The 115,343-nt window shown below is 38.8% G+C and carries 100 protein-coding genes (1 of these 100 running past the window's edge); 47 read left to right on the top strand and 53 right to left on the bottom strand.

Going from position 1 to position 115,343, the window contains the following annotated elements:
- The 3 genes in view from J7E57_RS19025 to J7E57_RS19015 are tightly spaced (at most 24 nt apart) and all read right to left on the bottom strand, a layout consistent with a single transcriptional unit that may run on beyond the window.
- A protein-coding gene (locus tag J7E57_RS19025) for a DUF4397 domain-containing protein (RefSeq protein WP_215124680.1) crosses the window boundary here: on the bottom strand, nucleotides 1–727 show its 5' portion. Its footprint begins 71 nt before the window's first position; the window shows 727 of its 798 coding nt (coding positions 1–727); its start codon is at nucleotides 725–727; the stop codon falls past the left edge of the window.
- Between the two features lie 24 nt (nucleotides 728–751).
- Nucleotides 752–2,362 carry a SusD/RagB family nutrient-binding outer membrane lipoprotein gene (locus J7E57_RS19020; RefSeq protein ID WP_215124681.1) on the bottom strand — a complete coding sequence of 537 codons (1,611 nt, stop codon included), beginning with the start codon at nucleotides 2,360–2,362 and terminating at the stop codon, nucleotides 752–754.
- An 8-nt stretch (nucleotides 2,363–2,370) separates the two neighbouring features.
- Entirely contained in the window at nucleotides 2,371–5,454 is a 3,084-nt protein-coding gene (locus J7E57_RS19015; RefSeq protein WP_215124682.1) for a SusC/RagA family TonB-linked outer membrane protein, read from the bottom strand.
- 240 nt (nucleotides 5,455–5,694) lie between these two features.
- Here J7E57_RS19015 and J7E57_RS19010 point away from each other — a divergent pair, with 240 nt between their 5' ends.
- Nucleotides 5,695–6,441 (top strand): DeoR/GlpR family DNA-binding transcription regulator, encoded by a 747-nt coding sequence (locus J7E57_RS19010; RefSeq protein WP_215124683.1) that lies wholly within the window; start codon nucleotides 5,695–5,697, stop codon nucleotides 6,439–6,441.
- A 100-nt stretch (nucleotides 6,442–6,541) separates the two neighbouring features.
- On the opposite strand, the gene J7E57_RS19005 is transcribed toward J7E57_RS19010, so the two are convergent.
- From J7E57_RS19005 to J7E57_RS18995, 3 genes are all read right to left on the bottom strand, one after another.
- Nucleotides 6,542–7,849, bottom strand: a complete 1,308-nt coding sequence (locus J7E57_RS19005) for a RagB/SusD family nutrient uptake outer membrane protein (protein WP_215124684.1) — start codon at nucleotides 7,847–7,849, stop codon at nucleotides 6,542–6,544.
- 28 nt (nucleotides 7,850–7,877) lie between these two features.
- A complete protein-coding gene (locus tag J7E57_RS19000; RefSeq protein ID WP_215124685.1) occupies nucleotides 7,878–10,979 on the bottom strand; it encodes a SusC/RagA family TonB-linked outer membrane protein in 3,102 nt (1,033 codons plus the stop codon).
- A gap of 103 nt (nucleotides 10,980–11,082) precedes the next feature.
- On the bottom strand, nucleotides 11,083–12,279 hold the full coding sequence (locus tag J7E57_RS18995) for an anhydro-N-acetylmuramic acid kinase (protein WP_215124686.1): 1,197 nt from the start codon (nucleotides 12,277–12,279) through the stop codon (nucleotides 11,083–11,085).
- Nucleotides 12,280–12,432: 153 nt separating this feature from the next.
- Here J7E57_RS18995 and nagB point away from each other — a divergent pair, with 153 nt between their 5' ends.
- The 4 genes from nagB (at nucleotide 12,433) to J7E57_RS18975 (ending at nucleotide 17,527) form a co-directional block, all read left to right on the top strand.
- On the top strand, nucleotides 12,433–14,358 hold the full coding sequence (gene nagB / locus J7E57_RS18990) for a glucosamine-6-phosphate deaminase (RefSeq protein WP_215124687.1): 1,926 nt from the start codon (nucleotides 12,433–12,435) through the stop codon (nucleotides 14,356–14,358).
- Between the two features lie 249 nt (nucleotides 14,359–14,607).
- Nucleotides 14,608–15,123 (top strand): transposase, encoded by a 516-nt coding sequence (locus tag J7E57_RS18985; protein ID WP_215124688.1) that lies wholly within the window; start codon nucleotides 14,608–14,610, stop codon nucleotides 15,121–15,123.
- 187 nt (nucleotides 15,124–15,310) lie between these two features.
- On the top strand, nucleotides 15,311–16,471 hold the full coding sequence (locus J7E57_RS18980; protein ID WP_215124689.1) for an acyltransferase family protein: 1,161 nt from the start codon (nucleotides 15,311–15,313) through the stop codon (nucleotides 16,469–16,471).
- Between the two features lie 36 nt (nucleotides 16,472–16,507).
- Nucleotides 16,508–17,527, top strand: coding sequence for a LacI family DNA-binding transcriptional regulator (locus J7E57_RS18975; protein WP_215124690.1), 1,020 nt, complete (start codon nucleotides 16,508–16,510; stop codon nucleotides 17,525–17,527).
- An 8-nt stretch (nucleotides 17,528–17,535) separates the two neighbouring features.
- Here the strand turns inward: J7E57_RS18975 and J7E57_RS18970 are convergent, their stop codons facing one another.
- Nucleotides 17,536–19,080, bottom strand: coding sequence for a glycoside hydrolase family 10 protein (locus J7E57_RS18970; RefSeq protein WP_215124691.1), 1,545 nt, complete (start codon nucleotides 19,078–19,080; stop codon nucleotides 17,536–17,538).
- A gap of 206 nt (nucleotides 19,081–19,286) precedes the next feature.
- Between J7E57_RS18970 and J7E57_RS18965 the strand changes: the two genes are divergently transcribed.
- Complete coding sequence (locus tag J7E57_RS18965; protein WP_215124692.1) at nucleotides 19,287–20,189, top strand: hypothetical protein; 903 nt, start codon at nucleotides 19,287–19,289, stop codon at nucleotides 20,187–20,189.
- Between the two features lie 39 nt (nucleotides 20,190–20,228).
- On the opposite strand, the gene J7E57_RS18960 is transcribed toward J7E57_RS18965, so the two are convergent.
- The 4 genes from J7E57_RS18960 to J7E57_RS18945 form a co-directional block, all read right to left on the bottom strand.
- A complete protein-coding gene (locus J7E57_RS18960) occupies nucleotides 20,229–23,960 on the bottom strand; it encodes a sensor histidine kinase (protein WP_215124693.1) in 3,732 nt (1,243 codons plus the stop codon).
- 90 nt (nucleotides 23,961–24,050) lie between these two features.
- Complete coding sequence (gene fabD, locus J7E57_RS18955) at nucleotides 24,051–24,932, bottom strand: ACP S-malonyltransferase (RefSeq protein ID WP_215124694.1); 882 nt, start codon at nucleotides 24,930–24,932, stop codon at nucleotides 24,051–24,053.
- A 122-nt stretch (nucleotides 24,933–25,054) separates the two neighbouring features.
- Nucleotides 25,055–25,690 carry a GTP cyclohydrolase I FolE gene (gene folE / locus J7E57_RS18950; protein WP_029274208.1) on the bottom strand — a complete coding sequence of 212 codons (636 nt, stop codon included), beginning with the start codon at nucleotides 25,688–25,690 and terminating at the stop codon, nucleotides 25,055–25,057.
- 12 nt (nucleotides 25,691–25,702) lie between these two features.
- Nucleotides 25,703–26,113, bottom strand: a complete 411-nt coding sequence (locus tag J7E57_RS18945; RefSeq protein WP_029274209.1) for a 6-pyruvoyl trahydropterin synthase family protein — start codon at nucleotides 26,111–26,113, stop codon at nucleotides 25,703–25,705.
- A gap of 105 nt (nucleotides 26,114–26,218) precedes the next feature.
- Between J7E57_RS18945 and mqnB the strand changes: the two genes are divergently transcribed.
- Both mqnB and J7E57_RS18935 read left to right on the top strand, forming a co-directional pair.
- Nucleotides 26,219–26,842: a futalosine hydrolase gene (mqnB, locus tag J7E57_RS18940; protein WP_215124695.1), complete on the top strand. Its 624-nt coding sequence runs from the start codon at nucleotides 26,219–26,221 to the stop codon at nucleotides 26,840–26,842.
- A gap of 119 nt (nucleotides 26,843–26,961) precedes the next feature.
- Nucleotides 26,962–27,810 (top strand): menaquinone biosynthesis family protein, encoded by an 849-nt coding sequence (locus tag J7E57_RS18935; protein ID WP_215124696.1) that lies wholly within the window; start codon nucleotides 26,962–26,964, stop codon nucleotides 27,808–27,810.
- Nucleotides 27,811–28,020: 210 nt separating this feature from the next.
- Here the strand turns inward: J7E57_RS18935 and J7E57_RS18930 are convergent, their stop codons facing one another.
- The 3 genes from J7E57_RS18930 to J7E57_RS18920 form a co-directional block, all read right to left on the bottom strand.
- The gene (locus J7E57_RS18930) at nucleotides 28,021–28,716 is read right to left on the bottom strand and encodes a response regulator transcription factor (RefSeq protein ID WP_029274212.1); all 696 of its coding nucleotides are present in this window, start codon (nucleotides 28,714–28,716) and stop codon (nucleotides 28,021–28,023) included.
- A gap of 176 nt (nucleotides 28,717–28,892) precedes the next feature.
- Nucleotides 28,893–30,713, bottom strand: coding sequence for a sensor histidine kinase (locus J7E57_RS18925; protein WP_215124697.1), 1,821 nt, complete (start codon nucleotides 30,711–30,713; stop codon nucleotides 28,893–28,895).
- A 274-nt stretch (nucleotides 30,714–30,987) separates the two neighbouring features.
- Nucleotides 30,988–31,353 (bottom strand): DUF3127 domain-containing protein, encoded by a 366-nt coding sequence (locus J7E57_RS18920; protein ID WP_029274214.1) that lies wholly within the window; start codon nucleotides 31,351–31,353, stop codon nucleotides 30,988–30,990.
- A gap of 71 nt (nucleotides 31,354–31,424) precedes the next feature.
- On the opposite strand from J7E57_RS18920, the gene J7E57_RS18915 reads away from it, so the two are divergent.
- The 12 genes from J7E57_RS18915 (at nucleotide 31,425) to J7E57_RS18860 (ending at nucleotide 47,610) form a co-directional block, all read left to right on the top strand.
- Nucleotides 31,425–32,603: a class I SAM-dependent RNA methyltransferase gene (locus tag J7E57_RS18915; RefSeq protein ID WP_215124762.1), complete on the top strand. Its 1,179-nt coding sequence runs from the start codon at nucleotides 31,425–31,427 to the stop codon at nucleotides 32,601–32,603.
- A 67-nt stretch (nucleotides 32,604–32,670) separates the two neighbouring features.
- Nucleotides 32,671–33,165, top strand: coding sequence for a hypothetical protein (locus J7E57_RS18910; protein WP_057933225.1), 495 nt, complete (start codon nucleotides 32,671–32,673; stop codon nucleotides 33,163–33,165).
- 314 nt (nucleotides 33,166–33,479) lie between these two features.
- Nucleotides 33,480–33,761: a helix-turn-helix domain-containing protein gene (locus J7E57_RS18905; protein WP_029274217.1), complete on the top strand. Its 282-nt coding sequence runs from the start codon at nucleotides 33,480–33,482 to the stop codon at nucleotides 33,759–33,761.
- Between the two features lie 73 nt (nucleotides 33,762–33,834).
- The gene (locus J7E57_RS18900; RefSeq protein WP_215124698.1) at nucleotides 33,835–34,479 is read left to right on the top strand and encodes an HD domain-containing protein; all 645 of its coding nucleotides are present in this window, start codon (nucleotides 33,835–33,837) and stop codon (nucleotides 34,477–34,479) included.
- 82 nt (nucleotides 34,480–34,561) lie between these two features.
- Entirely contained in the window at nucleotides 34,562–35,089 is a 528-nt protein-coding gene (locus tag J7E57_RS18895; protein WP_215124699.1) for a hypothetical protein, read from the top strand.
- Nucleotides 35,090–35,183: 94 nt separating this feature from the next.
- Nucleotides 35,184–36,440: a putative DNA modification/repair radical SAM protein gene (locus J7E57_RS18890; protein ID WP_215124700.1), complete on the top strand. Its 1,257-nt coding sequence runs from the start codon at nucleotides 35,184–35,186 to the stop codon at nucleotides 36,438–36,440.
- 121 nt (nucleotides 36,441–36,561) lie between these two features.
- Entirely contained in the window at nucleotides 36,562–37,326 is a 765-nt protein-coding gene (locus tag J7E57_RS18885) for a TIGR03915 family putative DNA repair protein (protein ID WP_215124701.1), read from the top strand.
- 306 nt (nucleotides 37,327–37,632) lie between these two features.
- The gene (groES, locus tag J7E57_RS18880) at nucleotides 37,633–37,923 is read left to right on the top strand and encodes a co-chaperone GroES (protein WP_010599229.1); all 291 of its coding nucleotides are present in this window, start codon (nucleotides 37,633–37,635) and stop codon (nucleotides 37,921–37,923) included.
- A gap of 121 nt (nucleotides 37,924–38,044) precedes the next feature.
- On the top strand, nucleotides 38,045–39,679 hold the full coding sequence (gene groL / locus J7E57_RS18875; RefSeq protein WP_131528716.1) for a chaperonin GroEL: 1,635 nt from the start codon (nucleotides 38,045–38,047) through the stop codon (nucleotides 39,677–39,679).
- 352 nt (nucleotides 39,680–40,031) lie between these two features.
- The gene (locus J7E57_RS18870; protein WP_251029973.1) at nucleotides 40,032–45,911 is read left to right on the top strand and encodes a PKD domain-containing protein; all 5,880 of its coding nucleotides are present in this window, start codon (nucleotides 40,032–40,034) and stop codon (nucleotides 45,909–45,911) included.
- Nucleotides 45,908–46,927, top strand: a complete 1,020-nt coding sequence (locus tag J7E57_RS18865) for a PorP/SprF family type IX secretion system membrane protein (RefSeq protein WP_215124703.1) — start codon at nucleotides 45,908–45,910, stop codon at nucleotides 46,925–46,927. The genes J7E57_RS18870 and J7E57_RS18865 overlap by 4 nt, the downstream gene beginning before the upstream one ends.
- Before the next feature lie 23 nt (nucleotides 46,928–46,950).
- On the top strand, nucleotides 46,951–47,610 hold the full coding sequence (locus J7E57_RS18860) for an MgtC/SapB family protein (protein ID WP_215124704.1): 660 nt from the start codon (nucleotides 46,951–46,953) through the stop codon (nucleotides 47,608–47,610).
- On the opposite strand, the gene J7E57_RS18855 is transcribed toward J7E57_RS18860, so the two are convergent.
- Nucleotides 47,591–48,082 carry an RDD family protein gene (locus tag J7E57_RS18855; protein ID WP_215124705.1) on the bottom strand — a complete coding sequence of 164 codons (492 nt, stop codon included), beginning with the start codon at nucleotides 48,080–48,082 and terminating at the stop codon, nucleotides 47,591–47,593. The two genes, J7E57_RS18860 and J7E57_RS18855, sit on opposite strands and share 20 nt — an antisense overlap.
- A gap of 111 nt (nucleotides 48,083–48,193) precedes the next feature.
- Here J7E57_RS18855 and J7E57_RS18850 point away from each other — a divergent pair, with 111 nt between their 5' ends.
- Nucleotides 48,194–49,621, top strand: a complete 1,428-nt coding sequence (locus J7E57_RS18850) for an L-serine ammonia-lyase (RefSeq protein WP_215124706.1) — start codon at nucleotides 48,194–48,196, stop codon at nucleotides 49,619–49,621.
- Nucleotides 49,622–49,723: 102 nt separating this feature from the next.
- A complete protein-coding gene (locus J7E57_RS18845) occupies nucleotides 49,724–50,917 on the top strand; it encodes an aminopeptidase C (RefSeq protein WP_215124707.1) in 1,194 nt (397 codons plus the stop codon).
- A 288-nt stretch (nucleotides 50,918–51,205) separates the two neighbouring features.
- Here the strand turns inward: J7E57_RS18845 and J7E57_RS18840 are convergent, their stop codons facing one another.
- The 11 genes from J7E57_RS18840 to J7E57_RS18790 all read right to left on the bottom strand — a co-directional run bounded on the left by J7E57_RS18840 (nucleotide 51,206) and on the right by J7E57_RS18790 (nucleotide 59,493).
- Nucleotides 51,206–52,117, bottom strand: coding sequence for an AEC family transporter (locus J7E57_RS18840; protein WP_215124708.1), 912 nt, complete (start codon nucleotides 52,115–52,117; stop codon nucleotides 51,206–51,208).
- A gap of 69 nt (nucleotides 52,118–52,186) precedes the next feature.
- Nucleotides 52,187–53,407: a DEAD/DEAH box helicase gene (locus tag J7E57_RS18835; RefSeq protein WP_215124709.1), complete on the bottom strand. Its 1,221-nt coding sequence runs from the start codon at nucleotides 53,405–53,407 to the stop codon at nucleotides 52,187–52,189.
- A gap of 184 nt (nucleotides 53,408–53,591) precedes the next feature.
- Nucleotides 53,592–54,044 carry an Hsp20/alpha crystallin family protein gene (locus tag J7E57_RS18830; protein ID WP_215124710.1) on the bottom strand — a complete coding sequence of 151 codons (453 nt, stop codon included), beginning with the start codon at nucleotides 54,042–54,044 and terminating at the stop codon, nucleotides 53,592–53,594.
- Between the two features lie 54 nt (nucleotides 54,045–54,098).
- Nucleotides 54,099–54,491: a hypothetical protein gene (locus J7E57_RS18825; protein ID WP_215124711.1), complete on the bottom strand. Its 393-nt coding sequence runs from the start codon at nucleotides 54,489–54,491 to the stop codon at nucleotides 54,099–54,101.
- A 4-nt stretch (nucleotides 54,492–54,495) separates the two neighbouring features.
- Entirely contained in the window at nucleotides 54,496–54,729 is a 234-nt protein-coding gene (locus J7E57_RS18820) for a hypothetical protein (protein ID WP_215124712.1), read from the bottom strand.
- Nucleotides 54,730–54,734: 5 nt separating this feature from the next.
- Nucleotides 54,735–55,001, bottom strand: a complete 267-nt coding sequence (locus J7E57_RS18815; RefSeq protein WP_215124713.1) for a hypothetical protein — start codon at nucleotides 54,999–55,001, stop codon at nucleotides 54,735–54,737.
- Between the two features lie 573 nt (nucleotides 55,002–55,574).
- The gene (locus J7E57_RS18810) at nucleotides 55,575–55,928 is read right to left on the bottom strand and encodes a hypothetical protein (protein ID WP_029274238.1); all 354 of its coding nucleotides are present in this window, start codon (nucleotides 55,926–55,928) and stop codon (nucleotides 55,575–55,577) included.
- 10 nt (nucleotides 55,929–55,938) lie between these two features.
- Nucleotides 55,939–56,490: an RNA polymerase sigma factor gene (locus tag J7E57_RS18805; protein WP_057933206.1), complete on the bottom strand. Its 552-nt coding sequence runs from the start codon at nucleotides 56,488–56,490 to the stop codon at nucleotides 55,939–55,941.
- A gap of 113 nt (nucleotides 56,491–56,603) precedes the next feature.
- On the bottom strand, nucleotides 56,604–57,539 hold the full coding sequence (locus J7E57_RS18800; protein ID WP_215124714.1) for a ketopantoate reductase family protein: 936 nt from the start codon (nucleotides 57,537–57,539) through the stop codon (nucleotides 56,604–56,606).
- 10 nt (nucleotides 57,540–57,549) lie between these two features.
- On the bottom strand, nucleotides 57,550–58,485 hold the full coding sequence (locus J7E57_RS18795) for a PD40 domain-containing protein (RefSeq protein WP_215124715.1): 936 nt from the start codon (nucleotides 58,483–58,485) through the stop codon (nucleotides 57,550–57,552).
- A gap of 246 nt (nucleotides 58,486–58,731) precedes the next feature.
- A complete protein-coding gene (locus J7E57_RS18790; protein WP_215124716.1) occupies nucleotides 58,732–59,493 on the bottom strand; it encodes a DUF4197 domain-containing protein in 762 nt (253 codons plus the stop codon).
- Between the two features lie 217 nt (nucleotides 59,494–59,710).
- Here J7E57_RS18790 and J7E57_RS18785 point away from each other — a divergent pair, with 217 nt between their 5' ends.
- Together J7E57_RS18785 and J7E57_RS27355 are read left to right on the top strand one after the other, a co-directional pair.
- Complete coding sequence (locus J7E57_RS18785; RefSeq protein ID WP_215124717.1) at nucleotides 59,711–60,289, top strand: RNA polymerase sigma factor; 579 nt, start codon at nucleotides 59,711–59,713, stop codon at nucleotides 60,287–60,289.
- A complete protein-coding gene (locus J7E57_RS27355) occupies nucleotides 60,282–61,586 on the top strand; it encodes a carboxypeptidase-like regulatory domain-containing protein (protein WP_215124718.1) in 1,305 nt (434 codons plus the stop codon). The genes J7E57_RS18785 and J7E57_RS27355 overlap by 8 nt, the downstream gene beginning before the upstream one ends.
- Nucleotides 61,587–62,070: 484 nt before the next feature.
- On the opposite strand, the gene J7E57_RS18775 is transcribed toward J7E57_RS27355, so the two are convergent.
- The 8 genes from J7E57_RS18775 to miaB form a co-directional block, all read right to left on the bottom strand.
- A complete protein-coding gene (locus tag J7E57_RS18775) occupies nucleotides 62,071–63,081 on the bottom strand; it encodes an inorganic phosphate transporter (RefSeq protein ID WP_029274247.1) in 1,011 nt (336 codons plus the stop codon).
- A 12-nt stretch (nucleotides 63,082–63,093) separates the two neighbouring features.
- The gene (locus J7E57_RS18770) at nucleotides 63,094–63,735 is read right to left on the bottom strand and encodes a DUF47 domain-containing protein (protein ID WP_029274248.1); all 642 of its coding nucleotides are present in this window, start codon (nucleotides 63,733–63,735) and stop codon (nucleotides 63,094–63,096) included.
- Nucleotides 63,736–63,975: 240 nt separating this feature from the next.
- The gene (locus J7E57_RS18765) at nucleotides 63,976–65,001 is read right to left on the bottom strand and encodes a sensor histidine kinase (protein ID WP_029274249.1); all 1,026 of its coding nucleotides are present in this window, start codon (nucleotides 64,999–65,001) and stop codon (nucleotides 63,976–63,978) included.
- 132 nt (nucleotides 65,002–65,133) lie between these two features.
- Nucleotides 65,134–65,496 (bottom strand): preprotein translocase subunit SecG, encoded by a 363-nt coding sequence (gene secG / locus J7E57_RS18760; protein ID WP_215124719.1) that lies wholly within the window; start codon nucleotides 65,494–65,496, stop codon nucleotides 65,134–65,136.
- A gap of 14 nt (nucleotides 65,497–65,510) precedes the next feature.
- Nucleotides 65,511–66,557, bottom strand: coding sequence for a hypothetical protein (locus J7E57_RS18755; RefSeq protein WP_215124720.1), 1,047 nt, complete (start codon nucleotides 66,555–66,557; stop codon nucleotides 65,511–65,513).
- A gap of 74 nt (nucleotides 66,558–66,631) precedes the next feature.
- Nucleotides 66,632–67,144, bottom strand: a complete 513-nt coding sequence (locus J7E57_RS18750) for an LptE family protein (protein ID WP_215124721.1) — start codon at nucleotides 67,142–67,144, stop codon at nucleotides 66,632–66,634.
- Between the two features lie 85 nt (nucleotides 67,145–67,229).
- Nucleotides 67,230–68,474 carry a sigma-54 interaction domain-containing protein gene (locus J7E57_RS18745; RefSeq protein ID WP_215124722.1) on the bottom strand — a complete coding sequence of 415 codons (1,245 nt, stop codon included), beginning with the start codon at nucleotides 68,472–68,474 and terminating at the stop codon, nucleotides 67,230–67,232.
- A 69-nt stretch (nucleotides 68,475–68,543) separates the two neighbouring features.
- Nucleotides 68,544–69,959: a tRNA (N6-isopentenyl adenosine(37)-C2)-methylthiotransferase MiaB gene (miaB, locus tag J7E57_RS18740; RefSeq protein ID WP_215124723.1), complete on the bottom strand. Its 1,416-nt coding sequence runs from the start codon at nucleotides 69,957–69,959 to the stop codon at nucleotides 68,544–68,546.
- 852 nt (nucleotides 69,960–70,811) lie between these two features.
- Here miaB and J7E57_RS18735 point away from each other — a divergent pair.
- The 4 genes from J7E57_RS18735 to J7E57_RS18720 all read left to right on the top strand — a co-directional run bounded on the left by J7E57_RS18735 (nucleotide 70,812) and on the right by J7E57_RS18720 (nucleotide 76,046).
- Nucleotides 70,812–72,599: a hypothetical protein gene (locus J7E57_RS18735; protein WP_215124724.1), complete on the top strand. Its 1,788-nt coding sequence runs from the start codon at nucleotides 70,812–70,814 to the stop codon at nucleotides 72,597–72,599.
- A 68-nt stretch (nucleotides 72,600–72,667) separates the two neighbouring features.
- A complete protein-coding gene (locus tag J7E57_RS18730; RefSeq protein WP_215124725.1) occupies nucleotides 72,668–74,482 on the top strand; it encodes a hypothetical protein in 1,815 nt (604 codons plus the stop codon).
- A 50-nt stretch (nucleotides 74,483–74,532) separates the two neighbouring features.
- A complete protein-coding gene (locus tag J7E57_RS18725; protein WP_215124726.1) occupies nucleotides 74,533–75,090 on the top strand; it encodes a LemA family protein in 558 nt (185 codons plus the stop codon).
- Nucleotides 75,090–76,046 carry a DUF3137 domain-containing protein gene (locus tag J7E57_RS18720; protein WP_215124727.1) on the top strand — a complete coding sequence of 319 codons (957 nt, stop codon included), beginning with the start codon at nucleotides 75,090–75,092 and terminating at the stop codon, nucleotides 76,044–76,046. The genes J7E57_RS18725 and J7E57_RS18720 overlap by 1 nt, the downstream gene beginning before the upstream one ends.
- Before the next feature lie 221 nt (nucleotides 76,047–76,267).
- Here J7E57_RS18720 and J7E57_RS18715 read toward each other — a convergent pair whose 3' ends face one another.
- The 8 genes from J7E57_RS18715 to gltX form a co-directional block, all read right to left on the bottom strand.
- Nucleotides 76,268–76,633 (bottom strand): response regulator, encoded by a 366-nt coding sequence (locus tag J7E57_RS18715; protein ID WP_215124728.1) that lies wholly within the window; start codon nucleotides 76,631–76,633, stop codon nucleotides 76,268–76,270.
- A 19-nt stretch (nucleotides 76,634–76,652) separates the two neighbouring features.
- Nucleotides 76,653–77,237: a chemotaxis protein CheB gene (locus tag J7E57_RS18710; RefSeq protein ID WP_215124729.1), complete on the bottom strand. Its 585-nt coding sequence runs from the start codon at nucleotides 77,235–77,237 to the stop codon at nucleotides 76,653–76,655.
- Nucleotides 77,222–78,040: a CheR family methyltransferase gene (locus J7E57_RS18705; RefSeq protein ID WP_215124730.1), complete on the bottom strand. Its 819-nt coding sequence runs from the start codon at nucleotides 78,038–78,040 to the stop codon at nucleotides 77,222–77,224. Before J7E57_RS18705 ends, J7E57_RS18710 begins: the two co-directional genes overlap by 16 nt.
- A 3-nt stretch (nucleotides 78,041–78,043) precedes the next feature.
- The gene (locus tag J7E57_RS18700; protein WP_215124731.1) at nucleotides 78,044–78,415 is read right to left on the bottom strand and encodes a two-component system response regulator; all 372 of its coding nucleotides are present in this window, start codon (nucleotides 78,413–78,415) and stop codon (nucleotides 78,044–78,046) included.
- Nucleotides 78,416–78,431: 16 nt separating this feature from the next.
- Nucleotides 78,432–82,016 (bottom strand): response regulator, encoded by a 3,585-nt coding sequence (locus J7E57_RS18695; protein WP_215124732.1) that lies wholly within the window; start codon nucleotides 82,014–82,016, stop codon nucleotides 78,432–78,434.
- Nucleotides 82,017–82,034: 18 nt separating this feature from the next.
- The gene (locus J7E57_RS18690; protein ID WP_215124733.1) at nucleotides 82,035–83,168 is read right to left on the bottom strand and encodes a hybrid sensor histidine kinase/response regulator; all 1,134 of its coding nucleotides are present in this window, start codon (nucleotides 83,166–83,168) and stop codon (nucleotides 82,035–82,037) included.
- 104 nt (nucleotides 83,169–83,272) lie between these two features.
- Nucleotides 83,273–84,115 (bottom strand): neutral zinc metallopeptidase, encoded by an 843-nt coding sequence (locus J7E57_RS18685; protein ID WP_215124734.1) that lies wholly within the window; start codon nucleotides 84,113–84,115, stop codon nucleotides 83,273–83,275.
- A 164-nt stretch (nucleotides 84,116–84,279) separates the two neighbouring features.
- Nucleotides 84,280–85,788, bottom strand: coding sequence for a glutamate--tRNA ligase (gene gltX, locus J7E57_RS18680; protein WP_215124735.1), 1,509 nt, complete (start codon nucleotides 85,786–85,788; stop codon nucleotides 84,280–84,282).
- Nucleotides 85,789–86,012: 224 nt separating this feature from the next.
- Here gltX and J7E57_RS18675 point away from each other — a divergent pair, with 224 nt between their 5' ends.
- The 3 genes from J7E57_RS18675 to J7E57_RS18665 are packed head-to-tail and all read left to right on the top strand — an operon-like array spanning nucleotide 86,013 to nucleotide 88,123.
- Complete coding sequence (locus tag J7E57_RS18675) at nucleotides 86,013–87,221, top strand: sensor histidine kinase (protein WP_215124736.1); 1,209 nt, start codon at nucleotides 86,013–86,015, stop codon at nucleotides 87,219–87,221.
- The gene (locus J7E57_RS18670; protein WP_215124737.1) at nucleotides 87,202–87,711 is read left to right on the top strand and encodes a DinB family protein; all 510 of its coding nucleotides are present in this window, start codon (nucleotides 87,202–87,204) and stop codon (nucleotides 87,709–87,711) included. The genes J7E57_RS18675 and J7E57_RS18670 overlap by 20 nt, the downstream gene beginning before the upstream one ends.
- The gene (locus J7E57_RS18665; protein WP_215124738.1) at nucleotides 87,701–88,123 is read left to right on the top strand and encodes a hotdog fold thioesterase; all 423 of its coding nucleotides are present in this window, start codon (nucleotides 87,701–87,703) and stop codon (nucleotides 88,121–88,123) included. The genes J7E57_RS18670 and J7E57_RS18665 overlap by 11 nt, the downstream gene beginning before the upstream one ends.
- 131 nt (nucleotides 88,124–88,254) lie before the next feature.
- Here the strand turns inward: J7E57_RS18665 and J7E57_RS18660 are convergent, their stop codons facing one another.
- Nucleotides 88,255–88,620: a DUF6249 domain-containing protein gene (locus J7E57_RS18660; RefSeq protein WP_215124739.1), complete on the bottom strand. Its 366-nt coding sequence runs from the start codon at nucleotides 88,618–88,620 to the stop codon at nucleotides 88,255–88,257.
- Between the two features lie 139 nt (nucleotides 88,621–88,759).
- Between J7E57_RS18660 and J7E57_RS18655 the strand changes: the two genes are divergently transcribed.
- The 4 genes from J7E57_RS18655 (at nucleotide 88,760) to J7E57_RS18640 (ending at nucleotide 91,490) form a co-directional block, all read left to right on the top strand.
- Nucleotides 88,760–89,326: a Crp/Fnr family transcriptional regulator gene (locus J7E57_RS18655; protein WP_215124740.1), complete on the top strand. Its 567-nt coding sequence runs from the start codon at nucleotides 88,760–88,762 to the stop codon at nucleotides 89,324–89,326.
- Nucleotides 89,327–89,395: 69 nt separating this feature from the next.
- Nucleotides 89,396–89,716 (top strand): DMT family transporter, encoded by a 321-nt coding sequence (locus J7E57_RS18650; RefSeq protein WP_057931064.1) that lies wholly within the window; start codon nucleotides 89,396–89,398, stop codon nucleotides 89,714–89,716.
- 713 nt (nucleotides 89,717–90,429) lie between these two features.
- Nucleotides 90,430–91,011 (top strand): RNA polymerase sigma factor, encoded by a 582-nt coding sequence (locus tag J7E57_RS18645; protein ID WP_215124741.1) that lies wholly within the window; start codon nucleotides 90,430–90,432, stop codon nucleotides 91,009–91,011.
- On the top strand, nucleotides 91,008–91,490 hold the full coding sequence (locus J7E57_RS18640) for an anti-sigma factor family protein (protein WP_215124742.1): 483 nt from the start codon (nucleotides 91,008–91,010) through the stop codon (nucleotides 91,488–91,490). The genes J7E57_RS18645 and J7E57_RS18640 overlap by 4 nt, the downstream gene beginning before the upstream one ends.
- A 97-nt stretch (nucleotides 91,491–91,587) precedes the next feature.
- Here the strand turns inward: J7E57_RS18640 and J7E57_RS18635 are convergent, their stop codons facing one another.
- From J7E57_RS18635 to J7E57_RS18610, 6 genes are all read right to left on the bottom strand, one after another.
- Entirely contained in the window at nucleotides 91,588–92,115 is a 528-nt protein-coding gene (locus tag J7E57_RS18635) for an RBBP9/YdeN family alpha/beta hydrolase (protein WP_215124743.1), read from the bottom strand.
- Between the two features lie 105 nt (nucleotides 92,116–92,220).
- A complete protein-coding gene (locus J7E57_RS18630) occupies nucleotides 92,221–92,412 on the bottom strand; it encodes a cold-shock protein (RefSeq protein WP_025141747.1) in 192 nt (63 codons plus the stop codon).
- 104 nt (nucleotides 92,413–92,516) lie between these two features.
- Nucleotides 92,517–93,443, bottom strand: coding sequence for a hypothetical protein (locus J7E57_RS18625; RefSeq protein ID WP_215124744.1), 927 nt, complete (start codon nucleotides 93,441–93,443; stop codon nucleotides 92,517–92,519).
- A 69-nt stretch (nucleotides 93,444–93,512) separates the two neighbouring features.
- A complete protein-coding gene (locus J7E57_RS18620) occupies nucleotides 93,513–94,388 on the bottom strand; it encodes a phosphodiester glycosidase family protein (protein ID WP_215124745.1) in 876 nt (291 codons plus the stop codon).
- Nucleotides 94,389–94,720: 332 nt separating this feature from the next.
- On the bottom strand, nucleotides 94,721–97,237 hold the full coding sequence (locus J7E57_RS18615) for a zinc-dependent metalloprotease (protein ID WP_215124746.1): 2,517 nt from the start codon (nucleotides 97,235–97,237) through the stop codon (nucleotides 94,721–94,723).
- Between the two features lie 92 nt (nucleotides 97,238–97,329).
- On the bottom strand, nucleotides 97,330–98,577 hold the full coding sequence (locus J7E57_RS18610) for an aspartyl protease family protein (RefSeq protein WP_215124747.1): 1,248 nt from the start codon (nucleotides 98,575–98,577) through the stop codon (nucleotides 97,330–97,332).
- Nucleotides 98,578–98,629: 52 nt separating this feature from the next.
- Between J7E57_RS18610 and J7E57_RS18605 the strand changes: the two genes are divergently transcribed.
- From J7E57_RS18605 to J7E57_RS18590, 4 genes are read left to right on the top strand one after another with little or no spacing between them, the layout of a single operon-like run.
- Nucleotides 98,630–99,958 carry a D-alanyl-D-alanine carboxypeptidase gene (locus tag J7E57_RS18605; protein WP_215124748.1) on the top strand — a complete coding sequence of 443 codons (1,329 nt, stop codon included), beginning with the start codon at nucleotides 98,630–98,632 and terminating at the stop codon, nucleotides 99,956–99,958.
- Between the two features lie 30 nt (nucleotides 99,959–99,988).
- Nucleotides 99,989–101,014: a glycosyl hydrolase family 18 protein gene (locus tag J7E57_RS18600; RefSeq protein ID WP_215124749.1), complete on the top strand. Its 1,026-nt coding sequence runs from the start codon at nucleotides 99,989–99,991 to the stop codon at nucleotides 101,012–101,014.
- 1 nt (nucleotide 101,015) lies between these two features.
- Nucleotides 101,016–102,062 (top strand): aminotransferase class I/II-fold pyridoxal phosphate-dependent enzyme, encoded by a 1,047-nt coding sequence (locus J7E57_RS18595; RefSeq protein ID WP_215124750.1) that lies wholly within the window; start codon nucleotides 101,016–101,018, stop codon nucleotides 102,060–102,062.
- Nucleotides 102,063–102,099: 37 nt separating this feature from the next.
- Nucleotides 102,100–102,504, top strand: a complete 405-nt coding sequence (locus J7E57_RS18590) for a histidine phosphatase family protein (protein WP_215124751.1) — start codon at nucleotides 102,100–102,102, stop codon at nucleotides 102,502–102,504.
- Nucleotides 102,505–103,110: 606 nt separating this feature from the next.
- Here J7E57_RS18590 and J7E57_RS18585 read toward each other — a convergent pair.
- The 4 genes from J7E57_RS18585 to J7E57_RS18570 all read right to left on the bottom strand — a co-directional run bounded on the left by J7E57_RS18585 (nucleotide 103,111) and on the right by J7E57_RS18570 (nucleotide 107,393).
- On the bottom strand, nucleotides 103,111–103,794 hold the full coding sequence (locus J7E57_RS18585; protein ID WP_215124752.1) for a M15 family metallopeptidase: 684 nt from the start codon (nucleotides 103,792–103,794) through the stop codon (nucleotides 103,111–103,113).
- A gap of 169 nt (nucleotides 103,795–103,963) precedes the next feature.
- Nucleotides 103,964–105,190: an alanine dehydrogenase gene (locus tag J7E57_RS18580; protein ID WP_215124753.1), complete on the bottom strand. Its 1,227-nt coding sequence runs from the start codon at nucleotides 105,188–105,190 to the stop codon at nucleotides 103,964–103,966.
- 74 nt (nucleotides 105,191–105,264) lie between these two features.
- Nucleotides 105,265–105,681, bottom strand: a complete 417-nt coding sequence (gene tsaE, locus J7E57_RS18575; RefSeq protein ID WP_215124754.1) for a tRNA (adenosine(37)-N6)-threonylcarbamoyltransferase complex ATPase subunit type 1 TsaE — start codon at nucleotides 105,679–105,681, stop codon at nucleotides 105,265–105,267.
- A 158-nt stretch (nucleotides 105,682–105,839) separates the two neighbouring features.
- The gene (locus J7E57_RS18570) at nucleotides 105,840–107,393 is read right to left on the bottom strand and encodes a PglZ domain-containing protein (RefSeq protein ID WP_215124755.1); all 1,554 of its coding nucleotides are present in this window, start codon (nucleotides 107,391–107,393) and stop codon (nucleotides 105,840–105,842) included.
- Between the two features lie 111 nt (nucleotides 107,394–107,504).
- On the opposite strand from J7E57_RS18570, the gene J7E57_RS18565 reads away from it, so the two are divergent.
- The 8 genes from J7E57_RS18565 (at nucleotide 107,505) to efp (J7E57_RS18530) (ending at nucleotide 114,986) form a co-directional block, all read left to right on the top strand.
- Nucleotides 107,505–108,728 carry an HD domain-containing protein gene (locus J7E57_RS18565; RefSeq protein ID WP_215124756.1) on the top strand — a complete coding sequence of 408 codons (1,224 nt, stop codon included), beginning with the start codon at nucleotides 107,505–107,507 and terminating at the stop codon, nucleotides 108,726–108,728.
- Nucleotides 108,729–108,850: 122 nt separating this feature from the next.
- Nucleotides 108,851–109,927: a UDP-3-O-(3-hydroxymyristoyl)glucosamine N-acyltransferase gene (gene lpxD, locus J7E57_RS18560; protein ID WP_215124757.1), complete on the top strand. Its 1,077-nt coding sequence runs from the start codon at nucleotides 108,851–108,853 to the stop codon at nucleotides 109,925–109,927.
- Complete coding sequence (locus tag J7E57_RS18555) at nucleotides 109,917–111,329, top strand: bifunctional UDP-3-O-[3-hydroxymyristoyl] N-acetylglucosamine deacetylase/3-hydroxyacyl-ACP dehydratase (protein ID WP_215124758.1); 1,413 nt, start codon at nucleotides 109,917–109,919, stop codon at nucleotides 111,327–111,329. Before lpxD ends, J7E57_RS18555 begins: the two co-directional genes overlap by 11 nt.
- Nucleotides 111,329–112,114 carry an acyl-ACP--UDP-N-acetylglucosamine O-acyltransferase gene (gene lpxA / locus J7E57_RS18550; RefSeq protein ID WP_029274294.1) on the top strand — a complete coding sequence of 262 codons (786 nt, stop codon included), beginning with the start codon at nucleotides 111,329–111,331 and terminating at the stop codon, nucleotides 112,112–112,114. Before J7E57_RS18555 ends, lpxA begins: the two co-directional genes overlap by 1 nt.
- Nucleotides 112,115–112,180: 66 nt before the next feature.
- Entirely contained in the window at nucleotides 112,181–112,663 is a 483-nt protein-coding gene (locus tag J7E57_RS18545; protein ID WP_215124759.1) for a GNAT family N-acetyltransferase, read from the top strand.
- A gap of 5 nt (nucleotides 112,664–112,668) precedes the next feature.
- Nucleotides 112,669–113,283, top strand: a complete 615-nt coding sequence (locus J7E57_RS18540; RefSeq protein ID WP_215124760.1) for an ABC transporter ATP-binding protein — start codon at nucleotides 112,669–112,671, stop codon at nucleotides 113,281–113,283.
- Between the two features lie 450 nt (nucleotides 113,284–113,733).
- Complete coding sequence (efp, locus tag J7E57_RS18535; protein ID WP_055904075.1) at nucleotides 113,734–114,294, top strand: elongation factor P; 561 nt, start codon at nucleotides 113,734–113,736, stop codon at nucleotides 114,292–114,294.
- Between the two features lie 131 nt (nucleotides 114,295–114,425).
- Nucleotides 114,426–114,986, top strand: a complete 561-nt coding sequence (gene efp / locus J7E57_RS18530) for an elongation factor P (protein WP_029274299.1) — start codon at nucleotides 114,426–114,428, stop codon at nucleotides 114,984–114,986.
- The last annotated feature ends 357 nt before the right edge of the window (nucleotides 114,987–115,343 follow it).

Genomic DNA, 115,343 nt, shown 5'->3' with positions numbered 1-115,343 from the left:
AAATGGTATAAACCCTTTTGTTTAAAAAAGTACTTGCACTGGTATAATTGGCAAGAACCGTTGCGGTTGTTATTGCTGCTCCAGCCGGCCTGATTTTCCAGGTTTTTGATTGCGCAGACCTTAATGTAATCTCGTTAGTAATGTTTAAATAATTTACGTTGCCTGCAATGAGCGAGTCTTTTGTATTATCGCTTGCACTGGTTCCGTAATATAGATCTACTGATGGTACATTTGGCATTAAGTTGATAAACCGATATTTACAATAGGCCGTATCCGGCCTGGTAAAACTTTCCTGAGTTAAAACATTTTTGGTATTTGCAGCGGTATCGGTAATATGCGCAACATAATTTTTGCCTGCTTCTATCTGGAAGGTTGTACTGTAAAGCACAACTGAATCAGTTCCATCATCTTTCTTTTTGGGAAGAATAATCGATAGTTTTAGATTACCAGGACTTACAGCAAGAAAATCAGCCGTAGAACTGCCCCCTGTGTTATACCCACCACCAGGAAAAGGAGTACGTGCAGTAATTACACTACTAACTCTTTTATCGTTAATTTTAATTGCTATTGCCCTATTGTTATAATAGTAAGAGGCATAGTTCACCTTTAATAAAGCCTGGTCGCTGGTCAATTTTTCGGTTTCACCATAATCGAGTACATTTTTGGTGCAACCAGCTAAAGCCATTGCAATAAACAGACTGGCAAATAAGTTAGAAAATATTTTCATCTTGATATTTTTTAAATTAAAAAATTATGGCTGGCTAAACCAGGTTTCTTTGGTCATGTAGTCAACGTCTAACCCGCCCCACTTGCGTAACTCCTCACTATTCCAAACATATTCAGAATTGTAACGTGGCCTGAATCGATAAGCATATTTCCCGCCTAAAAGAAGGTCGGCTGTAGGAATTTGATAGAACTGCCTGAAGACCGTTGCACTGTAATGATGCTTCCTGATATCAGACCATTGCTCTAAACCGGCCCAACCCCATTGGGCAATGTATTTTTGCCCCATGATGTCGGCCAGTGTTAGTGTTGCGGCACTTTGGGCAACTTCATTAGAGGCCAAATAAGTATTGATTTCGGCATCGGTTATCAAAGGATCAGGGGTTTTAGAAGCCCTGCCATAAGTGTTGCAAAAAACCATATGGCCAGATATACCAGCCCTGTATGCAGTAAAAGCATCTGCTGTTTTTCCCTGTAAAAACAACGCTTCTGCTTTTGCGAACTGTAATTGCGAATAGGTCATGATTGGGTACCTTGCTGCATCGGCAAAAATATATTTTCCATTATAAGTAGTAGACCCTGCTGGGATACTGCCGAAAACAATAGGAAGGCCAGACGTACTGCTTCCCTGCGTTGGAACACCGGCTATATACCTGCCCAAAGTAGCTGTAGCCGTACTTGCCGGCAACATCCTGCTCAACCGTGGATCGAGTGAGCTTGTTGGATTTGTGGTAGGCACTCCCCTCACTCCACCTGCAAGATAGTTTAAGATCGTGGTCGAAATCCGACCATAATAAGTAGATGTTGTACCAGATGGATTTATATAGCCCAATGTGGGCCCGAATGGATTGGTATCATCGGTACTTGCTGCAGAGAAATAAACCGTTGCTGATTCTGTTTCGTTGACAAAAGATAAATCAGTGTATTTAACAACACTATCGGCGTACATGGCTTTAAACTCTGGTTTATTTACCAGATGACTGTACTGTAATGCATAAATTGCATACACAAATTTTCTCCATTTGGTCATATCGCCTTTATAAATCCCATCACCGGTAACACTTGCCAATTGTGTAGCATAATTAAGCGGGCTCTTCATTGTAGAATACTTAAGCGATTGCTCGCAATAGTAGCGCACTTTTGCATATACTTCTGGCTGATCATGGTAAGGGAATCTTAACATCCCAGGGGTAAACGCCTCATCCAAAATGATTGGCCCGTACAAATCTGTTGTTTGTTGATAGGCCCAAGCTTTAATGGCATAACCAATTGCAGCATACTCATATTTTTGATTGGCAACTGCATCATTAATTAAATTCTCCAGGTTCAAACCCAAATCAACATAGGTCATTCTCCAGATTACGCCTCCATTGTCGCTCGAACGTACAAAAGTGTGTTTTTCAAAAGCAATAGATCCATCATCAGTTGATGCACCAATAAGATTTTGCGTAATTTTCCAGATAAAACGATAATCCTGTGACGTTCCGTTTGTCATTTGAAATAGAATTGGCGGCAGCAGCAGTTCTGCCTTACTGGTTTGTGGCACAGCAGGGTTTGTATTGATATCGAGGTATTTTTTACATCCTCCAGCCATTAATAATACTGCCGAAGCAATATATAGTTTATATAATATTTTCATGTTGTTCACTATAATTTAACCCTAAATCCTACATTAAAACCTATCGGTTTGCCAACATTACCATAATCGATACCGAAACCTCCAATCCCCCCAACACCTGGCGAATTTGCATTACTCTCTGGGTCGCCACCTGAATAATTGGTAATCAATATCGAATCGGTTAAGGTAAAAAATGCGCCGAAGCTCTGGATAAATCCGATGCGTTTAACCAGCGATGGTGGAAAATCATATGCCAAAGTAACATCCCTTAAACGCAGCGTTTTGATGTTCCGCTCCACGAACATTTCTGGCGAAACGTTCAGAGAGTAGTAGTTAGAAGCATAAAATGGTGTTACTGCAATCGTATTAACCGTAGGATTGTCCGTATTTTGCAATCCATCGGCTAAAACCCCTTTAATTACGCGCGGCAGCTCTCTATCGAGGGTTTTCAAACTGATCCCTTTAATGTAAGATGCGTATTCGGTACCGTTAACTACATCGCCACCATATCTTAAATCCCATAAGAAAGAGAGATTAAAGCCTTTGTAGCTAAATCTGTTTACAAAACCTAGCGTAAATTTTGGATTCCTGTCTCCAATGGGATAATATTGTGTATCAGAGCTTGTTGGCAAACCAGAGGACGTATTAATCAAGATATCCCCTCTATTATTTCTATCAAACCTGGTTCCGCTAATCGCACCCGTACTATAGCCAGGATGAACTGCGCTCCTGATTTCACCAATTACCCAGGTATCAGATTCGTAAAGTTCCGGAAGCTCATTTGCCAGCGATAATACCACGCCACGATTGCGGGTAAAGTTAAAAGTAGTGTTCCAGTTAAAATCTTTTCCTTTTATCGGGTTACCTGTTAACTGTACTTCGATGCCACGGTTACGTACCGTACCCCCATTCATCATCTCTAAAACGAAACCTGTACCATAGCTTAAGCGTGGGTTAATGATCTGATCTCTACTTAATAGGTTGTAATAATTAAAATCAAGTCCGATCCGGTTTTTCAGAAATTGCATTTCAGTACCGATTTCGAAATTTTCAGATACCTCCGGCTTTAAGTCTGGGTTACCACCATAGTACGAATAGGCATAACCACCACCTGTAAATCTTTTAGCTTCGTAGTTTGTACCTGTAGAATATTCTCTCCAGGGCTCTTTACCTGTTAATGCATATGAGGCTCTTAACTTACCATTATCCAGCCATGGCAAAGCTGTTTTAACGGTGGCCAGATCGGTAAAATTAAAGGCCAAACTTGCTGATGGATAGGCAAAATATGGATTGTTTGGCATTAACCGCGAAGCGCCATCAACCCTACCCGATAGGGTTAAATACAATAAGGTTTTGTAGCCCATTATGGCCTGTGCAAAAGCACCAACTGTACGGTAGCGGTTTACATAGGTTAATGTACGCTGTGTTGTTGGCAGCGTATTATTTATACTGTAAAAATTTGGATCATACATATTCGTACCACGCTGAGAATCGGTAGTAGAATTATAATCGTTAAAAGTAGCACCAATAACATAGGTATTGTTAAAATCTCCAAATTTATGCTTGGCACTAGCCGTTAACGATCCATTAAATACCTTGGTCAACTGATCATAGGTCATTACCGTTCCGCCTGTCGGGGCTGCGGCAGAACCCGAACCCCGGTAAGATTGAGCATGATATACCGACAATCCTTTGGTATTGGCAATGTCGGCTCCAATAATCCCATTAATCCTTAACCATTTTGTCGGCTTTAGCTCCACATTCGTATTTGCAATTAACCTGTTAACTTTATCGTTATTCACATTTTTAACAACATCCCAAAGCGGGTTATCGAATTCCGAATAGATGCTTGCCAGATGCAGAACCCTGTTTCCGTTGATATCTTGGTAATTCTGAACATCGTAAGCAGAACTAAACCGCATCAACTGAAGCAAAGATCCGTTAGCACCTTTATTTGCCTTATCATTATTAGAATTGATGTAGTTGAAAGTGCTTGTTAGTTTCAGTATCGGTGAGATGGTACCAACAGCAGTTATCCTCGATGAGATCCGCCTATAACTTGTTGTAGGGATTGTTCCTTTACTATCGGTGTATTCGTTAGACCAGCGATAAGAGAACTGTTCAGTTCCTCCCTCAAAAGACAAGTTGTGTTTTTGTGTAAACCCTGTTTCAAAAAAATTATGGATATTATCGTAAAGCGGTGTACTTGGTAAAAATGCCGGTCCAAAAAAGTTAGAACTTCCACCATCGTAAACTCCATTAGAAACGCCAGAATTGTATTTAGTCTGTATTTCCGGAAACTTATTCAACTGTTCTACCCTAAACGAATTATTATAATTAATACTCCCGCGACCAGCCTTACCTTTTTTTGTGGTAATCAAAATTGCTCCACTGGCACCGGCACTTCCATATAACGCAGTGGCCTCAGGCCCTTTCATTATTACATAACTTTCGATATCGTTTGGGTTAATATCCATCCCCCGGTTAGAGTAATCCTGGTCTCTGTTTGCGGCTCCCGAAACTAGCTCTCTTGTTTGATTTAATGTACTGTTGTTAATCGGCACACCATCTACAACAATCAGTGCGTTATTATCTCCGCTGATCGATACAAATCCTCGTAAAACAATCTGCGCAGAGGCTCCCGGGTTTCCATTGGTACTGTTAATCGATAAACCTGGAACACGACCTTGCAAGCCTCCAAAGAAATCGTTTCTCTGGGTTTCGGCAACTTCGGATCCGGAAACTTTTGGCGTTGAATAGCCTAACGATTTAGCATCGCGATCAATCCCATAGGCAGTAACCACAACCTCATTAAGATTGCTGGCATCAGCAGAAAGGGTTACATTAATCGTGCTATTTGCACCAACAGCTCTTTCAACACTTTTGTATCCAACATAAGAAAATGTTAATACATCGGTTTTTAATGCCTTTATCGAATAATTTCCGTTACCATTGGATTGTGACACCACGGTACTTCCCTTCACCCGGATAGAAACGCCGGGAATGGGGCCGTCAGCGGAGCTGACCTTACCGGTAATCGTTATCTGTTGCGCGAAAACTTGCGCACACAGCATAATCATACCGATAAAACTAAAGAATAGTTTTTTCTTCATAATTTGTTAGTAAGAAAGTGGTTATTAGAAGTTGTTGTTTGTATTCCGGTTTATCAAACGTGCAAATTACCGCAGCTTTGATGTTAGTTAAGTAAATATGATGAATGTTTTTGAAAATAAAAACAAATAGGAAAGATTTATTGTGCTAACAAACAAAACTTTATCGCACAAACACGCATAAAAACGCAAATAATATAATTTTAAAATCTTTTTATACATTCGTAGAAAATCAAATGATTTATGCTGAAAAAAGAACGTCACGACTTCATCATGCGCCAGATTAACCTGCATAACCGTGTTCTAACATCCGACTTAGTGCAGTTACTTAATGTTTCGGAAGATACAATCAGACGGGATTTACAAGAGCTTGTTGATGAAAACTTGCTTTATAAGGTTCATGGAGGCGCTTTATCGAAATCTTATCACAGTTCTTTTGACGATAGTACGGTTTATGCCAGAGATAGCAAGATTGCGATTGGCAAAAAAGCCGTTCAGTTGATAAAAGACGGCATGGTAGTTTTAACCGGAGGAGGAACAACGATTTTAGAATTTGTTAAACGACTTCCGCAGGGCCTATCTGCTACATTTTTCACCATTAGTCCGCTGGTTGCTGTAGAGCTCGCTAAATACAATAATATCGAAGTGATTTTAATTGGAGGCTTATTTTCGAAAAATTCGCAAGTTACTTACGGCGGACAAGTAATTACACAGTTATCTGAAATCAAGGCCGATTTATGCCTGATGGGAACCAGCGCCATCCATCCCGATGAAGGCCTAACAGATACCTACTGGGAAATTAACCAGCTTAAAAAAGCCATGTTAGCCTGTGCAAAAAAAACCGCTGTACTTTGTATTTCCGAAAAGCTGGATATTGCTTTAAGATTAAGGGTTTGCCCGATAGAAAGCATTAGTTATCTGATAACTGAATTAGATTTAGACCATGAATCACTTTCGCGTTACCGCGAAAAGGAATTGAATATTTTATAAAAAGAGGTTGTATCATACAGATTTGTCACCCTGTCCAAAGGACTCCTGTGGACAGTATTTGAGCTGAAATTGTGTTTATGATACAACCTCTTTCATTTTGCTAGAAAGTTGGATCCGCAGGGGTATTGGTATTGTTATCTCTTTCTGCGAAAGGATAAGGGAAAAAATTACGCTTGCGATCAGCTAAAGGCTGATTAAATCTTCTCATATCCTCAAGTTTTAGCCCTGACATGAAAAGCTCAATGCAACGGTGTTTGTAAATCAGATCTAAAAGCTGTTGCTGTGTATAAGGTCCGGTTAGTGCTGCCAATGCTGCGCCCATTCCATAATTAGCATCGAGCACATTTCCTGTTGCAGGGCGTGTTACTACCTTATTCAGCTCAGTTAATGATGAGGCTAGGTCAGGAGTAGCCTGGCGGGCATACGCCTCAGCCTTAATTAATGTCATTTCACCAGGAAGATAAACTGGAATTGGCGTTAAGCTAGCCGCACCAAAACCATTGATGCGCACTGTCGTGCTAATTGCCGTATAAAATGGAATCCTCGCATCGCCTACATCCGGGGTATTAGCACCAGTTTGCCCTAAATTTATATTTTTTGGCTGAATTACATTATTCGTAGAGGTAGCAATCTCAAAAATGGGATTAAGATTTTGCGCGTCATAAGTTAGCGCCGACCTTTTAGTTAAATCAACAGCATTGGCACTACTTAATGCAAGGGCATAATTGCCAACAAACAACGCATAACGAGCCTTTAAAGCATTGAGCGTATTCGGGATATCTACTCCCGTAGGAATATTGCTTAAAAACGAGGTGCTGATTGGGTTTGCTGCAATTAAGGCCAAAGCGTTATCAATAGTTGCAATAGCTTTGTTAAAACCATCTGTCCTTGTAATAAAAGTTACGTTCTGCCCAGTTCCGTTTGGAACTTTTTCCCAAAATTCCGACAAATTACCCAATGCCAAGGCTTTAAAAATACTAGCATGTGCAATTAAGCCCGAAGCCAAACCTTTATCGGCAAGATTAGCGGCATTATTGATCACATTATCTGCATCAAAAATGATTTTATTTGAACTGGTCCAAACATTTAGTAACACTGAATTTGTACCATCTACCTGCACTCCTCCCGTCATCAGCCGGTCTTCGTTGGTATTTCCTGTATTAACAGAAATTAACTCATTAGTAGTAATGCCATTAACAGTAATTGCTGCATACATGAGCCCCGCTCTTGTTGTGGAGAAATTTTTCTGAAGACCAACCGTAATCCCGGTCAAACCTCTTGCAGAAAGGAGCACATCATCAGCTACAGCACCGTTAGGATTTAAATATTCCTTTTTACAAGCAGCCAGTGAAAGGGCCATTGCAAAGAAAAATGTGTAGCGAATATATTTTGATCTTGAATTTTTCATCTTAATATGATTTATTTTTTCCAATAAATTAAAACTTAGCTTGTAAACCGAAAGAAAAAGTACGTGGAATAGGCACAGAGCCAAAATCGATATTTCTCAAAATTGTGGATTGACCACCAGAGTTCAGCTCAGGATCGTAGCCTTTGTAATTATCCCACGAAATCAGATTCCTTCCACTAAGATTAACAGTTAAATTTTTAATAAATTTAACCTGGCCAATATTATAGCTCAAAGAAATCTCTCTCAATTTCACAAAAGATCCATCATCAATACGCCACTCTTCTACATTGTACGCACCAGCCACATAGCCTCTAGGCAATTGGCCAAGCTGCTCTGCTTCGGCAACTTTTCCATTGCCTACACCTTGACGTGTTCTCCAATCTGCGTTCCAAACGTCCCCTCCTTGAACAGCATCCAGTTGAATGTGTAAGCTCAATTTTTTGTAAGTAAAATCGTTAACAAAAGACCCTGTATAATCTGGGTTCGGATCGCCGATTACTTTACGCAAAACATTACCTGCGGCTTGACCTGCAGTTAAAGGAATACCAGCAGGGTTTGTCGCAATATCTCCACTTGCTGTCCGCTCAAAATATGTCCCATAAAAAACACCTACCGGATAACCGTCAGTGATAGAAACAGGCGCACCAGCATTGGTTGAAATTAATCTTTGTGCACCTGAACCTACAATTTTATTTCTATTTCTGTTGTAGATTAGCGTTGATGTCCAGGTAAAATCTTGGGTTTTTAATGGTACTCCTGTAAGCATGAGCTCTATCCCTTTGTTTTTAAGCGATCCACCAATATTATCCAAAAGGCTGGAATACCCTGTGGTTGGAGCAATTACCACTCCCAATAATAAATCTTTAACGCTTTTATTGTACCAGCTAAATGTTAGGCCCAAACGGTTATTAAAAAACGACATATCTGTACCTAACTCCAATTCTTTTTGACGCTCTGGTTTAACATCAGTATTAGCAAGCGTACTGCTGGATGCCAGTGATGTTTTGCTGTTTAAGGCGCTAGGTAGATACACATTAAAACGATCGTAAGCACCGATGCCAGTTAAATTACCCGATTCGCCATACGCCGCCCGAAGTTTAAATGCATTCCACCAAGATGAAACACCAAGATCCTTCCAATAATTAGCAGACGACAACACATAACTTACATTTGCTTTTGGATAAAATTGTGTTCCGTTGCCTTCACCAAAAACAGTTGATTGATCGACCCTGATTGCTCCCGTAACAAAAAGATGGTCTTTATATTTAAAATTCTGTTGTAAATAGGCCCCGCTTATTGAGAATTCTGAACGGTTATCATTATTGGGAAGTATCGTACTCGCCCCATTAACCGTCTGAATAAGTGGCGCAAGCCCCCTGCCATTTAACAAACTAAACAAATCTTTCTGATACTGATAAGATCCACCTAATTGTGTTGTCGAACTTAATAAGTCAGATATTTTTGCATCATAGGTGAAATTTAATTCATTATTAAACAGTGTAGTTGTTGCATTTGCCGCACTGGCATAACCATTTAATGATGGGTCTAAACTAGCTCCACCACCATAAAAACCTGTACTCACATTATAAGTAAAGGGCGGAATAAATGTTGTTCCATTTTGAATGGAATTATCAACCCCCATGGTATAATCGATAGTCAGGTTTTTTACGGGATTGAGCTTTAAACCTAGATTGGCAATAATGCGATTGGTAAACTGGCGCTGCTTGATATCTTCAATAACAGAAACTGGATTAACACGACCGCGTTCTCCAACAGCTTTTAAATTGCCCAATATATCTGTTGCAAAAATATCGTGAAAGTTACCAATAATGGTTACAGAGTTCATTGGTGAAAAGAATGAATTACCATCTGGTTTTTCATTGGCATCGCTATGCACATAGTTAAAACCAGCTGTCATCTTTGCCCAGTTATTAATTTTTTGATCAAGATTTGCCCTGAAGTTCATTCTTTTAAAATCCGTGTTTTTTATGATTCCCTGATTTGAGAAATAACCAGCCGAGGTATAGAATTTAGTGTTGTCATTACCTCCAGAAACTGAAACTGAATTATCTGTACCAATACCTGTCCTGAAAATATAATCCTGGTAATTATACCTGGTTACCGGAGTTTTTGCGGTCTGTAAAACAGGAGTGGCACCAGGAGTGGGTGGAACTGTTTGAATGACATCTTGCGTTACAGAGTTCGCATTATCCCCAAACCTAAAAGGCGCCTGGTTTACTTCAATTTGCTTACGTAGCTCGCTTATGGTTAGACTTGTACTAAAGCTCACTTGGGGCTCGCCGGTTTTACCTCTCTTGGTGAAAATCTGGATTACCCCCGCATTTGCCCTCGATCCATAAATTGCTGCAGCTGCCGCACCATTTAAAACCTCAATATGATCAATATCTGCCGGACTAATATCCACCATCCGGTTTTGCCCAATACTTCCGACAAAGTTTCCGCCATCATAATTGGCTGATGTATTGGTTACTCTGGTTGTAGAATTGTTTACAATTACGCCATCAATGATGTAAAGTGGCTCTGATGATGAGTTAACCGAGCTCACCCCCCTTAAACGAACAGAAATTCCACCCGCTGGGTCTCCAGAATTTTGGCTGATTTGTGCGCCGGGTGTTTTACCTTGTAATGACGCCAGCGCATTTCCACTAGGCGCCTTGTTTAAATCATCACCTTTTACGGTACTCACGTAACTACCGAGCTGTTTACGGGTAGTTCCTTGAGAGGTACCCGTAACAATTACCTCATCGAGCCCCACGGCATCGCCACTTAAAGCACTATTTGCCTGAACTGTGGTATTATCGCCAAGTGTTACCGTTTCGATATTCGATTTAAAGCCGATAAAAGAAATCTGAATCTGGTATTTACCAGGGGCTAAATCAACCGAAAAGCTATACGTTCCACTCGAACTTGTGCTTGTTACGAGATTTGTATTGATAATTTTCACAACTGCACCTGGAACAGGGCTATTATTTGCGGCATCGGTAACCTTACCGCTTATGGTATACCGTTTGTTTTGTGCCTGCGCCATTTCTGTAAATAAGAGCAGCAGAAATGGGATCAACAAAATTGCGAAGAATCCTGGCGACCATTTTAGGTAACTTTTTTCCATAAAATTTGGTTTTGTTAGAAGATTTTGTTAAAACAAATTTAACAAAATACCGCACAAACCAAATTTTTAACCTGTACAAACTGATTTACAAAATTGTGCTTACCTAGACTGGTAAACTGATTTTACCCATGCAAACCGAAGGTACTCCTTGCCTATCGCCAAAGCCTATCGGTTCGCCACAGAGTGTTTCGTTGGCCAAAACAGCAAACAAAACAGCCTCTTTTGCATCGGGATCAATATTCAAGTCTTCAGTGGTTAGGAATTTGCAAAAAGGTAACTTGCTTTTAAGAAGTTGTACAAGGAAGGGGTTATGCATTCCGCCGCCACTCATAAAAACCTTTGTTTTAGCATCTTCACCAAAACAATGCTTAATCGCATTAGTAATGGTTTCTGCAGAAAAATGACATAAGGTAGCCATTATATCGGCTGCACTTAGACTAGTTGTTGAAGACTGTTCTTGTGCGCTGATTAAATACTCCAGATTAAACAATTCCGGTCCTGTGGTTTTAGGAAAATCCAGATCAAAAAAGCTGCAATTTAATAACGCAGACAATAGAATGGGATTAGATTCGCCAGCCAAAGCAACAGCTGCATTTTTATCATAAAATTGATTAAAATGTTTCTGCATATACTGGTCCATCAAAGTATTTCCTGGGCCAACATCCGTCGAAAAAATTTCACTGGCATCCGTACTGCCCGGCAAATAGGTGAAATTTGCTATGCCGCCTATATTTAACATTACCCGATCTTCGCCAGCTTTCGAAAATATTAAATAATCGCCATAAACCGCTAAGGGAGCACCTTCGCCACCAGCGGCCAAATGTTTTTGCCTAAAGTCAGAAAGTGTAATAATTCCGGTTTTTAGCGCAATATGGTCTCCATCACCAATTTGTAATGTCCCGTTTGGGTAATCGGTCATTTGATGCAACGATTTTGGTGCATGAAATATGGTTTGTCCGTGGCTGGCTATAAAATCTATTTCCTCATTTTTATAGCCCCATTCTTCCAGGGCTTCATTTATTAGTTGGGCATGGGTATTTGCAATATGCTCATTCATTAAGCACACCAATTGTAAATCGACTTCTTTTTTAGAAAAAATGGCCTTTATTTTTGTCCTAAAATCAGCTGTATAACCTGCGGTTTTAAATTTTAAAATCCGGATATCCGTCTCAGCACCTCTTCCCTTTACCAAACAAAGCGCAATATCCAGTCCATCCATTGATGTACCACTCATTAATCCTATAATTAAGCGTTCCGATTTCCCTGCTTTCGAATACAACTTTTCAATCTGTGTGTTCATATTGGCTTTTTATCTTAAAAAGATCAAACGTTTGTCTGCCCCTTTAATCGAATTTTATATAAATACTTGCAATAAAAGTAAATATCCTTTGTTACAAATTGGGCATAACTCTCTATATTTACTGCTCCGTACATTAAAATCCATATAAAAAAAATGGCTAGATTAAATCTACTGGAGGAGACACGTTTCGAGAAATTACCGGTAAGCGTGTTCGAAAATCCAAAAATTGCTTCAATTAATGTTGCACACCGCATTGCCGAGCTCATTAAATCTAAACAAGCAAGCAACACACCTGCAGTACTGGGCTTAGCAACAGGTGTTACCCCAATTGCAGTTTATGCCGAACTGGTTAGACTGCACAAAGAAGAGGGCTTGAGTTTTAAAAACGTAATTACTTTCAACCTGGATGAATATTATCCAATGGCGCCAACTGCGGCACAAAGTTATGTTACGTTTATGAACGAAAACCTTTTCAATCATATTGATATTGATAAGAAGAATGTTCACATCCCTGATGGTACGCTTGCACTGGAAGACATTCCTGCATTTTGCTTAGAATATGAAAAGAAAATAGGTGATCTTGGTGGTCTTGATATCCAGATTTTAGGTATCGGCCGTACAGGTCATATCGGATTTAACGAGCCGGGGTCTGCACCAAATTCTGGTACCCGTTTAGTTACTTTAGATGACCTTACCCGCCGTGATGCCGCACGCGATTTCGGTGGAAAAACCTTCGTACCAACTAAGGCCATTACCATGGGTATCGGTACAATTTTCAAAGCAAGGGAAATTATATTAATGGCCTGGAGCCGTAAAAAGGCTTCGATTATTAAAAAAGCAGTTGAAGGCGAAATTTCGGGCGATGTTCCGGCAACGTACCTACAGCTTTCTGACCATGTGGAGTTTATCCTTGATGCACCTGCAGCTTCAGAACTGACCCGTTTTGACACCCCATGGTTGGTTAAAGACTGTGTTTGGACAGATGCTCTGATCCGTAAAGCGGTGATCTGGCTGGCCAATACCTTGAAAAAACCGATCTTAAAGTTAACCGAAGACGATTACAACAACAACGGTATGGCGCAACTGGCTACTGAAAAAGGACCAGTATACAATATCAACATCCACATCTTTAATAAATTACAGCACACCATTACAGGTTGGCCAGGAGGTAAACCGAATGCTGATGATTCTCAGCGTCCGGAAAGAGCTGAACCTGCTAAAAAGAGAATAATTATTTTCTCACCGCACCCTGATGATGATGTGATCTCGATGGGTGGTACTTTTCTCCGTCTGGTTGATCAAGGGCATGACGTACATGTAGCTTACCAAACCTCAGGTAATACCGCGGTTTGGGATGATGATGCACTTCGTTTTGTTGAGTTCAATGTAGATTTTACAGAGAAAATGGGTATGGACAATACCCATTTGAAGGATCTCTACAACAAAATGAGAACCTTTATTGAGCAGAAACAACCAAACCAGATAGATACGCCAGAGATCCAAACGGTTAAAGGACTAATCAGAAAAGGCGAGGCTATTGCTGGCGCAAGATATTGCGGTCTTGAAGATGACCATATCCACTTTCAGGCGCTTCCTTTTTACGAAAGCGGTAAGGTTCAGAAAAACCCGGTAACGGATGCTGATATCGAACTTACAATAGCACTATTGCAAAAAGTTAAGCCTCAACAGGTGTATGCGGCAGGCGATTTTGAAGATCCGCATGGAACGCATATTGTTTGTTTTAATATTATTTTAGAAGCATTAAAACGTTTACGCAAAACCGAAGCTTGGGCACAAGATTGCTGGTTGTGGATGTACCGCGGTGCATGGCACGAATTTGAAACATATGAAATCGAAATGGCTGTTCCAATTTCTCCGCAGGAGCTTGAGCGTAAAAAATATGCGATTTTCAAACACCAGAGCCAAAAAGACAGAGCAGTTTTCCCTGGTGATGATGCTAGAGAGTTCTGGCAGCGTGCCGAAGACCGTAACCGTGATACTGCAAAAGCCTACGACGAGCTTGGTCTTGCAGAATATGAAGCAATGGAAGCTTTTGTACGCTGGAAATTTGTGGATTAATTAGTGTTAAAATAAATATTGATCCTGCCTTGTTAACTCAAGGCAGGGTTTTTTTTGCCTACGAAGTCTCGATGGCCAAGGGCGCAGCAAGAATTCGTAGGTTTAATGAAAAACTTACGAAGTTGACCCATCACTCTATCTCAGCTAAACTTCGTAAGAAACTACTCCTTTTATGTTTTATTCTAAAAATATTTTTATATATTTCAATCTAATTAGTCATCCCTAATCATTTATTCAAACTTTTAGAATATGAAGATAGAGGAAGGCTGCTGTTACCATATTTACAATAGGGGAAACAATAAGGGTAAGATCTTTTTTGAAGATGGAAATTACATTTTCTTTTTAAAGCAGTTTAAAAAGTATGTCATACAATCGGTTGATGTATTGGCTTACTGTTTAATGCCAAATCATTTTCATTTTTTCATCAGAATAAAGGATAGGTTGAATTTTGAAAAAGGAATTAAGAATATGCTTATTTCTTATACTAAAGCAATAAACCAAAGTTATAACCGAGTTGGTGGCTTATGGCAAGGAAGATATAAATCGAAGAAAGTAGATTCTGAGGCTTACTATATCCAAATTATTACTTATATACACCAAAACCCATTAACTTCAGGATTGGTAAAAAAAATGGAAGATTATAAGTATTCTTCTTTCGGTTCATTTTTATCAAATGAACCAAGTTCAATTTGTAAATCCGAAGTATTAGAATTGTTTGGTGGTTTAGCAGGCTTTATAACTGATCATAAGATTAATGATAATTGAGTGTTCAATTGGCCCAACTTCCGAAGTCTTGATGGCCGAGTGCAGAAAGACTTCGGAAGTTTTAACTAGACATTTCCTTAGACTTACGAAGTTATCCTAACCCACCGTCCTTCCTAAACTTCGCAAGTAATTTCTCATTCTAAAAACAATACTCTAAATTAGTTTGCTGAACCCAAACAAGCTAATCATGACCGAACCTAAACAACGATTGTTATCTCTTGATTTTTTCAGGGGATTAACCGTAGCCGCAATGATCTTAGTGAACAATCCGGGCAGTTGGGGGCATATTTACGCGCCTTTAGAGCATGCGGAATGGAATGGATGTACCCCCACCGATTTAATTTTCCTATTCTTCTTATGGATTGTTGGTGTATCCATTGCATTTGCCATGAGCAGCAGTAAAGCAGATCCGCCTTCACATCAAAAAACCATTATAAAAGCCATTAAACGTGGTATTATACTTTATTTACTCGGTTTCTTTTTGGCCATTTTCGGAAAAATTATCAGTACCATAATAGATGACAGATCAATTTGGGAGGCTTTTCAAACGGTTCGTCTTTTAGGCGTTTTACAACGAATAGGCATTGTTTTTATCATTAGCAGTATCATTTTCATCAAAGTATCGAACAAAACCATATTCAAAATCTTAATCGTAATCCTTGCCCTTTATTGGGCATTAATGACATTTATTCCTGTACCGGGAGTAGGCTATCCCAACCTGGAAAAAGAAACGAATTTAGCTGCCTGGATCGACCGCGGAATTTTAACCGAAGCACATACCTGGGCCTCATCCAAAACCTGGGATCCGGAAGGGGTTTTGAGCACATTACCAGCAGTAGGAACCTGCTTATTTGGCATTCTGGTTGGCGTTTGGATGCGCAGAAAAGACGTCGACAATGCAACTAAGGTGGCCTGGTTATTTACTACAGGTATAACCGCTGTTATTTTAGGTTTACTTTGGGATTTACAGTTTCCGATCAACAAAGCCCTTTGGACAAGTTCTTACGTACTCTATGCGGGCGGATTGGCGTCGATAGGAATGGCACTTTGTTACTGGATTATCGATGTTCAGGGTTACAAAAAATTTACCACTCCTTTCGTTGTTTATGGTGTAAATGCCATAACAGTCTTTTTCTTAGCAGGCTTAATGCCGCGGGTATTAAACCTGATCCAGATTACCAAACCTGACGGTACAAAAACAGGATTATTGGTGCGCTTTTATGAAACTTGTTACACTCCGTTTTTTAGCCCCATAAATGCTTCCTTAGTTTGGGCCATAACCTATGTGCTCGGTTTTTATGTGTTGTTATATTTTATGTATAAAAAGAACATTATTATTAAGGTTTAGTAAATTTACGCTATAATTGATTGTCCCCCTCTGCAATTGAAAAAGAAAACCACCATATACGATATAGCCAAGGAGCTTGATATTACAGTGTCAACTGTTTCCAGGGCGCTTAGTGGCTTTCCGGCAATAAGTGATGCCACCAGAAAGGCTGTTGTCGAAATGGCTAAAAAACTAAACTATAGTCCAAATAAACTCGCATCTGCATTAAAATCTGGTAAAACCCATATTATTGGTGTAATTGTGCCAAGTGTACAGGCACATTTCTTTGCATCTATTATCCATTATATAGAAGATGGCCTGAAGGACAGTGGCTACCGCGTTATTATCTACCAATCCAACGAATCTGTTGAGAATGAAATAAATGGCGTGAGAACCTTACTAGAAGCACAGGTAGATGGCATTATGGCTTCAATGTCTTTAGAAACAGAAGACGTTTCGCACTTTGCCGAAATTATTAAACAAAATAAACCCCTTATATTATTCGACCGTGTAAATGTAGATTTAAAAGTCCCAACCATTACACTTGATGATTTCAAGGCAGGTTATATCGCTACGAAACATTTAATCGATCAGGGTTATCAAAAAATTGCATTTGTAACCACTGTTCACCAGATTAAAATATTTAACGACCGCTTGGAAGGATACAAAGCAGCCTTAGCAGACCATGACCTTCCGCTAATGGAAGAACATATTATTTTTGGAGGTTTATCCATTAAAGACGGCCGATTTGGTGCTGGCAAGTTAATGCGCAGCAGAAACAAACCTGATGCTATTATTGCAGGTGATGACTTTACTGCACTGGGTGTAATTAAAAAGCTTAAAGAGATTGATGAAACACCGCCCGAAGTTGGTGTAATTGGCTTTGCTAATGAAGCATTCTCCGCTTACATTACACCTAACCTATCAACAATTGATCAGCATGCATCACAAATGGGCAAAGAATGTGCTAAAATGTTTCTGAAAATGATTAATCAGGAGAGCCCATATGCCAATATGGAGCATATTGTGCTCAATCCAGCTGTTGTAGAAAGAGAATCGACCAATAAAAAGAGTTAAAAAGCCTATTATTCCTTTGCTAAAGGAACTTCAATACCAACAGGCCCACTAGGTTCACTTTCATTTTTTAATCGATCAAGCGCAGTTACAAGATAGCTATACCGCTTTCCACTTTCTATACTGGTATCAATATACGAAAGATAATCTTCAAAGCTTATTTTAACAATGTTCTTAGGATCGAGTACCGAAATTTTTTCTCCTTCATTAAATCGGTAAATTACAAATCCTGAAGCCGTTTCTCCATCTTTTGCTTTTAACGGAAGTTGCCATTTTAAATGTACACCATCTTTTAATGCATCAGCCGTTAGGGCCTGGGGCTCATTTGGCGGCACCTCATCAAGCCAAGGCATTTGTGGCGGCAAAGCAGGATACTTATAAAAATCATTCTTTAAGGAGTCGCCTACTGCTTTAGCAACTGTACTTAATGATTTAGAACTAAAAAACACGCTCCCTTGAATTCGGTTGTTATTTCTTATGTATCTAATCTGATTGGGTATTTCACTTAAGTTTTTCCATGCGGCTTCTGCCCTTGAGTTTACCAGATAAGCACCCTGCCCAATATAAACATGCCTACCAAAGGTATTATTGCTCCACCAATCAACTAAAACGCCATAAGGTGCTACTCTTCTGGTAAACGTAAAATAAATTTGAGGATTAATGTAATCTACCCAACCTTCTCTAACCCATTTACGACTATCGGCAAAAAGTTCTGCATAATTGGATAGGCCACTGGTAGCAGAGCCTTCGGGATCTTCATTTTTATTTTTCCAGATACCAAAAGGGCTAATGCCAAACTTTACCCATTTTTTATAGTGGTGAATACTATCGTCCAGTTGCTTGATGAGCAGATCGACATTGTTGCGCCTCCAGTCTTTTATATCTGAAAAATTATTCGGGTATTTGTAAAAAGTATTACCATCGTTAATCGTTTGCCCCTCTACTTTATAAGGGTAAAAATAATCGTCGAAGTGAATTCCATCAATATCATATCCTTTTACCACATCTAAAATTACCTGAACAATGTATTCCCTCACATCTGGAATACCAGGATCAAACTGTTTTTTGCCACCATAGGTAAAAAACCAATCAGGATGTTTACGATAAGCATGGTTTTCACTCAATACAGCCGTGCTGCTCATACTGGCTCTATAAGGGTTAAACCAGGCATGAAGCTCCATTCCCCTGAAATGGGCTTCTTTAATGGCAAAGGCCAGCGGATCATAACCAGGTGCTGGAGCCAAACCTTGTTTACCCATTAACCATTGGCTCCAAGGCTCTCTGGATTTTGCATAAAATGCATCGGCTGCGGGCCTAACCTGCAAAATAATTGCATTCATCCCTTGGCTTTTATGTCTTTCTAAAATGCCAATCAGCTCCTGCTTTTGCTGATCGATACTCAGGCCTGGCCTCGATGGCCAGTCTATATTGGTTACAGTAGCCACCCAAACGCCCCTAAACTCCCTTTTTGGTGCAATTTTTGATAAAGGTTGAGCATTTAATATATAAGGTACTACAGTTAAAGATAAAAGTGCGTATAGGAAGTTTTTAAGCATTATTTCTTGTCTTATTTTTTATTCAGGTTGTGTGTTTGTGTTGATTTGAATACAAATGAACATCAGCAAGTAAACGATTTTTTTTAAAAACTCTTATAAGTTTATTAAAAATTTTAATTTGCGCCCTGCTAAAATTAATTGTGTACCCCCATTTACCTATGGAGAACAAAAGTATATTAATTTACAGAAGATACAGCGTTATTAAAATGGAACCACAAAAGATTAATAAGGGTGATAGAAACAAAATTTACTTCCTGGTCATCGTTATTGCAGCTTTAATTGGCACAAATGCTTACTTGTTTTTTAAAGATCGAAAGCAAAGTGAAAGATTTGTTACAGTTAGCTCAGAGAAGGATAAACTACGGCTCGAGGTAGAAAAAATTGAGGTTGAGCTGGACAAGGTTAATGCATTGAACCTCGATTTGAACGAGAAGCTTGTTGAAGAACAGAAGCTTGCCCGGCTAAAAATCGAGGAACTTAAAGCAGCCTTAGAAAAGAACCAGATTACTCAGGGCGAACTCGACAAAGCCAATACACAAATTAATGAACTGAAAACATTTGTAAAAAACTACAATGATCAGATTATTCAGCTACAAAAAGACAATATTTTTCTAAAAAATAGTCGCGATAGCTTACAGAATACCCTAAGAAACATCAGCAATAAGGCATCGAATTTAGAGAACGAAAATTCTAGTTTAAATGCGAAAGTTAAAACTGCCGCAGCATTAAAACTTCAATCCGCCGAAATTATTGCTTTCAGAACAAAATCAAGCGGTAAAAAAGTTGAAGTAACCAAATCATCTACTGCAGAGAAGTTAAGCGTACGATTTAATGTTGTACCTAACCAGTTAGCAGAAAAAGGGCATCACAACATTTATCTTCGGGTATTCGATCCGGCAGGAAACCTGCTAGCAGACGAAGGAAACCATTTTGAGGTTGATGGGCAGGATATGCAGTTCAGCCATTCTATTTTTATTAACTACAATAACGATGACAGCACCTATGTTATCGACTGGGCAAACCCTAAACCATTTATAAAGGGCATATATACCGTAATTTTATATGCTGATGGTAATACCATGGGCAAAGCACAAGTGGAGTTGAGATAATACCCACCATCTGATTAACCAATCTACCTTGTTTTTAATTTAAGCTAAAGGAAAGTTCAAATAGAACGTTGTTCCTAAACCACTTATAGAGGTAAACTTAACTGAACCGCCGGCATTTTCTACAGCTTGTTTAACAAAAGCTAAGCCTAAGCCCGTACCTGATGTTTTGGTAGTGAAGTTCGGTACAAATATTTTATCGTGCAGGGCTGGTGGGATGCCTTTTCCATTATCTTTTATTTCGATATATGCATTTTTTGCATCTACATATATAATGATGGTAATGCAGCATAAAGTTTCCTCATCAATAGCTTCTATTGCGTTTTTAAGCAGGTTATTAAACGTTCTCAAAAGCTGATCGTGATCGGCCATGATTTCGATGTCCTTCTCACTTTTATCAAGCACATCAATGGTGACGTTTTCGGTGCTTTTAAATACCTCTCTTGCCTGCTCAATAATCGGAAGTAAAGAAAGCCGCTCCAGATTGGTATCGGGCATTTTGGCAAAATTAGAAAACTCAGAAGCAATTTTCGAAAGGCTATCAATCTGTTCTATAAATGATTTGCTAAACTTATTAAACTTCAGTTCGAAGTTAGGATCTTCCTCTTTCCACGATTTCTCTAACAGCTGAACACCTAATTTTAAAGGCGTTAGCGGATTCTTGATTTCGTGGGCAACCTGTTTCGCCATTTCCCGCCAGGCGCTCTCCCGTTCCGATCTGGCGAGCTTAATCGCACTATCTTCTAAGGCCGCAATCATGTGATTATACTCCTTAATTAAAGAGCCGATCTCATCATGCCTACGCCATACGATGGGCTCGTTCTTTTGCCCGATTTTCGTTTTACTAATACTTTCCTGAATAAAAGTTAAGGGACTGGTAATCTGATTGGCCAAAAATACAGCCAATACTCCAATAGCCACAAATACCAGGGCGTAAAGATTAATCAGGTTACTTACAAATAACGCCAGTTTATCTGTATATTCTTCTTCGGTAGAGTAATTTGGCAGGCCGATATAGGCAATTGTTTTATTTTGTGCATTCCTGATGGGGGCATATGCCGCAGCGTAGGTTAAGTTGCCAATTTTCTCATCTGGGTTGATAAATTCTGATCGATGCAAGCCCCCTAAAGAAGCAAAGGCTGATGGACCCATCTTTTTACCAATAATTTTATAATTATAGAGTTTTGGATAAGTGGTCATGATCAGATTGCCGCTCAGATCATATAAATTTAAATCAGCATTATTGATATCGGCAAAATTGTTAAAATCTGCTGCCGCATTCTCGTCGTTTGCAATAATACCATTACTAAAAATCTGCTTTTCAAAATTCTGTTGAACCTTCCTTATCTTATCTTTTAATATAGTATCCTGCTGCCCACGGTACTCATTGTTCATGTAATAGTAAGTTCCCCAACCTACAATAACCAGCGTTGCCACCACCGCCAATACAATCGACACCTGGATTCTGGTTTTGTACAAAATTTTATTGGCATTGATCATTAAAGATCTATTGATACTAAACCAGCCCACCTTATCATCATCGAGATTTTTGATTAGCCATATTAAACCATAAAGTAACAAAGAGAAGATGATAAATATCAGGAAGAAAAACGATAGCGCAGCTAAACGTTCTACATAATCTACCTTCTCTTTACTGATTACAACCATTTTGCTATCAGTAGGCTTATAAATTAAATGGCTGTAACGAAGTTCATCATCATTACTGGTTATAAAATCATCCTTTTTACCTTTAAATATGCTCCCATCTAAAGGGTAAGTATAATTTCCAGATTGATTAAGCAATTTATTATTGCTGTACAAGGCAATAGAATAACCCTTAAAATCTTCATCTTTGATCATTTTTTGATCCCCCAAGAGATCGGGTAGGCGATTGTTATAATTATACGGCTTCGAGCGGAGTTCGATAACAAGCGTGCCCAATAAACTGCCATTATCTACAACCGAAATGATACCAAAGTAATCCTGATAACCAAATGTATTGTTAACCTGATAAAAAAAGTTAGATCCATCAATTTTAACAGAGCCCGCCTCAACCAGGTTTTTATATTTATCAATCGGTGGTGTATCAGAATTTTCTATCGAAGCACCCAATCTATCATATGGATAGATCTGATAATCGTAGCGGTTTAAATAGCCATCTAAATAATCTTTGATATGATTTTTGAGTACCGAGTAACTGCCTTTTCGGTTTTGAGTAAAATAGCTTGTCAGAAAATTATCTTTAACAATTTCATTCCCCAAAGTACCTAAAGCAATAATGGCATTCGGATCTTCTGACGATTGCACTTTCCTGGCCAAAGGCTCGCGCAAACTTCTTTCCTTAATATCTTTATACTTGGTGTATTTAATAGACGTATTAAAGGCCAGGCAGAAAAACACAATGGCAAACATGCCGATTGAGAAGTTTTTTTCTTTTAAATAAACAGCCCGTGCCACGATAAATAATACAAGGGCAAAAACGATAAAAAATGCATTAAAATCTACCACTAGTTTGTAGATAAAAACACCTGCAAAGCCAATTAAGAAAATAATGACCCGCTCTTTATTGGTAACATTTAATTGACTGCTTACCGTTGCTGAAACAACCGTTATCAGGTAAATCTGAAACCAGGCCAGACATAAAATCACAATACCTACCCAACTGGTACCGCTAAGCTTAAGGATATTAACGATATCGAAATTAATTTTTGAGTTAAAAATCAATCCGAAGAAAATATCATCAGTATCCCAAACTATCCGCCCTATCAACACCATCAAGCCAGCCTGAATAACAACTCCAATTATTTTGCTCCGCTTAATCCATCCCGGAAACTTATATTGTTCCTTATGGTTGTACATAAACAAGAGCAACCAGGTTAGTGCAATTACATTTAACAGAAAATCACCAAGCGAAGGCATCAGAAAATTATCGGCATATATCCTCGGATCAAATAGATCTAAAGTAAACCTGTGGTTAAACCAACCATAATATAAATCTGTTAACCGAAATGCCAGGAAGAAAAACAACAATAAAAAAGTACCCCAGGCAATATGGCCACGCCGGGCAATAAACGAACTTAAAGAGTTAAAAAACATGCAAATGCACAACATACCGGCAACAAACAACCATAATTGCGTACCCGAATAATGAGTTTCTGCATACCCCGGCTTAACCTTAAGTCCGAATAAAAACTTATTATCCAGGCTTTTTATTACATATACATCCTTATCGGTAAAAGATGCAAATGTTAATATTTTGGTATTTGATAAAATTGGATCGATATCATTTTTAAAATACTTTGTTTCTTTAAAAGGATATTGAGATTGAATGGTGATTAAGAAAATAAGGCTAAAATCGCCCTGGGTACTTTTAATCACCTCATACCAGCCGTTATAAAAAAACAACACCGAACTACCCTCTTTTATTGTAGTTGGATCTATTTCTGATATTTTGTAGGTACTCCAGAATTTAAGCTGATTGTTTTGGTAGGTTAATAAATTTATACCACTCTTTTTGCGATAGTTATCGATAAAATCTATTGCATTATTAGGATCGAGATGAAATTGCTTGGCTTTGGCAACCTGTTTTTTATCAGCCAGAAAACTTTGAACAGATCTTTCTTTGATTAAAAGGTTGTGCTGAATCTCTTGTGCATCGTGCTCGAGGAGCTCATTTTTGGTTGTAAACCTGCTTAACGAAATAGAAGTTGCAATGAGGCAACAGCCCAAAACAAGCAATAGAAATCTTATTTTTACACCAAAGCTCATTTTCATCTACGGATAAAGATATTAAATATTGATAAAAAACAACGCCATAAACAGCTGAGTTTATGGCGTTGGCACTAATATTCTATTTTGAATAAATTAAGCTATGGCAGCACTACTTGTTTGTACTTCGCGGCTTACCTTTTTAACCAATCCCTGTAACACATTACCTGGGCCAACTTCTACAAATTCAGTTGCACCATCGGCTAACATGTTCCCTACTGTTTGTGTCCAACGTACAGCACCCGTTAATTGTTTAATTAAATTGCCTTTAATTTCAGTTGGGTCAGTATATGGCTTTGCATCAACATTTTGGTAAACCGGACAAATTGGTACAGAAATATGAGTGGCCTCTATAGCTGCCTGTAATTCAATTTTTGCGGGTTCCATTAAAGGAGAGTGGAATGCACCGCCTACATTTAATTTCAGAGCTCTTTTAGCACCTGCTTCTGTTAGTTTAGCACAAGCCAGATCAATCCCTTCCATGCTGCCCGAAATTACCAATTGCCCAGGGCAGTTATAATTTGCAGGAACTACTACGGCATCAATTTCTGCACAGATTTTTTCAACGACATCATCAGCTAAACCTAAAATAGCGGCCATGGTTGATGGTTGTGCTTCACAAGCTTTTTGCATCGCATTTGCACGGGCAATAACCAGTTTTAATCCATCTTCAAAACTTAATGCATTTGCGGCCACTAATGCCGAAAATTCTCCTAACGAATGACCTGCAACCATATCTGGTTTAAAATCATCGCCCAACACTTTGGCTAAAATAACCGAGTGCAAAAAGATTGCCGGTTGGGTTACATTGGTTTGTTTAAGCTCCTCATCTGTTCCGCTAAACATAATGTCGCTAATGCGGAAACCGATAATTTCATTGGCCTGTTCAAATAATGCTGCAGCTTTTGGGTGCTCATAAAGATCTTTACCCATACCTACAAACTGTGCTCCCTGTCCGGGAAAAATATATGCTTTCATTATAATTAGTTTGGCGTATCGCGTTTATCGGCTAGCGTTTTTATCTATTGCCCTATCTTGATACCTATTACTTTCTACTTGATACTTGTTCTTAACTCCTGATACTATTTACTTGACACAAACTAGTCTAAACTTGCCGTAATTAACCTTAAAAATTCGGCTCTTGTTTTATCGTTACTTAAAAAAGTTCCGGTAAAGGCTGATGTTGTGGTTACCGAATTTTGCTTTTGCACGCCGCGCATAGACATACATAAGTGCCTGCATTCCATTACCACTGCAACGCCCATGGGGTTAAGGGTATTTTGAATACAATCTCTGATTTCGTTCGTTAACCGTTCCTGTACCTGTAAACGACGGGCAAAAGCATCAACTACACGTGGGATTTTACTTAAACCAACAATGTGCCCGTTAGGAATATAAGCTATATGTGCTTTACCGAAGAATGGCAGCATATGGTGTTCGCACATTGAATATACTTCAATATCCTTAACCACAACCATTTGGCTATAATCTTCTTCAAACATTGCGCCCTTCAGAATCTCATCAGGTTTTAAATCGTACCCATGTGTTAAATATTGCAGCGCCTTAGCCACGCGCTCCGGTGTTTTTAGTAAACCTTCGCGTTCTGGATTTTCGCCCAACTGGCCAAGAATGTCTTTATAATGTGTAGCTACAGCTTCAATTTTATCTTCGTTGTAACGGTCTATTTTTACATAACCGTCTCTCGATTCGCCTTTCAATACGTCTTTATCGCTCATTAATTCGGGTTTTTAACCAAAGTATTCAACAAAATTATTTTCGGTTTCGTAGATTTTTACGCAATGTAAAACTGCGCCGCTCTCTGCAATCGGAGCCCAAAGCTGTTTCCAGATTTCTATGGCCAGATTTTCAGTTGAAGCCAACTTGCCTTTCATAAAATCTACATCAAGATTCAAGTTTTTATGGTCAACCTTATCTACCACATAGTCATTCATTACGTCTTTCAGCCATTTCAAATCAACAAGAAAACCTGTTTCCGGATTCACTTCGCCTTTAACCGTAACATATAACCAATAGTTATGGCCATGCCAATTGGGATTGGCACATTTACCATAAACTTCATTGTTTTTATCATCATCCCAATCGGTACGGGCCAATTTGTGCGCGGCATTGAAGGATGCTTTTCTCGTTATGTAAATCATTACTATAAAATAAAATGCAAATATACGGATAAAGGTTTAAGCTTAAAGACTAAAGACCAAAGCTTACATAAAACTTAAATGAAAACAATCTGCTAACTTTACGTTATGAAAACTTTAGTTGTTGCTGCTACAAAAGCCGAACTCACCTTCTTTTATCAACATTTTAATTTGCCGGATGGAGATTTTGTAGAGAGTAAAAATTTCGATCTGCTGATCACTGGTGTTGGAATGGTAGCAACAGCCTTTGCCCTGGGCAAACATCTTTCATCTAAATATAGCCTTGTGGTAAATTTCGGTATCGCTGGAAGCTTCGATCGGAATATAGCTTTAGGTACTGTATTAAATATTACCGAAGATACTTTTGCCGAACTGGGCGCCGAAAATGGAGACGAATTTTTAACCATAAGCGATTTGGGTTTTGGGGAAAACCATTACACCTCGAAAACACACAAAAGCGTTAACCTACCCGTAGCAAAAGGGATAACCATGAACTGTGTAACGGGGAGCGAAAAAAGCATTAAAAATCTAATCAAGAGGTTAAACCCAATTACCGAAAGCATGGAAGGTGCCGCGGTTTTCTATGCCAGTAAACAGTTAAACATCGATTGTTTACAGATTAGAAGTATATCTAATTATGTAGAGCCAAGAAATAAAGACAATTGGAAAATTGGCTTGGCTATTAAAAATTTAAACGATTGGGCCATTGCTTTTGTTGGAGAAATGAACTGATTATGACTGATTAGTTTACCGCAGTACTTAATTTTGATTTATGAACCCGACACAATTAAAATAATTATTTTAATTGTCAAAGGCTCCATCTAACAACTGAAAACAAAAAAAATAAATAGATGAAACTTACACTTGGATTTTCTCCCTGCCCTAACGATACATTTATTTTCGATGCACTGATTCACCATAAAATTGACACTGAAGGGTTAGAATTTGAGGTTTCTTATGATGATGTAGAAACGTTAAACCAAAAGGCACTTAGAGGCGAATTAGATATTACCAAGTTAAGTTTCCATGCTTTTGCCTATGTTGCCAACCAGTATGCTTTACTCGACGCTGGGAGTGCCCTGGGTTTTGGTGTTGGGCCGTTATTAATCAGTAAGAACTATTTCGATGGAGAAAATGACGCTGAACTCCAAACGCCAGACTCCAAACTAAGAGTTGGAATACCAGGAAAATATACCACCGCTAATTTCTTGCTGGGAATTGCTTATCCTCATTTACAAAACAAACAGGAGCTTGTTTTTTCTGAAATTGAATCGGCTTTACTTAGCGAGCAGATTGATTTAGGACTGATTATTCACGAAAACAGATTTACCTATCAGGATAAAGGTTTAACCAAAATTGTTGATTTAGGCGATTATTGGGAAAAACTAACTGGTTGTGCCATCCCATTGGGCGGCATCGTAATCAACCGTAATTTAGATCGCGAGGTACAGTTAAAAGTGAACCGTTTAATCCGCCAGTCGGTAGAGTTTGCCTTCGCACATCCAAAATCGGGGATCGATTTTATCCGCCAGCATGCCCAGGCTATGGAAGAAAGCGTGATGTACAAACACATCGAATTGTATGTGAATAAATACAGCATAAACCTTGGCGAAGAAGGCCGAAAAGCAGTTGATACCTTATTTAAACTTGCTCAAGAGCGGAATATAATCCCCGCTATTCAGGAGAATTTATATATTTAACCACATTTTTACTACCATACGTAGTGGCTGTATCACAAGTTGTAATTCAGTCGAATTTGTCACGTTGAGCTTGTCGAAACGTCTTTCTAGACATTTAAACAGGTCTTTCAACAGGCTCAGGAAGACAATTCTATATTTATGATACAGCCTCCTTTCCTTTAATACGTTACATTGGATCCTGAAACAAGTTCAGGATGACGAACCGATCTATTAACTCACCAGCAGCTTATAGCCTTTTCCGTGCACATTAATAATTTCTACTGTCGGATCTGCCCTGAGATACTTACGTAACTTACTCAAAAACACGTCCATGCTCCGTCCGTTAAAGTAATTATCATCATGCCAGATACTTAACAATGCCTCTTCGCGGGTTAATACGGTATTCTTTTTCAAACACAATAAACGCAACAGTTCGGCCTCTTTGGTAGAAAGTTTTTGCTGGTGATCGTTGTCGGTAATAATCTGGGTTGTATAATCGAAATGATATTGACCGATAGAAAACTGTGTTTCGGCAGCCTCATCGTTGTTATCTGTTTTATTGGCCACACGCTTAAACATTGCATTAATCCGTAGTAAAAGCTCTTCTATACGAAAAGGTTTGGTAATATAATCATCACCACCTAAATCATAAGCAGCAGATTTATCTTCCAGCATGGTTTTAGCCGTTGCAAAAATAATGGGTACCTGTGTGTTTACCTTCCTAATGTCTTTACCCAAAGTAAAACCATCTTTTTTGGGCATCATCACATCCAGAATACATAAATCGAAGTTCTGCTTATTAAACGTTCTCAATCCATCCTCACCATCGGTGCATAATACTACATCAAACTTGCCTTTAAGCTGCAAATAGTCTTGTAACAATAAACCTAAATTTGGGTCGTCTTCTACCAGAAGTATTTTTTTCATTTTCTTGTTTTTATTCACATATGTAGCACTGGCTACACTGAAAGTTTGATTCTGAATATGCATAGCAGTTTAATTTATGTTGTAGATTAAATTAATACTCCACTATATTAGCTAAATTATACCTGTTCTATTTTAATGTATCGATAAAGCAAGCTTTTGTACCGATGTTTAACTGTTTATAAAGGTAAAGATATTTCGAACGTGGTTCCTCTATCTTTTTCGCTACTTACCTTAACGGTTCCATTCAATTTTTTTATTATATCCTGAACATAATTTAAACCTAAGCCAAAGCCTTTAACATCGTGTAAATTACCTGTTGGCACCCTATAAAACTGGTCGAAAATCCGTTTAGACTGCTCCTTGGTCATTCCAATGCCTTTATCTGCTATTTCGATAATTAAATTTTTACCTGTATTGCGGGTAGTAATGGTAATCTCTGGCGTATCGCTACTGTATTTATTTGCATTATCAATAAGGTTATAAATTACATTAGACAGATGCAGCTCATCGCCATATACAATGGCATGCTCTGCATCGGTATGTACATTGATAACGGCATTCCTTTTCTGTAATTGCAATTCCATGCTATCCAGCACAATCACAATCAAATCGTTCACATCTACTTCGGTGTTCTCCATTTTAAGCTCACCTTTTTCTAAGCGGGCAATACTTAAAACACGTTCGATATGATTACCTAAACGAACATTTTCGTCATAAATAATCCCAGCCAGGCGCTTTAACCGGGCCTTATCTGCTGTAACCTCCGGATCTTTCAAAGCTTCACTCGCAATCATAATAGTAGCCACAGGGGTTTTAAATTCATGCGTCATGTTATTGATGAAATCTGTTTTCATCTCCGACAGTTTTTTCTGCTTTAAAATGGCATAAAGGGTATATGAGAAAATAAAAACAAGTACCAGTAACAGGCCGATGGATGAGGCGAGCGTTGCACTTAGGTTAGAAATAATTGCCGAATTTTTATTCGGAAAACTGACGAAAAGCATTCCGGGATCGCGAAAGATATCGTTTCCAAACAAAGGTGTTTTATAGGTATTTTCGGGCAAAAACTCTCCTTTAACGTTAGATGCCGTCATATAAATGGTCGAATCTTTTCTCGCTAGCGAAATCCGGTAAGAAGGTTCTAGTGTAATATTATTGGCAAGGAGTTCTTGCTTTAATAAAACGCCTAAGGAATTAAAATTAATGCGTTTATAGATTGGTACATTGGTTTCCTGCAATTCTTTAGATACATCCTCAACTACACTCGATCGGGTATATGAAAAAGTATCTTTGCCCAATGCTGCAATTTTAAGCTCTAATTTTTTCCGCTCAATCTCATCTTCACGTTGAAATTTTTTCTGTAAATCGTTTGGGATCTTTGGAACATTTGCGAAACCTGGAGTACCATCTCTGGGATCAAAAACCAAATATCTTAATGTATCAGGCAAACTTTGCATGCTTTTAAATTCGAATGCTTTTGGTGGCGCCGTAAAAGGCTTTGAGCGCATGCTATAACCTTTTAAAATAAGGCTCTTAATATCAATAATTGCATCCATCTGTAAATCCAGCTTGTCGCCGTTCTTCGAACTCAACGAAGTATATTCCCTTTCAGAAATTACATTGGGCGCCCGATAAGATACGCGGATAATACTATCTTGTTGGTTCAGGTAACTTTCGATCTGATTTTCCCTTTCGGCTTGCCGCAGTTCTGCCTCTTGTACATATTGTTGCCGTAAATCCTTAATGTCTAATGCCCGTTGCCTGGAGTCTTGTAACTGCTTCAGTTTATTTTCGGCATCTTTACGGTTTAAGTGATCGGCAACATTTCTACGTTGTAGTTTATTTACTACCGATGTTAGCGTTTGGTTTACCTGCTCATCAAAAAGCTGAGATTTTAGTTTATACGATTCCCTGATGTAATACAGCTGCATTACAAAAACACCAAGCAAAGCCACCGTCATTAAAACGGTAATTAACCAAAAACTCTTTTTCTTCATGAACTAGATTGGTTTTAAAATCAAAAAAACCGGAGCATAATCTTCTTAAATCTAAACAGATATCAAAAATACTGATTAGCTAAGCGAAGTGTTTGTTTTTAACATATTTTAACAGCGCTGAGAAGACTTCCGAAGTTTTTGGGAGCACGGGGCCCGGTAAACTTCGAAAGTCTAAGCGATGGAAGAACTTCGGATTCTGAGGTGGGCCAAAAAAAATGCCGAGACTAAAGCCTCGGCATGGTTCAAAATTGTTTGCTTAAAAAAGATTCTTTATTTAGAAAGGCAAATCATCATCTTCACCTGGTGCATTGCTTACATCAACCGGAGCTGCATAAGCTGGTGTAGCTGCTGGAGCACCTGCTGCAACTGCATTTATACGCCAAATAACCAAACTGTTAAAATATGATGTTTTACCTGCTTTATCTGTCCAAGGGCGACCGCGTAAATTAAAGAAAACCTCAACCTCATCGCCTGCTTTAAATGTATCTAATAATGCAGTTTTATCTTGTAAAGCCTCAAAACGGATATATTCTGGGTATGTTGGATTTTCTGCGTATTCTATTATTAAATCACGCTTTTTAAACGTTTCACTTACTTGTTGTGTGGCACCTACTTCGTGTACTTTTCCTTTAATTTCCATATCTAATACTACTTAATGTACTATAAACATCAAATCTCTATAATTTTATTGATAACTTCGCATATATTATGATGCAAGTTTTCCACAATAAAAGCAAGGTAATTATTACCTGCAACAAGCGCCTTTCGCCTTATTTACAAGAAGAAGTTACGGCTTTAGGTTATACCATCGAGCGGTCTTTTGCTACGGGTGTTGAGCTCAATATCACGCTTACCGAGTGCATAAAGCTCAATTTGAACTTGCGCTGTGCCAGTCAGATTCTCTACGCCATAAAAAGTTTCAAGGCCATTACACCTGATGATTTATACAATGAAATTGCAGCCATTGAGTGGGAAGAATTGATCGATTTTTCGGGTTATTTCTCGGTAACCTCAAATGTTGATAACCCAAATATTACTACACCGCTTTTTGCAAACTTAAAAGTAAAGGATGCAATTGTAGATCGCATGAAAGAGAAAAAAGGCATCCGCCCGAACTCTGGATCTGATGCAAATAAAACAGTAGTGCATTTATACTGGAAAGATGCAGATGCCGATGTTTTTATGGATACTTCTGGCGAAACCCTTGCCAAACACGGTTACCGTAAAATACCTGGTAAGGCCCCCATGTTAGAAGCTTTGGCCGCGGGGGTTATTTTAGCAACAAACTGGGATAAGAAATCGCCATTTATTAACCCAATGTGCGGTTCAGGAACATTAGCTATCGAAGCAGCACTGATTGCAACCAACCGTGCCCCTGGATTATACCGCATGAATTATGGTTTTATGCACATCTTAGGTTATAATGAAGAAGATTTTTTTGCTGAGCGTAGGATTTTAAAAGATCAGGTAATTAAAAATGTTGACCTTAAAATCGTAGCTTCCGATCTTTCGGAAGATGCAGTTGAAGTAACCCGGAGAAATGCTAAAACTGCTGGTGTTGATACTTTAATCGAATTCGAAGTTTGCGATTTTGAGTTAACAGCGGTTCCTGAAGATGGCAAAGGTATTGTTGTTTTTAACCCTGAGTATGGTGAGCGTTTAGGGGTGCACAGCAAGTTAGAATTGACCTATAAACGCATGGGAGATTTTATGAAAACGAAATGCAAGGGCTATTCTGGATATATTTTCACTGGAAATCCTGATCTTGCAAAGAAAATTGGATTAAAAGCTGCTAAAAAAGTTGAATTTTATAATGGTAAATTAGACTGTCGTTTACTAGAGTATGAATTATATGATGGCTCCCGCAGAGCACCGTTAATTGAGGCCTAGTCTTTTTCATTGAAAATTAATATATTACGCTCTCTTACGTACCATAACGTAGAAAATTTTGAAGAATATGGAATTTGATGACATGGACCATATGCCCGAATGGGAGCATTTTAGCCGATTTGGCCGAGATGATGAGGATGAAGAAAATCTATCAAGTGTTGATGCAGAAAAGGTAAGGCTAAAAGTGACCAGGGCTAAAAGCCTTTACAACCAGGCAAGAGCCGTATATAAATATGCTGCCCTGTTCTGCGAAACACTGGAGGGAGAGATGGCAGAAATGACCGCTAACTTAATTATGCAGAATGCCTTAATGTTATGCCCTAAAATTGTTGGGGCAGAAGGTGCAGATATGTATATTTTAAGAATGGAAAATGCCTCTATTATCCGAACCAATTGCCGTGAATTAGAAACCCAGGTGAGAGCAGCAGATATGTTCGAAATCTGCACCCCAGAATATAAAGACATTGTTTTAGACGAAATTGAAAAATTTCGTCTACTCTTTATCGAATGGGTTAAATATTTCGAAAAAGACGAGTTTGAAGATGACTGGGGGCTATATTAACCCTTAAATAATTAATTTTTCTGCGTTTTCTTACCGCCCACCTTTTCTCTCGTTGATTTGAGCTGCATAACGCAATAATGTTCTAAATGTATCCTATCGCTCCTTCCACCTAAAGCACAATCAATACAAGAACCTGATTATCAACTAAAAACAAAACACTTAAACATTTAGGTTATTTTTTTGTTGTAACAATTAGTTCATTAATCCGTTTCGCGTAATTCCCAATAGTGCTAAAATTAATACTTTTAAAAACTGTTGCGGTTAAAGTTTCGTACATAATGAAATAAACATTAAAAAAAATTTATCCCCTTTTTATGGAAGATGTATTGGCTTTAAAGACAAAGAACGTTGCCGGCAATATTAGAAAAATTAGAGAATACAGAGACTATACTCAGGATTATCTGGCGGCGAAATTGAAAATATCTCAAAATGCCTATAGCAAAATTGAGCTCGGTTATAGTAAATTAACGATCGATCGTTTGTTCCAAATTGCAGCAATTTTGGAGGTTGAAGTATCTCATTTATTAACCCTTAACCACAATGATTTAATTAAAATTATTGCCGATGATGAGAACCGGACAGCAGCCGCGAGTTAATACCCAGGCGCTGTTGATATCATTTCTTTTACCCTGCAAATAATTCCAATACCTTTGGAACAAATTTAGAACGATGCAGGCTACCATTCAAAAAACTATCGATTTTGTTCAGAAAACACTAGCCAATGCCGAGGCAGGGCACGATTGGTTCCATATTGAGCGTGTTTTTAAAACCGCTCAGACCATTAATCAACAAGAAAATGGCGACGAACTTGTAGTCGCCTTTGCCGCATTGTTGCATGATATTGCTGATCCTAAATTTAATAATGGTGATGAAGAACTGGGACCGAACATGGCTGCTTCATTTTTAGCATCGATAGCTGTTGATGCTGAGGTTATTGCCCATGTTAAACTGATTATCCAGAACATGTCGTTCAAAAATAGTTTTGATGGCACAGGTTTCACCTCAAAAGAAATGCAAATTGTACAGGATGCAGATCGTTTAGACGCCATCGGAGCCATTGGTATTGCAAGAGCATTTACTTATGGCGGATTCAAAAACAGGGTACTTTACGATCCGGCTATTTTACCCGAAGAACACCTCACTAAAGAAAGTTATAAAAATACCACCGCGCCTACCATTAACCATTTTTACGAAAAACTGCTGTTGTTGAAAGACATGATGAATACTGAAGCAGGGAAAGCAATAGCCATAGAAAGACACAATTTTATGCTTCTATACCTGGAGCACTTTTATAAAGAGTGGGATGGTAAATAACCAGCAATAAGCCATAAAAATACCTAATAGTAAGTATTCCGAAACCATGCATTAGGGCTTAACTTTACAAAAATTAATCCTCATGCATCCTTATAAACTAAAATACCATAAAAATAGTGTTTTGTTAATCGCGATGGTTGGCATTCCTGTGTTCGTCATTTCCTTAATGCTGTATTCTCTTTTTAGTTTACCTTCATCGCTTTCCGAAACGTCCACTTTGATATTTGTTTCGCTATCAATTATTCTAATGGCACTTCTTTTATTATGGATTACCAAAACGCAAATTTTTGTACGTAGTAAAATTTTAATCAGTGAAAAAGGTATAAGTTTTAAATTAAAAAGTACTTCTTTCTTATACCGGAGAACCGAGTTTTTTTCTGGATGGGAAAATGTAACCAGTGTAACCGAAATGTTCGATAACCACAATGGAGGTTACTTTTATCAAATTGCATTTAAAGACCCGGATTTCGTGGCCAACTTTAGTCCACTTAAAAACCACGAAGTAGAGGCCGACCGCTTCTTTTCTGAACTGCAATACTATCAGGAAAGTTATAATATTGCACATCAACTGCCAATAAGCAGAAAGCTTAACCCTTCGAACAGTTTTTAGTTAACATTATTATTCCAAAATAGAATAGGTTAGACAAATCTATTTTGCTAATATTTTTAGTTATTAAACTATCTTTGTTAGCAAATATATCCCTATGTTTGATCGAATCCGTGAAAAATTAAATATTCTTGCTGACGCCGCTAAATATGATGTTTCTTGTTCATCAAGCGGCGGCACGAGAAAAAACACCAATAAAGGCCTTGGCGATAGCCATACATCCGGCATTTGCCATACCTACACTGAAGATGGCCGATGTGTTTCGCTTTTAAAAATCCTCCTGACTAATCATTGCATCTACGATTGTTTATTCTGCGTTTCGCGGAAAAGCAACGATGTAAAACGTGCAGCCTTTACCGTAGATGAAGTGGTAGAACTGACCATGAATTTTTATCGCCGCAACTATATTGAAGGCCTGTTTTTAAGCTCGGGGATTTTCAAAAATGCCAATTTTACCATGGAACGGCTGTTGCTAGTGGTTAAAAAACTCCGCTTGGAACAGAACTACAACGGCTATATCCATTTAAAAACCATTCCAGGCGCCAGCGATGAACTGATTAAGGAAGCTGGCTTATATGCTGATCGGATGAGTATTAATTTAGAAATGCCAACTGAAGCTGGCTTGAAGCTTTTGGCTCCCGAGAAAAACCACGAGGAAGTAATTAAACCTTTAGCTTTTGTGCAACAGCAGATTAACCAGTTTACTGCCGATAAAAAACTGATCAAACATGTACCAACATTTGTACCTGCGGGACAAAGCACACAGATGGTTATTGGCGCCACACCCGAGAGCGACAAAGATATTATGTACACCGCGAATACCTTTTACAAAAACTTTTCGCTGAAAAGAGTTTATTATTCGGGTTATGTACCCATTAGCAACGACACCAGGATGCCTGTACTTGGTACACAGCCACCATTGCTGAGAGAAAACAGGTTGTATCAAACCGATTGGTTAATGCGGTTTTATGGCTTTAAAGTGCAGGAAATTTTAAACGATGCCAACCCGAACCTTGATATTGATATCGATCCAAAATTAAGCTGGGCGATTAGAAATATGCAGCATTTCCCTGTCGATATTAATACAGCTGACTATAAAATGATTCTCCGGATACCAGGTATCGGCGTAATGTCGGCCCAAAAAATTGTGCAGGCCAGAAAGTTCGGAAAACTCAGGATTGACCAGTTGAAAAAAATCGGCGTAGCTTTTAACCGGGCCAAACACTTTATTATTTGTTTGGATAGCCCCTATCAGCTGAAAGATTATCAGGGCACACAGATTAAAGCTTTTATTTTGGCCGAAAGCCAGAGCAAATATTTAAAAACAGATAGCAACCAGATGATTTTGTTTTAAAAACTCTAAGGTCATCATTTCGAGCGGAGTGCAACGAAGTCGAGAAAACTATTATAGATCTCTCTCCCGAAAGTTCGGGACTACGCTTCAGTCGAGACAACGACCAACCTAAAAAAATCATATGACCTACATTTTCGATGGCACTTTTCAAGGTTTATTAACCGCTGTTTTCGAATGGTTTGAGCGTAAGCCGGGAAAAGTTGTACTAAAATCTACTTCAATTTTTCAGCCTGAAGCTTTTGCAGAAAGTTTTACAGTTAACACCAATGCAGAAAAAGCAGATCGGGTTTGGGCAGGGCTGCAAAAGAAACTCAAAAAGGATTGGCAGCGCAAATACTATTGCACCTATTTATCAGAACTGCCCGAAGCCTACAATCACCTCTTTCAGTTTACCGTATACATTTTTCAAAATCAATTGGGTGCAGAAAGTAATTATGGCAATCCGCATGTAATTGCACTGGCTAAATATGCCAAAAGCGTAGAAAGGGAAAAACACAGAATGGAAGCATTTATCCGTTTTCAAAAAACTGGTGATGGGATATTTTATGCCAATATAGATCCTGATTTTAATGTGCTTCCGTTAATATCCAATCATTTTAAAAACCGTTATGCCGATCAGCCTTGGGTAATTTACGATTTAAAGCGTAAATATGGCTTACATTATAATTTAACACGCGTTGAAGAAATTACGATCAGCTTTAGCAACGGTGCAGATAAGCAAAATCTTGCGCCAGTTTTAATGGACGAAAGTGAGGCATTATATGCCACCCTTTGGAAAGATTATTTTAAAAGCGCCAATATTGTAGCCAGGAAAAACACCAAACTACATTTACAGCATGTACCCAAAAGGTATTGGAAATATTTAACAGAGAAAGTTCCAATTTAGCTAACAACAGTTGACAACTCTAATAGCATACAGGTTAAGTCCGAGCCGTCACCCTGATCCTGAAGCTTCGGGATCAGGGGCTATGTTGCAGGAAAGATGTTCATCCCTTGGGAAAACTTAAGAATTAAATATTATATTTTGGCTAAAAAAATTAAAACTTACTGCCATGCTGACACCCACATTCTCAATTAGTGTGAAAAGTTTGACAGTTTGGTGAAAATTTGTCCCGCTAAACCTCTTGGCATAAAAAGTGTTAATTGTAAGCTTAGTTAAAAACTCAAATCAAAATAAAAAATAATAAAAGTTATGGCGTTAAACCTTAAACCAATTGCTGGCAGTTCGAACAGAGTAATAGTTGAACCGGCTGCGGCAGAAGAGAAAACTGCATCAGGTTTGTATATCCCTGATACCGCAAAAGAGAAACCATCTAAAGGAACTGTAGTTTCTGTTTCTGAAGAAGATGCTGAAGGTAAAAAAGCGAGTGTAAAAGTTGGCGATGTTGTAATTTATGGTAAATACGGTGGTACCGAATTCCCTTACGAAGGTAAAGATTACTTAATTATGCGCGAAACTGATATTTACGCTGTTGTTGGGTAATAATTAATGATTGAATGACTCAGTGTTTCAATGAGTGAATTCAGCATAAATCAAAGAAATAAATATTAAATGAGGGAAACTCAAACATACTCTCATACAATCATTCAAAATTTAAAAAACAATGTCAAAACAAGTAAAATATAACGTAGAAGCTCGTGATGCCCTGAAAAGAGGTGTTGATATTCTTGCAAATGCAGTGAAAGTAACATTAGGTCCAAAAGGACGTAACGTAATTATCGATAAAAAATTCGGTTCACCAGCAATCACTAAAGATGGTGTTACCGTTGCAAAAGAAATCGAATTGAAAGATGCCGTTGAGAACATGGGTGCTCAAATGGTTAAAGAAGTAGCTTCAAAAACAGCTGATATTGCTGGTGATGGTACTACTACTGCAACTGTATTGGCTCAGGCAATTATTACTACAGGTATTAAAAACGTTGCTGCTGGTGCAAACCCAATGGATTTAAAACGTGGCATTGACAAAGCGGTTGCTGCTGTTGTAGAAAACTTAAAATCTCAATCACAAGCGGTTGGTGATGATAACAATAAAATTAAACAGGTTGCCTCTATCTCGGCTAACAACGACGAAGTTATCGGTTCGTTAATTGCTGAGGCAATGAGCAAAGTTGGTAAAGATGGTGTAATTACGGTTGAAGAAGCAAAAGGTACCGAAACTGAAGTTAAAACAGTTGAAGGTATGCAATTTGACAGAGGTTATTTATCTCCATACTTTGTTACCAATGCGGATAAAATGGAAGCTGAATTAGAAAATCCTTACATTTTAATCTACGACAAAAAAATCAGTAACATGAAAGAATTGTTACCGGTTTTAGAAAAAACTGTTCAAACTGGCAAACCATTGGTTATCATTTCTGAAGATTTAGATGGCGAAGCTTTAGCAACATTGGTAGTTAACAAAATCCGCGGTTCGTTAAAAGTTGTTGCTGTTAAAGCTCCAGGTTTTGGTGATAGAAGAAAAGCAATGTTAGAAGACATCGCGATCTTAACAGGTGGTATTGTGGTATCAGAAGAAAGAGGTTACAAATTAGAAAATGCTGATTTAACTTATTTAGGTTCTGCTGAGAAAGTTGTTGTTGATAAAGACAATACAACCGTAATTAACGGTGCTGGTAACTCAGATGATATTAAATCACGTGTTAGCCAAATTAAATCTCAGATCGAAACGACTACATCTGATTACGATAAAGAAAAATTACAAGAGCGTTTGGCTAAATTAGCTGGCGGTGTTGCAGTTCTTTACGTAGGTGCTGCTAGTGAGATTGAAATGAAAGAGAAAAAAGACCGTGTTGATGATGCTTTACATGCAACCCGTGCGGCTGTAGAAGAAGGTATTGTTGCTGGTGGTGGTGTTGCTTTCATCCGTGCAGTAGAAGCTTTAGCTAACTTAAAAGGTGCTAATGAAGATGAAAACACTGGTATCCAGATCATCCGTCGTGCTATCGAAGAGCCATTACGTCAGATTTGCGAAAACGCAGGTATTGAAGGTTCTATCGTAGTTCAAAAAGTTAAAGAAGGTAAGGCTGATTTCGGTTACAATGCACGTACTGATGTTTACGAAAACTTAATTGGTGCTGGTGTTATCGATCCAACTAAAGTAAGCCGTGTAGCGTTAGAAAATGCAGCGTCTATTGCAGCGATGTTATTAACTACTGAAGTTGTTTTAGCAGACGAACCTGAAGAAGGTGGTGCTCCAATGCCTCCAATGGGCGGCGGTGGCATGGGTGGTATGATGTAATACCATTCTATAGCGAAATTATTTCGTGTAAAAATACACCCTCAAGGTATAAGACCTTGGGGGTTTTTTTATGCCTTATTACAGCAAAAACGAAGCTTTATCGATTCTATAACCCATTCATTTAGTTGATGTTGGTGTAAAGTTTTATAAGCGTAGTACAAAAACCACGTTCTTTGCAACGAATATTTATTGACGCGTCTTAGGCCCAGTACTCATTTCTGAGATTGGATTAAAGCAAGGTTCACTAACAAAGCTTCCGGAACGCAATAAAATCATTCCTTAGTGTTAGAGATTTATGAAGATTCGTTGTAAAAGGAAATGGCTTTTTCTTGTCCTATTTTTTGGGGCATTTTTGTGTACGTCAACAAGTTTTGCCCAAGTTAATATTGGCACAGTAGATCCTGGACCGTTTACACCTGGCAGTACGATTGCGGTTCCTTTTACTGTACCTACCAGCTGCATATCCCAGGCTAATCAATTTCAACTGTACTTATCAGATCAAAATGGAAATTTTGGTACTGAAACACTTATCGGCACTTATGCTGGCTTTTATAGCACTTACATAAACGGATTACTCCCTACAGGCATTACACCGGGCACAGGATACAGGGTAAGGGTAAAATCAACCAATCCGGCATCCATAAGCGCGGCCTCGTCGACATTTGAAGTAAAGGCAGGAGCAGCGGTTGAGGCCAAGCTAAGTTCAACTTTGTTAAATGCAGCAAACGACGAAACCTTTGGTACCTGTATCAGTAGAGCCAATAATTCTTTCTCCCTCACAAATGAATCTACAGCAAACAGTACCGTTACCGCAACCATTACCGATGAAGTAAGCGGCGGAAACTTGCCGCCAATCTCTTTTCCTACGGCAATACAGACCTTTACTGCCCAACAAGCACATTACACCATTTACACCAAAGCGGTGATGCCAAATGGCGCTGTGGCTACAAAAGCCTATCTGCTGATCAACAACAAAGCGATAACAGCTTTTGCTAACACCGGAAATACGGTGTTATGTTTACCATCTGCTGATTTTACCTTTAATGTTGATGTTACTTCAACTTCGGGCATACAAAATAATTTCCCCGGAGATATTTATACTATCACATGGGGTGACCAGGCTACAACGACCCACACCCTTTGCGAAATTATTGCCAATGGCGGCAAGGTAACGCACCCTTACACCAAATCATCTTGCGGAAGTGTTTCTACATCCAGTGCTGGCACAATTTACAACGCTTTTGATGTATCCATTAGGGTATCAAATGCTTTCTGTTCTACAATGGGGACACCTGTTTCTTCTTCGGCCAAGGTAGTGGTAAAACCGATAAACTCATTTACCTTTAATACACCGGGCTGTACAAATGCCAATATCACATTTGTTAATACCTCCCTTTTGGGCGAAAATCCGAATACCAATACACCAGCCTGTACCCCAAATAATGTAACCTATAACTGGTATGTTGATGGCGTGATTAAAGCGGCTGATAAACCAAAATCATTTAATTTAGTTTACAGTTTTCCAACACACGGAGCGCATATCATCAGATTAGAATCTAAAAATATTACTGGTGAGTGTGATGCCGATCCTGTAGAAATGACCATTTGTATTCAAGATCCACCCAAGCCTGCCTTTAGTTTACTATCCAATACAACCTGTGCCGGAACAACGTTAAAAGCGTCTGATCTTTCAGTTTTGGATAATATATGCGAAGCCGCCAATAATTACTTTTGGTCGGTTTCTCCAGCAGTTGGTTTTACAGGAGGTACAGACGCAACAAGTAAAGAACCAGTATTCAACTTTATTAATCCGGGCACTTATACCATCACCTTAAACATTACTACGCCATCTTGCGGTGTGATTACCAGTCTGCCGCAAACTGTTGTGGTAAATGAAAGCCCGACAGCTACACTTTCGCCTGATATCACGCTGTGTAACCTCGCTACTTACGATTTTAACAATACCACAACAGGGCCAACCAAAACCTCAATTACGGGCACCACCCAAGATTTACCCGATACCTACACCTGGACGGTTACACCATCAGGATCGGGCACTTACAGCTTTACCGGAGGTACAACTGCCAATACCAAATACCCATCGATTAAGTTTGATAATTACGATACTTATACGATCTCTGTTACACATAAAAATAACTGTGGTACCGTAACCAGCACTCAAAAAGTAACCTTTAGTACAGCTCCTGTTGTAAATGCTGGGTTAGACCAAAGTATCTGCTATAATGATCCCGGCTTTACCCTAAGCGGTACCATAACAGGCGCTACTACCACGCAAAGCTGGATTGGTGGATCGGGAACCTTTACACCGAGCAGAAACGATTTAAATGCAACATACATCCCGACCGCAGCAGAGAAAACAGCGGGTATAGTTACTTTAAAATTAAGGGTAACAACGGCATTGGCGGCACCTTGTAACCAGATCGATGATGATATTATTTTAAAAATAAAACCCAACATCAGCTTAACGAGTGCAGCAACTAAAACCATTTGCACGGGCAATAGCGAGACCTACACACCAACTTCTGCGGCAACAGGCGTTACTTATACCTGGACGGCTACAGGAACAGCATCTGCCTCTGGCTACACAACAACTGGAACCGGGGATATTAATGATGTACTCACCAATGCTGATCTTAATGCAGATGCAAATGTTACCTATACCATAACACCTCATTTAGAGGGTTGCGATGGAACACCATTCTTATTACTTATTGTGGTTAAGCCCAATCCCATTGCAACAGCAACGGCACCGAATCCAACAATTTGTAATGCCACCTCATCAGCCATTACGCTATCAGCAAATCTAACTGGCATAAATTATACCTATACCAGTGCGATAACCGGGGCAATAACCGGAAATAGCAATAGAGCAGTGGCATCAGCAGGGATGCAGATCAACGATATTTTAACCAATTCAGGCACCACCCCTGCTACGGTAACTTACACCATTACGCCTGTATCTACAAATGGCTGCCCAGGTACCCCCGCCAGTATTACCATTATGGTTTTGCCAAGCGCAACACTGCCAAATGCCGGCCCGGATGAAGCGATCTGCAATGCCAGCACTTACACCTTAAAAGGAAATACACCAATAGTTGGCACAGGCAAATGGACAATCGTTACTGCGCCAACAGCCGTAACTTTTGCTGATGATACTCAAGGCAATACAACAATTAATGGTTTACAGGCAGGAAATACTTATACCCTTAGATGGACGATAAGCGACACCAACTGTTCTACATCCAGTGATGATGTTCAGCTCACTGTTAACCCGCTCAGTGTTGGTGGTACAAGCACAGGCGACGTAAATGTATGTGCGGGTGCAAATAACGGAAACATCAATTTAACAGGACAGGTTGGAAATATTATCCGTTGGGAAAGATCTATTGATAACGGGGTTAACTGGTCTACCGTTACATCAACAACAAATCCCTATGTGTTTTCTAACCTCACTATAAGCACACAGTACCGTGCAATAGTACAAAGTGGTAGCTGTGCAGAAGCCATATCAACCTCAACTACCATCACAGTAAATCCTGGTACCGTTGCGGCAAATGCAGGCGCAGATCAAAACTTGTGCAGTGGAAATGGCATTACCTTAAATGGGAACAATCCTTCACCCAACAGCGGTACTTGGACTTTAACATCAGCACAAACTGGCATTACCATAACCGACCCTACACTGTACAACACCACGGTTACTGGTTTGGTACCAGGCCAGACTTATACTTTCAGGTGGACCATTTCTGGTTTTAACGGCTGCCCCCCATCCGTAGATGATGTAACGGTTACTTATTACTCACCTGTTACTAATAATATTATTGCATCATCAGCACCAGTTTGTGCAGGCCAAAGCATCGGCATTACGGGCGATACGCCTACTGGCGGGACGGGAATATTTGCCTACCAATGGCAGAGCAGTACCGATGGAAATACCTGGAGCAATATTCCTTCGGCCATCAACAAAGACTTAAGCCTAATTGTAAGCTCCTCAACTTATTTCAGAAGATTAGTGAACAGCACCATCTGTACTTCAATTAGTAATTCGCTACAGATTATCGTTTTACCAGGCCTAACCAACAATACCATTTCTGCCGATCAAAACATCTGTATCGGTGCACCTGCAGCGGCTTTAACGGGTACTACACCGAGTGGTGGCAGCGGAACTTACCTGTACCAATGGCAATCGAGTTTAAATGGAACAGCCTGGAGCGATGTATTGGGCGCAAACAGTGTAAGCTTTACACCTCCAGTACCAACCGTAAGCATTTATTACCGTCGGTCGGTAGCCAGCGGCCCTTGCAGTAAGAATTTAAGCAACCAGATTAAGATAACGGTTAATCCACATGCTAAGGCAGAATTAGTTTTTAATACAGATAAAGCTTGTTCGCCCTTTGTTTTAACAGCCACCAATATATCGGCTACGCCTTATACAGACCGCAACAATACTTACACCTGGTTTGCTAATGGCGTACAGATTGGTACAGGAATTCCCTTTCCTGGCTATACCATTGCAACAGATAACGAAAGTGTTATTATCAAATTGGTCGTAACTAGCAGCCTGGGCTGTGATAACGATGAAACCAGTCATGCTTTTAGCACAATACAAAATGTAACCGCCACCTATACACAAAATGCAACATCCGACTGCGGACCTTTAAACGTTGTTTTTAGCAATACTTCCAATTCACTAACAGCAGCTACCTTTAACTGGGATTTCGGAAACGGCACCACTTCAAATTTGGCTCAGCCGCCAGCGGTTACCTACCAGCCAGACCCAACAGGAAAAGATCTTACTTATAACGTTACTTTAAAGGCAACTACCGCCTGCGGCACCACCACGCAAACCTCAACCGTATTAGTAAAAGCAAAGCCGGTTTCCGTTTTTTCTCCTGATAAAACAACAGGCTGCTCCCCTCTCCCTGTTACCTTTAGCAATACTTCCCCTGGAAATTATACCAGCTATACCTACGATTTTGGTGATGGTTCAGCACCTTTAACCGTTACAGATAAAAATAGTGTAAGCCATACTTATACCACTTTGGCTGTGAGAGATTACATTGTAAAAATGACCGCAACCAATGAATGTGGAAGCAATGAGTCTCAATATTCTATCCACGTTTCGCCTAATGACATTACGCCAGAATTGGTAGTAAACAGCAACCAACTTAAAGGTTGTGCACCTTTAAAAGTCGATTTCTTTAACAATACCAAAGGTGCCAGCACTTTTGTTTACGATTTTGGCGATGGAAGCACTACAGTAACCCATACTGCACCCGAAACCATATCACATACATTTACCCAACCTGGAAAATATACCATTACCTTATACGCATCAAACAACTGTTCTAATGCTTCAACAATCGAAACTGTTGAAGTTTTGCCACAACCTTCTGTGAGTTTCACATCAGATAAGACAAGTGGCTGTGATGGTGTTACCGTAAAGTTTAAAAACACCAGTACAGGTGCTATTGGTTATGTTTGGGATTTTGGAGATGGTTCTCCAATATCCAACGCTATAGAGCCTACGCATACTTTTAATGACCAGGGGAAAAATTATACCGTTACCTTAACAGCAACCAATGCACTAGGCTGTACAAACAGCACTACCATAGCTGATTTTATCCATGTTGTTGCCCCACCAATCGCTACATTCACTGTTAGTCCTGGCAATGAAGTATCCATTCCCAACTATTCATTTGCCTTTAAGGATATCAGTACCGATGCCGTAAGCTGGGAATGGACTTTTGGTGATGGATCGGGATCAACCCTGCAAAACCCAAACCATACCTATGCCAATGAAGGCACTTATAATGTAACCCTGAAAGTGCTGAACAAAGAAGGTTGTTCTTCAAGCACCTTCCAATCGGTGCGGATTATTGGTGTACCGGGTTACTTAAATATCCCCAATTCATTTATGCCCGCAAGTGCGAAAAACGAGATTAAAATCTTCAAAGCAAAAGGCCGCGGCATAAAAGAGTGGCAAATGTCTGTTTTTAACAAATGGGGGCAGTTACTTTGGGAAACCACCAAACTTGACGATGGGGCCCCACTGGATGGCTGGGATGGCACTTATAAGGGACAAGAACAACCACAAAGCGTTTATTACTGGAAAGTAGATATAAAATTTATCAATGGCAGCGATTGGAAAGGAATGACTTACGATTCATCTCCTCCAAAGAAAACGGGTGTAATATATTTAATAAGATGAGGAGGAGAGAGATAATATTATTTGTATTTTGGTTGCTGCCGATGGTTTCGTTGGCGCAGGACCACATTTATTCGCAGTTTTACAATGCGCCGATTTACTTAAATCCCGCTTTAACAGGTCAGTTTGAGGGCGACATTAGGTTTAATGCCTTATACCGCAACCAATGGACGGGTCTAGCCAGTGATTTTTCGTACATGAGTGCTTCTGGCGACCTCAATCTACGGAGATTAAACAGCGGCATTGGCCTAATTTTTAACCGTAGCAGCGAGGGTACTGCTTACCTGGTAAAGAACAATATTGCCCTAAGCTATTCCTACATTATCGGCGGAGACGATTTTGCCTTGTCATTTGGCTTACAGGGAGGCATTACTAACCAAAAGCTAAACTGGGATAAACTTGTTTTTGGCGATCAGATCGATATCAATACAGGGTATATTCCTGGTAGTATTTCTGGCGCCGAAAGACCAAGTGTAGATAGTCGGTATTATTTCGACTCCAATGCAGGTGCCAATCTGGTCGTGGGGAAATTCATGATGGGATTAGCACTACATCACCTTAACCGTCCGGATGAATCCTTATCGGGTTTTCAAGCTAAGTTGCCGACGCGTATCTCAGGCAATTTAAGTTACAAGTTAACCTTGGTGCCAGATGAGTACGATCGCGATGGGAATTACCTCATCCCATCCATTGTTGCCTACAAACAGGGCAATGTAAAATCGTTCAGTGCGGGCATGCAATATAAATATGCGGGTATAAACGCAGGTATATGGTACCGCAATGATGGCAATTCGAATGGAAATGATGCGATTGTTTTTTCTGTAATCTTCGATATTTTTAACCGCAGAACAAACGGCGAAAAATTCAGGTTAGGCATCAGCCATGATGCTACAACCTCTAAAATCAACTACACCAACACCGGCGGAACATCCGAAATTGGCGCGGGTTATGAAAAATATTTTCCAAATAGTTCGAATGGTGGCAGGTCAAATGGCTTAAGATGTTACGATTTTTATTAATTTGCCTTTGATAATTCAAGGCGATGAACGAGATCATAGACCAAAACCATTTCATTACACAAAGTGAAATCAATAAATTTCTATTGGCTACCCTGCTTTGTGGCATAATCGGAGCAGAACGAGAATACAGAAGTAAATCTGCCGGACTCAAAACCATGATGATGATTGGTTTGGGTGCTACCCTATTTACCATTCTGTCCATCAAAATCGGGCCAACCAGTCAAGACCGCATTGCCTCTAACATTGTTACTGGAATCGGATTTTTAGGCGCCGGGGTAATTTTCAAGGAAGAAAACCGCGTTAAAGGACTCACCACGGCTTGTATCATCTGGATTGTTGCTGCAATTGGAATGGCCGTAGGATCAGGTTATTACGAACAGGCTATAGGGGTAACCATTGTGGTTTTATTGGCGTTGATTATTTTCCCTTTTTTAGAAGAAATTGGCGATCGTCGTTTTACCAAAAGGCTTTACCGCATTGTTAAAAAACAACATACCCATGGCGATTTAGAAAGTTATGAAGAAGTTTTCCGCGAAAGTAAACTTAAACCCCAACGTGGGAAACACCAACTGGTAGATAATATTATCACAGGAAACTGGATTGCTACAGGCACGCCTAAAAATCATCAGAAATTTGTGGAGCGCATGCTTAAAGATGATGAGATTATTGAGTTTGATTTTTAACCGAATCAAACAGATCTACCCTTTGGGTTTGTAAGGCCAGTTTTTTCTCGTCAACCACCATTGTGTCTGACCAGCGATCGTGCCAGGGGCTACTAGGAGTACCTAAAGCGCTTAACGCATTAAATGGGATAGCCCTTACAATATTCCGGACAAATATTTTTTGAAAAGACATATCACTACCATCCTCGTTTACGGCCCTTGTGCCGGTAACTAATTTACCTATCGATCTTCCGTTAGACATTGCTTCGGTCACAAACATCACTATACCATAAAACAATAGCGAAACTAAACGCAGTGACAAGTCATCTACCCCCACTAAAAGGCTTGGCTTTAAAACACCGATCACTATTCCAAGTCCGAATGCAAGGATATAAAATACGATTACATCGATAATATAATTAACGAATCTTTTTCCGGTACTAGCCCGGCAGTAATCCAAGTTAATTTCGAGGTAGTTATTATTGAAGTTCATTTTTAGAGCGTGTATATCAGACCTTTCTAAGGTAAAACATTTTGATGCTCAGTCAAAATTAATTCATCAAAAATCATAAAACAATCATAGCTTTGTGTAACTATATTCATAATGATCAAGGAACAGATTTCAGTTTTCGATATTTTTAAAATAGGCATCGGCCCATCCAGTTCACATACCTTAGGCCCATGGCGGGCCGCACAACAGTTTGCAGCTTCGCTTGCCCAAAACAATTTGATTGATGAAATTGAGGGCATAAAAATATTGCTTTATGGTTCGCTTGCCAAAACAGGTAAAGGCCATGGAACTGACGTAGCTATTCTACTCGGTTTAACAGGAGCTGATCCGGTAACTTTTGATGTAGATGCCGTTACACCAACCTTCGAGCGCATCCAAAGAGATAAGAAATTAAATCTTGCTGATCATTTAATTCTTGATTTTGATTACGATAACGACCTGCTTTTTCTTTTTGCCGAAAGTTTGCCCTTTCACCCAAATGCGGTTACTTTTCAGGCATTTTTAAAAGGGGGAAGAGCATTTTCAGAAACCTATTACTCTATTGGTGGCGGTTTTGTGGTAAAAGAAGGCGAAGACAATAGTAAGAAACCACAGGTAGACCTTCCCTTTCCTGTAGAAAAAGCAAAAGACCTTTTACACTGGTGTTTATCTACCGGTTTAAAGGTGAGCGAAATCGTAATGGAGAACGAACTGGCCTGGCGTACTGAAGCAGAGACAAAAAAAGGCATTCTACAGCATTTTGCGGTGATGCGCGATTGTATTTATCGCGGATGCCATACCACAGGGTTTTTACCCGGCGGTTTAAATGTGGCACGCAGGGCATTTCCGCTAAATAAACGATTAATTGGTAAAAGTGAATATTCAGATTATAATAGCTGGGTAGAAGCCATTAGAAAAGGTGGAAACGGCTTTAATTATACTTTAGATTGGGTAAGCTGTTTCGCGCTAGCTGTTAATGAAGAAAATGCATCTTTTGGCCGTGTGGTAACTGCCCCTACCAATGGTGCCGCAGGCGTAATTCCAGCCGTATTACAATATCTTATTACCTTTTGCGATAGTTACAGCGAAGAAAAAATCATCCAGTTTATTGCCTGTGCTTCAGAGATAGGCAGTATTTTCAAAAAAGGAGCAACCATATCAGCCGCCATGGGCGGATGTCAGGCCGAAATTGGCGTTTCCTCGGCCATGGCTGCAGCAGCGCTAACCGAGTGTTTAGGCGGCTCGCAAAGACAGGTTTTAATGGCAGCAGAAATTGCCATGGAACATCATTTGGGTTTAACCTGCGATCCGATTGGCGGTTTGGTACAGATCCCTTGTATCGAAAGAAATACCATGGGCGCTATTAAAGCCATTACAGCCAGCCAGTTAGCGTTACAAAGCAATCCTGATAAGGCAAAAGTAAGTTTGGATGCAGTAGTAAATACCATGTGGGAAACCGCCCTCGACATGAATGCCAAATACAAAGAAACATCTGACGGAGGATTGGCAACCAATATTCCAATCAGTTTACCAGAATGTTAATTCAACATTGTTGCAATAAAATGATCGATTTATTACAAATTTCCTGGCGCCAAATCACCAAGTATTTTTACATTCGCTGAATTATTAATTATTCATAAAAAAATGATCAACTACACAAAAATCAGTGTGATTGGTTTGGCTTTGTCGTTATCTATATCGGCGACTTATGCGCAAGACAATCTCGTTAATTCTTTAAAAAACAACCAAAGCGAAAACAGTGCTTCTTCTTTTAAATTTACTGAAGTGATTAACCTGGCCAATACACCAGTTCAGAATCAAGGATCTTCAGGAACTTGCTGGAGCTACTCTACCAACTCATTTTTAGAATCAGAAATGATTAAAGCTGGTAAACAGCCCGTAACGTTATCTCAGCTTTTTTCGGCCCGTAACGCTTATGTAGAAAAAGGTAAAAATTACGTGCGTATGCATGGTGCGGTTTCATTAGGCGATGGTGGTGCTTTGCACGATGTAATCAACATGTACAGAAAATACGGTGCAGTTCCGCAAGAGGTATACACCGGATTAAATTATGGCACTAAAATTAATAAAACTGCAGAGCTTGGCGATATCGAAAAAGGTGTTTTAGAAGCTGTTGTAAAGAATGCAAATGGCGAGTTAACCCCAAACTGGTTAAAAGCTTATACTGGTGTAATTGATGCTTATTTAGGTACAGTACCAGAAAACTTTACGTACAATGGCAAAAAATACACACCAAAAACTTTCGCTCAGGAAGTGGTAGGTTTAAATGCCGACAACTACGTAGAACTTTCATCGTTCAACGATCACCCTTTCTATAGCAAATTTACTTTATTAGTGCCTGATAACTGGTCTTTCGATCAGGTTTATAACGTTAAAGTAAACGAGTTAACAGACATCATCGATAACGCTTTAAAAGGTGGTTATACCGTTGCATGGGCTACAGATGTAAGCGAAAAAAACTTCAGCTGGAAAAACGGTGTGGCTTTTGTTCCACAAACGCCTTTCGCTGATATGACTGTGAAACAGAAAGCAGATATGTTTAACGGTCCGCAGCCAGAGATGGAAATTACGCAGGAGAACCGTCAGCTTGCTTTCGACAACTACCAAACTACTGATGATCATGGTATGCACATTGTCGGTTTAGCCAAAGATCAAACAGGTAAAGAATATTATATCGTTAAAAACTCTTGGGGAGCAAGTAACGATTATAAAGGATATTTATACGTAACCAAAAACTACGTAAAATATAAAACAACGGCAATTTTATTAAACAAAACAGGTATTCCATCTGCAATTTCTAAAAAATTAGCTTTGTAACTAAATCTAAATCATTAAAGGAGCCGCAGAAGAAATTTTGCGGCTTTTTTGTTGGAGTTTAACCGCAAAGGGGGGCGAAGGTTTTCGCAAAACCTAATTGTCGTCACCCTGAATTTATTTCAGGGTCTATCCTAGCAAGAAAGATGCTGAAACGAGTTCAGCATGACGATCGTGTCAAGAAATTGTGTTAAAAATTGGTCTCTACGAATAAATGTTAATCGAACTTAAGCGCATAAGATTCCCTCTGCGCCTTCTCTTTGCATACTCTGCGGTTAAAACGAGATAATTTTAAACCAGGCCTGAATAAGTTAACACCAACCACCATAAAGCCGTGGTGATAAAACACAATAAAATTCCGATTCCAACCACCAAATTAGAAAGCTTCGGATTAAGGTTATACTGATCGGCTACCAAACCAGCGGTTACGAGTGTTGGCATAGCCATTTCGAAAATCGTTATTTTGGTAATCATTCCATTCATACCTAAAACAAGTGCCATAACTAAAACTACCAATGGCGCTAAAATCAGTTTATACAATAAAGCAAAGCTGATGTGTTTCAATTCACTAAACCAACCGCCAAATTTTAGCTGCAAACCTATTGAAAACAATGCCAACGGGCCAACCGTACCAGCCAGTTTCTCGAATAATGGATCTAGTGAAGAAAGGTTAATAAAATGTGGGAGGGTAAGTGCTAAAACGCAACCAATAAGCGGTGGGAAAGTCATTACTTTTTTCAATACCAATTTCGGGCTTAACTTTTGATTCTGCGTGGACCGGATGGCTACAATAACGCCAATGGTAGCTAAAAGCATAAAGGTAACCTGATCGCAGATAATAGCGACAGCTAGTTCTTTTTCGCTAAAATAAGCTACAATTAAAGGAAATCCTACAAATGAAGTATTACTTAAAGAACTGGTTAGTTTTAACCCACCAGCAGTGGATTTATTAATATTCCGGATGCGGCTATACAGGGTAATAAATAACCATCCAAATAGCCAGACACAAATTGGTGCCAGTACAGGAAAGAATAGATCCTTAGTCCAGGTAATGTGTGGCAGATATTTAAAAGAAACTGCGGGTAGTGCGATATAGATAATCCAGGCATTAATGCCTTTGTGCGCATCTTTGGGGAGCGATTTGCTTTTTCTGAAAAGAATCCCGGCTAAAATGCATAAACCTATAATAATGAAGTTTGCCATTGTTAGCGTAAAGATAATTTATAAAAGAAAAACGCCAATAAGAAATGTACTTATGGCGTTTTAAATAATTTATACCGAAGGTTTTGGTTTTTTCTTTTTGTTCCAAACCTTTTTCTTACCCTGATGTTGAGGCCGTTTTTCCTCCACATGCGTAATTTCTATTGCAGCTATGCTTTCTGGCAGTGGCATGCGGGGAACTTCCTTCTCGATTAATTTTTCGATGTTATCGAACTTGCGTTTATCTCTTCCATTAACCAATGTAATGGCCGTTCCTTTGGTTGCAGCTCTTGCCGTACGGCCAATACGGTGTACGTAATCAGCCGGATCGCCAGGAACATCATAATTGATTACCAAGTCGATTCCCTCGACATCGATTCCGCGGGACAACACATCTGTTCCGATTAAAATTGGCAATCTCCTGTTTTTGAAAGCCAGTAAAATATCCTCGCGTTCTTTCTGCCCTAAATCGGAGTGAAAAGCTTCTGCTTTAATACCCAATCCTTTAAAGGTTTTATACAACGCTTTTACTTTTTCTTTCGTCGAAACGAAAATGATACTGCTTTTGTATTGCCCACTTTTAAAAATATCGGTTAATAAGGCCTGTTTCTGTTGGTCGTGAATGTTATAGGCTTGTTGATCGATCCCCTCAGCAGGTTTAGCAATTGAAATGGTAATCTGCTTCGGTTCGTGCAAAATCTTACCTGCCATGGTTCTTATTTTCGGGGCCATTGTAGCCGAGAACAAAAGTGTTTGCCTTTTCTTTGGCAGGTAGCTAATAATGCGGATAATGTCGTCGTAAAAGCCCATATCCAACATTCTATCTGCTTCATCTAAAATTAAATGCTGCAAATGTTCCAGTTTTAACACACCTGATGATAAATGTGCCATTAGTCTGCCCGGAGTGGCAATAATAATATCTACACCATTGCGCATAGAACGTTTTTGCTGTTCGTAAGCGATACCATCTCCCCCACCGTAAACAGCTAAAGAACTGATATTGGTAAAATAAGCTAGCGCTTCAACCTGTAAATCGATCTGTTGCGCAAGCTCGCGCGTTGGAGCCAGTATCAAGGTATTGTTGTGCCTATCGGCAGCTTTGCTAATTTTATCCATTACGGGTAAAAGGTAGCTGGCCGTTTTTCCTGTACCGGTTTGAGCGCAGGCAATCAGATCATGATTATCTAAAATTACCGGGATGGCTTGTTCTTGTATTGGAGTAGCGCTTTTATACCCCATGGCCATTAAGCCTTCGTATAAATCGGGGTTAAAATTAAAGTCGTTAAAATTCAATCTATTGTGTTTATGTCTTTTAGCAAAAGTACCTTAAAATACCGCTAATAGCAAACCGCATTTTAATATCGATATATTAAATGATTTTAAACGGCATATGTGGTAACACTTTAGGTGGTATAAAAACAAAAAAGCCCCGATTGTTATAAACAACCGAGGGCCTGGAAATTATAATAGACGAAACTTAGTCTACCAGAATATCTTTTTCTGGTGTATTCGTTTCAGGGTTTTTAGGTAGGGTAACCTTCAAAATTCCATCAGCATAACTCGCTGAAATATTTTCTACTAAAACTTTTCCGTTTAGGCCAAAAGCCCTTTCGAAAGTGCCGTTGCTATATTCTCTGCGGCTATACTTTTTAGCCGAATCGGTTTCTTCTTTAGCTTGGTAAGAAATGGTTAATACATCATCTTTGGTAACCACCTTTAAATTCTCTTTAACCAAAGCTGGTGCAAAAAGCTCAATAATAAAGCTGGTTTCTGTTTCTTCTATATTAGCAGGTACTTTTCTAAAGCCCTGGTTAAACATGGCGTGTTTGTGGTGACCAAAAGGACCACCAAAGTGCCTTCCAAATCTTCCTTCTCCTGCGCCGAAGCGACTATGCATCTTGCCCGAATGGCATCTATGTTCGTTGTACATTTTGTTTAATTTTAATTGTTGTTTATTCTGTTAATTTATCGGCTTAAGCCAATATTAGTTGTAAGCCGCCTGCTCCGTTTTAGGGATACCCAATAGCTGTGTAATGATATTTGCGTAGGGATATGAAGGCGAGAAAACGGCGTAATCAAATTTCAAACCCCTTATCTGAACCAAAATATCATCGATAAATTTCATTGGCTCAAGCAGTGCGCTGATCAATCCCGATTTAGGTTTTTCTTCTTCATCAATCGCCTTTTTCCCTTGAAAAACGTTCAATTCCCGATTGTAGGCTTTAAAGTCAGCGCCGATTTGTTCGATAGGAACCTTAAATTCGTCCGAGCTAAAGAAAGTTACCTTCTCCCCTCGGGTAATCAGCTCGTTTGCCATACCCAAAATCGGACTAACATCGGCTTGAGATGGATCGCTTAAAAAAAGTACCTGTGACATAACGTTATCTATTTACTTTGTTTACACTGTCAACAGGACTAATCACGGCATTATCCATTTTTCTGTTATGGTGACTGTAACTATGGTTTCTATGATGTTCTTGCTGGCAATCATCATGATAATGCCTGTTTTTAAAATCTAACCGATCGCGATATCCATTCTGAACGGCCAGTACATTTAAGCTGTAAAAAGTTCCTGCAGCAACAGCCAATGCCAATAATATTCTAAATGCTCTCATGGCGGTTAATAATTTACGTTAATATTGTTAACTGTTCCATTGCCTTGTACGGTTGGCCTGTACCATTGGTTATCGATCGGCACAATTGGGTTGTAGTTATTTTCGAAACCGTTAAAGCGGTTATGGAAATAATGGTGACGCTTACCGATAAAAATCCTGAACATTAAACCGATCAGCATGATGGCCAATATAAATTTGAACACAAATGGTATGAAGAAAGCGACTGTACCAAGTACAATCCCGAGTCCTATGGTTTTTAATATTTTTTTCATCTTTTTATATATGTTGTTATTTGTGATGAAGCTATCATGATTTCTCCCGTTATTTTGGGTTTTGAAAATCATGATGGTTTCATCTTCTTATAATTTTAAAGTATTGTAATCAATTCACCTTAAATAAGTTGAACTACTAATACTGTTGTTTTTGTTATTTATATAGGAAGACGGAACAACTTTACTTTTACTTTAAATTATTTTGATTTTTTTATTCGTTAAGGAATTTTGTCATCCTGAATGCAATGAAGGATCTTTTTAAATGAATTAAACTGTTGGTCTGTGAGCGAGCAATTAATAGAATCTACAGTTACTCGTTGATCCTTTCGTTATGTCATCCTGAGCGGAGTCGAAGGATCTTTTCAATAAATTTCGGAGGTGCGTCTTTCGAGTGGAGTGAAATGCAGTCGGGAACGGCGAAGTGCTGGGTGAGGCTAACCCTATGTAAAAAGATCTCTCTCCCGAAAGTTCGGGACTACGCTTCAGTCGAGATGACGAATCTCAAGAGATTCTTCACTTCATTCAGAACCACAGTAAAACAAAAAAGCCCCGATTTTAATCGAGGCTTCTAAATTATTCCTTATTGCGATGGTGGCCCCATCCGCCACATCTCCGTTTATATTCTTCTTTGAATTTTGCTCTCTCCTCATCGTTCATCGTCTCCCATTTAGCACGCATGCTCCTTGCCCGCTCACGGAAGCCATTATGTCCTCCATGACCACCTTTATTAAAGTTTCCAAAAAGCAACCTACACAGCACAAGTAAACCGAGGGCTTGCCAATAATTAAGTTTGCCTGCATGTGCCACCTCAGGTAAAATCCAATTCCATAAAAACATAACCACATAACCCAATACCGCTGCAATAAGCACCGCTACGGGTAAAAAGAAAATAAATTTCTTGCGCCGATTAAAATTTCTATTCATCATGTCTGCAAATTTAATAGTTAATAAATTCCTGATATAAATTTTGTAAACGGTTACGCAGGTGTTTTACAGCATAACCCTTTCTTGATATTAATGTTTTGATATTCTCACCGCTTTCATCCGCCAGTTCCTGAAAAGTGCGTTCTTCCAATTCGTTCTGAACAAACACGTAACGCTGATTCTCCGGTAGTTCTTCCAAGGCCAAAAACAGTTGATCCCAGAATAGTTTTTTTAAACTTTCTTCTTCTGGCGAGTAAGCCTCGGCAAGTAAAATCTCTTTAAAATTGATTTCGCCATCTTCACCTTCGAAAGTAAAATCTTCTAACGATTCTTCTTTTTGTTTACGGTATTTATCAGTGATCTTATTTCTTGCCACCCGGTATAACCAGCCACTAATCTGCTCAATGGCGCCAGCCTCGGGTTGATTGCTGAGCTGAAACCAAACATCCTGTAAAATATCTTCCGCATCCTCATCCGTATTCACCCTTCCACGGATGAAACTGAATAAGCGCTTACCATAATTGGCAACCGTTGAAATGATATTTTGAGGTTCGTTTGTTGGCACTAAATTTTGCTTAATAACCCAGTAAACGGATGAAACTCAATATTACTTTAAATTTTCTTTACTTTTTTCGGAAAATCGATTTTTTTAGTCAAAAAACCCTGATTTTTAGCGGCTTATAGTGGCCATTTTTTGAGTGATCCTTCGTACAGTTTTTGATAAGTTGGCGCAGCAATGCCAAGTTTTTCGGCTTCGCGTACAATGTAGCCTGTTAACGACTCAACTTCTGTTTGTGGTTTTTGATTGAGATAATCGCGGTGCATGGACGAGGTAACCTCGTAGGGCATCGATTTCATCGTATTTAATGTTTTGCCCGAAATGTCATCACTAATGGTTACGCCTTTAGTCAGGGCAAGGTTTTTCACTTCTTCAATTAACTTCAGAACAGTTTCAAGATTTTCTTCCAGTACCTTTCCGATAGTGCTATCGAAATAAGATGTAGCGGTAGCCATAGGAGAAATAAATATAAATTTTTCCCAGATGGCGGTAGAGATTTTATCCGAAACCGTTACATCGATTCCTGCATCAAACATTAAATCTTTCAGATGTAAAACCGCTTCGCTAAGTGGCCCATCCATACCAAAAGATAGCTTTTGAATGTTGCCTGAATTTTCGATTATACCAGGCGATTTAATTTTGGAAACGATAAATGCACAGCCTTTTAAAACATTTGCATGAGGTAGGATTTCTAAAATTTCATCACTTGCACTAACGCCATTTAAAAGTGGCAATAATATCGTGCTATGGTTGATTAAGGGCTTTAACTTTTCAATAGTTTGTTTTAAATCATAGCTTTTAGTGCAGATTATAATATAATCGGCCACGCCAATTTTATTATAATCATCGGTAGCTAAATATGACTTGGTTACAAAATTTTCGTTCCCTTTTATTACAGTTAACCCCTTATTTTGGATCTCATTTAAATGTTCGCCACGGGCAACAAAAACAACTTCTACATCATTTCCGTTGCTATATTTCTTAGACAGTAAGCCTCCGAAATATCCACCCACCCCACCAATTCCTACAATAACGATTCTTGTTTTATTTGGCATAATAAACAGATTATTTCAATGCACCCGTTGGGTTATTTCCTTTATCCACTACCGTTTTAATATTCCCCTCTAAATCAGAAACATATATTTTGCTTTGCGTAAAGGATTTTTCAGCTCCGCTATAAAAAATCCGATCATCGGCCGTGAGAAAAACATAAGGAACATTTACACCGTTTGGCGAAATCCGTTGTACTTTTTTACTGGCCAGATCTAAAATATAAACGGCTTCACTCGGCCCCGTTAATCCGTCTAAACTATCGGCATTTCCTGCATTAAAAATCAGTTTTTTCCCGTCTTTTGTATAAAAGAAACGGTTGTTGCTTGCAATGGAAAATTCTTTCCCGATCAAATCGGCTATCAATTTAGTATCGATTAACTTTCCGGTACGATCAAAGGTGTAAAGTTTGGTAAGATCCTGTCCGACGATTTCCTTTTCATTTTTCCAGGTTGGTGCATAAACATTTATTTTAGATGCACTATCGAGCATCACATATCCAGAATTATCGGTTTTTACAACACCTATCTTCCATAAGTTTTTACTGTTAAAAATATTGAAAGCGATCGCAGCTCCATCAGGCGACCACATGGCCTGATAATAATTATTACTATTTACCTGCAATTTACCCTGGCTCTTGTTTTCCATATCGGCAATCCAAATGGATCTGTTCCCGGCCGAATCGCTCAGGGTATATGCCAGTTTATTTCCGTCAGGAGAAATAGCCGGATCGGTAGCACCGCCGAACGAAATCTGTTTCATGGTATCGATACTCGTGGCTACAATTTTATCTCCGTCCTGATAGGCTAACGCGAAATTTTTACTACTTAAAGAAACGGTATCTAAAACGGCTTTCGCATTTTCTGCTTCGGATTTATTGTTATTGCAGGAAGTAATTAATGCAACGCAGGGAATTAAAATAGAAACTAATGTGGTGCTGATTTTCGTCATGTACAATTTTACAAATAGTTTTTGTGTCTGCGGTTTTTGAAGGGAAGCAGAAGCTATATTTTACTTAATAAAACTTTATGTTGATCGATTTTATCCTTCGCTCTCGTTCCTGTCTCCACGAGCCACAATCAATACCTACACTTAAATCTAATTCAGTCTGTGAGGACACACAGACCAAGTAAGAAGACCGAGGCAATTGATTTCTTTCCGCCGTGGTTCGTGTCCTCACGAACCACAATTAAACGATTAAATCTTTTTCTTATCCGCGTAACCAAATACTTTTTGCAACAAGGTTGTACTTCTTGAGCTTAAGTTTCCCCTGATTTTGAGTTCTTCCTTCGCAACTTCAACAAATAAACCATCTATCGCTTTTTGTGTAACGTATTCGGTTAAATTCGTATTGACAGGCTTAACCAAAGGCAGGCGATTGTATTGTGTTGTTAAGTCGCTATAATATTTGGTGGCATTTACCTTATTTAAACTTGTGGTTACAATTGGGCTAAATTTTTGCATCAGCTGGGAAGTAGTTACCCTTTTAAAGTATTCGGTAGCTGCGTTTTTGTTACCCAACAGGATATTAGTCGCATCGGTTAATGTCATTTGTTTAATGGCTGAGATAAAAATAGGCTTTGCTTCGGTAGCAGCATCTTCTGCGGCACGGTTTAGGCTTACAATCACATTATCGCAAAGTTTGTTCAAGCCTATGCCACGTAATGTTCTTTCAACCTTTTGTGCTTCAGGAGGCATCAAAATTTTAACGGCCAGATTGCCTAAAAAACCATCTTTAAGCGAAAGCCTGTCGGCACCTGCAGAAACACCAATTTGCAGGGCTTCCTTAATCCCCTGTCCTATTTCAAAAGTAGATGGCGTTCCGGTGGCAGCTGTGGTAGTGCCCTGTTTTTCGGTTACTTTTTTAAATATATCACTCAGTTTAATCTGTGCGCTAACATTTAGGCTTGTAAATATCAGCATGGCCAGTGATGCCGATAAAATATTGATCTTTTTCATTTTGTGTGTTTAATCATGTTTAGCAAAACAACTGCCATAATTCTTATTTACCCTCAAAGATAAGCCTTTGCACATGGCAATAATGTTAAACCACTTAAAAAGATAGGGAGCAATGTAAAATATTTAGGCCCTTCTCTTCCTAAAAAATTAGTTTATGTGCCATCACTCAGAAATATTTTTTATACTTGAAAGATAATTCGAAATAGCTACCATTTTTTTGAGGTTTATAAAAAACACAGCTGGGAACGCCCAGCAAGAAGACGCCAAACTGATTGCCCAGTATAAAAATACGGGCGATTTAGACGCGTTGGGTACGCTTTACAATAAATATATGCATTTGGTGTTCGGGGTTTGTTTAAACTACTTCAAAGATGAAGAGCAAAGCAAAGATGCAGTAATGCAGATTTTTGAAGAACTTGTAACGAAATTGAAAATGCATGAGGTACAGAACTTTAAAAGCTGGCTTCATGTTTTAACGCGGAACCATTGTTTAATGGCACTACGTAAATCGGCGAAGCAAAATAATGTCTCATTAGACGATACTTTTGTGGAAAATAGCGAGTTTGTGCATCTGGATATAGACAACACAAAAGAAACGCAGCTTACCATTATGGAAAAGTGTATGGAAACTTTGCCCGAAGAACAGCGAAAAAGCGTAGATTTATTTTATTTACAAGAAAAATGTTATAAAGAAGTAGCTGATATTACGGGCTACGACATGCTTAAAGTTAAGAGTTATATCCAAAATGGTAAGCGGAATCTGAAGATTTGTATAGAGAAAAACAGTAGTGAATAACGGTTGGTTAGATATTGATGTTCTGGAAGATTACCTGGATGGTAAGCTTGATGCTAAGGCTATGCACTTTGTAGAAAGACAGGCTTTGGAAGATCCTTTTGTTGCCGAAGCATTGGAAGGACTGAAAAAATCGCCCAAACGCAGGCAAACACTTTCTATTTTACAAAAGCAACTGTACGACCGTGTTTCGGAGAAACCTATAAAACGCAAGCTTTGGGGCATTACTACCCAAAGGTTAAGTATTGCAGCAACCGCAACCGTAGCATTTATTGCAGTAAGCATTTTATTCTTTATGCGCGAAACTAACCGCAGGAACGCCGAACTTGCTGCGCATAAACAGGGCGGTGTGATGGTTCAGTTAGATAGTACAACGAATATTGCTTCAGTTCAACCCAAACCTAAAGAAGATACGGTTACTCAGAATTCGACAAAGGCTGCTTTGGTAGATAAGGCAATTAGAGCCGCAAAAACAGGGGATTTAGCGAAAAACACTAAAGCAAAACCTGCATTAGAACGGGCAGAGCAACAAATGGCCGAGGTAAAAACGGCGAAAATTGCAACCGAGAGCAATCGCGCTAAAGCGAAGAGCGCGGTAGGCTTTGGCAATTACAGACCAAGCCCAATTACGATAAGCGAGACTGTAGTGGCAGCTGCGCCGGCATTAGGCTCAAGTAAAATCGCATTTAGTGGCAACGTTGTAGACCAAAGCAATGGCCAACCTGTTCAGGGTGCCGTGGTAAAGTTAGCGGGTTCTAAAAATGTAACCGCAACCGATGCTAAAGGTTATTTCTATTTACCTGCCGATAGCAATGCAAAAGATAAGGACTTATTGATTAACGCTATTGGCTTTAAAGAATTGCCTGTAGCTGGTCTGCAAGATCCTAATGCAATTAAAAGTGCTTTAAGTGGAAATAGATCACTAAACGAAATCGCATTAATTACAGGCTCATATGGGCATAAGAAAGAAAATATTGCTGCACCAAAAATTACACTGCATGCAGAACAAAACCTGGATGGAAAATCGACCGATGATATTACAAAGCCTATTCCGGTTTCTACTATTAACTATAGCCAATATTTAGAGAATAACAATAAACTTTATAACCCTAAAGGGCCGGAACAATTTGTGATTTTAAGTTTCAAAGTTAAAAGTAACGGACGACCAACAAATATCAGCGTTATAAAATCACTGAACAAAAAAGCCGATGCGGAGGCAAAACGACTGATTCAAGAAGGTCCGGATTGGGTATTGCCTAAAAATGGAACTGATTTAGTAGAAATAAGCGTTAAGTTTTAATCTTCATTTCAACCACAAGAATAGATGAAGTATTATACCAAGAACACAGCAGATACTATCAGCTTTTCGCTCTAGATCGGCGTTAAGAACAACCACATAGAACTTAGTGTTATGATTTAAATTTAGATGTAAAGTGTTTTCTTTTTATTCTAACGCTTTTAACCGTGAAGAATGTAACGCTGTCATTCTGAACGCAGTGAAGAATCTTTTAATGAATAGTAAAGTATGATTAAAGATCCTTCGTTGCACTCAGGATGACAGTCAAAAATTAGACTGCAGTAGAGAACCCAGAGGCTCAGCGAAGCTAATCTTAAAGCGCTTGTATTAAGTCCCATCCGATAACTATCGGATCGAGTTGGGAATGATGATCTCTTGTAGCTACTTGGCATACTTTGCGAAAATCTTTGCGCACTTTGCGGTTAAAACAAAAAAGACCAAGGCTATTAGCTTTGGTCTCTCAAGTTATATATTAAGGATTTTGTTTTTATTTTAAGTAATAGATCACGGCATAAATAATTGCGGCTAATGTAGCCGAAACCGGAATGGTTAAAATCCAGGCCCAGATTAAGTTGATGGTTACACCCCAACGTACTGCAGAAACGCTTTTTACTACACCTACCCCTACAATCGAACCTGTAATGGTATGCGTTGTAGAAACCGGAATACCGAAATGCTCTGTAATACCTAAAGTTACTGCCCCAGCGCCTTCGGCAGCAACACCTTCCAGTGCGGTTACTTTGGTAATTTTGGAACCCATTGTTTTAACAATTTTCCAGCCCCCGCTCATTGTACCTAACGATATTGCCGAATAACAGGCAATTGGCACCCATGCAGGCATAGCTTCGAAATTAGGAATTACTTTTGAAGCGATTAAAGCTGTTGCAATGATCCCCATTACCTTTTGGGCATCGTTACCTCCGTGAAAGAAACTTAATGCCGCAGAAGAGAGCAATTGCAGGCGTTTAAACCATTTCTCAGCAGTTGCTGGCTTAGCATAACGACAGATATTGATAATGATCAGTGTTAATACAACTGATATAACCATACCGATTATTGGTGCCAGTACAATGAAAGAAACAATTTTTATTACATAACCCGTGTTTACAGCATCAAGCGGACTAGCGCCTATAAGTAAAGCATGTGTCATACCTGCACCAGCAAAACCGCCAATTAAGGTATGTGACGAACTTGAAGGGATACCATACCACCAGGTTAAAAGGTTCCAGATAATTGCAGCAACCAAACCTGCAAGGATAACTTCTAAAGTGATGTAATTTTCGATTACCGTTTTAGCAACTGTATTGGCTACTTTGTGGTCGGTAAAATAAAAGTAGGCAGCGAAATTGAACAACGCAGCCCACAAAACCGCCTGAAAAGGCGTAAGAACTTTTGTAGAAACAACTGTTGCAATCGAGTTAGCGGCATCGTGAAAGCCGTTAATGTAATCGAAAGCAATAGCCAGAATTACAACAACAACCAATAAGGTAGTTACCATGTTTGTTTTTTATTAAGCGTTTTTAACCAAGATAGTTTCAAGCACATTCGCCACATCCTCACACTTATCTGTCGCTTTTTCTATCGTTTGTAAAACCTCTTTTTGTTTAATTAATTCAATCGCATTGGTTTCGTATTCGAATAAACGGGCTACCGCTAATGTAAATACATAATCAGCCTGGTTTTCGCCACTGTTAATACGGATACAAGCATCAGCAATTACGCGGATGTTTTTGAAACTGCGTAATTCTTTAATTGCTTTATCAATATCAGTACACATTTCTACCAAAAGCTCGGCAATTTTAACAATCGGCTCGTTAATGGTATTCATGTTATACATCTGCATACGGTTTGCAGTACCATAAATATAATCGGCAACATCATCAACGGCAGTAGCCAATGCATGAATGTCTTCTCTATCAAATGGCGTAATAAAGTTCCTGCTCAGTTCAAGAAAAATTGAATGGGTAATATCATCACCTACATGCTCTAAGCGCTCAATTTCTTTAAAAATTGTTTTTCTGCTTTCAGCATCACCTGTGCTAACCATTTCTAAAAGGGTTTCTGCAATTTTTAATGCATTGCTACCTGCCTGCTCGAAAAGCGGATGAAACTTTTTGTCTTGAGGTGTAAAGAACTTAAAAATATTGTTCATGTTAATTTTAATATGTTGCAAAGCTACAAGCCCAATGTTAAGTTAATGTTAATTTATTAATTATATTAACTAATTATCTCCTTATTTAGCCAGGAGTGCGTTATTTCTATATTTCAGGTAGCTGACAATGAAATAATTAAAGAAGTTCATTGGCCATTAGTGCATTAGTTTGCCCGCTTCGGTGTAATTAGCGCCTTCATGACAAAAGAGTTAAGGGTTGTCTGCTAGAAACATCAAAAATTACCCGCCTTTTTGTAGCGTAAAAGCAAAGGTTGTGCCTATGCCCGGCGTACTTCTTACCGAAATGGTTTGTTGGTGTGCCTCTAAAATGTGTTTTACAATGGCTAAACCTAAACCTGTGCCTCCAACTTCTCTCGCCCGATGGGTATCAATGCGATAAAAACGCTCAAACAAGCGCAACAAATGCTTTTCTTCTATGCCGATGCCATTATCGGTAACTTCGATCAAAACCTGATCGTGCAGTTCAAAAATCTTAATGGCTGTTTCGCCACCATCAATGCCATACTTAATACTGTTTACCAGCAAGTTAATTAATACCTGCCTAATCTTTTCGCGATCGGCCGAAACCAATGTAATAGCAGTATATTTATCTTTAAAAAAGAGTTTAATGTTTTTTGCTTCAGCGCGGTCTTCGAGGTTTTCCATTACCTCTTTTGCCAATTGCACAAAATCGAATTTTTGGTAGTTAATTGGCGATTCGCCTGTTTCTAACTTTGAAATAACATCTAAATCATTAATTAAATAACTCAGTCGCTCTACATTGTTTTCAGCTTTTTTTAGAAACAATACAGCCTGATCCGGGTCATCTACCAAACAGTCCTGTAGCGTTTCAATATATCCTTGAATGGCAAAAAGCGGGGTTTTAAACTCGTGCGAAACATTGGAAAGGAATTCTCTTCTAAACTGTTCCTGTTTTTTTAATAAATCTATTTCTTTTTTCTTTGCACCTGCCCACTCCTTTACTTCTTGCTCTACATCATTAATCGGATCAGAACTCACGTACTCGCCGAGCGCATCTTTTAAATCTTTACCTAATTTAAGGTTATGGATGAGTTTGTAAATGAGTTTAATTTTAGTGTAAATATATTTCTCCAGCAAATAATAAAAAACCAAAAAACTGCACAGAAACGATACGCCAAAAGAAATAGCCATGTAATACAGGCTATGCTGAAAATAAAAATTAACCATCCCGATGGAAAGACCAACGGCGAGAGCAGTAAATAGAACCAGCACACTTAATTTCATGCTGCAATTTAAAGCTTTTTATGTTAAATGTGTGTTAAGAGACAAAGGGTTGATTCATTTTTTACGGAATGTTAAAAACCAAAAAAGCTTTCCCTTTTGAGGAAAGCTTTATAAAATACGGGTAAGTATTACTTATTTCTTTGTCGAGTCTGTTTTAGCTGGAGTCGAAGCAGCAGGCTTAGTGCTGTTTAAACTTCCGCCAAGTGGAGATGGTGATGGTGTTTTATCTAAACGCTCTTGTATAGCTGAGTTTCCAACTGCTGCAGTACCACCGCTAGTTTTAGCAATTGTAGTAACGGCAAGGGTTAACACTACGATCAGAGTTAACAATACCCACGATCCTTTTTCTAAAACATCGCCGGTACGTTGTACACCAAACATGTTACTGGTGCCACCGCCTGTAGCTAAACCTCCACCTTTAGGATTTTGTACTAAAACAAATAAGCCTAAGGCCACACACGCAATAATTAATAAAATGATTAAAAAGGTTACCATGGTAATATTATATTTTAAAATTTCTTTTCTATAGATTGAATAAGGTCGGCAAAGTAACGGCTTTTTTCCGGATATTTCAAACTTAATTTTTTATAAGTATCTATGGCTTTGTGATAAAGCATTTGCTCGATATAAATTTTAGCTAAAGTCTCCGAAACAAGGTCGTAATTGTCTTCTGCACTTTTCTTTGCCTTATTTTCATTGTCTATCTGTTCTGGCTTCGGAGGCTTAATTGTTGGATCTTCTTTTAAGAACCGCTCGATAATTTCAGCTCCCTTTGCATCTTTAATTTCGGCAGAAGGATATTCTGCTAAATGATCGGCTACCTCGAAAGGCGTTTGAATGTGAAAGATGTGCTCTACATATTGCTGTTGAAACTCAGCTCTTTCTTGCTGTTGGTTATTTTGCGGCTGTGGTTTTACTTTACCAGCGTTAGGGCGGGCATAAGGCTGAAAAATCTGCTCGTGCTCTTTACGGGTTTTAGCCAACCACCATAAAAACGTGTACGGAAGCTTATCGTCGTTATATTGCGAAACAAAATTCCTTTCGGGCTCATCAGGAACAACCGTTTCAATTTCTGGTGCGGTTGTAACCACATCCGTACTTAATTTCTGTTCAAAGGCAAAGAAATCGGTAGCAGCTACACTTTCAATAAAAGAATCATTATCTGCAGGTAAGTCCATTAAATGACTATCAATACCCGGCAGGTGATTTGGCGTTTCTATAGGAATTACTGGGTTTTCTGAGTGAAGATCCGGAGCTAATTCTCCTATTTCTTCAAAAACTACCTGTTCATCCTGTGTATTTTCAGCAACTACCTCTTTAATTTCTTCTTCTGTTGTTTCGCGGACTGCAACCATATTTAATACATGGAACAGTACATGCCCCTGGCTATAAAGTGCTGCTTTTGGTACTGCTGATGCATTAGCCTTGGCTAACAGTAAATGAATGGGCTGGGCATATGGAAATTGCGCCACCATTTCCTGCAACATGGATACATGCTCTGGTCCAACCTTTCCAGGTTGCGCAAGTAAATCTGCCAGTAGCTTTTTGTTATCCATTATCGAGGTTTGCCGCTAAGTTAAAAAAATGTAGACGGGTTTTGAAAATTTTGTCTTTTAGAATCCTGCTTTATTTACCACTGTGCAAATGCACGGTTAAAAATATCTTCCGATAATTGTTTGTTGATGTTTTCGATAGCTCCGGGCAATAAGGTTTGAATTGGTGCCCCATTGATCGGAAAATCGAAATATCTGGTAAAGCTTTCTTCAAAACTTTCTTTTTCGTGTTCCTTTATATTGTTCTTATACTTTACCGAAACGGTTATGGTTAATCTGTTTGCACCCGAAGTAGGTGTAGCACTATTTTGAAGCGCAACCGGCTTAATATCATAGCCCGTTATTCTGCCTTCAAACGATGCATCGCCTTCGCCTGTGGGAGAAATAATCAATTTGGTCTGATTACGGATCCGGGTTTTTAACGATTCAGTAATCTGGTTACTTAATGTTGGTACCACTAATGGTGCATTATTTTCAAATACCCGAACAACCACTGTTTTTAATCCTGTTGTTGATGCTCCATTGAATTTATAAGAGCAGGCGCTCAATATTGAAGCAATAAGGATTAAAGCAAATACTTTTATTTTCATCAGTATAATTATTAATTTATGCTCATTGTTTTCAATGGCGTTAATGAGCTCGCAAAAGCTCGGTTTGTTTTTAAAGTCGATGAAGCTATAAATTTAATTCTTTAATTTTTCTGTACAGGGTACGCTCTGAAATGCCCAGTTCCTGTGCAGCAAACTTACGTTTACCCTTGTGTTTTTTTAATGCTTTTTTAATCAGATCCGATTCTTTATCCACTAATGATAAAGATTCTTCTACCTCTTCGGCCTCGTGTGCAAAATAATCAGTATTGTTATTGTTGTTATTATTATTGCTTGGTGTAGGTTGCTGAATGGTAAAGGCATGCTCTTGCCCTGCGGGCAGTTCTACATCGCGGTATAGCTGATTGATATACTGAGGATTATCTGCCAAAACGGTAGCGGTATTTCCGCCATGCTGAATAATTTCGGCAACAAGTTTTTTAAGCTCAACCATATCCTTTTTCATATCGAAAAGTACCTTGTACAAAATATCTCTTTCTGTAAAATCTTCTTTCGACTGAGAATTAATCGTCATTGGCAGGTTACTTCCGGCCTCGTTCGGGATATAGTTTAAAATGGCTTGTCCGGTTACATTTCGGTCTTTTTCCAATACGCAGATCTGCTCGGCAATATTTTTTAACTGACGAACATTACCCGGCCAGCTATAATCGGTTAAGATCTGAATGGCATCTGGCTCCAAATGTAATGCAGGGCTACGGTATTTATCGCTAAAATCGGCAGAGAATTTTCTGAATAATAAATAAATATCTTCTTTACGCTCTTGCAAAGCCGGTATGCGCAATGGAACGGTATTTAACCTGTAATATAAATCTTCGCGGAATTTTCCGTTTTTAACGCGGTTATATACATCAACATTGGTTGCGGCAATAATGCGAACGTCTGTTTTCTGAACTTTAGATGAGCCTACGCGCAAGTATTCTCCGCTTTCTAAAATACGCAGCAAACGTGCCTGTGTACCCAAAGGCAGCTCAGCAACCTCGTCTAAAAAAATGGTTCCGCCGTTTGCTACTTCAAAGTAACCCTTACGTGCCTCATGTGCACCTGTAAAAGATCCTTTCTCGTGACCAAACAATTCAGAATCAATGGTTCCTTCGGGAATGGCGCCGCAGTTTACAGCAATAAAAGCACCGTGTTTACGGGCACTCATTTGATGGATAATCTGCGAGAATACCTCTTTACCACTACCACTTTCGCCTGTTATTAACACCGACATATCAGTTGGTGCTACCTGGCTTGCAATATCGATAGCACGGTTAAGCAATGGCGAATTGCCAATAATACCGAACCGCTGTTTAATATTTTGTGTATCCATTCTTTACATTTGAGTATTGAGATTTGAGATATTAGACTTTACGCCTCTTGCCTTCTACCCTCTACCTTTTTAAACTATTTTACCAATTAACGTAGCTGATGTACATTTTTCGATAAATACATTTGCATACTGGCCTGGTTTAACGCCTTCAATTGCAGGGAAAATCGCCATGGCTCCGCTATCTCCTCTTCCGCAATAATCCAGATCAGATTTTTTAGAAGTGCCTTCAATCAAAACACGAACGGTTTTACCCACCCACTCTTGTAGGCGCATTAACGAATGTGCTTGTTGCTTAGCTAAAATCTCAGCTAAACGGCGTTTTTTTACTTCCTCAGGAATATCATCTTCCAATTTACGGGCAGCTAAAGTTCCTGGTCTTTCAGAATAAGTGAAGTTATATGCAAAATCATATTCTACGTAATCCATCATGCTCAGGGTTTCTTGATGCTCTTCTTCTGTTTCAGTACAGAAACCAGCGATGATATCGGTAGAAATTGCACAACCCGGGATAATGTTACGGATGGCATCAATACGATTAATATACCATTCGCGGGTATAAGTCCTGTTCATTAGCTCCAATATGCGGGTATTCCCCGATTGAACTGGCAAGTGGATATAGTTACAGATGTTATCGTGTTTGGCAATGGTATGTAAAACCTCGTCGGTAATATCTTTTGGATGCGAAGTAGAAAAACGCACCCTTAAATCAGGACTAACCAAAGCTGTTTGCGCTAAAAGTTGCGCAAAGTTTACGGTTTCAGTTCCATCTTCCGATGTCCAGGTATATGAATCTACGTTTTGGCCTAAAAGCGTAACCTCACGGTAACCAGCTTCAAATAAACCTTTTGCTTCTTGTATAATGGAATGGGCATCGCGGCTACGTTCGCGGCCACGGGTAAAAGGAACCACGCAGAAAGAACACATATTATTGCAGCCGCGTGTAATAGAAATAAAAGCAGTTATTCCGTTGCTGTTTAAACGAACCGGACTAATATCTGCATAAGTTTCTTCACGGGATAAAAGTACGTTAACCGCTTTATGTCCACTTTCTACCTGTTCAATTAAGTTAGGCAGATCGCGGTAAGCATCAGGGCCAACTACTACATCAACCAACCGCTCTTCTTCTAAAAATTTAGATTTTAAACGCTCTGCCATGCAACCCAAAACCCCAACAATTAACTTCGGGTTACGGCGTTTTTCGACGCCAAACTGCGACAAGCGGTTCCTAACCCTGGTTTCAGCATTTTCACGGATAGAACAGGTATTGATGAAGATTACATCGGCCTGGTGATAATCCCCTGTGGTTTCAAATCCTGTTTCAGAAAGAATAGAGGCAACAATTTCACTATCAGCAAAATTCATTGCACAACCATAACTTTCTATGTATAATTTACGGGCATCGGCCTTAATTGGTGTATCTAAAATTAAAGCTTCACCTTGCCTGGCTTCATCGTGCGTCTTATCCTGTACTTGTAAATCAATCATTATTTAAAAACATTTTGGGGATTGCAAAAATACATAAATAAAATTAAAAGTGACAAATTGACATATTTTGTTTAAATGTTTACAGTACGATTATGATAAGACTGGGAGAAGCTCCCAATTAATCCATATTTTACATAGCTGAATAAAAATTTTTTGGAAATGTATGGTTCGGTGCCTGGTGGAGGGCTGCAGTCCCGCTATCCCTACTGCCGATAGAAAAAATTGGCATTCGTACTATCGGGTTTAGATTACAGCTGCTGTTGCTACTATGAGTGGTTTCCATGCCACCGTCCTAACCCACCTAGCCCTTGGCGGAGCGGTACCCTGCAGGCAGGAGGCATCCCGAACTTTCGGGAAAGCGCACAAGCGCAGTAAAGGAACAAGCGGTGTTTCTTATACTGCCCTTGCGCTCCAAAAACAATTTTTACAAAATATAATCTGATTAGCGCTATAGAACTACCCGATTCTTCGGACAAAAGGTTTTGGAAATGTACAGTTCGGTGCCCGTGGAGGATTGCAGCCCCGCCCCCGCTTCTGCCCCAATTGAAAAAATTGTGGCATCCCGCTAAGGTCGGGTTTAGGTTACAGCTGTTCTTGCTACTATTAGGGGTTTCCGTGCCAGCAACCTAACCGATTTAGCCCTTGGCAAAGCGGTACCCTGTAGGCAGGAGGTATCCCGATTTTTCGGGAAAGCGTACAAGCAAAGCAAAGGAACAAACGTTGTTACTTACACAGACCCTGCGCTCCAAAAACTATTTTATCATTCTCCCCTATTTGTCTTTAGGCTTTTCCCTTTCCACTTCGAAAAACCTTTCGCTCTTCTATCTGTTACCTATCGATAAACCATAATAAATGACAGCTCAGCATAGAAATAAAGTTTGGATCTGGATAGGAAGCATATTCGGCATATTGATTTTAATTGTTGCATTTGGCGCCATGTTTTTAAGTGCCCGATGGAAACCCATATTGACCGAAAAAATTAAGGCCGGGGTTTATAATGGCTCCCACCACCTCTACCGGATAGATTTTAAAAGCATTAACTTAAACGTAATTACAGGTAGCCTGGCGCTGCGCGATGTTACATTAATGCCCGATTCGGCCGTTTTCGATAGCTTAAGAAAAAAACAACTAGCACCTGCACATACTTTCGAGCTTAAATTGAAGAAACTACAAATTAGCCGTGTTGGAATATTAACGGCCTACTTTAAAAAACGGATAGCTGTAAATGAAATCCTTTTACAAAAGCCATCTATCAATATGATTTTTAACAAAGTAACCAAGAAACCCGACAGCATAAAAGATGAAAAATCGCTTTACGAGCAGATTTCGAAAACTTTTAAATCGGTACGTGTTAAAAGCATTAAAATTGTAGATGCAGATTTCGATTACATCAACAAAACCGCAGCAAAAAAAACCAAAAACTCGATCAAACACCTCGATGTTAACATTAACGATTTTTTATTGGATTCACTTTCGGGAAATGATACGACAAGATTTTACTATACAAAAGATGCATCCTTTCAGATTGCGGGTTATAAATCGATAACGAAAGATAAAATGTACTCAATGAAAGTTGACACCATTAAAGGCTCTACAGCATCAAAAAAAATAACGGTTAAAGGATTTAAACTTACCCCATTGTACGATGAGCTTACTTTTGCAAGAAAGTACAAGATCCAGAAAGACCGGTATAACTTCAATTTTGATAAAATAGAATTTAACGGCGTCGATTTTATTGGTTTAAATACCGACCAGAAACTGCATGCAAAATCGCTGAGGATTGGCCCCGCAAATGTTGAGGTTTTTATGAGCCGCGAATCGCCTCCGCCTCCAGGCTTTGATAAAGGCCGAAACTACCCGCATATGGCCCTAAAAAGATTAAACATACCTACCCTGATTGATACAGTAAAGCTGAGAAACATTAATGTTAAATATGCTGAATTTAACCCGGCGAGTAAAAAAATTGGATCGGTTGACTTTAAGGCGCTAACAGGAAACATTTTAAATGTAACCAACGATAGTTTACAATTGCGCAAAAAGAGCCATGCTCTGGCAGATTTAAACTCGCTTTTAATGGGGACCGGAAAGCTGAATGTAAAAATCGATTTCAACCTTACCGATAATAATGGTGCATTTACCTACAGCGGGAATCTGAGTAAATTTGATATGAAAAAGTTAAATCCACTATCAAAATCGCTGGGTCTGGTTGAAATAGAGAGCGGCAATATACAACATGTTGATTTTAAGGCGAACGGAAATTTAAGATCTGCAAGGGGATCGATGAATATGTTGTACACCGATTTAAAGGTGAAATTACTATCAGACAATATTGATGGCGAGGGAACCAAGGAAAAAGGTTTTTTGTCTTTTTTGGCCAATGTCATTTTAGTTAAAAACGAAAATCCACAAAAAGGCGAAGCACCAAGAACAGCAAGCATGGCCAATACCAGAATTAATTCGGCCTCCTTTTTTAACCTGATGTGGAAAACCGTTTTTGTGGGTATAAAGGATATTGTAGGCGTTGGTGTGGTTCCTGAAAAGAATCCGGTAAAACAGCAAAAAGTAATTGCAAAAAAAATAAGGGAACAAAAACGGGCAGACAGAAAAGCAGCACGGAAGGCCCGGAGAGAAAAAAACTGATCTTATACTTTTCAAATATATGTTTATAACCGTATATTGCTAATAAAACCACAGCCTCTCATTTTTTAATGCCTGATACCAGAAGATACCGTTATAAAGTTTTTAAATGGATTGCGTGTACATTACTCAGTGTTTTTATTGTACTTGCAGGTATAGCCTGGTTGTTAAATGTTAAGTCTCGCCCTATTTTAACCGATAGGATCAAAACACTCCTATACAAATCAACCGATAGTTTATATACCATTAGTTTTACCAAGGTTTCTACCAATGTTTTTACGGGCAATGCCACCTTACAGAATGTAAAAATAATACCTGATACCAATCGGTTTAAGCAACTCATAGCCTTAAAAAGAGCACCAAATAATTTATATACGGTGTCTTTAAAAAAACTGGTGGTGAAGCACTTCCACCCATTAACCTTGTACCGAGAAAAAAAACTTCAGCTGGAAGAAATCGTATTTGATAAACCTGAAGTAACAATGGTTAACCGGCAATTTGCTTTTAACGAGGGGCGTGCACCCAGGCCCATTAAATCGCCTTACGATATCATCTCTAAAAACCTGAAAGAATTTAGCATTAAAAGCATCAGGTTTAAGGATGTAAGTTTTAAATACATTAATAAAAATGTACCCAATTCAGTACCTTTCTCTATTGATGACCTCAATATTACCTTAACCGACCTGCTTGTAGATTCTACGTCTGCTGAAGATCCTACAAGATTTTATCTGATTAAAGATATTGTGATTAATCTGAATAACTATATATACCGTACGCCAGACAAGATGTACGATATCCAATTAGATAAACTGGATTTTAGGGCAACAACGGGTAAGTTAAGGATTAACAGTTTTGCTTTAGTACCACTGCACGATGAGATGAACTTTGGCAAAGTTGCAGGGTTTGCGAAGGAACGTTTCAACATCAAGATGAGCGACATTATGCTTAATGGGATTGATTTGCCTTTATACATTAGCAAACAAGAACTTTGGGCAAAAGAAATGGCCATTACCAACGGTTTCGTTTCAGTATTTAACCATAATGGCCTCCCCAAAAAACACCAGGAAAGCAAAGTCGGAAAGTTTCCCCATCAGCTTTTGCAGCTTCTTGATGCGCCTATTCTGGTCCAGAAAATCCAGCTGAAGGATATAAATGTGAATTACGCTGTTTACAACAATGAGAGTAACCAAAAGGGGCAGATTAGTTTCGAGCACACCTCGGGCATTATAAAAAACGCCACCAACCTCGAAAAAATTAAAGCCATAAACCCTATTATGGAGGTTAACCTAAACACTTACCTGTTTGGGCAGGGAAAGCTTGGTGTAAACTTTATATTTGATCTTACCGCTAAAGATGGTGCCTTTTCTTACAATGGGGTTTTACACAATTTTAACGCGCGGGTTTTAAATCAGATTACCAAACCCTTAGGCTTGGTCCGCATTAACCGTGGGAGCGTAGATAAATTGAAGTTCAATTTTAAAGCGAACGATTTAGGCGCTAAAGGAACGGTAGCGTTCTCCTACTACGACCTTTCTGTAGCGCTGATGAAAAACGATCCTGAAAAAGATCACCTGGTTACCCGCGGTTTTCTTTCTTTCTTAGCAAATGCTTTAATCATTAAATCAGAAAACCCCGGTGCAGACGGAAAGCTGATACCTGCAACCGTAAATTACAGCAGGCCGGCAAATACATCTTTCTTTAACATGATCTGGAAGAGCCTTTTTACGGGCATAAAATATAGCATCGGTATTACGGAAGAAAAGCAGAATGAAGTACGTGAGCATATTGCAAAGTTTAAAGCCATGCGGGCCAATCATATGCAAAGGAAACAGAAGCGCTTAGAGCGGCGGATAAGACGGGAACGGGAACAAAATGAAAAGCGATAACATTTTGTAACCTTTTCTTATCTTTATTCTCTAAACCTTAAACTAAAATTATGATTATTGCCCTCGTTATTATCGGATTTATATTCCTTATCGGGATTTTCTTTTACAACTCGCTTATTGGGAAGAAAAACCAGGTAACCAATGCCTTCTCGGCCATTGATGTAATGCTTAAAAAACGGTTCGACCTTATTCCAAATCTTGTTGAAGTGGTAAAACAGTACACTACTTACGAGCAGGGGACTTTGACGAAAATAGTTGAACTAAGATCTAAAGCGGGCTCACCTAACATCAGCAATGCAGAAAAAGCAGATTTAGATGCACAATTGAGCAGCAGTGTGAAAGGTTTAATGGTTAACATCGAAAATTATCCTGATTTAAAAGCCAATACCAACTTTATTAATCTGCAAACCACCTGGACCGAAAGCGAAGAGCAGATTGCCGCTGCCAGAAGAACCTATAATGCTTCGGTAACCGATTACAATAATTCGATTATGATGTTTCCAGGCAGTTTATTTGCGGGAATGTTAAATTTCCAGCCCATTGCCGTTTTAGAAACCACAGCCGAGGAGCGCAAAAATATTAGCGCAAAAGAACTCTTTAATAATTAATGTCGTTCGATATTGCAAATAATGTAGCCTTACAGCAAGTTTTGGCTACAATGGAGGTAGAGCGCAAAAGAATTGCAGGTACCCAAACCAAAGGCTATATTTTTATTGCCGCGGGCATTCTGCTCTGTGTTTTAGGCTTTTTTTTAGGTTTTCCTATTCCTGGTGTAATTGGCGGCTTAATACCCCTTATTTATGGCGGTGTTTTGTTATTTAAAATCAACGATTCTTTAACAGCTTACCAAAATGCCTACAAAACCAATGTAATTGGTGCTGCCCTTAAATTTTTAGACGAAAGTTTATCGATTAATCCCTACCAGGGAATTGAAGCTTCGGAGTTTATGTATACACAGTTGTTTAGCAATGAACCTGATCGTTATAAAACAGAGGATCTGGTAACTGGATGTGCTGATAAAACCCGGTTTTATTTTGCTGAGGTACATGCCGAATATAAAACAGTAACCCAAACAAAAGACGGAACCCGAACAGAGTGGCACGACATTTTTAGAGGAATTATCTTTGCTGCCGATTTTAACAAGAAATTTAATGGTGTAACCATTGTCAGACCAAAAGATTTCGGAGCAGCTTTTGGCGCATGGTTTTCAAAAAACCTGTTTTCTTTTGGCAGTAACGATGTTATTCAATTGGAGAATCTAGACTTTGATAAGACTTTTGTGACTTATGGCTCCGATCAGGTCGAATCCAGATATATCCTTACACCTGCCATGATGGAGCGGATATTAAACCTCAACCATCAAACAAAATATAACATCAGTTTATCCTTTATCGAATCGAGGATGTATATCGCTTTCCCGCTGAACCGGAATTATTTCGAGGCGCCTGTTTTTAAATCATTGCTCAGTCCAGAAACCGTAAATGAAGATATCTCCACCTTAAAGTTTATGTATGATATTGTTAAGGAGCTAGACTTGAATACAAGGATTTGGGGAAAGGAGTAACTGATAGGGTATTCCTAAGAATTAAAAAGAAGTCGTCATCTCGACTGGAACGCAGTGGAATGGAGAGATCTGCCACGATAGATTTCTCGACTTCGTTGCACTCCGCTCGAAATGACGATCTTTCGAGCAATAGAAAACTTCGGAAGTTTAGCAAGGCCTGGGCCTAGACTTACGAAGTTTTCCTGCTCATCAGCCTCTTGAAACTTCGTGAGTCTTCGGCATTAGCTCAAATGTTTTTTCACAATTTCTTCCAGTGCAGCAATATCAAAGGGTTTCGATAAGTAACTATCGGCACCAGCTTCATCGGCTAATGAAGATATATCATTATTGGCCGAAAAATAAATTACCGGAATATGTTTTAAATCAGGATGGTTTTTTAATGCCTTGGTAGCCTGTATCCCTCCCAGATCGGGCAACCAATTATCCATAAAAATTAAATCAGGCATATATGCTGCAACCTGTTCTTCTATGTTATTGGCATTTTCAGATGTTTTTATCTCATACCCCGCATCTTCCAAAATAAATGTACAGAGATCAAGGATATCCCTATTATCATCAAAAACAAATATTTTTTTTGCAACTATCATATTAACTTCCGAAAAGCAATTAACCATTTAACTTATTTATATAATCAGCCATATCGTGGCTATCCAATATCAGATGCGGCTCAACATTCAGCACTGCCTGTTGCGGCATATACGGCATTATGGCCGTATTTGGATTCTGTATAACCACTCTACCTCCAAAATTGTTTACACTTTTTAACCCCTCTACTCCATCTGCATTAGACCCTGAAAGTAGAATACAGACTAATTTTTCTCTAAAAACCTCGGCTGCTGATTGAAAGGTAACATCAATTGATGGCCGGGAATAATTTACTTTTTCCGAATAATCTAAAGATATACTTTGGTCTTCCTCTATCAGCATATGGTAATCTGCAGGTGCAATAAAAACTTTGCCCGGGCTTAAAAACTCTTTTTCTTCTGCTTCACTAACCTCTAGTGTAGTGCGCGATTTTAGCAAATCGGTTAAAAGAGATTCGTTGCTTGCCTTACGGTGAACCACCAATACAATGGGAAAACCAATATCTTTCCTTAGGGCTGGAAAAATTTCGAGCAACACATCTAAACTACCAGCAGAGCCGCCAATAATTAATGCTCCACAAGGCGTAGAATCTACAGTTTCCGCCATATTTTTTCCATTTTAACCCTTTTGTATTCTTTGGCTTTTGGCCAAAACTCCAAACTTTCTTTACTTCCCAAGGCAAGGTATCCTAATTTCTCGATGCTACTATCAAAAAGGTTAAATACTTTATGCTGCAAGTCTTTATCAAAATAAATTAATACGTTTCTACATAAAATTAGCTGAAACTCATTAAAAGAATGATCGGAAACCAAATTATGCGTAGAAAAGATCATCTTACTATTTAAGCTTTCATCAAATTTTGCCAAAGAGTAGTTCGCCGTGTAATAAGCAGAAAAATCTTTTAAGCCACCCGATTGCAGGTAATTTTCTGAATACTGCTTTAAATAATTTAAGGGGAACATGCCTTTTTTTGCCTTATCTAAAACCGATGGATTAATATCGGTAGCATAAATAAGCGATTTATTAAGCAGGTTAAGTTCTTTTAAAACAATGGCAAGCGAATAAGCCTCTTCTCCGGTAGAACAGCCTGCCACCCAAATGCGGATAAATGGATAGGTACCCAGCACGGGAAGGACATCGTTCCGCAAAGATTTATAAAAAGAAGGATCGCGGAACATTTCGGTAACATTAACCGTAATTTCCTCTAAAAACCGCTTAAAATATTGCTTATCTGTTTTAACCGTGTAACGAAATTCGGCGAAACTCACAAAATTATCCAGTCCGTAAAGACGTATAATTCTCCTTTTTATTGATGCATGAGAATATTCCAGAAAATCATACCCATGGCTTTCCAAAACATCATTCAACAGGATTTCTACCTGTTCATTATCTATCGCATCACTTATCACCTGCTATTTTGTAAAATTTTCGATTTGCATTAATAATTCGTCAACATTTATTGGTTTTGAAACATAACCCGATGCACCTGCGCTTAAGCAACGTTCCTTATCGCCAACCATGGCTTGGGCAGTTACCGCTAACACAGGGATATTCTGCATTTTAGCTGATTTTTTCATCGCGGCAATAGCTTGATAACCGTCCATATCCGGCATCATCATATCCATTAAAACGATGGCAACATTGTCATGTTTCTCCATAACAGAAAACCCTTCCCGGGCACTTATAGCAGATAAACAATCGAAACCTTTGGTCTTTAAAACAGCTTTTAAAGCAAAAATGTTTCGGTTATCATCATCAATTATGAGAATTAATTTTTGAGGCATAAAAATAAAAAATGGTTTATGATTTATGATGATTTTCGTATAACCAAACCCTTAATAACGATATCAGCTGATCCATATCTACTGGTTTGCTGATATAATCGGATGCACCTGCGGCAATGCACTTTTCGCGATCGCCCATCATGGCTTTTGCCGTAACGGCCAAAATAGGTAGGTTCCGGTATTTGATATCCTGCCTGATGGCTGTTGTAGTTTCGTAACCATCTAGTTCTGGCATCATCATATCCATTAAAACAACATCAATTTCTGGGTTTTCATTTAATAGCTTGAGGGCTTCCTTACCATCGGTTGCTGCGACCACTTTCATCTGGTGCTGCTCTAACATTTTCGTTAAGGAGAAGATATTGCGCACATCATCATCCGCTACCAGAACCGTTTTACCAACCAATACATCCTGTAATTCGGAAAACTTTTTAGGTGTTTTGCTTTTTTCCTTGCTTTTTTCTTCTACCAGATGAAGGAACAAACCTGCTTCATCCAAAATACGTTGATAAGAATGTGCCGTTTTTACAACGATAGAATCAGCATATTGTTTGATCCGGTTTTCTTCTCCCTTTGAAAGGTTTTTACCGGTGAAAATGATGATCGGTAAATTCTCTAAACCGGGTGTTTTCTTTACCACTTCAAGGGTTTCGTAAGCGTGTTTATCAGGAATACCCATATCCAAAATCACGCAGTTAACCTCCGGCTTATGCAGGGCAGAAACACTTTCGTTTACTTGGTTAACAATTTCTGTCTGGATATTAAAATTGCTTAAAAAATAACTTAATGCCTTGGCATGCTGTTCATTTTCTTCTACAATAAGTACCTTTTTAGGGTGACGGCTTAAGGCATGCTCTAGTTTTGAAAATATTTCTTGCATGTGCTCAAAAGCAAAAGGTTTATTTATAAAATCTACCGCACCTTTTAACAAACTTTCTTTCTTAACCTGTAAAGAAGACATAATGTGCACCGGGATTGGACGTGTTGAAGGATCCGCTTTCAGCTCTTCCATTACCTGCCAACCATCTTTAACAGGCAATTGGATATCGAGTAAAATGGCAAGTGGTTTAAAGGTTTTCGCCATTTCAATACCAGCATCGCCACGAACGGCAACCAAACCTTTATAATTTCTTTTTCGGGTAAAATCTAAAAGTGTTTTGGCAAAAGGGGTATCGTCTTCAACAATTAAAATCACCTTATCATCAGGTTGAATATTATCTCGGTCATCTTCAATCTCTTGTGGAATATTTTCGACCGTTAAGTGGCTCACTTTTTTTACCGGAGCCTCTAAAGCGATTACAGGCTTCTCTATATGAGGTACAGCGCCATCAAAACCTTTATTTCTATCAATGGGCAAGGTAAGTGTAAAAATACTTCCTTCGCCCTCTGTGCTTTTTAAATCTATATATCCGCCCAATAGTTTTGCCAGCTCTCTACTAATTGAGAGTCCAAGGCCTGTGCCACCAAATTTGCGACGTGTTGAGCCGTCGGCCTGTTGAAAAGCTTCGAATACCATTCCTTGCTTTTCGGGTGCAATACCTACGCCTGTATCGGTAACTTTGAATACCAGCGCGCCTAACTTTTCATTTTTAGTAATATTTAGGGTTACCGCACCTACGGTAGTAAATTTAATAGCATTTGATAGCAGGTTTTTAATAATCTGCTCTAAGCGCATTTTATCGGTATGAAAAAACTCAGGAACTTCTGCCGATTTTTCGATAACAAAGTTTAAGTTTTTATCTTTAGCCAAAGGATTAAACAGCGAACGCATGTTAAGGATAATCTCATCAACCTTAATATTTGCCCGATCGAGTTCCATTTTGCCCGCTTCAATTTTAGAAAGATCTAAAATTTCGTCTATTAAACTTAAAAGACCCTGACCTGAACTTTGGATAACCTCTGCATATTCCTGATGCTCGCGATCCATAGCCTCATTTTCAGCCATTAATCTCGATAATAACAATATCGAATTAAGTGGTGTTCTTAACTCGTGCGACATATTGGCCAAAAACTCTGATTTGTACCTCGTACTCAGTTCTAAAGCTTCTGCTTTTTGCTGAATTTCTATATTGCGTTCTTCAATCAGTTCATTTTTTTCTTCCAATAGGCTGCTTCTTTCTTCCAGCTCCTGGTTGCTTTGCAACAATTCTTCTTGCTGTACACGTAATTCTTCTTCGCTGGCCTGAAGTTTTTGTGCCTGTGCTTCGAGCTCTGCATTTAAGCCTTCTAACTCATTGTGCTGAACCTGCAATTCTTCTGATTGTGCCTGCGTTTCTTCTAATAACTGCTGAAGCTTTTGTCTGTTCTGTGCGCCCAACAATGCGGTACCCACATCAGATAAAACCAAGTTTAAAAAGTGTAACTGCAGGTCGCTGTATTTACCGATAGTGCCTAATTCTAAACCGCCTATTGAAATTTCATTTCTAATAATTGGAAGTACGATTAACTGTGCTGGTTTAATATTCCCGGTAGCATGTGTAATGGTTAATTCGCTCTGTGGAACATCATCCAATAATATTGGCTTACCTGTTTTAACCGCCTGGCCAATTAAGCCTTGGCCAAGTTCTAAGGTTTGGGTTAGATTTTGTCCTTGCAAAGCATATTGCCCTTTTAAATGCAGATATCCATCATCTTTAAATAAATAAAGGGCACCGATCTGGCTTTTGGTATAATTGGCCAAAAACTCAATAATATCTTCTGCTAAACGGAAAACATCTTTTTCGCCAACCATTTTTACGTTTAAGTTAGCTACGCCAGTTTGCAACCATTCATTCTCTTCTAAAGTATCGAAAGATTTTTTCAATGATGATGACATTGCGTTTAGCGATTCGGAAAGCTCGCCAATCTCATCCTGGCTTTGGCTATCGAGTTTAATGCCATAATTTCCATTAGAAATTTGATAGGCAATTTCTTTAATGGCAACAATACGTTTTTCCATCTCGGATTTTTTATCTTCAATTTCCTGTTGAAGTTTAACACGTTCATCGAAATCGACTGATACTCTCCGGTAAAAAAACAACGTAATCAGAATGGCAAGGAGCGCTGCAATTAAAATCAGTATCGGGGTATAAGATGTAAGTTTATTTAATTCGTTGGTTCTTTCTTCAAGCAGCCTTTTCTCTTCGGTTATAATGTTGCTTACAATTGATCTGGCCTCATCCATATAAACTTTGCCTTGAAACAAAACCGTAGGATCAATAACACCGCCTAAAGTTTTAATCTCTATGGTCGATTTAATGATATCCATTCTTTTAAAAAGAATTTTTTTAAGCGCTGTTATATTTTTTTGCTGAACGCTGTTATGCCTGGTATTGAGTTCAACTTTTTTTAGTATCGAAGCGGCCGAATCGCTGGCACCATAATAAGGTGTTAAAAACACCTTGTTTCCAGTTAATAAAAAGCCCCGCTGACCAGTTTCGGCATCTTTTAAATAGGATATAATATTCTCCGTATTTAAAATTACTTCATCACTGTGTTTAACCAGCTCGGTACTTTTAATAAGGTTGCCAATACTTACATAAGAAGCCAGCGAACTGATAAATAGAATAATTAGCGATAAGCCAAGGCCTAAACGTAAATTATTTTTAAGAGTTGTTTTCATTATATGGATTAAGGATAATTAGATTTGATTTTTAAGGATTTCCTCTTCTGTGGTGGGGATGATAAAATAAAACTCAGAACCTTCATCCGGCACACTTTTCACCCCAATTGTGCCTCCGTGGCGGTTAATAATTTCCGAACAGATATACAAACCTATTCCAAGGCCATTAAACCGGTTGCTGTTATCTTCCACCCGATAAAATTTATCAAAAATCTTATCTTGCTGCTCTTTTGAAATACCAATACCAAAATCTTTTACTGCCAGATAAAGTTTTTCATCTTTAATATTCGTGGTTAGATTAACCTGATTGGTACCCGGAGCATATTTAATAGCATTCGTAATAAAATTGATGACCACTTGCTCCAAGCGCATTTCATCACCAAATATCATTTCGTCTGTTTTGCCCAGTTTGCTGATTTTAAAATCAGGATTAGATTGCTGCAACATCTCGATGGCATTGTTTACCATGTTATCAGCATAAAAACTTTTCATGTTAAACTTCATCTTTCCACTTTCAATTTTTGAGATATCGAGCAGATCGACAATTAATTCGTTTAGTTTTTCGAGCTGGGTACTCGCTTTTTCGAGATGGTTCTGGGCCATGGTTTTATCATCTCTGTTAAGGCTGCGCTGTAGCAACTGAATGTACCCTTTTACGCTGGTTAAAGGTGTTTTTAGCTCATGACTGGCAATGCTGATAAATTCGTCCTTTTTATGTTCGGCCTGTTTTCGGAATTCGATTTCTTCAAGCAATTTTTCCTGCACCTCGTTAAGCTTTCTATTCTGCTCGTAAATGCGATAAAATGTTTTTATTTTAAGGAGCAGCACATTAATATCAACGGGCTTGGTAATGTAATCCAGTCCACCGCTCAGGTACCCTTTGGTAATAAATTTTAACTCTGTATTTACAGCAGAAAGAAATATAATGGCGGTATCTTTTGCCTTACTAAAACCAGAAATGGTTTCGGCTACCTCGAAGCCATCCATATCTGGCATTTGTACATCGAGAATAATCAGGACGTAGTTGTTTTTTAAAACTTTTTTCAGCGCCTCTTCGCCAGACGATGCGGTATCAACCTCAAAACTGTGTGCCTGTAGTACTTTCTGTAACGAGATCAGGTTTTCGGGCCTGTCATCAACTATAAGGATCATCTTTATTAAAACAAATAAGAAGCCGGGATAATTATGTTTGGTTTTGAGACAAAAATCTCATTAACTGTAAACAAACAATGCGCTGTAAAAAAAGTTTTTATTTTTTATAAATTATTCGAATTAAAGGTATCGCCCTGTTTAATATCTCCAGTTTCAAAACCTTTTTTAAACCAATACATCCGCTGGGCAGAGGTACCGTGGGTAAAAGAATCGGGTTGAACATCGCCTGTAGCCTGTTTTTGCAATTTATCATCGCCTATGGCATTCGCAGCAGTTAGTGCTTCTTCTATATCACCTTCATCCAATTTAAAATCTTTAAGGTTTTGTGCATTGTGCGCCCAAAGTCCGGCAAAAAAATCGGCTTGTAACTCTAATTTTACTGACAAGCGGTTATATTCTTTTTCGCTCACCTGGCCACGTGCCTGATCTAGTTTTTCCGAAATTCCCAATAAATTTTGAACGTGATGGCCTACCTCATGTGCAATTACGTAAGCCTGTGCAAAATCTCCGGCAGCACCGAAACGGTTTTTTAAATCATCATAAAATGATAGATCGATATAAACTTTATGGTCACCTGGGCAATAAAATGGCCCAACGTTAGCTCCTGCATTGCCACAGGCGGTTTGCACTGCTTCTCTAAATAGTCTGAGTTTAGGATACTCATACTGCTTGCCCATCGCCTGAAATTCTTTATCCCATACTTGCTCGGTTGATTCCAATACACCCGCTACAAACTGTGCCTGTGGATCATTAGCCGGAACGCCCTGCTTAACTTCTTCGGTGCCTGTAGTAGCTGGAAGCTGACTAACCAAGCCAGTTAAATCTTTGCCAAAAATTAGGCCGAGCACCACGATTATTATACCTACACCCCCACCGAGGATGGTTTTCCCCCCGCCACCGCTTCTTCCGTCTTCTACATTATTACTGCCTTTACCAAACCATTGCATAATTTACTTTTTTAGTTTAATGAATAACCTTAATTATGGGACAATTGTTATACTAAAGTATAAATTATTTTTATTGATTTATTCTTTTGGATTATTGCAAAAAAAAGAAGCCAAGTTTTTAACCTGACTTCTCCGTATTATCTTATTGCATCGCAGAATGAATGCTAACTATTAAAAACAGTAATTGCTTTTGCTATCCTTGTTTTAGTTTCTGTTATACCCAGCAATACAGCAATATCAAAAACACCAGGCCCAAATTTACCGCCCACCAGCATAATGCGGAAAGGCAACATCAATTCGCCTGGTTTAAAGCCTTTTTCTTCGGCCAAGGCTTTAAAAGCCGCTTCGGCAGATCCCGCATCAGTTAATGTTAAACGATCAGCAAAAGCATTAAAAAAATCAGCTTTTTCGGCTGTCCATTTTGGTTTTACCGAGTTTACATCATATTCTGCCGGCGAAGTAAAAAAGTAACTGCTCTGTGCCACAAAATCAGGCAATAAAGTACAGCGATCTTTAATTAAATCAATAACGGTATTTAAATAAGCATCATCGTTTATTTCAATGTCAACTTTTTGCAACTCCGCTTTAACGCTTGCCGCCAAGCGCCCTGCGCCCTGCGATTTAATCCACTCATGGTTATACCATTTGGCTTTTTCAAAATCGAATTTAGCCCCTGCCTTACTTATTCTTTCTATCGAGAATTTTTCTTCCAGCTCTTTTAACGAGAATAACTCCTGGTCGGTACCATCATTCCAGCCTAAAAGTGCCAGCATATTGATAAAAGCTTCGGGCATAAAACCCATTTCTTTAAATCCTTTGGTTACATCCCCAGTTTTAGGGTCGGTCCAGTTCATCGCATAAACCGGAAAACCTAATCGGTCGCCATCGCGTTTACTTAATTTTCCATGTCCATCTGGCTTTAAGATTAAAGGTAGATGGGCCCATGCAGGCATCTCCGCTTCCCAGCCTAAATATTTCCAAAGTAAAATATGAACCGGTGCCGAAGGCAACCATTCTTCTCCCCTAAAAGCATGACTAATTTCCATCGCCTTATCATCAACCACAACGGCTAAATGGTAGGTTGGCATTCCATCAGCTTTTAGTAATACTTTATCATCAACCAACGAGGTTTCGAAGCTTACATCACCACGGATTAAATCGTTAAAATGTACAATTTCATCGGTTGGTACTTTAATGCGGATAACATGCGGTGTTTTGGCTGCCAATAACTCTTCAACCTCGCTAATGGTAAGGGTTAAAGAATTGCGCATCTGCATACGTGTGGCCTGCCCGTATTGGAAATTTGGAATTTCTTTACGTTTGGCATCTAGATCTTCCGGTGTATCGAAGGCGTAATAAGCATAACCATCGCTAATTAACTGTTCGGCAAATTTACGGTAGCTGGGTTTGCGCTCGCTTTGGCGGTACGGGCCATAAGCCCCTGGGTTGTTAGGGCTTTCATCAGGTGTAATGCCACACCAATCTAAACAGTTTACAATATATTGTTCTGCACCTTCTACAAAGCGGTTCTGATCGGTATCTTCTACACGAAGTACAAAAGTTCCGTTATTTTTTTTGGCAAATAAATAATTGAACAAGGCAGTGCGCACACCACCTAAATGCAAACCTCCGGTTGGGCTTGGGGCAAATCTTACTCTAACTTTCTTATCCATAATTAAGCAAAGAGCAGGGAGTTAATAGCTTAGCGTAATGGTGTAATCCATGCACTAAGCACAACGCACTATGCTCGGTACAAAGATATATTTTTCATCCATTTTATAGTGTTTCATCTGCGATGAAGCGATCATGCATTCGAAATGATTGCTTTAAGGTTTTTGAAAAAGCATAATGGTTTTATGTTTTTTCCGTTTTGTTATGTAATTTGGCTAGCTAAAGCATGAATCCTTATCAAAAGAAACGCCGCTGGAAGTTTTTCCTTCTCATTTTTGCCATCTTAATTGGCATTGCATCCGTATTTTACACTGATTCTTTTGTAAAAAAAATGGAACGCGAAGAGGCCGACCAATTTCATCTTTGGGTGAAAATTCAGGAGCGATCTATGTTTTTATATGACAATGATGATTACCGCACAATAGTTGAAACCGTAAGAAAAAACACCAAAACACCTGTAATCATGACCGATTCGGCTGGAATGATTACTTCTTTTAACGGGCTTGACAGTACAAAAACCAACTACCCCATTTCGGATGCCAAACTTACTTACGATAGTTTATATTTTGTAAGGCAGTTAAGGCAAATGAAGACGCAGCATCCACCTGATGAAATGAATATCTTTGGCAGAAAATTTAAGGCTTACTATCGCGACTCTTTCATTTTAACACAGTTGAGGTATTTCCCATACATCCAAATGGGCGTTATCTTCCTTTTCCTTTTAACAGCTTATGCAGCATTCAGTTCTGCCCGGAAAGATGAACAAGACCATGTTTGGGTAGGTTTGGCTAAAGAAACGGCTCACCAATTGGGTACACCAATATCATCACTCATGGCCTGGACGGAGCTAATAAAATCTAAATTCGATGCAGAAGATGATCCGTTGATTGCCGAAATGGAGAACGATATTAAACGATTGGAAATTATTACCGACCGTTTCTCGAAAATCGGTTCTAAACCTATACTCGAAGATCATACGGTTTACATCGTAATCAGCGATTTTATACGCTATTTTAAAGTACGTACCTCAGATAAGGTTAAATTCAGCATTACCGGCGATGAGCAGGTAAGGGCCATGCTAAACGTTCCATTATTTGATTGGGTAATTGAAAACCTTTTAAAAAACGCAGCAAACGCAATCGAAAACGAAGGGTCAATCTCCATTAACATTATAGAAAATTTAGCCAAAGAACAGGTGTTTATTGATGTGAGCGATACCGGGAAGGGTATTCCGAGATCTAAGTTCGATGCCGTTTTTCAACCCGGCTATACTACACGTAAACGTGGCTGGGGCTTGGGCTTATCGCTTACCAAACGTATTGTAGAAAATTACCACAGTGGAGAAATTTTTGTAAAAGACTCTGAACTGGGTAAAGGCACAACTTTTAGAATAATATTAAAAAGCAGTTTAAGATATGAACCGACCACAGCCTAACGAATATCCAACTTGGGGCGAAACCTATATCAGTAAAGTAGATCGAGATATTTTCGAAATTTTAAACGATCAGATGCTAAGTCTGCCTGGCTTGTTTAGGGCAAACGCCGATAAGGCTGATTACGCCTATGCTGAAGGCAAATGGACACTAAAAGAAATGTTAGGTCATATTATTGATGCTGAACGTGTTTTTGCCTTTCGCATTACCTGTTTTGCCCGAAAAGAACAGCAGCCTTTACCAGGTTTCGAGGAAGATGACTATGTAACCAATGCCCGCTTTGCCGAGCGAGATCTGGAAGATCTGATCGAAGAATTTATTGCACTTCGTAAAGCCAATTTATACCTTTTTAAATCTTTAAACGAAGAGGAACTGAACAGAAAAGGAATTGCTTCGGGCAGGGAAATTAATGTAAAATCTATTTTATTTATTGTGGGTGGCCATATTATCCATCATGTTTACATTTTAAAAGAACGTTACCATGTGGTTTAAAAATTTCACAGTTGACGAGCTGAACGACCGCCCTAAAAATCATTTAGGTGCGCTGCTCGACATCCGCTTTACTGAAATTGGTGAAGATTTTATTATCGGAACCATGCCTGTTGATGAACGTACACATCAACCCACAGGGATTTTGCACGGCGGCGCCTCGGTGGTTTTGGCAGAAACCTTGGGCAGTATTGCTTCTTATATGTGTATAGATCCTGAGAAGTATGTTGCTGTTGGTTTAGAAGTAAACGCCAACCATTTACGGCCAGTAAAAAGTGGTTTGGTAAAAGGCATTTGCAAACCTTTACATATTGGGGCCAAAACCCAGGTTTGGGAAATCAAAATTTACGATGAACGCGGAAAGATGAACTGCATTAGCCGTTTAACCGTAGCGATTATTAATAAGCCGCAGTAGATGTGCTGTCAGATGTTTCCATCTGACTGTTATTTAAATCTAAAAGTAAGTTATCTAATGCTGACAATACAAGAATAAAGAGAAGGCAAGTTTTTATAGCGATGTGGCCATTAAACTTGACTTCTCTGATATTAAAACATTTTATTGCTATCCAGCCATTTCTTCTCTACAAGGTAAGAAACAATTAAACCCAGTCCGCCGAAAATTCCAATGAAACCAAAGTAAATGGCTACCGATTGTCCTTGCTCACTACGCGTCATGTCGCTGCCGAACACTCCTCTAACTGTAAATAGTGCTACCAACAGGCCGATTCCTAAACCAACCAAAAGCAAACCGAACTTTAAACTTAAAAACGGTTTTGGTGTAGCCTTATGCACCCCCGGATCGATTCCCCTTTCGATCATTGCCATTTTCTCTTTGTTTGATAGGTAGCGAATTCCGAATACCATTGCGAATGCACCTAAAAAAAGTGAGATTGGGATTAATATACCTTCCATGATTATAATTTTTTAATTTGTAAATATTCTATTGTTTAAATTGAACCGTGTTCTGTGTATTATGACTACATACTTTTTAATCAGGTTACACCCCCTGCTGAAAAAAAATCGATAGCTTTATCAAACATTAAAAATTCTCTTGTACAGTCAGTTAAAAAATATAGAAATCTTTAAGCCGCTCAGCAATGAAGCTTTAGAAAAGTTAGCTGCTGTTTCTAAGCGGGTAGAACATCAAAAAGGAACGATTTTAATCTATGCAGATAAAACAGAGCCTTATTTCTATATCCTCGAAAGTGGTATTGCAAGAGCCTATTCTGACGGAGAAAACCAACAGATAACCTTTTGGTTCGGGCAAAGTAGTGCCGTTCTTTTTTCTTTTAACAGCTATATTAATAATAGCCCCGGTTACGAAAATATTGAGCTATTGGAAAACTGCAGTTTAATTCAAATCAGGCTAACCGATCTTTTTTTGCTTTACGATCAACATTTAGAAATTGCCAATTGGGGCAGAAAAATTGCAGAACAGGAGTTAATTGCTACTGAAAGAAGATTAATAGACCGGGCTTTTAAAGGGGCAGCAGAACGTTATCAGGATTTTGTAAATCAATCTCCCGAACTGATTAAAAGAGTAGCCTTAAAACACATTGCCTCATACCTGGGCGTAACACAGGTTACCCTGAGCAGAATAAGAGCAGCTCATAAATAAATTCATTTTTTAACATTTGTAAAATGTTGCCTGATGAATGTGCCTTAAATTTGCAGAAACACATTTATCATGAACTGGATTATCTTAATTATTGCTGGCCTTTTCGAAGTTGGCTTTACAACCTGCCTTAAATTATCGAACAATTTTTCGAATATAAAATGGAGTACGGCTTTTTTTGTCTGTATTATTTTGAGTTTCTTATTGCTAAATAAAGCAACCCAAACTTTACCCATGGGAACTGCCTATGCTGTTTGGACGGGTATCGGTGCCGTAGGAACAGTAATTATCGGAATTTTTTATTTCAATGAGCCAGCAACCTTCTGGCGGATATTTTTTATCTGCACACTTATAGGCTCAATTGCAGGATTAAAGTTCTTTGCTTCACATTAGCGAGCGCTTACAAAGTTTAATTATATTCATTAGCTGGTGAGCAAAAAAATGGTTGATTCCTTTTTTTGGAGCGCAATGCCTGTGCAGGTAATCAAGTTGGTTCCCGTGTTCCGCTTGTACGCTTCGGCCTCGTTCCTCACCTGCAGGGTACCGCTTCACCCGGGGCCAAATGGCCAAAACAGCATTTCATTTTTAGGGTTGCAGGGTGCACGCAGGCTGTTCGTAAACCTGATGGCAGCGGCAGCCCCGAAGCATGAGGGCTACAGCGAGCAGGACTGCAATCTCCAATGAAAAACCGCCCTTTTGTTTCCAATCAATAAAAAATTATATCGCCTATTTACCAAGTAATTTTCTTTTCGGAGCGCAGTGCCTGTACCAGAAATCAAGTTGGTTCCCGTGTTCCGCTTCGGCCTCGTTCCTCACCTGCAGGGTACCGCTTCACCCGGGGCTAAATGGCTAAAATAGATTTTCATTTTTAGGGTTTGCAAGGTGCACCCACGATGTTCATAAACCTGATTGTCGGGAAAAGCTTCCGATCCTTCATCGGAACTTGTACCAAAAGCAGGACTGTAACCTCCAATGAAAAGCTGCCCTTTCATTTCCAAAAAACCGACCTACTTAAACTATTCATTTGGCAATTGACAAATAATAAATCTCTTTAACTATGTTCCACGTGTAACCTACTTATCTTTAATGTAGTCTTACTGCTAAACATGGAGCAAAAACCTACAGATTTAGAGCTGATCCAAAAAGTGTTGAACGGCGAAACCGATCAGTATGCTCTATTGGTAAAGCGCCATCAGCGATTTGTATTTACGCTTGCTTTAAGGTTTTCGAAAAACAGGGAAGACGCCGAAGAAATTGCGCAGGATTGCTTTGTAAAAGCATATAAAGCATTGGGCACCTTTAAACAAACAGCTAAATTTAGTACCTGGCTGTACACGATAACCTATACTACGGCGATGACTTTTTTAAGAAAAAACCGATTAGATACTACGTCAATACATGGTGAAAGCACCATTTTACAGCTCGAAAACCATACCTCGAGCTTTAATGCAAATGGCTATGAGCGGCAGGATAGCCATGCTTTTTTAAATATTGCCATTACCCACCTTTTACCAGACGATGCTGCTATTATTACCCTATTTTATAAAGGCGAACAGAGTTTAGAAGAAATTGGCGAAGCACTGCACATGGAACCCAATACGATAAAAGTAAAGTTGCATAGGGCCAGGCAAAGACTTAAAGAAAAATTACAATATTTGTTAAAAGATGAAGTAAAGGAGTTACTATGAATACAATAGAACAACAGCTTTGGGATTATATTGATGGGAATTTGGATGATTCTTCAAAAAAAGCCATCGAAGAAAAAATTGAATCGGATGCCGAGCTTAAATCGCAGTACGAGGATCTGCTAAAGCTTAATTTAGTTTTCGATGGGCTCGATCTTGATGAACCTTCTATGTCTTTCAACAGGAATGTAATGGAAAGTGTTACCTTAGTTCCTGCCCCTATGGCGATGAAAACAAAGGTTGATAAAAAGATTATTTATAGCATTGGGGGCTTTTTTGTGGTCTCGCTACTCGCCTTATTGGGTTATGTGTTTTATAACGCTAACCTCGAAATGCCTCAATTCGATTTAAAGGTGAATTTCGATTTCAATTTAGAGAAATACATTACGCCTACGGCTATTTATGCCTTTCTTTTTGCAGATCTGGTGATCGGATTACTTTTTCTCGACCAGTTTTTAAGGAAGAAAGTTGCGCAGAAGTAAGAGCGCTTAAATTGTTCCCGCAGATCAAATTGATTTACGCAGATTTATGCTCATCTGCGCTTTTCCCGAAATCTGCGGGAACTCAGCAAGGTAAATGTTACCCCAAGGTTTTTAAAATCTCTAGTCCCCTTGGCCACTTACCAAATCCGGCATCTGCATTAATATGGCCAGCATTACCGATATTAATAAATTCACTCCCCCAATTTTCAGCAAAAAGTTCAGCCCTTTCTATTGTTACCCATTCATCATTCGAACTGGCTACCACAATGGTTTTAAAGTTTATTTTATCTAAAGGCACGTGATCAAAACCAACCGTCGAGAAAGTATATCGGGGCGCTTCTAAATCGCTTGGTGCAACCAATAAAGCACCTTTAATTTTCTTCTGATATTGTTTTGCCCAATTGGCAATTGCAATACAGCCCAAACTATGTCCAATTAAAACCACATCAGCCAAATTATAATCAGCAATGGCCTGATTTATTGTTTCAATCCAGTCTTTGCTGGCAGGTGTATCCCACTCTTGTTGATTAATGCGGATAAAATGATCTCCAGATTTTTCGAAATGCGTTTGCCAGTGATCCGGGCCTGAATTACCCAAACCAGGAACAATAAAGTAGTAGGTCATAATAAATTGGAATAGATCTTAAATGGGCTCAGGTGGCGAAAAAAGAAAATAAAAAAAGGCCGCCATCGCAAGAAAGCAGCCTTCTCTGTAAATATGATAAATAAATTAAATTACTTTCACATTAACGGCATTTAAGCCTTTTTTACCGTTAGCAACTTCGTACTGAACTTTGTCGTTTTCACGGATTTCGTCGATAAGACCTGTTGAATGAACAAAGATTTCGCTATCGCCATTCGCAGGTACGATAAAGCCAAAACCTTTAGTTACATTGAAGAATTTTACTGTGCCTTCTTGCATTGTATTAAATATTAAAATTAAGTATGCAAGGTAAGTTTTAATTTTTAAAATCAAAATAAATTTTAACATTTTTTTAACGTTAAGATTTTGTAAATAGCAGATTACTAGGGCTTTTTAATTGCCTTCCCAATTATTGTTAAAGTAATTTCGCTATTATGCGGAATCCCGAGTGTTGTACCGGGAGCCACATCAAAAAGGTTTCTAACATAGATATCTGCTATACCCTGAGCCACCTTTTTTTTAGCTTCAACGTTCTCGGGAAGCACATTATAAATCGTTTTTACGTGTATCCTTCCCTGAAAATTTATCACCGCTGCAACTTGATAAGCAAAATCTTTATAAGCCCGATCTATCCTGATAATATACTGCGGAAACATATAATCGTAAGCTTCGGTCCTGTTATTGGCGCGATCAACGGTGCTGATTTTTTCTACCCTTACAATTTTACTTTTTGGTATAAACTGAACCGGATCTGTTGCAGCAAAAGCACTATCGCTATTCAAGTTAACTTTTGCAGCACGCTTCTCTATAAAAGCAGTATCGGCCTTGCTTGGTTTTTGCAGATCGGCAGCCTTGGCCTTCAATTTGTTTTTAATATAATCCTGAGCGTAAAAAGTCATATTTACATCCGAGCGAACATCTGAAGCAATTACTTTTCCATCAACCTGAATCCGCTGAAAAACCAAGCTATCCTTACTGATGTGTTTTACTTTAAAAAATTCCGCAGCAAAATTATATACATTTCCGTGATCGTACTGCATGTAGAATTTTTGCATTCTTTGCTTCTGTGGACTCCAGGCCGACATGGTATCTTCTTTAACCACTTCAATGATCCAAGATGGTTTTTGCATAAAACCTTCCGTATTAAAAGAAAGTCCGTTTTTAAAACGGCGTTTTACCTCTTGATAGCGGATGCCTTTTACAGGCTCGAAAGTAAAATCTCTTAAAGTTGGGTCATTGGTTTTAGTGCCAAACTTACAGGCAGAAAGCATCAGCACAAAAAAGAAAAAGTATATCGTATTTTTAATCATTTCAACAAAAATCTTTGGCTAAAATAAGTTTTTTTAACCAGAGCTAAACATGCTGTTATAGATACAGGTTTATCTCCTTACTTGTTTTTTCACTAAAATGACGTTAGCTACTTTGCGCTGCCCTTCATGGTCCCATTTTTTATTATCAGTTGGATAGTTGATAACACCATTATCAGGCATTCCGTTTACCCACATTGTTGTAGAACCACCGCCATCAAAATTTAGGGCACTGGCACAGCCCAACCAACGCATTAATTTGGTTAGTTCGAACAAACTCATGCCTGCGGAGTTTTCATTTCTTCCATCAACGGTTAACAAAATCACTCTCCCGTTGGGTTTTATGCCCAGGCAGGTACGCGGATGCCGCAAACGGCTAAAACCAGCAGTATCTAACGTTTCATCAACATGGTTTAAAGTTAACAAAGGGCCGTTTAACAAAACATTTTGAGCGGTCAGTTTTGTTTCCCAGTCAGTTGTTCCATCCCATTTTTTGATCGAAATTTTCCCGTTTTCAATTACAACCGCTGCTTCCTGATGCCTTGCCCGATTTCCGTTTTTATCCAAGCGGTTAGTATTAATGGTTTTTCCATTAACACGAACAAAATCTACTGAACCTCCATTTTTTACATCGAAAAAATTACCATTTGCCGCAGCAATTGCTGTATCGCGTAATCCAAAATTACTGGTGGTAATTAGTTCTTTCTCTTCTGCCCCAATAGCAAAAACCGCCTTCCGACCTGTATTTTTTATTTCTAAAAACGAAATGTTTTCGTTTGCAGCGAAAAGGTTTTTCTGATCAAAATGATGTCGGTATAACACCACCTGTTTGGCAACCCTGTTTTTCTGCCATCTGGTTTTTACTACGGTTAAAGAATCGGCATTCTGGCCAAAAGCAGATAAACCGTAGGTAAATAAGATAAAGGCAAATAATAATCTTTTAAGCATAATAGCTGTTTTAACCATAAAATTAAAAAACTGCCATGTGTTTAGCCTAAAGCATCAAAAATTATACAAAGGGGGGTTAAATAGATTCGTCATTTCGAGCGAAGTGCAACGAAGCCGAGAACCCGAAGGCTCAGTGAAGCTAAATCTGCCACAATAGATCTCTCCATTCCGTTTCACTACAGTCGAGATGACGAGCCGTCTATTGAAACCTGATAGGTTTGGAACAAAAAAACGGAGCGATCAATTTAATGATCTGCTCCGCTTTTTAATTTTGAACGAATTAATTTGGATGCTGAATAATCTAACATTCAATCCTTCTATCATTCAATCATTTATTTTTTAGGATCTAAAATATCTTTAATTCTGATATTCAAATCTTCATAATGTGCTTTGGTAATGGCATCACCTGCTGCTGCTCTGGCTTTTGTAGTAGCCAATAAGGTTTTTAACTCTGCTCTAACCAATGGTCTGATATCAGATAAACCAACATTGATTGGCGTTAAACCGTAACTTGCTGCATAATCTACAGGGAATCCAACCGGAAGCTCTGCTTCTTTAGTCATTAAATCCTGTAAACGGTCTACATAAGCACGTTGTAAATTACGTTTAAATGCATCTGCTCTTCCTGCAACAAAAACCGACGATCTTAAGTCCGTAAATAATTCAGGCAAGGTATATGCTTTTGCTGCACCGTTTTTAGTTTCGTTATCTAATAAACGAGCAATACGCGAAGCGGATAATAAATTGCCTAAAGTATTTGCTTGAACACTTTTAATGCGGTTTAACAATACACCATTATCAAATTTACTGAGTTGATCATTGCTGATTAACCAAAGCGGGGTAGTAAATAATTGTTGATTAAAAAAAGCAATGGCTTCTTTTTGCTTTGCTTTAGGCAAATAGGCGTAAACTGGCCCTTTTTGCTCGTAGGTTTTAAAGTTTTCGCTTAATCCACCAACGTTTGTTGCCACATGTCCCATATAACGGTTAAACTGGCCAACAATTTCGGTGTAGATTTCTTTTAAATCACTGTAATCTTTACCTTTTTGATAGGTCCATTTTTCTACGTTAGGCAAAATACGTTTTAAGTTGGCAATACCATATGTACTTGCTTTCATGGCATTGTCGCCCAAATCTTCGCTCTGCAAACGAGGATCTAATGAAGTTCCCTGACGGCCATAGAAATACAATGGATTACCTGCATTTTTCAATGTCCACTGGTCTAAAATTTCTTTTTCCTGTTCTGCAGTTTTGTTTCCAGGAATCCAAGAATAACCCCATTTCACTACCCATTTATCGTATTCTCCAATTTGTGGGTGAAGCTTGGTTACGCCATCGCCAGGTTGAGCGATGTAGTTAAAACGCGCATAATCCATAATAGATGGTGCCGTACCATGTTTATCTGTAAATGCTTTTGAACGTAATGAATCAACCGGGTAAGCATAACTCGAGCCAAAGTTGTGTGGTAAACCTAAAGTATGACCAATTTCGTGTGAAGAAACAAAACGGATTAACTCGCCCATTTGCGCATCCGTAAATTTAGCTTTACGAACTTCAGGATTAATGGCTGCAGTTTGTACAAAATACCAGTTACGCAAGAGGTTCATTACATTGTGGTACCAACCAATGTGCGTTTCTAAAATCTGTCCGGTACGTGGGTCGCTAATATGCGGACCGTAAGCATTGGCAATATCTGACGCAAAATAACGAACAACTGAATACCTGGAATCTTCTACACTGAATTGAGGATCTTGTTGAGGCGTTGGCGCTTCTTTACCTATAATGGCATTTTTGAAACCTGCAGCTTCAAAAGCTACCTGCCAATCGTTAATCCCCTGGATTAAAAATGGCACCCATTTTTTAGGCGTTGCAGGGTCGATATAAATTACAATCGGTTTTACCGGTTCTACCAGTTCGCCACGTTTATAGGCGTTGGTATCTTTTGGAACCAAATTCCAACGGTGAATGTAGGCTGTACGCTCTGCCTTTTGTGCATTGCTTCCATAATCGATTTGAGATTGACCAAAAAAACCAACCCTGCTATCCATTATTCTGGCTTTTACAGGGATTTTTGGCAATAATAACATCGATGTATTGAATTCGAATGTAACCGCTCCATTACTATTATCAGTTGGAGATTCTGCTGCACGGTAAGTTTTAGCCGTTTTTACTTCAACATTAATAGGGAAAGTTTTTACCGTATCGATATAAGAGCGTGTTGCATCGTACATGGTAACTTTATAAGTCTTACGGATCTGATCGGTAGCACCAATAGCCATTACATCACCATTATAAAAATCGGTAACATCAATCACAACTCCTGTCGTGTCTTTATTATAAGCCTTAATTTCAAAGCTGGCTAAAATCTGTGCAAGATTAGAGTTTTGTACCGATTCGTACATATCGTTGTTTGGGTCGGCCTTTGTTGCATAGCTTGGTACGCGGATATAAACTTGTTTACCTCTACGCTCCCATTTCCATACCTGCTCATTTAATTGTTCACCACCATATTGCTGGTTACCTACTTTTACGCCTGCGGGTACTTTGGCCAACCGGGTAACTACAAGCATTTCGCGGTTAATCATCGAATCTGGTATCTCAAAATACCATTTATCGTCTACTTTATGTGTTTTGAATAAGCCGTTTGTTGTTCTGGCTTTTGCGGTAATTACTTCAGAAAACGGCTTAATTCCTTCTTTCTTTGGTGCTGCTGCCGGGGCTGCAGTTGGAGTTGCTGGGGTAGCTCCTTTTGTTGTTTTAGATTTTTTCTGGGCATATACGGAACCTGATCCGGCTACACCAAGTGCTACGATACCTGCGAGGACAAGTACCTTAAAGTTTTTCTTCATGTGTATATAAAAGTTAGTTTGCTTGGCAATAAGAGGTTAAAGTTAGAACCTTGTTACACGACAATTCTTTTGTAACTGGAAAATTACGCTTTTTAGATCCTCTTTTCAAGGTGAACCACTTTAAAATAGACTTGATTATCCCTAAAAATTTCGAAAATTACACTTCTATCTGCTTTTGATTTAAACATTTCGGTAAGCTCATTTAAAGAATAGGCATCTATACTTTTGAAATTTACCGCAATAATTTCATCATCAGGACATAATCCTGCTTTTTCGGCCGGACTATTTTCGTCTATTTCTCCAATCAGAACTCTTTTATACTCCTTCTGATCTAGATAAAGCACCATACCAACCATATCATGTTCGAAAGGGGTTTTGCTTAAACCATTAGGCTTAACATAAATAAAACCTCCCTGGTAATTAAACTGGATATTAAATTTCCGCAGCAAATCCGCTCCGACATTACCGTTCCGTTTGGATAAATCGATCTTATCTGCAATAGTCTTAAAATCAGGAAATCCTGCAACAACGTCTTTAAAAACATGGCCGCCTACATTAAACTTGTCTACACGGCCAACATACCCCTTAATCTGGCCGCTAAGACTCATCCCTAAATTTGCTTTGATTTTTTTTTCAGGCAGCGGGAATTCGGTTCCATGGAGCATTTCGAGCGATAAAGCATGGCTGGCTCCTGTGTCCATTAAAAACCTAGCCTCAACGGTCTTACCACCAGGAACATCAACAGTACCTAAAATATACGGTTTCTGATTCTGAATCTCAATTGGTATTTTTTTGCCGCGGTATTTAATTTTGGCATCGTGGTCGTAAATAATCAGCCTATTTTCACTATATCTTATATCAACAATAAAACTGTTAAAAAAACTGAAACCCAACAAGCCATAAATTTTCAGCCCTAAATGCCCCGACAGGTTAAAGAGATCTTCTTTTAAGATTGCCGTTGGTATATTCTTAATGCTTGTACTGCCTACTTTAACATCTAGACTTTGGGAAACATAGGCTTCTACTGTTTCAATGCCCAAGCCAGATACTTTAATTTTACGGAGTTTACTAAAATTCAAAGAATCGATAATCGATGGATCGGTAATAATCATCGGTCCAACTCCGGTATCAAGAACAAAATCATACGGCCCCTTACCATTTACATACACCGGAATAACCATTAGGTTTTTGATGCACTTAAAAGTAATTGATTGTTTTTGCCGGTTTCTTTTAAAAAGGAATTCCTGGCCAAACCCAGAAAAAGCAAGAAATATAAAGCCCAGGCAAATTGTCAGTTTACGTAAACAGATTATTACACCGGGGTTATATTTGGTTAACATTAAACTAAATTTAATAAATTAGTTGGATAATTATGTCAGCTAAATTTAGAACATGTTTCTGCTAAAAACCCAATATTTCACTTTTCTTGCATTTGCACTATATATTTGTTTGTTAACAAGTTGCTCAACCAATAAAATCATTTCAAAAAAAGTAGCTAAAGAATTTAAAAATTCGCAGGTAATCAAACAATATCAGGTTGGTTTCGCCCTTTATAATCCTGCAGATAAAAAAATGATTTTTCAGAAAGATGCCGATAAATATTTCACCCCAGCATCTAACACCAAACTTTATACTTTTTTTGCGAGCTTAAAAATGCTGCCCGATTTAATGCCTGCTTTAAAATATATTGAACGGAATGATTCATTGATTTTTTGGGGTACAGGCGATCCGTCTTTTTTACAGTTTGCAGTAAAAGACAAATCGGCTTACAATTTTCTTTTGGCTTCGAACAAAAAACTATTCTTTTCTCCAGGTCGGTATTCGGGCAGTTTTTTCGGTGACGGCTGGTCGTGGGATGATTACGATTATTATTATCAGCCAGAAATTACCGAAATGCCAATTATGGATAACATGGTTACTTCTACTTATGCCGGTTCGAATAAAATCAACATCGAGCCCAAAGTTTTTGCACCATGTTTTGAAATAGATTCGACAAAAAAAGCAGGCAGTTTTCAGGTAAGCAGAGATTTTTTAAGCAACCGCTTTCACTATCCTGCCATTTCAGTACAACCGGGCTATAATCAGCAAAATCCATACAAAACCAGCGCACAGGTTACGGTTGAAGTATTATCAGATACCTTACACAAACCTGTCGGAATTATAAACTTAAAAATACCATCAGATGCTAAAACTTTGTCTGGCGCAAAACGCGATTCGGTTTTAAAACACATGATGTTACCCAGCGATAATTTTATCGCCGAACATTTGTTATTGGTTTGCTCCAATCAGATTGGCGATACATTAAGTACAACAAAAGCAATTGATTACATTACGAAAAACTACCTTTCTTTTTTGCCTGATAAAGTAAAATGGGCTGATGGATCTGGTTTGTCCCGTCAGAATTTATTTACTCCACGTGATAATGTATACCTCCTTGATTCCATTTACAGGTTAATAAACAATCCGGATAAACTTTTTAATCTGTTGCCTGCAGGTGGTAAAAGCGGCACATTAAAAAATGCTTACCCTAAAACAGACAAACCTTTTGTTTTCGGAAAAACAGGTTCGCTCGGGGGTGTTCATAATCAAAGTGGATACGTGCTCACAAAAAAGGGTAAAACATATATTTATTCTTTCATGAACAACAGCTTTGTAAAACCAACTGCCGAGGTACGTGCAGAAATGGTGAGGATAATCACTTATATACACAATACTTTTTAAGCATATGTAGCATCAAATAACACCTAACCTATGAAAAAAATTCACCTATTAATTGGCATCTCTACCATGCTCATCATATCATCTTGCAAGAAAAATGACCCGATAACCGATCCTACAGAACCTCCTATACCTGTTACACCGTACGTACCAGATAATAGCTTTAAAATTGTAAGCTATTTTCCAAGTTACCGGGATCCTGCCGGTGTTGCTGATTCGAAATATAAAATGATTACACATCTATTTTATGCATTTCTAAACCCTAACCCCGATGGCAGCTTAGCAACATTGGAGCAACCCGCCCGCTTTGCAACAGTAATGCAAAAAGCCAGGGCAAATGGCGTAAAAACAGGCATTTCGATATCTGGCACTAAAAGTATTTTTGTAACCATGGCGGCATCTGCAACGGCCAGAAACCTGTTTGTAAAAAATGTACTAGCTTTTGCCAAAACAAATAATCTGGACGGCGTAGATATGGACTGGGAATATCCAAGTACCAGCGACGGGTCGGCAGACAATTACGTGCTGTTAATGAAGGAACTTTCAGATTCGCTACACAAATACCACAAATTTTTAAGCGCAGCTATAACCCCGGGCGTATATGCGGGCAGTATTCGTGATGGATTAAAATCGGAAGTTTTTCCTGCTGTAGATTTCTTTAATATTATGGTGTATGATGGCATTGGCTGGGATAAAAATGAGCCTATACAACATGCATCCTATAACATGGCCGTTGCCAGTTTAAATTATTGGTTAAGCACCCGCGGTATGCCAAGAGAGAAAGCCGTTTTGGGTATCCCGGCTTATGGTAAAAATGCCAATAACTCGGCTAAGGCCTATCGCGATTTTGTAACAGCGGGGGCTGATGTAAGTTTAGATAATGCATTAATTGATGGCGTTCAATTTTACTTTAATGGAACCATAACCACCAGGAAAAAAGCTAAACTCGCTAAAGATATTGCAAATGGAATCATGTTCTGGGAATTCTACCATGATGACAATGGCGAAAAATCTATTATCCGTGCTGCAAATGATGAGCTTGGACGAAACTACAATTAATATGAAGCCTAACTTTAAATCGATTGATCAACCTTTTTCTAACAAAATAAATATTGAGAAAAACACCTATTTATATTTTGGTGGAACAGCTTATTTGGGCATTTCCAAAAATCAGGATTTCATTGATTTATATATCGAAGGGATTAAAAAATTCGGTTTAAACAACGGAACAAGTCGTACCAACAACATTCAATTAGGTATTTATGATGATGCCGAAAAAGTAGCTGCAGCCCGTTATGGGGCAGAAGCGGCACTGATTACTTCGAGCGGTTATTTAGCTGCGCAGCTTACCGTTAAAGCTTTATCGAAATTAGGAAGGGTAATTTATGCCCCGGCTACACATCCTTCATTATGGTTAGTAGAAAACCAAACCAGAAATTTAATGTCGTTTAAAGCGTGGGAAATGGAAACGATTGAAATGATAAATTCATCTGAAGAAAAAACCTGGATATTAATTAGTAATTCGATGAACAATCTTCTACCAGAAATTTATGACTTCACCTTTGTAAAAGAAATCCGCAGGGATAAAAATATAATTCTTGTTGTTGACGATTCGCATGGAATAGGCGTAAACAACAATGGTATGGGTGCCTTTGTAAATCTCCCCAAACAAGAAAACACCGAAAATGTAGTAGTTGCTTCAATGGCAAAAGCACTGGGTGTAGATGCAGGTATTGTTTTGGCCTCGAATAAAACGATCGATAAACTTAAAAGTACAAATACGTTTATTGGCGCTTCTCCGTCTAGTCCAGCAGGGATTTATGCATTTATTCATGCCGAAGAAATATATCGAAAAGCTTTAAATAAACTGAAAAATAATATGCTGATGTTTGAAACGGCATTAAATCTTACCTGGAAACACGAGTATGGTTTTCCGGTATATTTGCTCGGCGATATTAATTTCTCAGAACGCCTTCTGCAAAGGCAAATCTTAATTTCATCTTTTCCTTATCCAAATCCTAGCGACCCGCCTTTAGATCGTATAGTGCTTTCCTCCTGGCATGAAAAAGAGGATATTGAAAGGCTGATAACAGCTATAAATTTTTAACCTTTCCTTATCCAATTAATTTTTCAATATTTATGACATGAAAAAACTGTTCGTATTACTGTCGTTAACGCTTCTCTTTGCTAATGTAATTTCTGCACAAACCACTAATGTTTGGATTGTTAGGCACGCTGAGAAAGATAAGTCTAACCCACAGGATACCAACCCCAATCTCTCTGATGAAGGAAGAGTTCGGGCAGGAGATTTAGCAACCTACCTAAAAAAGGTAAAATTTGATGTTGCTTTTGCCACACCAACAAAAAGAACGCATCAAACATTAGATTCATTGGTGATTCCGAAGGTGATTGATTATAAAGACATTAAATCACTTGTAGACAGTATTAAAACCAATTATGTTGGCAAAACCGTTATTGTAGCGGCCCATTCTAACACCGTACTCGAGATTATTGAAGCCCTTGGCGGCAAAAACCTAAAGAAGAATTAACAGATGATGATTACGATTATATTTTTGAACTGGCTGTAAAAGAGGATAAAGCGAAGGTAAAAATGGAACAATACGGGAGGCCACATCATTTGTAACCCTAGTGGCGGCTGGTATTACCACCTGACATTTGTCAAACTAAATATCAACAATTTAGTAAGATTGTAACATCTTACATCACGGATAGATAGCCCCATAAAAATATTTGAACTCAGGTTAATAGGAAATGGTTGGTTCTGTGCTTTTGGCTTTTTCAGTCCCGCTTTTGGTTCGAATTCCGATGAAGGATCGGAAGCTCTTCCCGACAATCGGGTTTATTTAACCTGAGCTGGTACTAGAAACTCAAATCTTTCATCCGCTAAAAATAAAAGTGAGGTTGTTTCGAACAGGCTTTTGTTAGCTAAACCCGACAGTAGCGGGCATTTCGATTAATCGGATAAAGCGAACGGTGGGAAACAGCACCTATGAAATGCTGCCCTTTCATTTTCTAAAAAGCAGAAGGATTTATACTTAATAACCTGAACTCAATGTCTTGCTCTTTGCAATGACTAATTATGCTAGGATATGCATCCTACCCAATGAACTATTGACGAATGACCGATAAACCGCTTAAAGTTTTTCGAAGGGAATATCCATTAAATCGTACTTTTTCCAACTGGCAAAATCATAGTGCCACCATTCGTTCTCCAGTACATTCATCTGATATTTACCCATTATTGCAATTAAAAAATCGCGGTTCTTTTTAGCCTCTGGCGATACCTTCTCATATTTAGCCGCAGCAGATGCCAAAAAACTGTCGTAAGGTGTCGGCATCGTTATTTCCTTACCTGTTTTTAAATTGATCAATGTTAAATCTACCGCGCAACCTCTGTTGTGTTTAGATCCCTTTGCCGGATTAGCCACAAAGTTTTTATCACTGGCCTTTTTATAAAACTCAATGGTAACAGCATAAGGCCGGTAACCATCGAGTATTTTCAAGCCATAGCCTTTTTTATTTAATTCCTTTTGGATTTTTTTTAATGATTCCACTACTGGTTTTCGGGCAAAAGCCCTTGCCTGTTTATACATTACCTGCTGCATAAAATTATTCTTAGTGGCGTAGCGGATATCTAATTTGATATTGGGAATGGCTTTCTTGATTTCAACCAATTCGTTATTTGGGTCCGTTTTTACCGATGCGAGGTATTGATTATATGAACTCACCACCACCAGTTTTTTTATAGCGGAAGGTTTATTTTGGGCGCTAACAACCACTGAGAGGAAGAAAAATAACGTAAAGAGATTGAGTTTCATATAATTGGTATTTGATATAGGTCATTACCGCTGTTAAGTCAAACGGTTGTCAGTCTGAGCCTGTCGAAGACCCTTACATTTGATAACCAACAAAATGTCCTTCTACATGCTCAGGATGACATTTCGTTGGTTTTATCCGCTAAATTAATAGTCTCGTTACTGCAAAGTTTTATTGATTCGAAACCACCAACAATTCAAGATCCTTAAATGGCAGATTAAACATATCAGCCAGATCTTTATTGGTACAGTTTCCCTGATAAATATATAGCGCTTCGCGGATACCAGGCGTATTCCATACCATATTCATTAGACCTCCAAATTCACCTATATCCAATAAAATTGGGGCAAAAATGTTCGTCAAAGCGTACGATGCTGTTCTTGGCACACGCGAAGCAATATTTGGCACACAATAGTGAATTACATCGTATTTTCTAAATACCGGATTGGTGTGGTTTGTCACTTCAGAAGTTTCAAAACAGCCTCCTTGATCAATGCTTACATCAATTACCACCGAATGTGGTTTCATCCGGGCAACTGTCTCTTCCATTACTATGCATGGACTACGTCCGTGGGTAGCTCGAATGGCGCCTATTACTACATCGCAGGTTACAATAGCCTTATTCAAAACAATAGGTTGCATTACCGAAGTAAATACCCTGCTTCCTAAATTATTCTGCAGGCGGCGTAAGCGGTAAATGGAGCTATCGAAAACTTTAACCTCGGCTCCCAACGCCAAAGCTGTTCTGGCGGCATATTCGCCAACCGTTCCTGCACCCAAAATGACAATTTCAGTTGGAGGAACGCCAGTAAAGCCGCCGAGCATTAAGCCTTTTCCGCCTGTTACATTGCTCAAATATTCCGCAGCAATTAAAATAGAGGTCGAGCCCACTATTTCGCTCATGGCGCGTACTACGCTTAGTACATTACCTTCATCGCGAAGATTCTCAAAACATAATGCGTTAATTTTTTTATGCATCAGCGCTTTCAGATAATCCTGCTTTAGCGTTCCGGTTTGCAACGAAGAAATTAGTGTTTGCCCTTTATGCATCATCTCAATCTCTTCCAACATGGGCGGTGCAATTTTCACCAGGATATCAGCATCGAAAACCTCTTTTTTGTTATAGGCAATTTTAGCCCCCTGCTCAGCATACTCGGTATCAGAAAAATTAGCCCCAATGCCAGCGCCACTTTCCAGAACAACACGGTGCCCATTGTTTACCAATAATGCAACAGATAAAGGGGTTAATGCAATTCTATTTTCCTGGAAAGAAATTTCCTTGGGTATTCCTATATATAGACTGTTTTTTTTATTTCTGGTTTCTAGCTTTGCCTCTTGCGTTTGTAGTAAACCCTGACGAGCTATATCGGCCATTCCTTCGCGTAATCCTGTAGCCATGTTGAATTTAAAATTTTGATAGTTTTAGGTTGTTCAAGATAAGGAAAATCTGTTAATTTATTGATAACTAATTGTTATACCTTCGAAAATCTGAATAATCTGCGGTTTTCATCCAGCACATTTATCTCAATTTTAATATGTTTTTCGGGTAGCAACTCTTCCACTCGTTCAGGCCATTCTATTAAACAAACTCCCCCACCATAAAAATATTCTTCATAGCCCAAATCATAAGCTTCATGAATATCTTTTATTCTATAAAAATCGAAATGGAAAACCGAGCCCTTAGGACTTTCATATTCATTAACAATAGAATAGGTAGGGCTCGAAACCACATCATCAACACCTAAATGTTTACAGAAATTTTTAATGAAGGTTGTTTTCCCAGCACCCATATCACCCTCAAAAATGAAGACTTTTTGGCCACTGGCAAAATCTGAAAGCTGTTGTGCAACAGCAGGTAAATCGGCTAAACTGTTAACTTCGATATCCATTTTAAAAAAATAAAGGCAAAAGTAATACATAATTGCATTGCTTTTGCCTTTTATATATCGTCATTTCGACCGCAGTGGAGAAATCTTTCCCGAATCATCTCGTCAAAGATTTCTCCATTCCGCTGTGCTCCAGTCGAAATGACGAATTTATTTATGTTCTACCTTGGCGAATACGTCACCACTGGAATAATCATTTCCTCGAGTGAAATACCTCCATGCTGGAAGGTTTCGTTATAATAATTGACAAACTGATTGTAATTATTCGGATAAACAAAATAGCTATCTTCTCTTGCAAAAATATAACTGCTGCTAATATTGATTTTTGGCAACAAAGCATCATGAGGGTTTTTAATCAAAAACACTTCTTTTGCATTAAAATTAAGGTTTCTTCCTTGCTTGTATCTTAAATTGGTGTTTGTGCTTCTATCGCCTATTACTTTAACCGGTTTTTTAACACGGATGGTTCCATGATCGGTTGTAATGATCACTTTTACCTTTTTCTGTGAGATTTTTTTCAATAAGTCCCAAAGTGGTGAATGCTCAAACCAAGATAAGGTTAACGAACGGTAAGCAGCATCATCATTGGCCAGCTCGCGGATCATCTGCATATCCGTGCGGGCATGGCTTAACATATCAACAAAGTTGAATACAATGGCGTTGAAATCGTTCTGCAACAAGTTATTGGTCTGATCAACAAGATCTTTCCCCTGCTCAAAAGTGAGTATTTTATTATAACTGAATTTACAATCTTTTCTTAAACTACGTTTAATGTTATCGGCCAGAAAAGCTTCTTCGTGCATGTTTTTTCCACCCTCATCATCATCGTTCTGCCACAGCTGTGGGAAACGTTTCTCCATATCCAAAGGCATCATGCCCGAAAAGATGGCGTTACGGGCATATTGCGTTGCTGTTGGCAAAATGCTGGTGTACATATCTTCTTCATCGATCCTGAAATATTCAGAAATTAGCGGATTAATGATTTTCCACTGATCGTAACGTAAATTATCAATCAGAATAAAAAAGACAGGTGTGGTATCGTTAATATGAGGGAAGGCTTTTTTCTTTAACAGCTCATTAGAAAGCAAGGGGGCTTTATCTTTTTCTTTAATCCAACCTAAATAATGTTCTTCGATAAATTTAGTAAACTGTGTATTGGCCTCCTGTTTCTGCATGGTTAAAATTTCATGCATTTGCGGGTCGTCGAGTTTTTCAAGTTCCAGCTCCCAAAAAACTATTTTTTTATATACATCCACCCACTCTTCATAATTCAGCCTGTCGCCCAGCGTCATACCCAATCGGCGGAAATCCTGTTGATAAGCCATGGAAGTTTTTTCGCTTACCAAACGTTTATTGTCGATTAGTTTTTTAATGGTTAACAAAACCTGCTTAGGGTTTACGGGTTTGATCAGATAATCATCAATTTTGCTACCAATCGCATCCTCCATTAAATTTTCTTCTTCACTTTTGGTAATCAATACAACAGGAACATCGGGGTTTAAATTTTTAATGGCTCCTAAGGTTTCGATCCCACTCATCCCCGGCATATTTTCATCCAGGAAAACCAGGTCAAAATGCGCTTTTCCAAATGCCTCCAACGCGTCGTTTCCATTGGTAAATGTGGTTACATGATAACCCTTATCATTTAACAATAATATATGAGGTTTTAATAAGTCGATTTCATCATCGGCCCATAATATTTTAGTTTCTTGCATGTTTTTGTAAAAATAGGTAAGTATTGCCTTTTAATTTTGGCAGGTAAATCAAACTATAAATAAAAATAGCAATTTTTGTACCGTATCTACCTATTTAACTATTTTTAACGATTGAACAAGAAGAAAATAATAAATGATCCGGTTTACGGTTTCATCAGTATCCCGTCCGAATTAGTTTACGATGTAATCTCACATCCGTATTTCCAACGTTTGCGTTATATTAAACAGCTCGGAATGACGCATTTGGTTTATCCCGGAGCTTTACATACGCGTTTTCACCATGCTTTAGGGGCCATGCATTTAATGAGTTTGGCCATCAACCTTTTAAGAAGCAAAGGACATACGATTACCGATGGCGAAGAAGAAGCAGCCATTTTGGCCATTTTATTGCACGATATCGGCCATGGCCCATTTTCACATGCCTTAGAGCATTCTTTGGTTACCGGAATTAAACATGAGGATATTTCAGCAAAGCTGATGCAGGACCTGAATACACATTTTGATGGTCGTTTAACTCATGCCATTGAGATTTTTAATGGCACCTACCCTAAAAAGTTTCTTCATCAATTAATTTCTGGTCAGTTAGATCTCGATAGAATGGATTATTTAAATCGTGACAGCTTTTTTACGGGCGTTAGCGAAGGTGTAATCAGTTTCGACCGGATTATCAAGATGTTTAACGTGTACGATGATGATCTGGTGATCGAAGAGAAAGGCATTTATTCGATAGAAAAATTTTTAATTGCCCGCAGACTGATGTACTGGCAGGTTTATCTGCACAAAACGGTTATATCGGGCGAGATGATTTTGGTAAAGTTATTAGAGCGTGCAAAAGAATTATCGGCTGCCGGAACCGATTTATTTGCATCACCATCATTAAATTATTTCTTGACAAACGATATTAGCGAGGCTAATTTCTTCTCCCAGCACGAAAATCTCGAACATTTTACCAACCTGGATGATCAGGACATTTATGCTGCAGTTAAGGTTTGGACCACACACCCAGATAAAATTTTGTCTACATTATGTAAAATGCTTACCTCCAGAAATCTTTATAAGGTAGAAATGGGCAACGAAATGGCCAATCTCGACCGCGTAAATTTTTTACAGGATGCGGCTGTTAATTTATTAGAAATCAAACCCGAAGAAGCAAGATATTTTGTTTTTACTGATTCGATTCAAAACCGCGCATATAACGCAGGGGTTGGAAATATCAAGATTTTGATGAAAAATAACGATATTGTTGATATTGCGAAGGCGTCTGATTTGTCTAATCTCGAGTCGCTGCAAAAAACTGTAGAGAAATATATCCTCTGTTACCCCAGAGGGATTTAAGGTTATTTAACAAAATATTTAACTTTTGCTGCCGTTTTAAGTCTTATTATTGTGTAAAATATACACAGTTTAACCCGAGCAGGTTTTTTTGTTCATATCAATTTAACATATACCTTTGTACGATGCAATTTACTGCCACGCAGATAAGTCAGTTTCTAAACGGTTCCATTGATGGTAACCCTGATGTAGCCGTTACCGAACTTTCTAAAATAGAAGACGGAAAGGAAGGCTCTTTGTCTTTTCTTTCGAACCCTAAGTACGAAAACTTTTTGTATTCCACTCAGGCGTCAGTTGTTATCGTATCAAAGGATTTCGCCCCTACGCAACCATATACCAGTACATTAATACGTGTAGAAAATCCATATAGTGCTTTTACAATCTTGTTGGATAAATATAATGAAGCCGTTAATGCCCAGACTGCACAATCTGGAATTGATAAACTTGCATTTGTTCACCCTACAGCAAAAATTGGCAAAAACGTATTTATAGATGCTTTTGCCTATGTAGCCGAAAATGTAGAAATTGGAGATGGCTGTAAAATAAATGCGCAAACCTTTATCGGTGCGAGTTCTAAAGTCGGCGAAAACAGCACCTTTTTCCCTGGTGTAAAAATCTATCACAATTCAATAATCGGCAGCAGGGTTGTTATTCATTCCAATACCGTTATTGGAAGCGATGGTTTTGGTTTTGCCCCGCAAAAAGACGGCACTTACAATAAAATCCCTCAGATTGGAAACGTTATAATCGAAGATGACGTAGAAATTGGCGCAAATACAACTGTAGATCGTGCAACAATGGGATCAACAATTGTAAAAAAAGGTGCAAAAATCGATAACCTGATCCAGATTGCACACAATGTAGAGATTGGCGAGAACACGGTTTTAGCCGCACAGTCGGGCATATCAGGAAGTACAAAAATTGGCCCTAACAGTGTTGTTGGCGGGCAAGTTGGTATAGCCGGGCACTTAACCTTAGCTAAGGGTACTCAGATTGGCGCACAGGCCGGTATCAATTTTAATATTACAGAAGAAAATAAACAATGGCACGGTAGTCCGGCGCAACCATTGCGCAACTGGATGCGTGCCTCAGTAATTTTCAAACATCTTCCAGATGTAGAAAAAAGAATAAATGCGCTCGAAGAGGAATTGAAAAGGCTCACAGCTGAACTGGAAAAGAATACAATACACAATGAACGTTAGACAAAAAACGATTAAACAAGAAATATCAGCATCTGGTGTTGGTTTACACACAGGCGCTAATGTTACTTTAACATTTTGCCCGGCCCCCGAAAATCATGGCTTTAAATTTCAGCGTATTGATTTAGATGGCCACCCGATTATTGAAGCCGATGCAGATAACGTTACCGATACCTCACGAGGTACTACACTTACCCAAAATGGCGCTAGCGTAAGTACCGTAGAACATGTAATGGCATCTTTGATTGGTATGGACCTCGATAACGTACTCATTAAATTAGATGGCCCGGAAACACCAATTATGGACGGGAGTTCTATCCAGTTTGTTGATTTACTGGAAGAAGTAGGTGCAGTTGAGCAAAATGCAGATCGCGAGTATTTCACCATTCCACATAACATTACCTATACCGAAGAAGATAGAAAAGTAGAAATTGTGGCCATGCCGTTAGACGACTATCGTTTTACGTGTATGATCGATTATAACTCTCCTGTTCTGGGTAGCCAGCACGCTGGCATTAACACCATTGCAGAGTTTAAGAAAGAAATTGCTTCTTGCCGTACCTTCTGTTTTTTACATGAATTGGAATACCAGTTATCTCACAATTTAATTAAAGGTGGTGATTTAAATAACGCCATTGTAATTGTAGATAAAGAGGTTACGAAGGATGAATTAAGCCATTTGGCTAAATTATTTAACCGTAAGGACATTGATGTTGCTCCGCAGGGAATTTTGAACAACATGGAATTGCGTTACCAAAATGAGCCTGCCCGTCATAAATTATTAGATATGATTGGCGATTTAGCTTTGGTTGGCATGCATTTAAAAGGCCATATTATGGCTGCCCGCCCAGGCCATGCAGCAAACATTGCTTTTGCTAAAAAAATTAAAGCAGCGATTAAAAAAGAGAAAAACAAAAAAATACAAAAGGTCTACGATCCAAGTGCAAAACCATTATATGACGTTGTTCAGATTATGGATATTTTGCCTCACCGCCAACCATTTTTATTCGTTGATAAAATATTAGAACTTTCTAAAAACCACGTGGTAGGTGTTAAAAACGTAACCATGAACGAAGAGTTTTTTAAAGGTCACTTCCCTGGTGCACCGGTTTTTCCGGGCGTAATTCAAATTGAGGCTATGGCTCAGGTTGGTGGTATTTTAGTGTTAAGTACCGTTCCAGATCCTAGAAATTATTTAACCTATTTCTTAAAAATAGATAACGTACGTTTTAGGGCCCAGGTTCTTCCTGGCGATACTATTGTTTTCCGCTGCGATTTACTTGAACCAATCAGAAGGGGTATTGCCCAGATGAAAGGTGTAGGTATGGTTGGCGAAAAAATCGTTGTCGAAGCCGAAATGATGGCTCAAATTTCAAAAGTTAAACAAGCAGAACCCGCCCAATAATGATACAACCTTTAGCATACATACATCCGCAGGCAAAGATTGCCGAAAACGTGGTAATCGAACCCTTTGTAGTGATACATAAAGACGTTGTAATTGGAGAAGGAACCTGGATCGGATCGAACGTAACCATTATGGATGGCGCACGTATCGGCAAAAACTGCCGTATCTTTCCTGGTGCTGTTATTTCTGGCGAACCACAGGATTTAAAATTTGCAGGTGAGGTTACCACTGCAGAAATTGGCGACAATACGACTATCCGCGAATGCGTAACCATTAACCGTGGTACAAAAGATAAATGGAAAACTACTATCGGTAGCAATTGTTTAATTCAGGCTTACTCACACATCGCGCACGACTGTGAAGTTGGCAACAACTGTATTTTCTCGAACAGCACTACCTTGGCTGGCCACATTACCATTGGAAACAATGTGGTTTTGGCGGGTTTGGTTGCGATACATCAATTTGTTAAAGTGGGTTCTTATGCTTTCGTAACTGGAGGTTCATTGGTACGCAAAGATGTTCCCCCTTATGTAAAAGCAGCTCGTGAGCCACTTTCGTATGCAGGAATTAACTCTGTTGGTTTGCGTAGAAGAGGTTTTACCAACGAGCAGATTGACGAAATCCAAGAGATTTACCGTGTACTTTTTGTAAAACACAATAATGTAACTAAAGCTTTAGACATGATCGAAGCCGAATTTAAACCAACGGAAATCCGTGATGAAATTGTAGATTTTATCCGTAATTCTAACCGTGGTGTAATGAAGGGCTTTGGAATGGGGAGCTAATTAAGGTAGAAGGGTTTAAGGTGGAGGGTAAAACCCATTGCCTTAACCAAACTCAAATAAATATTCATGAGTGATTTAACACTAATCAGAACCGCTTCAGATAATGCCGATTTTAGAACATTGGTCGCATTATTGGATCAGGATTTAGCTGTTAGAGATGGTGACGACCATACTTTTTATGCTCAATTTAACAAGGTTGATACCATTAAGGAGGTTGTTGTAGCTTATCAAAATGGAGCCCCCGTTGGCTGTGGCGCCATAAAGCCTTTTTCAGCAACAGAAGCCGAAGTTAAAAGAATGTTTGTACATCCAGATCATAGAAACCAGGGAATAGCTGCTAAAGTTTTAAATGAATTAGAGAGCCGGGCTGCTGAACTCGGTTTTACTTCATGTGTTTTAGAAACAGGCAAAAAACAGCCGGAAGCCATTGCCCTTTATCAAAAGGTGGGTTATCATATCAGACCTAACTACGGACAATATGTCGGTGTTGATAATAGCGTTTGCATGATAAAAACGATCACCGCCAAACTCCAAACGCCTAGCGCTTAACCCAAATGAATATTACTTTACAAAATGTTGGCAGAAGGTTTAATAAGGAATGGATTTTTAGAAATTTAAGTGCCGAATTCTCCTCTGGCAATAGTTATGCAATATTAGGACCCAATGGCTCTGGCAAATCGACATTATTAAGCGTTTTAACGGGTAGCTTATCTCCTTCGGAAGGAGAAATTTCATTCTCAGACACCAAAGAGATTTCTGTAGAAAATATCTATAAATACATCAGCCTGGCTGCACCGTACCTCGAACTGGTTGAAACATTCACCCTAAAAGAAAGTATTGATTTTCATTTTAAGTTCAAAAATTTTGCTCTGGGACTCGATTCAAAAAAACTGATCACCATACTGGGATTAGAAAAAGCAGCGAACAAAGAAATCAAGTACTTTTCATCGGGAATGAAGCAAAGAACCAAACTAGCTTTGGCATGTTGTACCAATACACCAATTTTATTTTTAGATGAGCCAACGAGCAATTTAGACGTTCAGGGAATAAATTGGTACCGCGAACTGATCGAAAATTTTGGAAAGGACCGCCTAACGATAATTGGCTCCAATCAAATACAGGAATACGATTTTTGCACAAAGCAGATACAAATATCAGATTACAAGTAAGTTACATAGAAAATCCACTCCCTACAAAACGTCTGTTTTGTCATACATTTGTATTAAAAATAAATTTTTTAAAAAACATTTTGTAATTCACAAATTATACTTACCTTTGCACCACCAAAAAGAGAAACAATTATTTAATTTATCTCTTCAAGTAAAAGATCATATTTCCGTATTTCGGAATCAAAATATATAGCCCGCAAAGGCAAAGAGTTTTTCATAGTTTAGTTTGAGGTTTAGGTTGATTATGCCTTTGGAGTGGTTCCCAAAGGCATTTCTTTTATACAGGGATTTTTAAGGATTAACGTCGCTAAAAAAATCATCCGCGTATGCTTTCAGACCAACTAACAAATGACTTTTGAATCAATAATCCACAGATTTTCCTTTCCAAATCATCATTCCTTTTTTTAACTTTGGTGCTCAAAAATTAACAAAACTAGATTTCATTATAAAATGGCAAAGGCATCAGAAGTAAAAAGCGGAAATGTGCTTCGTTTTAACGGAGAGTTGGTAAGTGTAGAAGAGTACATTCACCGTACCCCCGGAAATTTAAGGGCTTTTTATCAGGCCCGCATGCGCAACGTAAAAACCGGAAAAATTGTAGAATACCGTTTCCGGACCGATGAAGAGGTGACCATTTGCCGTGTAGAAACCAACGACTATCAATATCTTTATGAAGACGGCGATTATTTGGTGGTGATGGACAACAATACTTTTGAGCAATACAATATCCCCAAGCTGCTTTTCGGAAACTCCATTAAGTTTTTAAAGGAGGGCATGAATGTAACCATCGCTTTTGAAAGTGACGAACCGATTGTTGCACAACTCCCTAATAGTGTAGAGTTAGAAATTACCTACTCTGAACCCGCTGTAAAAGGCGATACCTCTACCAGTGCACAAAAATATGCCACCGTAGAAACCGGTGCTGAAATTAGAGTGCCTCTATTTATTAACCAAGGAGATAAGGTTAAAGTTGACACCAAAACTGGCGAATATATGGAGCGGGTAAAATAGCATAGTTGAAGGTTTAAATTTCCTTAAACCCTAAGCCTTATACCTTAAACCTTTATAGGTTTTTATCAAAATAATTTTACCTTTGCCGTCACGAAAAACTGAAATATAAATCCAATTTAGGATAACACAATATGGCAAAAGCATCAGAAATTAAAACAGGTAACATTCTTCGCATAAACAACGAGCTGGTTACTGTTGACGAATGGAATCACCGTACACCAGGCAAAGGTGGAGCATTTTACACTGGTAAATTCCGCAACATTAAATCGGGCAGAATTGTTGAAGCACGTATGAATACCGACGAGGCTGTAGAAATCTGCCGCGTTGAAACCAATGATTATCAATATTTATACGAAGAAGGTGATTATCTGGTGGTAATGGACAACAACAACTACGAACAGTTTAACGTTGAGAAATCACTGTTCGGTTCGGCTATTAAATTCTTAAAAGAAGGCATGAACATCATCGTTTCTATGGAGAGTGAAGAAGCAATTATGGCTCAATTGCCAAACTTTGCTGAATTCGAAATTACCTATTCGGAGCCAGCTGTTAAAGGCGATACGTCTACAAACGCATTAAAAGCTGCAACATTAGAAAACGGTGTTGAGGTGAAGGTTCCGATGTTTGTAAACCAAGGAGACAAAATTAAAATCGATACCCGTACCGGCGAGTACGTTGAGCGAGTAAAATAACTTGATTAGAATATATGAAAGCCTCTGAAGTGAATTCTTCAGAGGCTTTTTGGTTTCATAAACCTGTGAGATTTAAACCCATAATGCTAAATAACAGTATCTCTTATATGTACTAAGGCGGTCATTTTTTAGAAAAGCAAGGTTCGTGCGGTTGGGCTACGACAGTCCCGCTCATATCTTTACCTTTATAATCAAATAATCAAAAAGGGAGAAAAACTTGTAGTCCCGCTAGACACGATAATTAATTGATGTTGATGTAAAAGGATAACCCTCCCTTTTTTATTTCTTAAAGTTTGAACAGTACCTATTGACCATTTCGCTGTATTTGGATCATCTATATCATGAGCAAAAACTAAG

Source organism: Pedobacter sp. ISL-64 (genome assembly GCF_018613605.1).
Classification (GTDB): domain Bacteria; phylum Bacteroidota; class Bacteroidia; order Sphingobacteriales; family Sphingobacteriaceae; genus Pedobacter.
Note: the sequence above shows the minus strand (reverse complement) of the source record. Positions and strands in the feature narration are given on the sequence as shown.

Coding starts and splice junctions, on each gene's coding strand:
- J7E57_RS18815 (WP_215124713.1), bottom strand. CDS start 55,001: ATGAAAAAAATATTAAAAACCATAGGACTCGGGATTGTACTTGGTACA.
- J7E57_RS18710 (WP_215124729.1), bottom strand. CDS start 77,237: ATGGCGGAAACTGTAGATTCTACGCCTTGTGGAGCATTAATTATTGGC.
- J7E57_RS18910 (WP_057933225.1), top strand. CDS start 32,671: ATGGAATTTGATGACATGGACCATATGCCCGAATGGGAGCATTTTAGC.
- J7E57_RS19010 (WP_215124683.1), top strand. CDS start 5,695: ATGCTGAAAAAAGAACGTCACGACTTCATCATGCGCCAGATTAACCTG.
- J7E57_RS18885 (WP_215124701.1), top strand. CDS start 36,562: ATGACCTACATTTTCGATGGCACTTTTCAAGGTTTATTAACCGCTGTT.
- J7E57_RS18540 (WP_215124760.1), top strand. CDS start 112,669: ATGAATATTACTTTACAAAATGTTGGCAGAAGGTTTAATAAGGAATGG.
- J7E57_RS18595 (WP_215124750.1), top strand. CDS start 101,016: ATGAAGCCTAACTTTAAATCGATTGATCAACCTTTTTCTAACAAAATA.
- J7E57_RS18915 (WP_215124762.1), top strand. CDS start 31,425: ATGCAAGTTTTCCACAATAAAAGCAAGGTAATTATTACCTGCAACAAG.
- J7E57_RS18735 (WP_215124724.1), top strand. CDS start 70,812: ATGACAGCTCAGCATAGAAATAAAGTTTGGATCTGGATAGGAAGCATA.
- J7E57_RS18635 (WP_215124743.1), bottom strand. CDS start 92,115: ATGACCTACTACTTTATTGTTCCTGGTTTGGGTAATTCAGGCCCGGAT.
- J7E57_RS18665 (WP_215124738.1), top strand. CDS start 87,701: ATGTGGTTTAAAAATTTCACAGTTGACGAGCTGAACGACCGCCCTAAA.
- J7E57_RS18980 (WP_215124689.1), top strand. CDS start 15,311: ATGACCGAACCTAAACAACGATTGTTATCTCTTGATTTTTTCAGGGGA.
- J7E57_RS18690 (WP_215124733.1), bottom strand. CDS start 83,168: ATGATCCTTATAGTTGATGACAGGCCCGAAAACCTGATCTCGTTACAG.
- J7E57_RS18590 (WP_215124751.1), top strand. CDS start 102,100: ATGAAAAAACTGTTCGTATTACTGTCGTTAACGCTTCTCTTTGCTAAT.
- folE (WP_029274208.1), bottom strand. CDS start 25,690: ATGAGCGATAAAGACGTATTGAAAGGCGAATCGAGAGACGGTTATGTA.
- J7E57_RS18830 (WP_215124710.1), bottom strand. CDS start 54,044: ATGTACAACGAACATAGATGCCATTCGGGCAAGATGCATAGTCGCTTC.
- J7E57_RS18695 (WP_215124732.1), bottom strand. CDS start 82,016: ATGAAAACAACTCTTAAAAATAATTTACGTTTAGGCCTTGGCTTATCG.
- J7E57_RS18615 (WP_215124746.1), bottom strand. CDS start 97,237: ATGAAGAAAAACTTTAAGGTACTTGTCCTCGCAGGTATCGTAGCACTT.
- J7E57_RS18850 (WP_215124706.1), top strand. CDS start 48,194: ATGATCAAGGAACAGATTTCAGTTTTCGATATTTTTAAAATAGGCATC.
- J7E57_RS18600 (WP_215124749.1), top strand. CDS start 99,989: ATGAAAAAAATTCACCTATTAATTGGCATCTCTACCATGCTCATCATA.
- secG (WP_215124719.1), bottom strand. CDS start 65,496: ATGGTAACCTTTTTAATCATTTTATTAATTATTGCGTGTGTGGCCTTA.
- J7E57_RS18985 (WP_215124688.1), top strand. CDS start 14,608: ATGAAGATAGAGGAAGGCTGCTGTTACCATATTTACAATAGGGGAAAC.
- J7E57_RS18840 (WP_215124708.1), bottom strand. CDS start 52,117: ATGGCAAACTTCATTATTATAGGTTTATGCATTTTAGCCGGGATTCTT.
- J7E57_RS18800 (WP_215124714.1), bottom strand. CDS start 57,539: ATGCCAAATAAAACAAGAATCGTTATTGTAGGAATTGGTGGGGTGGGT.
- groES (WP_010599229.1), top strand. CDS start 37,633: ATGGCGTTAAACCTTAAACCAATTGCTGGCAGTTCGAACAGAGTAATA.
- J7E57_RS18795 (WP_215124715.1), bottom strand. CDS start 58,485: ATGACGAAAATCAGCACCACATTAGTTTCTATTTTAATTCCCTGCGTT.
- J7E57_RS18660 (WP_215124739.1), bottom strand. CDS start 88,620: ATGGAAGGTATATTAATCCCAATCTCACTTTTTTTAGGTGCATTCGCA.
- J7E57_RS18965 (WP_215124692.1), top strand. CDS start 19,287: ATGGAACCACAAAAGATTAATAAGGGTGATAGAAACAAAATTTACTTC.
- J7E57_RS18790 (WP_215124716.1), bottom strand. CDS start 59,493: ATGAAAAAGATCAATATTTTATCGGCATCACTGGCCATGCTGATATTT.
- J7E57_RS18605 (WP_215124748.1), top strand. CDS start 98,630: ATGTTTCTGCTAAAAACCCAATATTTCACTTTTCTTGCATTTGCACTA.
- J7E57_RS18625 (WP_215124744.1), bottom strand. CDS start 93,443: ATGATTAAAAATACGATATACTTTTTCTTTTTTGTGCTGATGCTTTCT.
- lpxA (WP_029274294.1), top strand. CDS start 111,329: ATGATACAACCTTTAGCATACATACATCCGCAGGCAAAGATTGCCGAA.
- J7E57_RS18925 (WP_215124697.1), bottom strand. CDS start 30,713: ATGAAGAAAAAGAGTTTTTGGTTAATTACCGTTTTAATGACGGTGGCT.
- J7E57_RS18895 (WP_215124699.1), top strand. CDS start 34,562: ATGCATCCTTATAAACTAAAATACCATAAAAATAGTGTTTTGTTAATC.
- J7E57_RS18755 (WP_215124720.1), bottom strand. CDS start 66,557: ATGGATAACAAAAAGCTACTGGCAGATTTACTTGCGCAACCTGGAAAG.
- J7E57_RS18685 (WP_215124734.1), bottom strand. CDS start 84,115: ATGCAATGGTTTGGTAAAGGCAGTAATAATGTAGAAGACGGAAGAAGC.
- groL (WP_131528716.1), top strand. CDS start 38,045: ATGTCAAAACAAGTAAAATATAACGTAGAAGCTCGTGATGCCCTGAAA.
- J7E57_RS18545 (WP_215124759.1), top strand. CDS start 112,181: ATGAGTGATTTAACACTAATCAGAACCGCTTCAGATAATGCCGATTTT.
- J7E57_RS18725 (WP_215124726.1), top strand. CDS start 74,533: ATGATTATTGCCCTCGTTATTATCGGATTTATATTCCTTATCGGGATT.
- tsaE (WP_215124754.1), bottom strand. CDS start 105,681: ATGGATATCGAAGTTAACAGTTTAGCCGATTTACCTGCTGTTGCACAA.
- J7E57_RS18730 (WP_215124725.1), top strand. CDS start 72,668: ATGCCTGATACCAGAAGATACCGTTATAAAGTTTTTAAATGGATTGCG.
- gltX (WP_215124735.1), bottom strand. CDS start 85,788: ATGGATAAGAAAGTTAGAGTAAGATTTGCCCCAAGCCCAACCGGAGGT.
- J7E57_RS18585 (WP_215124752.1), bottom strand. CDS start 103,794: ATGAAACTCAATCTCTTTACGTTATTTTTCTTCCTCTCAGTGGTTGTT.
- J7E57_RS19015 (WP_215124682.1), bottom strand. CDS start 5,454: ATGAAGAAAAAACTATTCTTTAGTTTTATCGGTATGATTATGCTGTGT.
- J7E57_RS18720 (WP_215124727.1), top strand. CDS start 75,090: ATGTCGTTCGATATTGCAAATAATGTAGCCTTACAGCAAGTTTTGGCT.
- J7E57_RS18555 (WP_215124758.1), top strand. CDS start 109,917: ATGAACGTTAGACAAAAAACGATTAAACAAGAAATATCAGCATCTGGT.
- J7E57_RS18930 (WP_029274212.1), bottom strand. CDS start 28,716: ATGAAAAAAATACTTCTGGTAGAAGACGACCCAAATTTAGGTTTATTG.
- J7E57_RS18650 (WP_057931064.1), top strand. CDS start 89,396: ATGAACTGGATTATCTTAATTATTGCTGGCCTTTTCGAAGTTGGCTTT.
- J7E57_RS18770 (WP_029274248.1), bottom strand. CDS start 63,735: ATGAACAATATTTTTAAGTTCTTTACACCTCAAGACAAAAAGTTTCAT.
- J7E57_RS18630 (WP_025141747.1), bottom strand. CDS start 92,412: ATGCAAGAAGGCACAGTAAAATTCTTCAATGTAACTAAAGGTTTTGGC.
- lpxD (WP_215124757.1), top strand. CDS start 108,851: ATGCAATTTACTGCCACGCAGATAAGTCAGTTTCTAAACGGTTCCATT.
- J7E57_RS18570 (WP_215124755.1), bottom strand. CDS start 107,393: ATGCAAGAAACTAAAATATTATGGGCCGATGATGAAATCGACTTATTA.
- J7E57_RS19000 (WP_215124685.1), bottom strand. CDS start 10,979: ATGGAAAAAAGTTACCTAAAATGGTCGCCAGGATTCTTCGCAATTTTG.
- J7E57_RS18905 (WP_029274217.1), top strand. CDS start 33,480: ATGGAAGATGTATTGGCTTTAAAGACAAAGAACGTTGCCGGCAATATT.
- J7E57_RS18645 (WP_215124741.1), top strand. CDS start 90,430: ATGGAGCAAAAACCTACAGATTTAGAGCTGATCCAAAAAGTGTTGAAC.
- mqnB (WP_215124695.1), top strand. CDS start 26,219: ATGAAAACTTTAGTTGTTGCTGCTACAAAAGCCGAACTCACCTTCTTT.
- J7E57_RS18775 (WP_029274247.1), bottom strand. CDS start 63,081: ATGGTAACTACCTTATTGGTTGTTGTTGTAATTCTGGCTATTGCTTTC.
- J7E57_RS18995 (WP_215124686.1), bottom strand. CDS start 12,279: ATGAACACACAGATTGAAAAGTTGTATTCGAAAGCAGGGAAATCGGAA.
- J7E57_RS18960 (WP_215124693.1), bottom strand. CDS start 23,960: ATGAAAATGAGCTTTGGTGTAAAAATAAGATTTCTATTGCTTGTTTTG.
- J7E57_RS18610 (WP_215124747.1), bottom strand. CDS start 98,577: ATGTTAACCAAATATAACCCCGGTGTAATAATCTGTTTACGTAAACTG.
- miaB (WP_215124723.1), bottom strand. CDS start 69,959: ATGATTGATTTACAAGTACAGGATAAGACGCACGATGAAGCCAGGCAA.
- J7E57_RS18750 (WP_215124721.1), bottom strand. CDS start 67,144: ATGAAAATAAAAGTATTTGCTTTAATCCTTATTGCTTCAATATTGAGC.
- J7E57_RS18935 (WP_215124696.1), top strand. CDS start 26,962: ATGAAACTTACACTTGGATTTTCTCCCTGCCCTAACGATACATTTATT.
- J7E57_RS18700 (WP_215124731.1), bottom strand. CDS start 78,415: ATGCCTCAAAAATTAATTCTCATAATTGATGATGATAACCGAAACATT.
- J7E57_RS19020 (WP_215124681.1), bottom strand. CDS start 2,362: ATGAAAATATTATATAAACTATATATTGCTTCGGCAGTATTATTAATG.
- J7E57_RS18620 (WP_215124745.1), bottom strand. CDS start 94,388: ATGCTTAAAAGATTATTATTTGCCTTTATCTTATTTACCTACGGTTTA.
- J7E57_RS18675 (WP_215124736.1), top strand. CDS start 86,013: ATGAATCCTTATCAAAAGAAACGCCGCTGGAAGTTTTTCCTTCTCATT.
- J7E57_RS18745 (WP_215124722.1), bottom strand. CDS start 68,474: ATGGATACACAAAATATTAAACAGCGGTTCGGTATTATTGGCAATTCG.
- J7E57_RS18945 (WP_029274209.1), bottom strand. CDS start 26,113: ATGATTTACATAACGAGAAAAGCATCCTTCAATGCCGCGCACAAATTG.
- J7E57_RS18865 (WP_215124703.1), top strand. CDS start 45,908: ATGAGGAGGAGAGAGATAATATTATTTGTATTTTGGTTGCTGCCGATG.
- J7E57_RS18900 (WP_215124698.1), top strand. CDS start 33,835: ATGCAGGCTACCATTCAAAAAACTATCGATTTTGTTCAGAAAACACTA.
- efp (WP_055904075.1), top strand. CDS start 113,734: ATGGCAAAGGCATCAGAAGTAAAAAGCGGAAATGTGCTTCGTTTTAAC.
- J7E57_RS18845 (WP_215124707.1), top strand. CDS start 49,724: ATGATCAACTACACAAAAATCAGTGTGATTGGTTTGGCTTTGTCGTTA.
- J7E57_RS18765 (WP_029274249.1), bottom strand. CDS start 65,001: ATGAAATTAAGTGTGCTGGTTCTATTTACTGCTCTCGCCGTTGGTCTT.
- fabD (WP_215124694.1), bottom strand. CDS start 24,932: ATGAAAGCATATATTTTTCCCGGACAGGGAGCACAGTTTGTAGGTATG.
- J7E57_RS18970 (WP_215124691.1), bottom strand. CDS start 19,080: ATGCTTAAAAACTTCCTATACGCACTTTTATCTTTAACTGTAGTACCT.
- J7E57_RS18860 (WP_215124704.1), top strand. CDS start 46,951: ATGAACGAGATCATAGACCAAAACCATTTCATTACACAAAGTGAAATC.
- efp (WP_029274299.1), top strand. CDS start 114,426: ATGGCAAAAGCATCAGAAATTAAAACAGGTAACATTCTTCGCATAAAC.
- J7E57_RS18715 (WP_215124728.1), bottom strand. CDS start 76,633: ATGATAGTTGCAAAAAAAATATTTGTTTTTGATGATAATAGGGATATC.
- J7E57_RS18670 (WP_215124737.1), top strand. CDS start 87,202: ATGAACCGACCACAGCCTAACGAATATCCAACTTGGGGCGAAACCTAT.
- J7E57_RS18640 (WP_215124742.1), top strand. CDS start 91,008: ATGAATACAATAGAACAACAGCTTTGGGATTATATTGATGGGAATTTG.
- J7E57_RS18855 (WP_215124705.1), bottom strand. CDS start 48,082: ATGAACTTCAATAATAACTACCTCGAAATTAACTTGGATTACTGCCGG.
- J7E57_RS18825 (WP_215124711.1), bottom strand. CDS start 54,491: ATGTCACAGGTACTTTTTTTAAGCGATCCATCTCAAGCCGATGTTAGT.
- J7E57_RS18580 (WP_215124753.1), bottom strand. CDS start 105,190: ATGGCTACAGGATTACGCGAAGGAATGGCCGATATAGCTCGTCAGGGT.
- J7E57_RS19005 (WP_215124684.1), bottom strand. CDS start 7,849: ATGAAAAATTCAAGATCAAAATATATTCGCTACACATTTTTCTTTGCA.
- J7E57_RS18810 (WP_029274238.1), bottom strand. CDS start 55,928: ATGATGAATAGAAATTTTAATCGGCGCAAGAAATTTATTTTCTTTTTA.
- J7E57_RS18890 (WP_215124700.1), top strand. CDS start 35,184: ATGTTTGATCGAATCCGTGAAAAATTAAATATTCTTGCTGACGCCGCT.
- nagB (WP_215124687.1), top strand. CDS start 12,433: ATGGCTAGATTAAATCTACTGGAGGAGACACGTTTCGAGAAATTACCG.
- J7E57_RS18820 (WP_215124712.1), bottom strand. CDS start 54,729: ATGAGAGCATTTAGAATATTATTGGCATTGGCTGTTGCTGCAGGAACT.
- J7E57_RS18920 (WP_029274214.1), bottom strand. CDS start 31,353: ATGGAAATTAAAGGAAAAGTACACGAAGTAGGTGCCACACAACAAGTA.